Genomic DNA, 95,995 nt, shown 5'->3' with positions numbered 1-95,995 from the left:
CCATAGCCGGAGCCGTGGTCCGACTCCTGCCCATAGCCGGAGCCGTGGTCCGACTCCTGCCCATAGCCGGAGCCGTGGTCCGACTCCTGCCCATAGCCGGAGCCGTGGTCCGACTCCTGCCCATAGTTGCCACCGATGCCATCCAGCAGGTCAGCTAGCTCCGCATCAAGGCCGTCATTGCCCGGCTCATCCAGCCCCGGCTTGTGCTCCTGTGCGACGTCGCCCTTGCCCTCCGATCCGCTGCGGGGCGTCGCGACCAGTACGTCCTTGGACTGCCTAGTTTCGCCGACTTTGCCGCCCGGCTCCGCGCCTTCCTTTTCCGTCTTGAGCTGCTTTTCCTCATCACCGCTGACTACGGCCGTCGAATGGCCCTCGGAAACCGAGGCATAGGTGCTAGGCGCAGCGATCGCCGCAGCCACAGTCATCGTGGCCGTAGCAATAAGAAGGCGGGAAGCACGCATGAATGGTCTTCCTTTCATCGCGCAAGGCGAAGGTTGACAAGGCATCAGCACACGTACTTATACGTGTATATGAAGAATCATCAGCAAAAATTTGAGCCTCCACAAGTTGAAGTACTGCGTTCGGGGTGGCGATCGAGCATCGAGTTTTTTCACGGCTGCGTCGCACTGCTCCTGGAGGTCAAATTACGTCACTCGTTCGGGCAGACCTGGGGTCCTGTTGTTGTTTCGTGTGGCTGGCCTGCGACGCCTGAGTGACTGCCCGCTGATAGCGGGCCAGGTCGTCGTGCGCCTGCCTGCGACCTCTCGGTTTGGTGTCGGTGGTGGTGAGAGTCGGTGTTGCTGGCCTTGTGGTGGCGTGTCTGTGCTGGTCAGTGGGGGTTTTGGGGACGCCTAGGGCCTGTCCGCTTCCACAGAGTTCGGACACCCCGGCCGAGCGCCCGCTCGGCCGAGGTGAGGCGGAGGAGTGCCGCACGGACCGGCCTTTCGCCGCCCTCCCTCCCGGCACGGCACGGGCCGCGCCGGGGGCGTCCCGTTGGCGCAAAGCTCTCCCGGTCGCCGAACCGTGGGCATCCTCTCCCCCATCGGGGGTAAGTGGGCTGCACCACAGGGCGGTTGAAAACGGGAGGGTCGTATGGTTCGCACTGCGTTGCGCACGCGTGCCGCGAAGGCAGGTCGCCGGAAACCGGCGCCGAAGTCAGGATCGGACCCGGGGAAGCCGGCGTCGAAGTCCGGGAGGGGCAAGGCGGCGTCGAAGTCCGAGCGGGGGAAACCGGAGAGGTCGCGGTGGCCATTCGGCCGCCGCAGGACGCCACCGCCGGCATCCGCACGGGAACCCTCGGCCCTGGCACTGCCCCTCCGGCTGCTGGCCATGCTGATCGCCTTCGCGGCCATGGTGGCGTTCGCCGTCGCACTGGCCCGGCTGACACTGGAGCCCTCACCGGCGTCGACCGCGCTGATCCACGACAACCTTCACCCCGGACGTTCACTGCGGGCCTATCTCGACCAGCCGGAGCTGCGCGACGCCGTCAAGCAGATCGGCGGGAACCTCCTGCTCGGCGTGCCCTTCGGAGTGCTGCTGCCCGTGGTGTTCCCGAAGATCCGCGGAATCCTGCGCGTTCTCGCGCTCACCGCGGTGGTCATGCTCCTGGTCGAGCTGGTCCAGGGAGCCCTCATCACCGGACGTTCCTTCGACATCGACGACGTCATCCTCAACACGACCGGGGCGCTGGTGGGTTACCTCCTCCTGGGACGCCGGTTCGGCCGGGCGGTGCACCCGAGGAAGCGTCTTCGCGCCTGAGCCCTCGCCTCAAGTACTGGTCCGGACCAAAGCCTTGACACTCACTTACCTCACTTCTTAAATCAAGAGGCGAAGCATGCACCCCCCACCTCAGTCGGCGCACCCGTCTGCCGGGTAGCCGTACGGAAATGAGAGTCATGGACTCCCCACGCCTGCTCCGAAGATGCCTCTTCGCCGCACTGTCCGCCGTGCTCGTCGCCTCCGCCTCCGCCGTCGTCGCTCCCGCTCACGCGGCGCCGGCGGCGGCCGCGGCGGCCGTGACGTTCCAGGACACCTTCGACGGTCCCGCCGGTTCGGCCGTCGACTCCTCCAAGTGGCAGATCGAGACCGGCGACAACGTCAACAACCACGAACGGCAGTACTACACGTCGGGCAACAAGAACGCCGCGCTGGACGGCCAGGGCCATCTGGTGATCACGGCCCGCAAGGAGAATCCGGCCAACTACCAGTGCTGGTACGGGACATGCCAGTACACGTCGGCCCGGCTGAACACCTCCGGGAAGTTCACCACGGCGTACGGCCATGTCGAGGCCCGGATGAAGATCCCGCGCGGGCAGGGCATGTGGCCGGCGTTCTGGATGCTCGGCAGCGACATCGGGCAGGTCGGCTGGCCGAACTCCGGTGAGATCGACGTCATGGAGAACGTCGGCTTCGAGCCGTCGACCGTGCACGGCACGATCCACGGTCCGGGGTACTCGGGGTCCGCCGGTATCGGCGCCGGGTACTCGCTGCCGAACGGCCAGGCCTTCGCGGACGCCTTCCACACCTTCGCGGTCGACTGGGCACCGAACACGATCACCTGGTCGGTGGACGGCACGGTCTACCAGCGGCGGACGCCCGCCGATCTGGGTGGCAACACCTGGGTGTTCAACAAGCCGTTCTTCCTGATCCTGAACCTCGCGGTCGGCGGCTACTGGCCGGGCGACCCCGACGGCTCCACCGCCTTCCCGCAGCAACTCGTCGTCGACGAGGTGAAGGTGACGACGGGCGACAGCTCGGGCGGCACCGGTGGCCCGATCAAAGGTCTCGCGGGCAAGTGCGTGGACGTGGCCGCCGCCAACTCGGCCAACGGGACGCCCGTACAGCTCTACGACTGCAACGGGACCGCCGCCCAGCAGTGGACGGTGTCCTCGGACGGCACGATCCGCGCGCTCGGCAAGTGCCTGGACGTCACGGGCAACGGTACGGCGGACGGCACGACGGTCCAACTGTGGGACTGCACCGGCGGCCCCAACCAGAAATGGGCGGTCAGCGCGGCTCACGACATCGTGAACCCGCAGGCCAACAAGTGTCTCGACGTCACGGGCAACAACTCGGCCAATGGCACACGCCTGCAGATCTGGACGTGTTCCGGCGGAGCCAACCAGAAGTGGACGGTGGGCTGACAGACCACGAGACGCCCCGGTGTGAACGTTTCGACGGGACACCGGGGCTGCCGGCCGGAAGCATTTCGTTCGGGGGCCGGCATGCATCCGTGGAAGGACGGCCGCGAAGAGCGGAGCGCGGTCAGCCGGGGTCTCGCGGGGCCGATCGGGTGGTGGGAGACGCGTCCGGCCGCGACAGGCGGGTGCGGGCCCTTTGGACGCGATTGAATCCCACGGGCCCCGAGCGTCACAAGGAGGACGACCGCCATGACCGGCGAGGACATCCTCCTGGGCATCGCCCTGACCGTCGCCCTCGCCACGGGCTCCCAGATCCTGGCGAACAAGCTGCGCGTCCCGGCGCTGATCATCCTCTTGCCCGTCGGCTTCACGGCGGGCGCCCTGACCGACGTCATCCACCCCGGAAAGCTCATCGGCCCGGACTTCCCCGCGCTGGTCTCACTGTCCGTCGCCGTGATCCTCTACGACGCGGGTCTCGGGCTGAATCTGCGCAACCTGACCGGCCGTACCCGCGGAATCGTCGTCCGTCTGCTGTTCATCGGCATCCTGGTCACCTTCTTCGCCGTGGGGGGTATCGGGCCGGCCCTGTTCGGCATCCCGCTGCGGGGGGCCGCGATGATCGGCATGATCCTCGTCGTGTCCGGTCCCACCGTCGTCGGCCCCCTGCTCGAATACGTCCGGCCGACGGACAGGCTGCGGCGCATCCTGATCTGGGAAGGAACACTGACCGACCCGATCGGCGCCATCCTGGGGGCCGTCGTCTTCCACGCCGTCGCGACCTCTCACCGGATCGACCTCGGCCGGGGCTACCAGATCGGGCAGTTCCTCATCAGCATGGGGGTCGGCCTCGTCGGCGGTGCGGTGGGCACGGTCATCCTCTGGCTGGCCCTGCACAAGCTGCGGCTCGGCGAAACGCTCGGCACCCTCGCCCAGTTGGCGACGGTGATCCTCGTCTCCGCGGGCTGCGACATCGCCCGCGACGACACCGGCCTCATCGCCGCCATCTTCACGGGACTCGCCATCACCAACCTCCCGGGGATGTACATGCCGGCTCGCCGGCCCTTCCTCGAGACACTCGTGCAGATGATCATCGGCCTGCTGTTCATCTCCATCTCCTCCTCGGTCACCCCTGATTCCGTGGTGCCCGTGCTCGTACCCTCGCTGATCCTGATCGCCGTTCTCGTCCTCCTGGTCCGGCCGCTCATCGCGTTCGTCTCCGCCCGGGGTTCCGATCTGACCGTGGCCGAATGGGGCTTCATCGGGTGGATGGCGCCGCGCGGCATCGTCGCGGCGTCGACCGCGTCCGCCTTCTCCGCCACCCTCGTGGCGAAGGGACTGCCCGGCGCGTCCAAGATCCTGCCGATCACCTTCCTCGTGATCGTGGGAACCGTTCTGCTCTACGCTCTGACCGCCGCGCCCGTGGCCCGGAAGCTGGGCGTGGTCCGGTCGGCGCGGACACGGCCGCTCCTGGTGGGCGGGGCCCCGTGGGTGATCGGCCGGGGGAAGGCCCTGGAGGCCGCGGGTCTCGACGTGCTGATGTGGGCCGGGCTCGAAGAGGAACGCGAGCGGATCACCACAGCCGGAATCGAGCTCACGCACGGGGAGATGCTGGCGACCGCGACCAACCCCCGCGCCCGTCTGGAGGGCGTGACGGCGGTGTTCCTGCTGACCGACGACGACGATTTCAACGCCCTCGCCTCCGTGGTCATCAAGGACAATGTGCAAGGACCCGTCTACCGGGTGGGGCCGCCGCGGGACAGCCACGGCGTGGTCGCCCCGTACACCGGCGGCGACATCCTCTTCGGCCGCGCTCTCGTCCGGCACCGCCTGGCGGCCCGCTACGAGCAGGGCGCCCGCTTCCATGTGCAGCCCGGATCCCGGCCGATCCCTTCGGACCACGACATCTTGTTCGTGGTCCGCGCCGACGGGCAGTTGGCCCCGGTCACCGGGACCCGGACGATCACGCCGCAGCCGGACGACACCGCCGTACTGATGGGCTCTGCATGACCTCTTGGGCCACCCGTTTCCGGCTTCGGCAGTACGCCAAGGCGAGTCTGTGGATCGTCCCCCTGTTCGGGCTCGTGCTCGGCGTCGCCCTGGCCGAGGCGGCGTCCGCCGTGGACGGGGCGTCCTGGCTGCCGAAGACCTGGGACTACTCCGCCTCGACCGCGAGCAGCGTCCTCAGCTCCGTGGTCGGCGCGATGATCGCGCTGCTCGGCTTCGTCGTCACCATCGGGGTCCTCGTCATCCAGCAGGCCACCGGAACCCTCTCACCGCGCTACATGCGGCTCTGGTACCGCGACCGGTTGCAGAAGGCCGTACTGGCCACCTTCACCGGCACCTTCTCATTCGCGTACACACTGCTGCGGAGCATCGAGACCGACTCCGTGCCCAACCTCGGTGTGACCCTGGCCGGTATCGCCGTCTCCGTGAGCCTCCTGCTCCTGCTGATCTACCTCAACCGCTTCACCCACAACCTGCGGCCGGTGGCGATCGCCGACATCGTGGGACGCCTGGGTGAACGGGTCCTCGACCAAGTGGCGGCACAGGTACGGAGCAGCGCGGCGCCCGCCGGGGCGCCGCGCACGGCAGGCCCGGTGACCCGCATCCGGTCGGAACGCGGCGGTGTCATCCAGGCGTTCGACGCACCCGGCATGGTCTCGCTCGCGGCGCGGCACGACTGCGTCTTCGTGCTGGCCGCCTCTGTCGGCGACTTCGTACCGCCCAGCGGCACCGTCGTCGAGATCCACGGCGGTACGTCCGCGCCCGACCCGCGCCGGGTGACCGGCCTCCTCGCCCTAGGCTCGGAGCGGACGATCGAGCAGGACCCGGGCTTCGCCCTGCGCATCCTGGTCGACATCGCCATCCGCGCCCTCTCCCCCGCGGTCAACGACCCCACCACAGCCGTCCAGGTGCTGAACCACATCGACGCGTTCCTGCACGCCGTCGGACGCGTCGCAACCCGGAGCCACTACGTGCTCACCGACGACCGTGGCACTCCGCGCCTCGTGCTGCCCGGCCGGCCCTGGGAGAACTACCTGGAGCTCGCCGTCACCGAGATCCGCGACTACGGCGCGACCTCCGTCCAGGTCTGCCGACGGCTCCGGGCCCTCCTCGAAGGGCTCATCGCAACGCTGCCCGACGAGCGCGGGCCCGCTCTCCGCGCCGAACTCGGCCTTCTCGACGCCGCGGTCGACAGAGAGTTCGGCGACGCCCCACGCCGCGCCGACGCGCGGACGGCCGACCCCCAGGGCATCGGAGGACGGCACCGACCCGTCAAGCCCGGCCCGTAGGACGTCATGGGTCGGTCGGTGGGTGCGGGCCGGGAGCGGTCGGTCCGCAGGTCAGAGGATGGCGATGGGGTTGACGGGGGAACCGGTGGCCGCGGGGAGCCGCAGGGGTGCGACGACACAGAGGAACGACCAGCGGCCCGCCTCTTCGCAGAGCGGCACCAGGTCCTCGAACCGCAGGTAGTCCATGAAGTGCAGCCCCAGGGCGTGGATTCCCAGCACGTGCACGGGGAAGTCCACGCCCTCGGTGAGACTGGGGGCCGTGTCGTTGTTGCCGTCGCTGCCCAGTACGGCGACCCGGCGCTCGGCCAGGAACTCCATCGCGGCCGGGTGCAGGCCGGCCCGGCTGCGCGAGGCGTCCCACGGCCCTGCCTCCTCGCGCCTACGACGGTGACCGACGCGCACGAGGAGGATGTCCCCGGCGTGGACCCGCACGCCCTGGGCGGCCTCGGCGGCCCGGAGGTCGTCGGCGGTGACATGATCGCCCGGCTCCAGCCACGGCACGCCTCGCAGCCGCGGGATGTCGAGCAGGACGCCCCGGCCGACAATGCCGTTCCGTACGAGGTCGACGGACAGGTCGGTCGCGCCCTCAGCGGTCACGGTGCTCGCGGGGACGCCGCCGTACAGCGTGCCGTCGTAGACGACGTGGCACAGAGCGTCGAGGTGGCTGTCGGCGTCGCCGTGAACGTTCATGGAGAAGTGGTCGGTGGCGAAGTGCAGCCCTGTGGCCGGGGCCTCGGCCTCCGGGCGGCTGGTGAGCCGGTGGCCGGCCGGGTGCGGATTGTCGAGATCCACGGCGGTCTCGATCGGAGACGCCAGCGACACCGTCAGGCCCGAGCGGACCTCGGCCGCCGCGGCGAGGACCGTCGCCGGTGTGACACTGACCAGCGCCCCGCGGCCGCCGATGGAGGGCGGGGACCCGGCGACGTCCGCCCGCTGCCGCCGCAGGCGCTCATACAGGGCATCGAAGGCGGCACGGCTGTGCGGGCGGCCGTCAGGGTTCGGCGCGCCCGGACCCGGCTGCCCGTGCTCCGGCTCAGCCACGCTGCCGCTGCCGGTCGATGGCCTCGTCCAGGGTCGACGCCGCCATGATGAGCGAAAGGTGGGTGAACGCCTGCGGGAAGTTGCCGAGTTGCTCCCCGCTCGGGCCGATCTCCTCAGCGAACAGGCCGACGTGGTTGGCGTAGGTATGCATCTTCTCGAAGGTGTAGCGCGCCGGACGGACCCGCCCGGCCCTGGCCAGGGCGTCGACGTACAGGTAGGTGCAGAGGCTGAAGGTCCCCTCCGAGCCGCGGAGGCCGTCCGGGGAGGCGGCCGGGTCGTACCTGTACACGAGGCTGTCCGAGACGAGCTTGCGCTCCATGGCGTCCAGGGTGGAGAGCCAGCCGGGGCTCTTCGCGGCGAGGAACCCGACGCGCGGGATCAACAGGAGGGAGGCGTCCAGGACGTCCCCGCCGTAGTGCTGCACCAGGGCCTGCTCGGCCTGGCTCCAGCCCTTGTCCATCACCTGTTCGAGAATGCTGTCACGGGCGTTGCGCCAGCGCGGGATGTCGCCGGGCCGGCTGAGTTCCGTCGCCAGGCGCATGCCCCGGTCGAAGGCGACCCAGCACATCACCCGGCTGAACGTGAAGTCGTTGCGGCCTCCGCGCGTCTCCCAAACGCCCTCGTCCGGGCGGTCCCAGTTGTCGGCCAGCCAGTCCAGCGTCCGGGCGAGCCCCTGCCAGCCGTGGTAGCCCAGTTCCTCGCTCGCATCCATGCCCTCGGCCATCGCGTAGAGGGCCTCGCCGTAGATGTCGAGCTGCAGCTGGTCCGCGGCGGCGTTGCCGGCACGAACGGGCCTTGATCCCCGGTAGCCCTCCCAGTGGTCGAGGATCTCCTCGGTCAGGTGCGGGTCCCCGTCGACCCGGTACATGATCTGCAGGCGCTCACCGGGCAGGTCCGCCCGGTCGCGCATCCGCTCCCCCAGCCACTTGGTGAAGGCCGATGCCTCCTCGGCGAACCCGAGGTCGAGCAGGGCCCGTACCGAGAGCGACCCGTCCCTCACCCACGAGTACCGGTAGTCCCAGTTGCGCTCACCGCCGATCTGCTCCGGCAGACCCATGGTGGCGGCGGCCACCGGCGCACCGGTCGGGTGGTAGGTCAGAAGTTTGATCGTGATGGCGGAGCGGTTCACCATCTCGGCCCAGCGCCCCCGGTAGTGGGAGGTGTGCAGCCACCGCTGCCAGAAGTCCACCTCGTGCCACAACGCCTCTGTCACGCCCCCGACCGTGAGCGGAGGCGGCGCCTCGCCGTCGGCGGCGCACGTGGTGAAGACGGCGAAGGCCGACTCACCGATTCCGAGAGTGACCGCGCCCTTGACGTCCTTCCCGTCCCGCGCCAACGGAAAGGACGCCTGCAGATGGCCCGCGATACCGGGGCCCCGGAACACCGCGTCCTGGGGCCGCAGATCGAGCTCGTGGTCGGCCCGGCCGTAGTCGAACCGCGGCCTGCACTCCAGAAGGAACCGCACGGTGCCGCGCACCACGCGAATCACCCGCGTCAGGCTGTGGCGGTCGGTGGGGGTGCGGCTGGTGTTCGCGGGCATCCAGTCGACGACCTCGCCGACGCCCTCCGGCGACATGAACCTCGTGACCAGCACGCCGGTGTCCGGGTAGTAGAGCTGCTTGCACGACACGTCGGAGTGTTCCGGTGCCAGTCGGAAGTACCCGCCGCCGCCGTGGTCGAGCAGCGAGGCGAAGACGCTGGGCGAGTCGAACCTCGGCGAGCAGAACCAGTTCACCACGCCCTCGGACGAGACCAGGGCGGCGGTCTGCAGGTCGCCCACCAGGCCGTGGTTCGCGATGGGGGGATAGCGGTCCATGAGCGTCCAATCCAGGAGGTCTCGGCGCGGTCCACTGTCCGACAGGCCGTACACGGGCGCCTCTCGGAGCCACGGACGGGCGAATCGGGCCGTGGATGACGGGTGTCCGGAGTGCCTACGAGCCCGGATGCTCCGCGGGTCCTGGGTGCCGCCTGCCTCCATTTCCGTCGCTCTACGGTGAGACGGCACTCCCGGTCGGGCCGTACGGGCTAGCTGCCGTCGGCCCGCCCGGCTGGACCGCGACCGTCGCCGGAACGCCGGTGCGGAGCGCGTACGCCGAACGGATGGCCGGGGTCGTCCGGGGGTGCGGCTTGTCGGCCGCCCGGGAACCGGTCTGTTTGTCTGGGCGACTGGATCAGCCTGCGTTGGGGTGCGATGCGATGGGTGCGTGCGGATGAGTCAGCTGGACCTGGCGCGGTTGCAGTTCGCGATGACGTCCATCTACCACTTCCTGTTCGTCCCGGTGACCATCGGGCTGAGCGTGCTGACGGCCCTGCTCCAGACCGCCTGGTACCGAGGCGGGCAGGTCGCGTACCTGCGGCTGACGCGGTTCTTCGGGACCCTGCTGGTGATCAACGTCGCCGTGGGCGTGGTGACCGGCCTGGTCCAGGAGTTCCAGTTCGGGATGGACTGGTCGGGCTACTCCCGGACGGTCGGTGACGTGTTCGGGGCGCCGCTGGCGATGGAGGGCCTGGCCGCGTTCTTCCTGGAGTCGACGTTCCTCGGCCTGTGGATCTTCGGCTGGGACAAGCTGTCCAAGCGCGTCCATCTGGCGACGATCTGGGCGGTGGCGGCCGGCAGCGCGCTGTCGGCGTTGTTCATCATGGCCGCGAACTCCTGGATGCAGCACCCGGTCGGCTACGAAATCGACCCGTCCACCGGCCGCCCCCAGCTCAACGACGTCTGGGCCCTGTTCACCAACCCCGTGTTCCTCCGGGGCTACCTGCATGTACTGCTGGCCGCCCTGGTGACCGGCTCGATGGTCATGCTCTCTGTTTCGGCCTGGCAGCTGCGCAAGGTCCTCCGTGAGGACAAGGGCGGCGCCGAGGACAAGGCCGCCCAGGCCCAGGACAAGGCCCAAGAGAAGACCGCCCACGACGAGGGCAATGGCGCCCCGGACGCTGCGAAGGAGGCGGCCTCCGGGTTCCGGCTGTCGGCCCGCCTGTCGCTGTTCGTCCTCGTGCCCGCCCTGATGTTCGCCATGCTCGTCGGCAGTGAACTCGGCGTGACCGAGGGCAAGTACCAGCCGATGAAGATCGCGGCAGCCGAGGCCCAGTGGGAGACCTGCCAGCCCTGCTCCTTCTCCCTCTTCCAGATCGGCGGGGGCAACAACGACCAGACGCCCACGCAGATCCTGGAGATCCCGCACCTGCTCTCCCTGCTGGCCACCAACCACTGGAACGGCAAGGTCCTCGGCCTCAACGAGGTCAACAGCCAGTACCAGCAGGCCTACGGTCCGGGCGACTACGTACCCAACGTCTTCATCCAGTACTGGGCGATGCGTGTCATGGCCTACCTCGCCTCGCTCGCCCTCCTCCTCGGACTGTGGGGCCTGTGGCTGCTGCGGCGCGAACGGCTCACGCACGCGCGCTGGTTCCTGAACACGGCGGTGTGGGCCGTGCTGTTGCCGTTCCTCATCAACACCTCCGGCTGGCTCCTCACCGAGAACGGACGCCAGCCCTGGATCGTCCAAGGCCTCCAGCTGACGAAGAACGGCGTCTCCTCCTCCGTCAGTACCGCCGAGGTCGCCATCAGCATCGTGGCCTTCTTCCTCCTCTACGCCGCTATGGCCGTGATCGCCGCCGTCCTGATGACACGCCACACGCGCAAGGGCACCGGCCCCCTGGGCCAGGACGACCAGCCCGCATCCGAGATGACCTACTGAGGTCCCGAGCCGCCGGAAGGCCCGCGATGGCATTCACCACCCTCTGGTTCATCCTCGTCACCGTGCTGTGGACGGGCTTCTTCGTTCTGGAGGGCTTCGACCTCGGGGTCGGCATGCTCCACGGAGTGCTCTCCCGCGACGAGTCGAGCCGACGGGCCGTGCTGCACACCATCGGACCGGTATGGGACGGCAACGAGGTCTGGCTGGTCACCGCCGGCGCCGCCATGTTCGCCGCGTTCCCGGGCTGGTACGCCACCATGTTCTCCGGCTTCTACCTCGCTCTCGTGCTCCTTCTGGCCGGGCTCATCGTCCGCGGCGTCGCCATCGAGTACCGCGATCGCGTCGACAGCGCCCGATGGCGACGGAACTGGACGGCCTTGCTGACCGCGGGCAGCGTGACCGTGCCCCTGGTGCTCGGCATCGCCCTCGGTGACCTGCTGCACGGCGTACCCATCGACCACGACCAGGAGTACACGGGCTCCTTCGCCGACCTGTTCACCGGCTACGGCGTCTTCACCGGGATCACTCTCACCGTGCTCTGCCTCCTGCACGGCGCGACCTTCCTCTCCCTGAAGACCAGCGGGGACATCCGCGAGAGGGCCCGCCGACTGGCCCGGCTCACCGTCCTGCCCGCAGGCCTGGTGGTCCTCGCCTTCGTCTTCTGGACACGCTCGCTGTCGAGCGGCGGCATTCTCCTGAACCTCGCCGAACTCGCCGCCGTCGTGGCCGTCGCCGCCGCGGCCTGGCTGATCAGCAGCGGCCACGACGGCTGGGCGTTCGGTGCCACCACTCTCGCGATCGCCGGAACCGTGACATCGCTGTTCACCGAGCTCTATCCCAGGGTCATGGTCTCCAGCACGAGCAGCGCCTACGACCTGACCGTCCACAACACCGCGTCCGGCCCCTACGCGCTCAAGGTCATGACGGTGGTCGTCCTCGTCCTGCTCCCGGTCGTCCTCTGCTACCAGGGCTGGACCTACCACGTCTTCCGGCAGAGGATCTCCGCCGACCGGTTCCCCACTCCCGAAGAGCCCGCCGCGGCGGGCCCTGCCTGACCGAAGACACCCGCTTCGGCCGGCCACCCGAGCGGGCCGCTGACCGCGCGCAGGACCGACCGCACGCAGGACCCGGTCATCGGCACTTCGTCGGTCGGCGCGGCACACAGGAACATCCCGGGGCCGGCCGCCGGGCCCGGCACGGTTCCTCGGGCCGGGACGGCGTCAGCGCGGCTGCCAGGTGAGTTTGTCGCCGCCCACCCAGCGGACCACGTCGGGGTCGTCGAGATCGTGGACGGTGATGCCGTACGCCGCCGCGTACTGCAGGACGTCGGTGATCGCCTTCGCCTCACCGACCATCTCGCCGTCGATCTCCATGATCCGGAACGGCGGCGTGCCCGGCTGCACCCCGAGCACCAGGATCCGTGGGTTGGAGATGTGGGGGCTCGCGCTTTCGGTCATAGCCAGATCGTAAAGCGGTTCCCGTGGTTCTCGCGGGTCAGCGGCGGAGCGCCGGATGCCTCCCGCCCGCGCCGCCGGGCACGCGGTGGAGCAGCGGGAATCCGGGGGTTCGCCCAGCCGGGTGAGCCGCCCGCCGCGCCCGCCCGGGGAAGGGGCGCGCCGCCGCGCCGGGCATCCGCCGTGCGCTCCGGCGACGGCTGGGCAACGCTGGGGGGAGCGTGCGGCGGCCGACGCGTCCGCAGGGAGGAGTGCCGATGGATCCCGTCGAGGCCCTGGACCGGATCGCGTTCCTGCTGGAGCGGAGGTTGGCTCCGACCTATCGGGTCCGGGCCTTCCGTACCGCGCAGGCCCTGCTCGCCGGGATGCCCGCCGACGAGGTGCGCGAGCGGGCGGCGACCGGGGCTCTGGAGTCGCTCAAGGGCATCGGCCCGAAGACCGCGCAGGTGGTGCGGGAGGCGCTGGCCGGCGAGGTGCCCGGCTACCTGGAGAAGGTTGAGCGGGAGGCCGCGGGGCCGCTCACCGAGGGCGGTGAGGGACTGCGGGCACTCTTGCGCGGGGACTGTCATCTGCACTCCGACTGGTCGGACGGCGGCAGCCCGATCGAGGAGATGGGGCGTACGGCGGCGCGGCTCGGCCACGAGTGGGCGGTGCTCACCGACCACTCGCCGCGCCTGACCGTGGCGAGCGGCCTGTCACCGGAGCGGCTCCGCGAGCAATTGGCGGTCGTCGCGGACCTCAACGAACGCTGGGCGCCCTTCCGGCTGCTCACCGGCATCGAGTGCGACATCCTCGACGACGGATCGCTCGACCAGGAGCCGGAGTTGCTGGAGCGGCTGGACGTGGTGGTCGTGTCCGTGCACTCCAAGCTGCGCATGGACGCGCGGCCGATGACCCGCCGGATGATCGCCGCCGTACGCAATCCGCTCTCGGACGTGCTCGGGCACTGCACCGGGCGGCTGATCGGCGAGCGCGGCCGGCCCGAGTCCGAGTTCGACGCGGACGCGGTCTTCGCGGCCTGCGCGGAGACCGGCACGGCCGTCGAGATCAACAGCCGCCCGGAGCGCCTCGACCCGCCGCGCCGGCTGCTGCGGAAAGCGGTCGACGCGGGCGTCCTGTTCTCCCTGGACACCGACGCGCACGCCCCCGGACAGCTGGACTGGCAGATCTACGGCTGCGCGCGGGCCGAGGAGTGCGGGGTGCCCGCCGAGCGCGTCGTCACCACCTGGACGCTGGAGGAGCTGCTCGCCTGGGCCGGGACGCGGGAGACGCCGTGACGTACGTCACGGCCGACGGCGTCGTTCCGGGGAACACCCACAGGTAGTTACCCGTTGAACAAACCGTGGGTGCGGATGGGACAGTGTCCCCGGGCCTCACCTTTGCCCACAGGGACGATCGTTCGGCTGAAGCCCTGTGGAGCGTTTCGCCGAGAGGCGACCGCCATCGGCGCCCACCACAGACGGCCCCGACCGAGATTCCCCCATCCGGTCGGGGCCTCTCCCTTGCCCGGGACGCCTCCCCGGCCGGGCGTCCGTCGGGGGGAGCGGCCGTGTCCACTTGACTTGGAGTCCGCTCCAATTCGTAGCGTGCGAGACATGAGCACTGCACAGCACAAGATCGGTTCGGGTTTCGGCGCCCGGAGCACCGCCGACGACGTCCTCCACGGGATCGACCTCTCCGGCAAGCTCGCGGTCGTCACGGGCGGCTACTCGGGTCTCGGCCTGGAGACCACGCGGGCGCTGGCGAAAGCGGGCGCCCGGGTCGTGGTCCCCGCACGGCGCCCGGCGACCGCGCGCGAGGCGCTGGAGGGCATCGACGGCGTCGAGACGGACGAGCTCGACCTCGGCGACCTGGAGAGCGTGCGCGCCTTCGCGGAGCGCTTCCTCGCCTCGGGCCGGCCCATCGACATCGTCATCGACAGCGCCGGCATCATGGCCTGCCCGGAGACCCGGGTCGGACCCGGCTGGGAGGCCCAGTTCGCGACCAATCACCTCGGTCACTTCGCGCTGGTCAACCGGCTCTGGCCGGCGATCGAGCCGGGCGGGGCGCGGGTCGTGTCCGTGTCCTCCGCGGGCCACCACTACTCCGACATCCGGTGGGACGACCCGCACTGGCACGAGGGCTACGACAAATGGGAGGCGTACGGGCAGGCGAAGACGGCGAACGTGCTGTTCGCCGTGGAGCTCGACCGGCGCGGGCGGGAGTCCGGCGTACGGGCCTTCTCGCTGCACCCCGGTGGCATCCTCACCCCGCTCCAGCGGTACCTGCCCCAGCAGGAGATGGTCGACCGCGGCTGGATCGACGAGAACGGCACACCGCTGAACCCCGAGGGCTTCAAGACGCCCGAGCAGGGAGCGGCCACCCAGGTGTGGGCCGCGACCTCGCCGCAGCTGGCCGGCATGGGCGGGGTGTACTGCGAGGACTGCGACATCGCCGAGCCCGCTCCGGCGGACGGCACCCGGACGGGTGTGCGCGCCTACGCGACCGACCCCGGACAGGCCGCCCGGCTGTGGGAACTGTCGGCGGAGCTGACCGAAGTGAACGCCTTCGCGTGAGCCACCCGGAGTCCGTGGTGCCGCGGCGTCCGGGGCGCGCCATGAACTCCTGCGCATTCGCGGCACGTTGTTCGCCGAGGTACGGCTCCTGGCCGGTGGTCAGTGGGGCGCCCGCTCCTCCAGTGCCGTGCGCCAGGCCGGCGACGGGCCCGCCGGTGCGGGTTCCGCGCGTCGGCCGCCGCGCGCGAAGAAGTCGGCCAGCGGCAGGATCGCGGCGCCGACGGTGACGGCGTCGGGGCCTAGACGGCCGAGGTCGATGGTGACCCGCTGGGCGGGATAGCGCAGGGCGTACGCGGAGGCGTACCGGCGGACGGCGGGCAGAAAGCGGGAGCCGAGCTGGAGACCCGCCCAGCCGCCGATGAGGATGCGCTCGGGCTGGAAGAGGTTGATCAGGTCGGAGAGCCCGGCGCCCAGGTACTCGGCGGTCTCCTCCAGGACGGCGAGCGCGATGGGATCGACCTCGGTGCCGTCGGGCGGGTAGGCGGCCGCGAGCATCGCGGTGAGCGCGGTCTCCTCGTCGGTGCCCTCCGGGGGACGCCCGCCCTCCTCGCGCCAGCGGTCCAGGAGCGCCTCGGCGCCCGCATAGGCCTCCAGGCAGCCCAGGGCGCCGCAGCGGCAGCGGCGGCCTCTGACCCGCACGGTCAGATGCCCCCATTCGACGGACCGGCCGTTCTCCACCTCCTCGGTGACGAGGCAGGCGCCGACGCCGGAGCCGAAGAGGACGACCACCGCGTTGCGGGCGCCGCGTCCGGCGCCGAACCACATCTCGGCCTGGCCGAGGGTCCGGGCGCCGTTGTCCGCGAAGTACGGGACGGTGTCGGGGAGTTCGCAGGCGGAGCGGAGCAGGGACTCCAGCGGGACGGCGTCCCAGCCGATGGTCTGGCCGTGCACGACCGCGCCGCGCTCGGGGGTACGGGCGACGATGCCGGGCACACCGATGCCGACGCCGAGGAGCTGTTCGGGGGCGATGTCCGCCTCGGCGAGGACCTCGGCGATGCCGTCGCGGATATGGCCGACGATGACGTCGACGTCGTACTCCTGGCGTCTGAGCGGTCGGTCGGCCTCGTATCCCTGGCGCTCCAACGGCCGTTCGGCGCGGGCGAGTTCGGTGAGCGTGAGGTCGAACAGCTCGATGCGGACACGGGTTTCACCGACGTCGACGCCGATCATGTGACCGCTGCCGGGCACCACACGCAGCAGTGTGCGGGGACGGCCGCCGTCGGAGTCGACGCTGCCGGCCTCCTCGACGAGGCCGTCGGCGACGAGTTCGGCGACCACGTTGCTGATGGATCCGGAACTCAGTCCGGTGGCCGGACCGAGCTCGTAGCGGCTCATCGGCCCGTCGAAATACAACCGTTGTAGTACGGCGGTGCGATTGCCCCGCCGCAGGTCACGCACTGTCCGCCCGTTCCGCCCCGCCATAAGATTTCCCTTCCGGCCTGCCCGACCTGCAAGATACCCCTGCGCGATCCCTTGACGCGACTTTCTTCCGGGTCTTAACTCACGTCCTAAATTAAGCCATGAGGATCGTTCGGGAAGTGAACGCGGGCGGCCCTCATGCGCTCCCTCCGGGAAAGGGACGAAAGCAGCCATGCGCAGAATCCGAGCCGCGGCCGCAGGTGCGGTCACCATCTCTCTGCTGACCGCCGCGACCGCCTGTGGCGGCGGCTCGTCGAGCGGCGGGTCCAACGACTCACCGAAGACGCTCACGTACTGGGCATCCAACCAGGGTGCCAGCATCGAGATCGACAAGAAGGTCCTCGCGCCCGAACTCGCCAAGTTCGAGAAGCAGACCGGCATCAAGGTGAAGCTGGAGGTCGTCCCCTGGTCCGACCTGCTCAACCGGATCCTCACCGCCACGACGTCGGGTCAGGGCCCCGACGTCCTCAACATAGGCAACACCTGGAGCGCCTCCCTGCAGGCCACCGGCGCGCTGCTGCCGTGGGACGCGAAGAACTTCGCCAAGATCGGCGGCAAGGACCGCTTCGTCGACTCGGCGCTCGGCTCGACCGGCGCGGAGGGCAAGGACCCCGCCGCGGTGCCGCTGTACTCGATGGCGTACGCGCTCTACTACAACAAGAAGATGTTCGCCGACGCCGGCATCGCGGGCCCGCCGGCCACCTGGGACGAGCTGATCGCCGACGGCAAGAAGCTCTCCAAGGGCGGCAAGTGGGGCATCGGCGCGGAGGGCTCGAACGCCTCGGAGAACATCCACCACGCCTTCGTCTTCGCCAAGCAGCACGGGGCCGACTTCTTCACCGCGGACGGCGCGGCGGACTTCACCAACGACGGGGTCGTCTCCGCGGTCAAGCAGTACGTCGACCTGATGGCGAAGGACAAGATCATCGCCCCGGGCAACGCCGAGTACGCGCAGAACCAGTCCGTGAGCGACTTCGCCAAGGGCAAGAACGCGATGCTGCTGTGGCAGTCCGCGTCCGCCAACCTCAAGTCGCAGGGCATGAGCGAGGACGCGTACGGCATCGCCCCGGTCCCCGTGCAGTCCGGCACCCCGGGCACGGGCACGAACGTCAACTCGATGGTCGCGGGCATCAACCTCGCGGTGTTCAAGAACACCAAGAACCTCGACGGCGCCGCGAAGTTCGTGAAGTTCATGACCAGTGACGCCGAGCAGAAGATCCTCAACGGCGCGTACACCTCGATCCCGCCGGTCAAGGGCGCCCAGACGGACGCCGCGTTCAACTCCCCCTCGAACGCGGTCCTCAAGGAGACCCTGGCGAACAGCGCCGCCGCGCTGCCGCAGGTCGCCGACGAGTCCCAGTTCGAGACCGCGGTCGGTACGGCCATCAAGGGCCTGTTCGCCGACGCCGCCGGCGGACGCGCGGTGACCACCGCGTCGGTGAAGGCGGCGCTCGAGAAGGCCCAGCAGCAGATGCCGAAGAAGTGAGTGCGGACACCGCCATGACCACCACGACCGCCGCCTCCGCCGAATCCGGCGAGCGGACGGTGCGCAAGAGCTCCCCCGGTGCGGCGCGCGGCCCGCGCCGCACCGGGCGGATCAAGCGCATCGGACTGCCCTACCTCCTGCTCCTGCCCGCCCTGCTCCTCGAACTGCTGGTCCACCTGGTGCCGATGGTGATCGGCATCGTGATGAGCTTCAAGGAGCTCACCCAGTTCTACATCCGCGACTGGGGCACAGCGCCCTGGGCCGGTTTCGACAACTACTCGGTGTCGGTGGACTTCGACGCGCCCGTCGGCAAGGCGCTGCTCCACTCCTTCTTCGTCACCATCGGCTTCACGCTGCTCTCGGTCGCCCTGTGCTGGCTGATCGGCACGGCGGCCGCGATCTACATGCAGGACAACTTCGTGGGGCGCGGTCTGCTGCGGGCCCTGTTCCTGGTGCCGTACGCGCTGCCCGTGTACGCGGCCGTCATCACCTGGGTGTTCATGTTCCAGCACGACAACGGCCTGGTGAACCATGTCCTGCACGACCAGCTGCACATCACCGACAAGCCGTCCTTCTGGCTGATCGGCGACAACAGCTTCTACGCCCTGCTCACCGTGTCCGTGTGGAAGGGCTGGCCGTTCGCCTTCCTGATCGTCATGGCGGGCCTGCAGAACATCCCGGGCGAGCTCTACGAGGCGGCCGCCCTGGACGGTGCCGGCCTGTGGCAGCAGCTGCGCCGCATCACCCTGCCGTCACTGCGGCCGGTCAACCAGGTCCTGGTCCTGGTGCTGTTCCTGTGGACGTTCAACGACTTCAACACGCCGTTCGTCCTGTTCGGCAAGACCGCCCCCGAGGCAGCGGATCTCATCTCGGTCCACATCTACCAGGCGTCCTTCGTGACCTGGAACTTCGGCACCGGCTCGGCGATGTCCGTACTGCTGCTGCTCTTCCTGCTCGTCGTGACCGGCGCCTACCTGCTGCTGACCTCCCGGGGAAGGAAGACGGCCGATGTCTAGCACCTCCACCACCCCCCGCTCGCCGATGGCACCGCCGCGGTCCTTCGTGTGGTCCCGGCGGATCTTCCTGACCCTGCTCACCGGCTTCGTCCTGATACCCGTCTACGTGATGGTCTCCAGCTCGCTGAAGCCGCTCGCGGACGTCTCGGGGAAGTTCCGCTGGCTGCCCAGCGGCCTCACCCTGCGGCCGTACATCGACATCTGGTCGACGGTGCCCCTCGCGCATTACTTCCTGAACTCGCTGATCGTGGCGGGTGCGGCCACGGCGTGCTCGGTCGTGATCGCCGTCTTCTCCGCCTACGCGGTCAGCCGCTACAACTTCCGCGGCAAGCGCGTCTTCACGGTCACCGTGCTGTCCACCCAGATGTTCCCCGGCATCCTCTTCCTGCTGCCGCTGTTCCTGATCTACGTCAACATCGGCAACGCGACCGGCATCGCGCTGTTCGGCTCGCGCGGCGGTCTGATCCTCACCTATCTGACCTTCTCGCTGCCGTTCTCGATCTGGATGCTGATCGGGTACTTCGACTCGGTGCCGCGCGATCTCGACGAGGCGGCGCTGGTCGACGGCTGCGGGCCGCTCGGCGCGCTGTTCCGGGTCGTCGTGCCGGCCGCGATCCCCGGCATCGTCGCGGTCGCCGTCTACGCCTTCATGACCGCCTGGGGCGAGGTGCTGTTCGCGTCGGTGATGACCAACGACGCCACCCGCACCCTGGCCGTCGGACTCCAGGGCTACTCCACGCTCAACGACGTGTACTGGAACCAGATCATGGCCGCGTCGCTCGTCGTCAGCGTCCCCGTGGTGGCCGGATTCCTGCTGCTCCAGCGCTATCTCGTCGCCGGTCTCACGGCGGGAGCCGTCAAGTGACCAAGCCCAGTGACGACAGCGACGACATCGACGACATCGACCGCATTGGCGACATTGACGGCATTGACGATATTGACAACATCGATGACGAAGGGACTTCAGTGACCATCGACCTTGCCGCCCTCCCCGAGGACTTCCTGTGGGGCACGGCCACGTCGGCCTACCAGATCGAGGGAGCCGTCGCCGAGGACGGCCGCTCCCCCTCCATCTGGGACACCTTCTCGCACACTCCCGGCAAGATCGACAACGGCGACGACGGGGACGCCGCCTGCGATCACTACCACCGCTGGCGCGAGGACATCGGGATCATGCGCCAACTCGGCACCAACGCCTACCGGTTGTCCATCGCCTGGCCCCGGGTGATGCCGGGCGGCGACGGCCCGGTCAACGCCAAGGGGCTGGACTTCTACGACGCGCTGATCGACGGGCTGCTGGAGGCGGGCATCACGCCCTCGGTCACCCTCTACCACTGGGACCTGCCGCAGGTGCTCCAGGACCGGGGCGGCTGGACGGCCCGTGACACGGCGCACCACCTCGCCGCCTACGCGTCGGTCGTCGCGGAGCGGCTCGGCGACCGCGTCCAGCACTGGACCACCCTCAACGAGCCGCTGTGCTCGGCCTGGATCGGCCACTTGGAGGGCCGGATGGCCCCAGGCCTCACCGACCTCACGGCGGCGGTCCGCGCCTCGTACCATCTCCTGCTCGGCCACGGACTCGCCACGCAGGCGATCCGCGCCGCCGCGCCCGGTGCCCAGATCGGCATCGTCAACAACCTCTCCAGCATCGAGTCGGCCACCCCCCGTCCCGAGGACGTCGCGGCCGCGAAGCGGCTGGACGGGCACACCAACCGCTGGTGGCTCGACCCGGTGCACGGCCGCGGCTTCCCCGCCGACATGGTCGAGGTCTACGGGGTCGAACTCCCGGAGGTCGCGGGCGACTTGGAGACGATGGCCGAGCCGCTGGACTGGCTGGGGCTCAACTACTACTTCCCGTCCAGCGTCGCCGACGACCCCACGGGTCCGGCTCCCCGCGCGCGCTCGGTCCGCCGGCCCGGCGTGCCCCGCACCGGCATGGACTGGGAGGTCGAGGCCGCAGGCATCGAGCGCCTGCTGCTGCGCCTCACACACGAGTACGGCGCCCGCAAGCTGTACGTCACGGAGAACGGCTCCGCCTACCCCGACGTGGTACGCCCGGACGGCACCGTCGACGACCCGGAGCGCACCGAGTACCTCGAACAGCATCTGGCGGCCTGCGCCTCGGCGGCCCGCAAGGGTGCTCCGCTGGCCGGCTACTTCGCGTGGTCGCTGCTGGACAACTTCGAGTGGGCGTACGGCTACGACAAGCGGTTCGGGCTGGTGCACGTGGACTACAAGACGCAGGCGCGGACGATCAAGGGCAGTGGTCACCGTTACGCGGAGATCGTCCGGGAGCACCGCGGGGGCGCGAGCAAGGCGGCCTGAGCCGATCGGCGGGGCCGGCCGGCGGAGAACGCCCGGCCGGGACCGCCGGAGGCGGAGTGCGACGAGCGCCGGACGGGCGTGACGGCGGGCCTGGGACGGCCCGCCGTCAGCCCGATGGGCATACGCGTCCCGTCGACTCGTCGTAGAGGTAGGCCGCACGTTCTTCCCGAGTGAGGTCACGGCTGAAGACGTGGCAGACCTGCTTGATCGTCTGGGCGGGCTCGAGGGAGGTGACGACGTTCCACAGCCGGGCTGTCTGAATGTCCCCGTCGGCGGTGGCGAGGGTGCGGCCGTCAGGGCTGAACGCCAGCGAATAGATCCCATCGACCTTGAAGCTGTTACGGATCTTGCCGGTGATCCCGTCCCACAGCCGTACTGTCTCGCTGTACGCGCCGCTACTGGCGGTGTCGGCGGTGGCGAGGGTGTGGCCATCGGGGCTGAACGCCACCGCGCTCGCCCATCCGACATGCGCGGTCATTGAGATACGCTCGTCGCCCGTGGCTGCGTCCCACAGCCGTACGGTCTCATCATCGCTGGCGGTGGCGAGGGTACGGCCGTCAGGACTGAACGCCACCGCTCTCACCCCGGCGTTGTGTCCTGTGAGTGTTCTGCGGGTCTTTTCGGTGGCCACATCCCAGAGCCGTACGGTGGAGTCGGCGCTGACGCTGGCAAGGGTATGACCGTCGGGACTGAACGCCACCGCGTTCACCTCGCCGGTGTGTCCTGTGAGTGTTCTGCGGGGCGTTCCGGTGGCCGCATCCCAAAGACGGACGGTTTTGTCGGTGCTGGCAGTGGCGAGGCTATGGCCGTCGGGACTGAACGCGACACCGTACACCCTGCCCTTGTGTCCCTTGAGTGTGCTGCGGAACTTGCCCGTGGCCACATCCCAAAGACGGACGGTGGAGTCGTCGCTGGCGCTGGCGAGGGTACGGCCGTCAGGACTGAACGCCACCTCATTCACCTCGTCGGTGTGTCTCTTCAGTGTGCTGCGGGGCTTGCCCGTGGCCGCATCCCAAAGGCGGGCGGTCTTGTCGGCGCTGGCGGTGGCGAGGGTGCGCCCGTCGGGGCTGAACGCCACCTCGTACACCGTATTGGTGTGTCCCTTGAATGTGGTGTGCTTCTTGTCGGTGGTGATGTTCCACAGACGTGCCGTCTTGTCCCGGCCGGCGGTGGCGAGAGTATGGCCGTCGGAACTGAACGCCAGCGCGAGAACTTCGTTGGCGTGCCCGTCGAGGATGGCTCGAGGCGAGCTGGTGGCTGCGTCCCACAGCTGTACGGTGTGGCCGCTGGCAGTGGCGAAGGTCCTGCTGTCCGCGCTGAAGCCCATGACGAGCGCTGTGACTTCGAGTGTATGGCGGATCTTGCCGGTGACCGCGCTCCTCAGGTGGGCGTCGTAGCCGTCGGCGGTGGCGAGGGTGTCGCCGTCGGGGCTGAACACCACTGACGTCACCGGTTGTGTGTGCCCTTTGAGTGTGACGCGGGACTTGCCGGTGGCCGGGTCCCACAGGCGAACCGTCCGGTCGGCGCTGCCCGTGGCCAGCGTGCGCCCGTCGGGGCTGAACGCCACCGTGTTCACCTCGGCCTTGTGCCCTTCGAGTGTAGTGCGGGTCCTGCCGGTGACCGGATCCCACAGACGGACTCTCCCGTCGGCGCAGCCTGTGGCGAGGGTGCGCCCGTCGGGGCTGAACGCCACCGCGTACACCCCCTCGGCCTGGAGCCCTTCGAGTGTGGTGCGGGTGCTGCCGGTGACCGGGTCCCGCAGACGCACTGTCCCGTCGGCGCTGCCCGTGGCAAGGGTCTGACCGTCGTGGCTGAACGCCACTGACGTCACCTGGCCCGTGTGTTCTTTGAGTGTGGTGCGGGTCCTGCCGGTGACCGGATCCCACAGACGAACCGTCCCGTCGGCGCCGCCTGTGGCCAGAGTGTGGCCGTCATGACTGAACGCCACCGCGTACACCTCGTCGGTGTGGCCGGACAGGCGGCGGTGCACCGGCAGGGCCGCGGCGCTTCGCAGGCTCTCCAAGGCCTCGGACGTATGACTGGTGCGGTATGCCTGAACGGCCAGCAGCGCGGCCAGTTCCGGGTTCGTGGCGAAGAGTCCGTCGGACTGGGCTGCGAGTTGTCGTGACAGAGCTGCCTGCCGTGTGGCGATCACTGTTCGCCACTGCCAGAAAGCGCCCCCTGCAGCCAGGAGGGCGAGGACCAGGAGACCGCCCAGGACCCCGTTGAGCTGCCTGCTGCGGCGGATGGCGGTCCGCTGGCGCTGCCTGCTGGCGTCGAGATACCCCGTGATCTCGGCCGGCAGCCGACGCCGCCGCGACCATTCGAGACCCTCCGCGAGCGCTGTCCCGCCCAGCAGGTCCCCGGGGTCCTTCGCCGGGGCCCAGTGGGCCTGCCGCTCACGGGTGTGGTCGAGCCATTCCTGGAAACGGTGGTCCTGGTTGACCCACTCGCGCAGTGCGCCCCAGTCGCGGATGAGCGCCTCGTGGATCAGCTCGGCCACTGGTGCCCCGGAGGGAGCACCGGGGTCATGCGGAGCGTGAAGCGCTTGGGTGGTGATGATCCGATGGCGTGCGAGGGCGGCGATGACGTCGTCGACGGCAGTCTTCTCACCGCCGGGAGGGTCGTCGGGATCCGCCGCCAGCTCGCGCAGTTCGTCGAGAGGGACCTGCGTGCGGACGGCCGTGATGTTGTGGCCCGGGTCGGCGGGGTGCACCAGGGACGTCAGCGTCCGCCGCGCGATGGTCCGCTGTTCCGCGGACAGTTCGCTCAGGGCACTGTCGCACCACGTGGTCACGCTTCCGCTGACCCCTCCGATGCGACGGTACGCCTCGTGGGTGAGGTATCCGTCCTGCCGCCGGAGCCAGAGCTGGCTGAGCGCCATCTCCAACAGGGGCAGCACGGTGACCGGCGCCTGGCAGGTGATGGCCCCTTCGGGTGTGATGTCCAGGACGTCGCTGATGATCCGCTCGGGCAACCCCGATTGGAAGCGGAGCCCCACGTCCCGGGCGGGCAGGGTGATGATGTCGTGCAGGTCCTGTTGGCTCAGCGTGCCCGGTACGTTGAGGAGTCCCGGCATCGCGGCTTCCAGCAATTTGGGTGCCAAGGAAGCCAGTTGAGGGTAGAAGTCGTCACGCATGATCAGGATCACGGTGAGCTTGGTGTACGCGTCGGCGGCTGTGGTCACCTCATCGATGACGGACAGGAAGTCCCGCAGCCGACCGTTGGCCGTCTGGACCAGGAGCTCCTCGAACTGGTCGATGACCAGCAGGACACGCTGATGACCGGGATCGTCGACAAGCCTCCGGTTGACCGCCGCCACGATCCCGTCGCTCTTCGCACCCGGCAGCCCTGCCCGTTCGATCTCGGCGAGCATGTCCTGCCTCGGCCGAGCGAGGACAGGCAGCCAGCGGTCACTGCCCGGCAACTCCGCCGCCGCCAGCGCCCGCAGCACACCTGCCTGGATCAGCGACGACTTGCCCGACCCCGACGGTCCGAGCAGCAGCGTCAGCCGCTGTTGCCGGGCCAGGTTCGTCAGGACCTGCTGTACGGCGTCCTGGCGGCCCTGGAACCACCGCGCGTGTTCCGCGGTGAACGGCTCCAGCCCCCGGTAGGGGCAGACCTCACGCTCGGCCAGTTCCGGCAGGATCTCCCGCAGCACCTGCGTCGGAGTGACGTACGCGATGCCCTGCCCCCGTTCGTACACGTCGGGCGCGGTGATCTCGGTGAGCATGCCGATGACCAGACCGGTCGTCTCGTCGAGAACGGGTCCGCCGCTGAAGCCGGTGGTGAGGTCGTTGGCGGCGGTCAGCTGGAGATGCGTACATCTGCCGTCCGTGCCCGGCAGCAGATCGCCGGCTACGCCGAAGCCGAAGTGTCCTTCCGCCGGGGCCTGGGCGGGGAATCCGAAGGAACGGACCTGGCGGCCCCGGCATCCTTCCGCGGAGCCCAACGGCATCGTCCGCATCCCCGGCGATGTGCCGCTCAGCCGGATGAAGGCCACGTCCTCGGCCTCGGGGGAACGCCACAGCTCGCCCGGGACCCACCCCTCCACACGGTCCGCGCCCCGCACATGGGGGAAGGACAGCAGGACCTCCTCCCCGGGCCCCCTCCCGGCCGCTTCAACGACGTGCGCACACGTGACCACGATCCCGTCGGCCACCATGAATCCCGTCCCGGCCACGGCCCCGTCCGGCCCGATGATCCGGGCCACGGCCGCGACCAGGTCCGATGCGGTTCCGTCCCCCGGCCTCTCTTCCTCGCCGGCCACGGGAATCAGCCTGTGCTCTCGATCGGGGGTGGCGGCTCCACTCCGTCGCGCTTCCAGGACACGGTCACGTTGAGGTGGCAGGTGGCCTGGGTCCTGGTGATGACGGCCCCGGCCTCGGCCCCGAGCTCGACGCCGAATCTGACGGTGATCACGTCGGGCCGGGCCTTGCGCAGCTGTTCGAGAGTGGCCTGGGCGGCCACCGTGATCGGCTCCAGCGCCCCCTGCAGCGTCATCGGCAACTCGCGTACGACATCGCCGATGCGACCTGCTTTCACCGGTCCGTCCGACGCGGCGGCCGGCTGCTCGAACAGAATGCTGCCTCCGCCGTCCAGTGGAATCCGAGTCAGAGTTGTCATCGTGCCCCGTTCGCCTCTCGTACCGCCTCGCCAACGTCCTCACCAGCCTCTTTGACGCTGACATATGCCGCATGCGGAGTGAGCCACACGAGCGAGGCCGCAGATGCCCCGGTGTTCTCAGGGCTTCCGCCCCGAAATCCATTGGATCCTCCTCACCGAACTAGGTACCTTCGGCCCAAACCTAGGACCCCTAGGTTTGGCAGAAGGTACCCGGAGAACCAGGAGAACCCCATGAGATCACTCACCGAGCAGGACATCCGCGACTCGTTCGTCAACTGCTCCCGGGGGGAGGCCGAGCGGCTCGCGACGCCTCGCGATCTCGACGAACGCCCCTGGGACGACCTGGACTTCCTGGGCTGGCGGGATCCCGGTGCGCCCGACCGCGGGTATCTCGTCACCGAGCGGGAAGGAGGCCTCGTCGGCATCACCCTGCGCCTCCCCTCCTCCCGGCGCGGGCTGCTGCACCGCAGCATGTGCTCGCTGTGCCTGACCCCACACCCGGGTGACGGGGTATCCCTGATGACCGCCCGCAAGGCGGGGAAGGTGGGGCGCGAGGGCAACTCGGTCGGCGTCTACATCTGTGCCGACCTCGCCTGTTCCCTGTACGTCCGCGGGAAGAAGGCCCTCCGGTCGGGAAGCAGGTTCGAGGAGACCCTCACGACGGAGCAGCAGATCGCCCGGACGGTCGGCAATCTGTCCGCCTTCCTCTCGAAGCTGCACGACTGATCCGCCCCTGCGTGCCGGGCCCTGCCCGGGACGCGTCAGGTAGCGGCAGGGGTCCAGTGCGGGTCGCGGCCCAGGAAGGCGAGCAGTGCCTCGGCGCGGCCGGCGCCGTCCGGTACCTCGCGCGCGGCGGCGAACACGCCGAACGAGTTCCGGAGGTGATCGGCCAGCCGGTCCGCGGCGAGGCTGATGCCCTCGGCCAGATCATCGTCGAGGGGGGACGCTTGACCGGTCGCCACGGCGATGTCCCAGGCGTGCACGCCGGCGTCCATAGCAGCCGCGGCGGCCGCCACGCGGAACGGCAGCGGCCCGAGCGGCGTCGCCACCTCCTCGGCGTCGACGAACGGCCCCGCGTAGACGGCGAGGACATCGGAGAGGACCTTGTCGAGTGCCGCCGTCGCATCGCCCTCCAGTCCGTCGACGGGGTGGAAGGGGTCCGCGTCGGGCCACCCGGTGCCAGTGATCGCCGCGCCGTACGCCTGCTGGTCGAGTCGCGCGTGGTTGAGCACCTGGCGCACCGTCCACTCGTCGCACGGCGTCGGCGCTCCCCACGCACCCTCCGGCACACCGGCGACCGCGTCGCGCAGCCGGGCGTGTGCCCGCGTCAGCAGTTCGATGCCCTCGACCTTGCTCATCCTGGTTCCTCCTGAAGCCGTCCGATGCCGTCCGATCGAGCCGATGTCATCAATCTAGGACGCCTTGCGGACAGATACGGTCCGCAAGGAAGACGTTCGGTACCCCTGTGAAACGGGAAGGCCCCAAGGATGCAAGAGGCACGTGGTGAGTGGACGGCATCCGTCGCGAAGATCGTGGAGCGACGCCGGGAGCCGGTGGTCGTCCAGACACTTCGTTCGACGGCCGCCGCGACGATCGCGTACGTCGTGGCCCTGCATCTCAGTCCCGAGCCCGCGCCGCTGACCGCACCCCTGACCGCGCTGCTGGTCGTGCAGGTCACCCTGTACTCCACGATCACCACCGCCATCCGACGGGTGAACTCCGTCGTGGTGGGCGTCGTCATCGCCATCGGCTTCAGCAGTCTCGTGGGCCTGACGTGGTGGAGTCTGGGTCTGATCATCCTCGCCTCGCTGGCGGTCGGACATCTGGTCCGGGTCAGCGAGTTCGTGCCCGAGGTGGCGATCAGCGCCATGCTGGTCCTCGGCGTCACCAGAGTGGGCGACACCGCCTGGGCCCGCGTGTTGGAGACACTGATCGGAGCGGTCGTGGGGCTCGCCTGCAACCTCGTCCTCGCGCCACCCGTGTGGGTGGGCGTGGCCGGTGAGTCCATCGAGGATCTGGCACGCCGGGTCCGGCAGTTGATGCTGCGGATCGGCGAGGAGGCCGCCGGGCGCACCCCGTTCCGCGTGGCAGCCGAGCGGCTGCACGAGGCCCGCCAACTCGACCACGACATCGCCGGGGTGGACGCGGCCCTGCGGCAGGCCGAGGACAGCCTGAGACTCAATCCGCGGGTGCGCGAGGGGCTGCTGCACCGGGTCGTGCTGCGCACCGGCCTGGACACCCTGGAGATCTGCACCGTGGTCCTGCGGGTCCTCGCGCGCAGCCTCACCGACCTCGCCAAGGAGCGGGAGCCCCAGCCGCTGTTCGAACCGCAGGCCGGGGCCGTCCTGGAGGAACTGCTGTCCGAGGTCGCCGACGCGATCGTCAGCTTCGCGGTGCTGGTGACCACGGATGTCTCCCAGAGCGCCGCGTCCGCCGAGGAGCGGCTCAGCGCTGAACTCACCACGGCCGCCGCCACCCGCGACAAACTGGCCCAGCTGTTCCTCGAAGACGTCCAGCGCGACGCGAGCCAGTGGCAACTTCACGGCTCCGTCCTGACCGAGGTCAACCGCATCATCGACGAGCTCGACACCGAGCACCGGACCCGCAAGCTCCTGGAGGAACTGGACCGCTGCGCCGCCGAGGAGCGCGAGCGCCGGCCGCGCCTGACGCGTCTGCGGCGCCGGATGCGCCTGCCGCGCCCGCTGCGCCGGAACCGGAACCGTTCGGCTGCCTCCCGTCGTTCTAGGTGACGGGTTCCGCGTGAGGAAACGGCACGGCGTCGGGGAGCGGTGAGCCGCCCGTGTCGTGCGACGGCAGGACGACGAGGGGGCGGGCGGATGACCGAGGACACCGTACGGATCGACGGAAACGCGCTGCGGCTGCCGGGCGGGGTGCAGGTGCGGTTCATCCGGACCCTGCGCCTGCCCGAGACGGGCACGCACGCGTTGCCGCCGGGGCTCGGGGAGTTCCCCGTCCGGCGGGTCGAGGACTACGGGGACCGGGTGCCGGCCGAGTGGCGGGCCCGCGGCGGCGTGATGCTGCCGGTGTATCTGCGCGAGGCCATGTGGCTGAGTTTCGCCGGGACGGCGGAGCCGGCCGCGTTGCAGGTCGGCGTGGGCAAGGTGTGCGCCGTCTCCGGCAAGCCGTGGAGCTCCCGGCTCGGCCGTGACCCGCAGAACTACGTCGTACTCCCGCGGCAGCCATGGCTCGACGGCATCAACTCCGGCAAGGGGACCGTCCGCCAGTTCGTGGCCGTACCGCTGGGCCTGGGGGCGACAGTGGAGGGTCAGGTCACCGGCGAGGAGGTCTGGGGCGGCGTCCAGCTCCAGTCGTTCCCGCTGGCCGCCGAGGAACTGGCGGCGTGGCGCGAGGCGGAGCGCCGCAAGGCGGAGGAGCGCCTGCGGATGCCCCCGATGCCTCCATCCATCGGCGGGTACGGCGGTGCCGTACCGATGATGGCAGCGCCCGGTTCCGCGCCGCCCGCACCCGGTTCCGCGCCGGCCCCCGCAGGTGCCGCGCCGGCCCGTGCGCGCAGCGCCCCGGCGATGGGTCTCGGCGTCGGCGGTTCGATGCGCCAGGAGGTCTACCGGGACGACCGGCCGCTGAAGGCCTGGGCCAAGGAGCCGGCCGGGCGCGTGTTCGTCCATCTCGTGACGCCTCCGGAGTGGCGCCGCATCACCGGCGAGGCGCCGCCGCCGTCCCCGGTGGACCGTGCGGCGTACACCCGCGCGGGTCTTCCCTGGTTCGACTACTACGACCAGGACGCGACCGATCTGGCCCCCACGGACGAGCTGGGGTCGGTGCAGCCGGTCGGCGACTGGCTGGGCGACGACCACGAGCCCTGGCAGCAGCCCTCACCCCAGCAGGTGAAGCCGCTCGGCGACGCGCCGGGCAAGCCGGTCGGGGACGGTGACTGGTAGGAGACCCACGGCACCGGCCGTCCGCATCGGTCACGGCACCGCCGGTCACGCGCCGGCCCGTTGCAGCTCACGCAACGCACAGGGTCGTTCTTGCACTTCCGGGGTGTCGCACGCCAAGGTGGCTGTCCCAGCCGAGGCAACCGACACCCCGAGGTACAGGCATGAGCAGTGGTGCAGAGCCGTCGCGCGGCCCGGGCGGCGGCTGGACCAGGCGCCGCTTCGTCGGCGCGCTGGCGGGGGCCGCCGCGATCACGACGGTCCCGGCACCGGCCGCCCCGCGGGCGGACCCCAGCGCGGTGGCGCCGCCCCTGACAGCGCCGCCGGCCGGCCCCTCCCCGTCGGCGCCCCCGTCCTCCTCCCCGGCTTCCCGCTCCGGCCCCCGCCCGCTGTTCCTCGGCACGTACACCTCGGGCGACGGCGGCGGGAAGGGGATCGGCCTCGCCACGTACGACGCGGCGACCGGCGCGGTCACCGGCGGCGACGTGGTGACGGGCGTCGAGAACCCGTCCTATCTGGCGGTGCATCCGGACGGGCGCACGCTGTACGCCGTCGACGAGCAGACAGCGGGCGCGGTGACGGCCGTACGCCTCCCCCGGACCGAGGTGCTCGGCACCCGCGCCACCGGTGGCGCGGGCCCCTGCCATCTGTCCGTGCATCCGAGCGGTCGCTGGCTGCTCAGCGCCAACTACACCTCGGGGAGCGTCGCGGTGCACCCCATCGACGCGTCCGGCGCGCTCGGCGAGCGCACCGATCTGGTCACGCACTCCAGCCCGGCGCCCGGCCCCGGACAACAGGGCCCGCACGCCCACCAGTTCATCGCAGGACCGGACGGCGGGCACCTGCTCGCCGTCGACCTGGGCACCGACACGGTGTACACCTACCGCCTGGACGAGGCCACGGGCACACTCGCCGAGGTGTCCCGGGCCCGGACGAGGCCGGGCGCGGGCCCGCGCCATCTCACGTTCCACCCCGGCGGCCGGTACGCCTATCTCGCCAACGAGGTCGACAACACGGTGACGGTCTGCGCGTACGAACCGGCAACCGGCCGCCTCACCGTGGGCGAGCCGCAGTCCACGGGCACGGGAAGTGGCACCAGTTACCCGGCGCAGATCCTGGTGACGTCGAACGGCTCGTACGCCTATCTCGCCAACCGGGGCCACAACAGCCTGACGCGGTACGCGATCGAGGCGGACGGCGCACGGCTGCGACTGCTGGACACGGTGCCGGTCGGCGGCGACTTCCCGCGTCACATCGCGTTCTCCCCGGACGGGCGGCTGCTGTTCGCGGCGAACCAGCGGTCGAGCACGGTCAGCGTCTTCCAGGTCGATGCCGTCAGCGGTGAACTCCGGCGCGCGGGCGAGCCGTTCGCCTCACCCGTCGCGGTCTGTGCGCTGCCGCTGTAGGGCGCGGGGGCACGAGGCGGCACTCGCCTGCGCGAGCAGGACGTGCATGCGTTCCGTGAGCTGCGAGACGTCGTCGGCGGGTGCGTGGAACGGCAGGCGTACGTCGCCGTTGCCGCGCGCGCGTTCGATGCGCAGGGTGAGTCCGTGGCGGTCGACGGCGAGGGGCTGGACGCGCACCGCGCCGTGCAGGCTGTCCGGCTCGACGAGACGGGTGAGCCGCTCGACGGCGTCCGGGTGGGCGTCGGCGAGATGGGTGAGCAGTCGGGCCTCGGCGAGAGCGAGCGGGTCGGGCTGCGCGTCGGCCAGTTCGTCCAGGTCGACCACCACGGTCCCGCCGGGCCGCCGCAGCACCGCGCGGGTGGGACGGAACGACAGGTGCCCGTCCTCGGGGACGAACCAGCCCGCGAGCCAGAGCCGGGCGCGGATCCGGTTCCGTACCGGAACCGGCGCGACATCGGCGAACTCCAGGACGGCGGACGGCTCTCCGCGCGGCGAGCAGATGGCGGCAGCGAGCAGCGCGCTGTCCTCCGGCACGTGCAGGAGCACCCGGCCGTCCGCGGCGACGGTGTGCGCGCCGACGAACTCCTCCCGGCCGCCCTCCGCGCTCACCGCGCAGGACCAGGCCGCGGCGAGCACCGAGCGGGCGTGCTCCGCCGCGGCGGGCGCGGCCGTCCAGGTGTCACTGTCACCCATCAGCTTCCTCCTTAGGTAAGGCTTGCCTAACCTATCGAAGATCAGGGCGTACGCCAACCACGCCTCACCAAGGTGTCAGCACGTCCTGCGGAATCCGTCCGCCGAACGGGACGGGATTCAGGGTGTGATCGCGCCGAGAAGCGCCCGAGCGCACAGATCCCGCACCTGGGCACGGGTCAGATCCGCGCCCCGCAGCCACTCCAGACACACGGCCGTGGTGAAGGCCAGCCACCCGCGGACGGCGATACGGAGTTCAAGACAGTCCTCGGACTCCCGGCCGAGTTCGGGATCCGCCGCCAGCGCCTGAAGGATCTGCAGCTCCTGCGCGGCCAGCGCCTGCTGATAGACCCTGCGCACGGCCTGGTCACCGGCCGCGTCGGCGCGGTGGAAGGCACGGAACCCGTGCGCGTGCTCCTCGACGTACCCGAGGAAGGTGTCCAGGCCCGCGCCGAGCTGCTCGCGCACCGGAACGCCGGGCACCGCCGCGGTCATCCGCAGCATCCGCCCGCTCTCCCGCTCGACCACGGCGGCGAAGAAGTCCCGCTTCGTCGGAAAGTAGTGGTACAGCAGACCGCGCGAGACTCCGGCGATCTCGGCGACCTGCTCGATCCACACCTCGTCGTACGGGCTCTCCGAGAACAGACGGGCACCGACCGACAGCAGCTGCTCCCGGCGCTCCTCGGTACTGAGCCGCCGACGGGCGCGCTCCCCCTGCTTCCCTGCCATGCCCGCACTTTACTTGACGTCGGTTCAACAAGGGGCCCAGACTGAACGACGCTATTGAACTCGCGTACAACAGAGTCAACCTGCCGGAGACACAAGGGAGATGGCGTCATGGCGGAGACGACGGAGGCCGCGCGGCCCAAGGGGTTCCGCAGCGCGGAACTGGGCTGGCCGGAGCTGCACCGCATTCCGCACCCGCCGCGCCGCGTGCCCCTGGTCGGTGATGTGATCGGCGCCGACATCCGTTCGCCGTTGCAGGACTCCATGAAGTTCGGGCGGCAGCTCGGACCGATCTTCCGGCGCAGGGCCTTCCGCAACGAGATCGTCTTCGTCTGGGGCGCGGATCTCGCCGCCGAACTGGCCGACGAGTCGCGGTTCGCGAAGCATGTGGGCCTGGGGGTCGCCAATCTCCGTCCGGTGGCCGGCGACGGACTGTTCACCGCCTACAACCACGAGCCCAACTGGCAGTTGGCGCACGACGTCCTCGCCCCCGGTTTCAGCCGCGAGGCCATGGAGGGCTACCACCCGATGATGCTGGCCGTGACCGAGCGGCTGACGGACCGCTGGGACCGGGAGCGGGCGGCGGGGCGCGCGGTGGACGTGCCCGGCGACATGACGAAGCTGACGCTGGAGACGATCGCCAGGACCGGCTTCGGCCATGACTTCGCCTCCTTCGAGCGCTCCCGGCCACACCCCTTCGTGAACGCGATGGTGGGCACGCTGACCTACGCGCAACGCCTCAACGTCGTCCCGGTACCGCTGGCTCCGCTCCTCCTGCGGGGCGCCTCCCGACGCAACGCGGCGGACATGGCCTACCTCAACCGCACGGTCGACGCGGTGGTCGCCTCCCGCCGCACCGCCGGCGGCGACGGGGATCTGCTCGACCGCATGCTGGAGACGGCGCACCCGGAGACCGGGGAGCGCCTGACCCCCGAGAACATCCGCCGCCAGGTCATCACCTTCCTGATCGCCGGCCACGAGACCACCTCGGGTGCCCTCTCCTTCGCCCTGCACTACCTCGCCCGGCACCCGGACGTCGCCGGCCGCGCCCGCGCCGAGGTCGACCGCGTCTGGGGCGGCACGGACCGGCCGGGCTACGACCAGGTCGCCAAGCTCCGCTACGTCCGCCGGGTCCTCGACGAGTCGCTGCGCCTGTGGCCGACGGCGCCGGCGTTCGCGCGCGAGGCCCGGCAGGACACCCTGCTCGGCGGCGTCCACCCGATGCGGCAGGGGGCCTGGGCGCTGGTCCTCACCGCGATGCTCCACCGGGACCCGGAGGTGTGGGGGGCCGACGCGGAGGAGTTCGACCCGGACCGCTTCGACGCGAAGGCGGTGCGGGCCCGGCCCGCGCACACTTTCAAGCCGTTCGGCACCGGGGCGCGCGCCTGTATCGGCCGCCAGTTCGCGCTGCACGAGGCGACGCTGGTCCTCGGACTGCTGCTGCGCCGCTACGACCTGAGGCCCGAGCCGGACTACCGGCTGCGGGTGGCCGAGCGGCTGACCCTGATGCCGGAGGGCCTGCGCCTGCACCTCGAACCGCGTACGCCTGGGGTGCCGGAGCGGGAGGTGCCCGCGGCCCGTGCGGCCGGATGAGGTCCCGCTCCCGGCCCGGGCAGGTCTCCCGCCGGGTGCGGTCCCGCTCGTCCCGCTCCCGGTCCGGTGTGCGTCCCCGCGTCAGCCCCGAGCGGTCCAGTGGCCGGGGCGTTCGACCGATTCCGGGATTTGGGTGCCGACGCTGCCACGTGCCGCGTTCAGCTGCGGCTGGGTGAGGAAGAAGGCTCCGGTCAGATCGGCGTCGGTGAGATCGGCGTCCCTGAGATCGGCACCGATCATGTCGGCGCCCCGCAGATCGGCCCCGGTCAGATCGGCGGCGATCAGGTAGGCGCCGCGCAGACTCGCGCCCCGCAGGTCGGCGCCCTTGAGGCGGGCGCCCATCAGATCGGCGCCGCGGCGGTCCTTCTTCCTGCCCCCGCCGAACCCCGCCCGTACGAGCTCACTGGTACGCAGCAGCACTTCGTTGACCTCCTGCCGGTGCGCGCCCACATCCAACTCGCCGAGTTCCTCAGGGGTCTGCCGCGTCAGGCGCTCCGTCGCGGCGAGCAGGCGCCGGACGTCGGCGTGCACCGGGCGCGCCGCGGGGAGCGTCAGCGCCTCGTTCAGGTACCAGAGCAGTTCATGGAGCGCGCGTACGACGGGGAAGACGTCGAACATCTGCCGGGCGCGGTTCCGGGAGCCCGAACGCCAGTCGACGCCGCCGAACGTCACCTGGGAGACCTGCTGCCCGGCACCGAAGCAGTCGTAGACCGTGCAGCCCGTGAAGCCCGTCTCGCGCAGCCGGGTGTGGATACCGCACCGGAAGTCGCTCTTCAGATTCGGGCAGGGCCGGCCCGCGTCCTTGTCGATCGCGAAGTCGGCCGAGCGGGCGAAGGGCAGGGCGACGCAGCACAGTCCGAAGCACTGACCGCAGTCGGCTCGCAGTTCGAGCCGCGGGTCCGAGGCCGTGATGTCATCGATGTCGTCGATGTCGTCTTCGCGCATGTCCCCAGCCTACTGAGCCGGGAGGCGCCCCCTGAACTGCGCCGACTCGATGAGCTGGACCAACCATGCCCGAGGTGATCCTTACGGTCGTTGTCTGGATGTTTGACGGCGCACCGGGTATCGAGAGCGCCATGGATTCCACAGCGCTCCCCGGTCTCCCCGCTCCTCCCCCGCTGGGCGCGAGCGCCCTGCCGCCCGGGACGTACGACGGCTCGCTGGTGCTGGTCACCGGTGGCGGCACCGGACTCGGGAGGGCGATCGCGGCGGAGTTCGCCCGGCTGGGCGCCGATCTGCTGATCGTCAGCCGACGCGAGCGGCATCTCGCGCCCGCCCGGGAGGAGTTGGCGAAGCTGGGCACCCGGGTGACATCGGCGGTGTGCGACATCCGGGACCCGAAGCGCGTCTCCGAGGTGTTCGACGGGTGCGCGCTGCCCGACGTTCTGGTCAACAACGCGGCCGCCAACTTCCCCGTCCCCACGGAGGACATGTCCCCGAACGCCTGGCAGGCGGTCGTCGACATCACGCTCACGGGAACGTTTCTGATGACCCGTGAGTTCGGGCGGCGGCATCTGGCCGCGGGCACACCGGGGTCGGTCATCGACGTCGGCGCGTCCTACGCCTGGACGGGCGGCCCCGGTTTCGCGCACAGCGCGGCGGCCAAGGCGGGCGTGGAGAGCCTCGTGCGGACCCTGGCCGTGGAGTGGGGCCCGTACGGCATCCAGGTCAACGGTCTGGTTCCCGGGCTGATGCCGCACGCGGACATGACGGACGACATCCGCGGCAACCTGGCCCGGGCCGCGGGCGGCGCGGGCGACGCGGGCAGCGGGCGCAGCGGGCGCAGTCCGGACGACGAGGTCGGCGCGGGGCGCGGCGCGCACGACCGGCGCCAGCCCGCCCTGCGCGTCGGCGCACCTCGCGAACTCGGCTGGGCGGCCACCTTTCTGGCGTCCCCCTACGCGCGTTTCATCACCGGCCACACGCTGGTGGTGGACGGCGCGAACTGGCAGCGCAGAGAGCTCGTCAGCCCGCCGGTGACGCCGGTGCGGGACCAACTGGAGCGCGGTCCCTTCACCGGCTGACCGTCAGTCCCCCGCCCCCGCGAGGTCGAGCCGGTCGAGCCGCTCGGGGTCGGCAAGGATGTACATCGCGACGATCCTGTCGTCGGCGACGGTGACGCCCATGACCGACAGCGGGCGGCCGTCGACGAGCGCGACGACGCCCACCTCCCCGTTGACCAGGACGAGCCGCGAACTCGCCGCGAACCGCGCGAAGGTGAGTGCCTGCCGGGCCACGGCCGCAGCGCCGCGCACCAGCTTGGAGGCGGCCGCGCCACCGACCAGCGGGCCCGCGTCGGCGCGCAGCACGACATCGGGGTCGAGGACGGCGACAAGGGCCTCGAAGTCCCCGCCTCGCGAGGCCGCGAGGAAGGCGTCGAGGACCTTCCGCTGCCGGGTGACATCCCGCTCGGGCTCCGGGGCGGCTCCCTTGACGCGGCGGCGCGCCCGGCTCGCGATCTGGCGGGTGGCGGCCGGTGAGCGGCCCACGATGGGCGCGATGTCGTCGAAGGGCACCGCGAACATGTCGTGCAGCACGAAGGCGAGCCGCTCGACGGGCTCCAGCGTCTCCAGGACCACGAGGAGGGCGAGCCCGACCGAGTCGGCCAGCAGCACCTCCTGTTCGGGGTCGATCCGGTCCAGCGGGCTGAGGACGGGGTCGGGGACGAAGGTGCCGGAGGGCTCCAGGGGGTCCTCGCGGCGCGCGGTGCGCGAGCGCAGCATGTCCAGGCACACCCGGCCGACCACGGTGGTCAGCCAGCCGCCCAGGTTCCTGATCTCGTCCGGGTCGTCGGTGCGGCCGAGCCTCAGCCAGGCCTCCTGGACCGCGTCGTCCGCCTCGCTGAGCGATCCCAGCATCCGGTAGGCCACCGCCCTGAGCCGTCCCCGGTGCGCCTCGAACCGGTCCGCGAGGAGTTCACGGTCGTCCATCGGTCCCCCTGCCTCGTCGTACGGAACAGTGACCGATCAAAACATGCCGGTCACTTTCCCTCGAAGCGAGGCGCGCGGCGGGCGCCCTTGGCCGCGTAGCCCTCTCCCGCGTCGTCCGAGGTCAGCGTGAGCGCGGCCGACAGGGCGGTCCGGTCGAGGGCCGCGGCGAGTCCGGCGTCGGCGTACGCGTCGATGTCGTGCTTGACGCCCTGCACGGCGAGCGGCCCGTTCCCCGCGATCTCCGCTGCGACAGCGCGGGCTGTCTGCTCCAATGCGCCTTCTCCGGCGACGACTTGGACGAGATGCAGGCGTTCGGCCGTCGTCGCGTCCAGCCGCCTCCCGGTGAGCGCGAGGAACTTCGCCCACCCCGCGCCCGCCTCGCGCGCGATCCGCAGATCTCCGCCGGCGTCGACCGCCAGCCCCAACTGGGCCTCGGGCAGGGCGAACACGGCGTCGCCGGAGGCGATCCTGATGTCCGCCATGAGCGCCAGTTCGAACCCGAAACCGAGGCAGTAGCCCTGCACGGCCGCGACAACGGGCTGCGGGAGCCGTGCGAAGGCCTCGAAGCGCTCGTGGGCCCAGCGGATGCCCTCGTAGTAGGCGCGGGCCCGCTCGGCACCCGAGCGGCCGGTGATCGCGCCGCCCGGAGCGCTCACGTCGATCCCCGCGCAGAAGGCGCGCCCCTCGGCCCGCAGCAGGACCACCCGGATCGACGCGTCGAAGCGGATCCGGTCGGCGAACAGGCCGAGTTGGCGCGTGGACTCCCAGCTCCACGCGTTGAGTTTCGCCGGGCGGCAGAGGGTGAGGACGCCGATGCCGCCCTCGACGTCGAGGCGCAGCCGCTCCTCGCCCTGTGGGATGTCCGTACGCGTGGTGTCGATCATCCGTGCCTCCTCGGCATTCTGACAGATCGTCAGAATCCTAGGAGGCGCCGCCCACCGGATGAAGGGGCCTAGGAATGCCGTTACACGACCAGGGAGTTGTGGATCTCGACCACCGCCGTGTCGAACGGAGGCAGGCCGAGGTCCTGCGCGGCGGGCGCGATGACCTCCGCCTCGAACCGCCGGTAGGCGTCCTCCGATTCCCATACGTCGACGACCTGGAAGCCACCCGAAGCGAGGGGCGCGCTGTAGTGGGCGACGAGCCCGGTGGGCGGTTTCGCGCGGTCCGGGATCACCCGCTCGAAAATGGTGTCGTAGAGCTTCTGGTTCCACGCCGCACTCTGGTTGTGCACCAGAACAGTCATGCCGGTCCTCGATCCACAGACGACTTCATGTCGTCTGCGACGCTATGTCCGCGTCCGGTCGTCGGCGACCGGTGACGGACACGGCTGCGCCGTCCGGCGGAACCCGTCGGCGGGGCCGGACGGCGCGGGGTGCGGACCTGTCAGACCTCGTCGCGGGTGAGCGCCAGCAGGCGGTCCAGGACGCGCGGGCCGCCGGCCCGTACCCCGTCGTGCTCGAACTCGTCGGTCACCCAGGTGCGCAGGCCCCGGACGGCACGCGCGGTGCGCAGGGAGTGTTCGGCGTCGACGTACATGTCGTCGTGGTAGACCGCCGCCGCGACGGGTACCTCGTTCGCGGCGAGGCGGGCCGGGTCGTACAGCGGCGCCCAGTCGGTGCGGGCGGCCAGTTCCTCGGCGGTCTCCCGCAGCGGGCGCAGCGCCGGGTCGGTCTCGAAGGTCCAGGGGTGCACGGACTCGCCGGTGAAGAGCAGCGGTCCGTCGTCCGCGAGGGTCTTGGCCGCGTCGAACTGCGGGAACTCGGAGCGCACCCGCTCGGCGGACCATGCGGTGGGGCTGCCGCCCTGGGCGTAGCAGGCCTCGTGGACCAGCGCGTACAGGGGGTGACCCGCGTACGAGAGCAGGCCTTGGACCTCCTCCTGGAAGGAGTCGGAGAGCGCGGGGCCCTGCGGGGTGCGGACGAAGGCGTCCTCCAGCAGGTAGTGCAGGCGGTGACTGCCCTCGCTGCCGCCCAGGAGGATGCCCAGCGACTGGAATGCCTCGGCGGTCAGGCGGTAGCCGCCGCTCAGGACCGGCTCGTGCTGGAGCAGGTACTCCGCGATCCTGCGGGCGCGCTCGACGTCCTGCGGGTAGCGCGCGTAGTGCGCGGCGACCTTGCGCTCGATGCGCGGGTACGCGGCACGGTAGACGTCGTCCGCGTGCCCGTCGAGGGTGGGCAGACCGCCGGTGATGACGGCGGCGCTCAGCCCTTCGGGGGCGCTGGACAGGTAGTGCACGCTGCAGAATCCGCCGAAGCTCTGGCCGAGGACGGTCCAGGGCGCGCCGCCGGTGAGCCGGGGCCGGATGGCCTCGCAGTCGCGGACGATGGAGTCGGCGCGGAAGAGCGCGAGGTAGTCGGCCTGCTCGCGGGGGCCGCCGCGCAGCGGGAGTGTCTGCCGGTTGGCGGGCGTGGAGTGTCCGGTGCCGCGCTGGTCCAGCAGCAGGACACGGAAGTCCTTCAGGGCCCGGCCGAGCCAGGCCTGCTGCCCGACGAAACGATTCGCCCCGAAGCCGGGGCCACCCTGGAGATAGACCAGCCAGGGCAGGTCCTGGTGCGCTTTGTCGCTCGCGACGGCCTCGCGGGCGAACAGTTCGATGGTCTCGCCCGCCGGGTGGTCATGGTCGAGGGGCACGGTGAAGCGGTGGTCGGTGAGGACGACACCGGGCTGGCGGTAGCTGACGGTCAACAGGGCTCCCGAGACGTACGGATTCCAGGCTGCGTCCCAGTTGAGCACATCCTCCCCTGGCTCCGCGGCCCGGGGATCAAGAAAATGAACTGAACAGTGACTCAGCAGGCCGACGACGGGGAACTGAACCGCTGCTCAGCGCGCTGCCAGGCTGGAGTGGCGCACCACCAGCTCCGGCTGGAGCACGACCCGCCGGTGTTCGTGCGGCGTGGGCGCGGTCTCCGCCTCGATCTCCTCCAGGAGCAGCTCCGCGGCCAGGGCGCCCATGGTCACGGCGGGCTGGCGTACGGAGGTGAGCGGGACGGCCGCGGCGGCGGCGAACTCGATGTCGTCGTAGCCGACGATCGCGAGGTCGTCGGGTACGCCGACGCCGGCCGCGTACATGGCCTGCAGGACGCCGAGCGCGAGCAGGTCGTTGGCGCAGAAGACGGCGGTGGGCCGCTCGGCGAGGCCGAGGAGCCGGGCGCCGGCGTCGCGCCCGGCGGCCACGTCGAGGCGCTCGGTCGGCAGCTCGCGCAGATTGCCCGGGCCGAGGCCCGCCTCGGCCAGGGCGTTCAGTGCGCCGGTGCGGCGGTCCCTGACCTGGCTGAGGCCGGGCGGTCCGCTGACGTACGCGATCGAACGGTGTCCCGCGTCGACGAGGTGCCGGACGGCGAGCGCACCGCCCGCCACGTCGTCGACCGAGACCGAGCACTCGGTGGTGCCGTCGGCGACCCGGTCGACCAGCACGAACGGGATGCCGTTGCGGCGGAACGCCTCGATGTTGCGACCGCTGGCGTCGGAGGGGGTCAGCAGCACCCCGCGCACCCGCTGCTCGGCGAAGAGCGACAGATAGTCGGCCTCCTCGCTCGGGCTCTGCGCGCTGTTGCAGACCATCACCCCGAGTCCGGCGTCCCGTGCGGCGCGCTCGGCGCCGCGCGCGACGTCCACGAAGAACGGGTTGCCCATGTCGAGGACGAGAAGCCCCATGATCCGGCTGCTCCCGGCCCGCAGTTGGCGTGCCGACTCGCTGCGTACATAGCCGAGCCGGTCGATTGCGGACAGGACGCGCGCCCGCGTCTCGGAGGCCACCGAGTCGGGGCGGTTGATCACGTTCGAGACCGTGCCGACGGAGACTCCGGCGGCACGGGCGACGTCCTTGATACCCACCGACTGGGCCATCAGGCGGGAACCTCCAGGAGAACGAGAAGCGGCAGGCAGGCCCTCACATTACCCGCGAGCGGGCCGGAACCAGTGGTCATGCGGGCAGCCGGAAATCGATGACGTGCAGGGCCGAGGGCGTGGTCCCGCTGGACCTCTCCTGGTACATCACGGACAGGATTCCGTCCTGGGGGACGCGCGTCTCGTCGATCACGACCTCGCCGAAGGCGTTCAGGCCGCTGCCGTCGAACAGGAGCTTCCAGTCGGTGTGTCCGGAGGACTTCGAGGCGCCGGCGATCCGCCCGAACGGCATGATCGCGTAGGCGTTGTCGTATCGGTCCAGGACCAGTCTGGTGCGCTGGCTGGAGTTGAGGGCGACCGGGATCTCGGTCTTGGTCCAGCCGCCCGAGGCGTTCTTGCGCAGGTGGAAGGCGCGGCCGTTGGCCGTGCGGTCCGTGACGTAGTTGGTGGTGCACTGTCCGAAGCGCCCGGGCACATAGCTGATGATCGCGTGCGGCAGGCCCGCCGAGTCGGTGGCCTGGCTCTCCTGGTTCATCAGGGAGTGGTCGGGGTTGAGGGAGTCGACGACGAGCCCGGCGTCGGTGACGGCGACGGTGTCGGAGCTTCCGGTGGTGCCGACGACGGTGCCCGCGTCGTTGCGCCAGCTGCGGCCCCGGTCGGTGGAGTAGACGTATCCGGTGTCGTGGTTGGTGATGCCGCCGGCGTTGCACATCACGGCCGCGTTCTGCTCGCGCCAGGTGAAGAAGGAGTGCAGCCGGCCGTTGAGGTCGTAGTCGATCCCGTGCAGATACATGTTGCGGGCCGTGCTCGACCCGTGGGAGCTGGTGTACGTCCCCGTCGAGGCGGACCATTCGCCGAGCGCGGTCCAGGCCGAACCGTTGTACTCGGCAAGGGCGTTGCGTCCGTTCCCGGAGACGCCGACGCGGTAGCTGAGTTGGAGTCCGCCGGCCGGGGTCGCGACGAACTGCGGATAGGTGAACTGGGTGGTGAGCGCGAGCCCGTCCAGGGAGGTCTGGACGGCCCCGAGGACGGCGGCGGTCCAGGTCGTCGACGCGGGGTTGTCGAGCAGCCCGGCCACCGACTTGACGTAGAAGAAGCCGTCGCTGTGCGAGTCCATGGCCAGGTGCAGCCGGCCGTCGGTCCTGGAGACGCCCATGGAGATGACGTTGTGGGAGTCGTCGCTCTTGAGCTTGTGGCCGATCGTGATCTTGGACCAGGTGGTGGCACCGAGCGCGCGGCGGGCGAGGACCGCGCTGCGGTCGGCGGTGTACCAGACCGCGTACTGGTAGCCGCGGTAGGTCAACAGGCCGTTCTTCTGGAACGAGTTGTTGTTGACCAGACCGTCGTAGGAGACGAAGTAGATGGCCTGGGAGTCGAGTTGGGTGGTGCCGGTCTGGGTGACGGAGGGGCCGGGGTCGGCCGCTCGCGCCGTCCCCGTGGTGAGGGCGGGGCCCGCCACGGCGCCCAGCAGGGCTGTCGTCAGCACGGTGCGTCGTCTCATCTGCGGGCTCCTCGGTCGGGCTGCGGGCGGGCGGGTCAGACAGGGGTTCAGGCGGGCTGTTCAGGCGAGATGGAACACTTCGGTGAGGGGCTTCATAACCTCGTCGGGTCTGGCGCCGTCCAGCGATGTGAAGAACGGCGCCATCTCCGTCTGCCAACGGGCATTGACGTCGGTGGCCTCCATGGCGGCCCGCGCGGCCGCGAAGTCCTCGGTCTCCAGGTAGCCGACCAGCAGGCCGTCCTCGCGCAGGAAGAGCGAGTAGTTGTGCCAGCCGGTGGCCGAGAGCGCGTCGAGCATCTCGGGCCACACGGCGGCGTGCCGCTCGCGGTACTCGTCGAGGCGGTCCGCACGGACCTTCAGCAGAAAGCACACGCGTTGCATCAATGACCCTCCGGGCCCGGGAGTCGGTCCGGCGAGACCGTCAGGACGCCAGAATGTGAGGACGTCAGCAGGTCGGACCGTCGGACCGTCAGAAGTTGAACTGGTCGATGTTCTTGGCGTCGAAGACGGTCGGCTTGCCGAGGCTGATCACGCCGTCCTTGCCGATGGTGAAGGAACCCATGTCGCCGGCCTTGAAGGTCTCGCCCTCCTTGCCGGTGATCTGGCCCGAGGACAGCGCCACGGCCGTACGGGCGGCCAGCTCGCCGAGCTTCGCCGGGTCCCACAGCTCGAAGCCCTCGACGGTGCCGTTCTTGACGTACTTGCGCATGTCGTTGGGGGTGCCGAGGCCGGTCAGCTTGACCTTGCCCTTGTACTTGGAGCCGGACAGGTACTGTGCGGCGGCCTTGATGCCGACGGTGGTCGGGGAGATGATCCCGGCGAGCTTGGGGTGCTCCTGGAGCAGGCCCTGGGTCTGCTGGAAGGACAGCTGGGCCTCGTCGTTGCCGTAGGCGACCTTGACCAGCTTGACGTCCTTGTACTTGGGGTCCTTCAGCTCCTCCTTCATGAAGTCGATCCAGGTGTTCTGGTTCGTCGCGGTCTGCCCGGCGGACAGGATCGCGATCTCGCCCTTGTAGTCGATCTGCTTCGCGAGCAGCTGCACCTCGGTGCGGCCCAGGTCCTCGGCGCTCGCCTGAGAGACGAAGGCGTTGCGGCAGTCGGCCTTGGTGTCGGAGTCGTAGGTGACGACCTTGATCTTGTTCGTCATGGCCTGCTTGAGCGCGGTGCACAGGGCACCCGGGTCCTGCGCGGAGACCGCCATCGCGTCGACCTGCTGCTGGGTGAGCGTGTTGACGTAACTCACCTGGCCGCTGGTGTCGGTGGCGCTGTTGGTGCCGACCTCCTTGTACTTCGAGCCCAGTTCGGTCAGCGCCTTCTCGCCGCCCTTGTCGGCGGAGGTGAAGTACGGGTTGTTGACCGCCTTGGGCAGGAAACCGACGGTCAGCCCCTTCTTGGTGGCCGCGTTGGGGTCGGCCTTGGCACCGGCGGCGGTGTTGGAGCCGCCCGAGTCCTTGACGTCGTTCTTGGTGGTGCCGCCGCAGGCGCTGACGGCCAGGGCGAGGGAGGTGACGGCGGCGAGCGCCGCGCAGGTGCGGCGGATCGATGACTTGCGCATGGCTGAGGGTTCCTTTACGAGGGTGAGCGGAGCGGGGTTACGAGATCGGAGTCGAGGCGGCTCTGCGGCCCGCCCTCGCTACGGAGATCTGCCGTGCGACCCGGGGGCCGAGCACGGAGACGACGAGCAGAACGCCGGTCACGACGATCTGCGACTGCGCGGAGACATTGAGAAGGCTCATCACGTTCTGCAGCGCGCCGAGCAGGAAGACTCCCGCGATCGCGCCGCCGAGCGTGCCCTTGCCGCCGTCGAAGTCGATACCGCCGAGCAGGACGGCGGCCACGACGGAGAGTTCGAGCCCGGTGGCGTTGTCGTAGCGGGCGCTGGCGTAGTGCAGGGCCCAGAACACGCCGGTCAGGGAGGCCATGAGGCCGGTCGCGACGAACAGGAGCAGTTTCTGCCGCTTGACCCTGATGCCGGCGAACCGGGCGGCTTCCTCGTTGGCGCCGATCGCGAACGCCGAGCGCCCGAAGGGGGTGGCGTGCAGCACGACGACGGCGACGGCGAGCAGCACCAGGAAGAGCGGGAGTGCCTGCGGGACGAAGGTGTCCCCGATGCGTCCGGCCGCGAAGTCCTGGTACTGGGTGGGGAAGTCGGTGACCGCGTCGGAGCCGAGCACGATCTGCGCGATGCCCCGGTAGGCGGCGAGCGTGCCGATGGTGACGGCGAGGGACGGCAGTCCGAGCCGGGTCACGAGCAGGCCGTTGACCAGCCCGCACACGACACCGAGCAGGAGACAGAGCGGGATGATCGTCTCGATCGACATGCCCTGGTTCCACAGGGCACCCATCACCGAGCCGGAGAGCCCGGCCGTGGAGGCGACGGACAGGTCGATCTCGCCGGCCGCCACGAGCAGGGTCATCGGCAGGGCGATCAGCGCGATCGGCAGGGTGTTGCCGATCAGGAACGACAGGTTGAGGGCGTTGCCGAAGCCGTCCACGAGGAAGAAGGAGAAGAGGAGCAGGACGATGAGGAGGGCGCCGACGACCGTGTCCCAGCGGACGGCGCGCGCGAGAGCGGAGTCAGCCATGGCGGGCGTTCCTCTTCTTCAGGGCGGAGGCCACGCGCAGCGCGACGATCCGGTCGACCGCGATGGCGAGGATGAGCAGGATGCCGTTGATGGCGAGGACCCAGACGGAGCTGACGCCGAGGGCGGGCAGGACGCTGTTGATGGAGGTGAGCAGCAGGGCGCCGAGCGCGGCTCCGTAGACGCTGCCGGAGCCGCCGGTGAAGACGACACCGCCGACCACGACGGCGCTGACGACGGTCAGTTCGTATCCGGTTCCGGTGCCGGAGTCGACGTTGCCGAACCGGGCGAGGTAGAGGGCGCCGGCCAGTCCGGCGAGGCCGCCGCAGACGACGTACGCGGTCAGCAGGCGGTTGCGGACCGGGATTCCGGCCAGGCGCGCGGCCTCCGGGTTGGAGCCGAGCGCGTACAGTTCGCGGCCGCTGCCGAAGTGTTTGAGGTAGTAGGCGGTGACCACCAGGACGGCCACGGCGATCAGCGCGAGATACGGGACCGCCGTGATGCCGCCGGAGCCGAAGTCGACGAAGCCGCCGGGCAGGTCGGCCGCGGTGATCTGGCGGGAGCCGACCCAGATGGAGTCGATGCCGCGGATGATGTAGAGCGTGCCGAGGGTGACGACGAGCGCGGGTACCTGACCGAGGCTGACGAGCAGTCCGTTGACCAGTCCGCAGCCGATGCCGAGGAGCACCGCGAGGAACACCGCGACGACGGGGTTGCCGCCGCCCTGCAGATAGGTGCCGGCCGCGAAGGCGCTGATGCCGAGGGTCGAGCCGACCGACAGGTCGACGTTGCGGGTGATGACGACGAGGGACTGGCCGGTGGCGACCAGCACGAGGATGGTCGCGTTCAGCAGCAGGTCCTTGATCCCCTGCTCGGAGAGGAACTCGCTGTTGCCCATCTGGGTGATGACGATCATCACCAGGAAGACGGCCAGGATGGCGAGTTCGCGCATCTTGAAGACACGGTCCACCAGCCGGGTGCCGCTCGACCTGGGCACCTCGGTGGCGGGGGCGGGGGTGGGCGCGGTCACCGTCATGCGGCGGCCCTCCGGGGGATGATCGGGGTCATTCGGGCAGCCCTCTCGATGGCTGTCATGCGGCGGCCCTCCCGGTGGCAGCGGCCATCACGGATTCCTCGGTGGCTTCGGAACGTGGGATCTCGGCGGTGAGCCGCCCCTCGTGCATCACGAGTACGCGGTCGGCCATGCCGAGGATCTCGGGCAGATCGGAGGAGATCATCAGCACGGCCACCCCGTCGGCGGCCAACTCGCTGAGCAGCCGGTGCACTTCGGCCTTGGTGCCGACGTCGATGCCCCGCGTCGGCTCGTCGACGATCAGCACCTTCGGGCCGGTGGCAAGCCACTTGGCGAGGACGACCTTCTGCTGGTTGCCGCCGGAGAGCGTGGAGACGGTGTCGGCGATCCGGGCGTACTTCACCTGGAGCTTGACCGCCCAGTCGAGGGAGCGGCTGCGCTCGGCCCCGCGGTCCATCAAGCCCGCCCTGACCGTCGAACGCAGCCCGGTCAGGCCGATGTTGCGCTCGATGGACATGCCCATCACCAGGCCCTGGGCGCGCCGGTCCTCGGGGACGAGGGCCAGTCCGGCGGCCATGGCGGTGGAGGGGGCGCCGTTCGTCAGCGCCCTGCCGTCGACCTCCACCACTCCGGCGTCCCAGCGGTCCACGCCGAACACGGACCGCGCGACCTCGGTGCGGCCGGCGCCGACGAGCCCGGCGAGTCCGACGATCTCGCCGCGCCGGACGTCGAAGGAGACGTCGGTGAAGACACCCTCCCGGGTCAGCCGGCGCACGCTCAGGGCGACTTCGCCCGCCTGGACGTCCTGCTTGGGGTAGAGCTCGTCGAGGTCGCGGCCGACCATCCGGCGTACGAGGTCGTCCTCCGTCAGGCCCTCCAGCGGCTCGCTGGATATCAGGGCCCCGTCGCGCAGGGTGGTGACGCGCCCGCAGATCTGGAAGATCTCTTCGAGCCGGTGCGAGATGAACAGCACCGCCGAGCCCTGTTCGCGCAGGGTGCGGACCACGCCGAACAGCCGGGCCACCTCGCTGCCGGTGAGGGCGGCGGTCGGCTCGTCCATGATCAGGACGCGGGCGTCGAAGGAGAGTGCCTTGGCGATCTCGACGATCTGCTGGTCGGCGATGGACAGACCGCGCGCCGGGCGCTCAGGGTCGAGTTCGACGCCGAGGCGCTTCATCAGGGCTGCGGTCGCCGCGTGGGTCGCCTTGTGGTCGATGCGGCCGAGCGCCCGCCGGGGCTGGCGGCCCATGAAGATGTTCTCGGCGATGGAGAGGTCGGGGAAGAGCGTGGGCTCCTGGTAGATCACCGCGATGCCCGCGTCGCGGGCGTCGGCGGGGCCGTGGAAGACGGTGGGTTCGCCGTCCAGCAACACCTGGCCGGCGTCCGGTCGGTGCACGCCGGCGAGCGTCTTGATGAGGGTCGACTTGCCCGCGCCGTTCTCTCCGGCGAGCGCGTGCACCTCGCCGGGGAACAGTTCCAGGGACACGTCCCGCAGGGCGCGTACGGCGCCGAAGGACTTCGAAAGGTCCTTCAGCGCCAGTACCGGGGCCGGTCCCGTGTCGGACGGGTGGGTCATGAGGGGCTCCTCGACGACGGCGGCGGGACGGCCCCCACAGCGTCGTGAAAGGTTTCAATTGGGTTGCCGGGACGTTAGGCATGTCACCCAGGTCGCGTCAATGGGTTCGTGTCGAAATTCTTCGACGACCATGTGTCACAACAGAGTCACGGCGAACGGTCCGCACCGGAGGGGTTGACAGCCCTTCGGAGGGCTCATAACTTCACCTCCTGAATCGTTTCAGACGTTGTGTTCAGGAGGCCCGGTGAGCAGCACCGCGGGAAGCCCTTCGGGAGGCCCCTTGGAGAGGCCTTCGGAGAGCCCTCGGGAAGCGCCCCGGAGAGCCGTCTCGCAGCGGTTCAGGAAGCCGTTGAACAAGCCGTTGCCATTCGAAGTCGTAGGAGTCCCGAAGTGACCGAGTTCGCCGCGGTGAAGGCCGCGCTCAAGACCCAGGCCGTCGAGACGCCGTCGTGGGCGTACGGGAACTCGGGAACCCGATTCAAGGTGTTCGCGCAACCGGGCGTGCCCCGGACCCCTCAGGAGAAGCTGGACGACGCGGCCAAGGTGCACGAGTTCACCGGCGCGGCCCCGACCGTCGCGCTGCACATCCCGTGGGACAAGGTCGACGACTATGCGGCGCTGGCGAAGCACGCCGAGGAGCGCGGCCTGAAGCTCGGCGCCATCAACTCCAACACGTTCCAGGACGACGACTACCGGCTCGGCTCGGTCTGCCACCCGGACGTGGCGGTGCGCCGCAAGGCCGTCGGTCACCTGCTCGAATGCGTCGACATCATGGACGCGACGGGTTCCCAGGACCTGAAGCTGTGGTTCGCCGACGGCACGAACTATCCGGGCCAGGACGATCTCCGTGAGCGCCAGGACCGGCTGGCCGAGGCACTGGCGCAGGTCTACGCGCGGCTCGGCGACCACCAGCGGATGCTGCTGGAGTACAAGTTCTTCGAGCCCGCCTTCTACGCGACGGACGTCCCCGACTGGGGCACGGCGTACGCGCACTGCCTCAAGCTCGGCCCCAAGGCGCAGGTCGTGGTCGACACCGGGCACCACGCGCCCGGCACCAACATCGAGTTCATCGTCGCCACGCTGCTGCGCGAGGACAAGCTCGGCGCGTTCGACTTCAACTCCCGCTTCTACGCCGACGACGACCTGATGGTGGGCGCGGCCGACCCCTTCCAGCTGTTCCGGATCATGTACGAGGTGATCCGCGGCGGCGGATTCTCCCCGGACGTCGCCTTCATGCTCGACCAGTGCCACAACATCGAGGCGAAGATCCCGGCGATCATCCGGTCGGTGATGAACGTCCAGGAGGCCACGGCCAAGGCTCTCCTCGTCGACCGCGCCGCGCTCGCCGAGGCACAGCGGGCCGGCGACGTACTGGCCGCGAACGCCGTGGTGATGGACGCGTACAACACGGACGTACGCCCGCTGCTGGCCGAGGTCCGCACCGAGCTGGGGCTCGACCCCGACCCGGTCGCCGCGTACCACCGCTCCGGGTGGGCGGAGCGGATCGCCGCCGAGCGGGTGGGTGGGCAGCAGGCGGGGTGGGGGGCCTGAGCGGCGCGTCCCGCGTGAGCGTCGCCGTCGCCCGGCCGTCGGCCTCGCCCGACCATGCGGCTGCCCGAGCTGTGCGGTTGGCCGACCGCTGGTCTAGCCCGGCCTCGGGGTCCAGCCCGGCCTCCGGGTTTAGCCCGGCCTCGGGGTCCCGCCAGGGCTCGGGTCTAGCTCGGCCTCCAGGTCCCGCCCGGCCTCCGGGTTCCGCCCGGGCTCCGGGTCCCGTCGGCCCGCTGCGGGTGGGTCGCGGGGCGTGGGCCCGGCCGGTCTCCGCGGCTCATGTGCCCGCTGCCGGTGGGTCGCGGACCGCGGGCCGTAGTGAGCCGGTCGCGCAGTTCCCCGCGCCCCTGACGGGGCGCTCCTCCTCGGGTTCGTCCCCCAGTGCACGTACACACTCTCCCTAAGGACCAGGACATGGCACCCCATCCCGAAGCCGCCGCTCTGCTCGCCCGGTCGCGCCGGCTCGGCGCCGATCCCCGCAACACCAACTACGCGGGCGGCAACACCTCCGCGAAGGGCACCGACACCGACCCCGTGACCGGCGGCGACGTGGAGCTGATGTGGGTGAAGGGGTCCGGCGGCGACCTCGGCACTCTCACCGAGGCCGGGCTCGCGGTGCTGCGCCTCGACCGGCTCCGGGCGATGACCGAGGTGTACCCGGGCGTCGAGCGCGAGGACGAGATGGTCGCCGCGTTCGACTACTGCCTGCACGGCAAGGGCGGCGCCGCGCCTTCCATCGACACGGCGATGCACGGGCTCGTCGACGCCCCGCACGTCGATCATCTGCACCCCGACTCGGGGATCGCGCTCGCCTGCGCGGCGGACGGGGAGAAGCTGACCGCCGAGTGCTTCGGCGACAGCGTGGTGTGGGTGCCGTGGCGCCGGCCCGGTTTCCAGCTCGGTCTGGACATCGCGGCGGTCAAGGAGGCCAACCCGGGGGCCGTCGGCTGTGTCCTCGGCGGCCACGGCATCACCGCGTGGGGCGCCACCGCCGAGGAGTGCGAGCGCAACTCGCTGCACATCATCCGCACCGCCGAGGCCTTCCTCGCCGACCGCGGGAAGGCGGAACCGTTCGGACCCGTCGTCGAGGGGTACGAGGCACTCGCCCCGGCGGACCGCCGCGAGCGGGCCGCCGCCCTCGCGCCGCACATCCGGGCCATCGCCTCCCAGGACCGTGCGCAGGTCGGCCACTTCACCGACTCGGACGAGGTGCTGGACTTCCTCGCCCGCGCCGAGCACCAGAGGCTCGCGGCGCTCGGCACCTCGTGCCCGGACCACTTCCTGCGCACCAAGGTCAGGCCGCTCGTCCTGGACCTGCCGCCGACCGCCTCCCTGGACGACGCGCTCACCCGGCTGGGGGAGCTGCACGCCGAGTACCGCGTGGAGTACGCGGCCTACTACGAGCGGCACGCGCTGCCCGACTCCCCCGCGATGCGCGGCGCGGACCCGGCGATCGTCCTGGTCCCCGGGGTCGGCATGTTCTCCTTCGGCAAGGACAAGCAGACGGCGCGCGTGGCGGGCGAGTTCTACGTCAACGCGATCAACGTGATGCGGGGCGCCGAGGCCGTCTCGACGTACGCGCCGATCGAGGAGTCGGAGAAGTTCCGCATCGAGTACTGGGCGCTGGAGGAGGCCAAGCTCCAGCGCATGCCGAAGCCCAAGCCGCTGACCACCCGGGTGGCGCTGGTGACGGGCGCGGGCAGCGGGATCGGCAGGGCCATCGCCGAGCGGCTGGTGGCGGAGGGCGCGTGTGTCGTGATCGCGGACCTCAACGCCGAGGGTGCCGAGCGGGTCGCCGCCGAACTCGGCGGTGCCGACAAGGCCGTCGCCGTCGGCGTGGACGTCACCTCCGAGGAACAGATCGCCGAGGCCTTCAAGACGGCGGTGCTGGCCTTCGGCGGTGTCGACCTGGTGGTCAACAACGCGGGCATCTCCATCTCCAAGCCGCTGCTGGAGACCACCGCGAAGGACTGGGACCTCCAGCACGACATCATGGCCCGCGGCTCCTTCCTCGTCTCGCGCGAGGCGGCCGGGGTGATGATCGCCCAGGAACTGGGCGGCGACATCGTCTACATCGCGTCCAAGAACGCGGTCTTCGCCGGCCCCAACAACATCGCCTACTCCGCGGCCAAGGCCGACCAGGCCCATCAAGTACGGCTCCTGGCAGCCGAGTTGGGCGCGCACGGCATCCGGGTCAACGGCGTCAATCCCGACGGGGTGGTGCGCGGCTCGGGCATCTTCGCGGGCGGCTGGGGCGCGCAGCGGGCGGCGACGTACGGCATCGAGGAGGCGAAGCTCGGCGAGTTCTACGCCCAGCGGACCATCCTCAAGCGGGAGGTGCTCCCGGAGCATGTCGCGAACGCCGTGTTCGCGCTGACGGGCGGGGATCTGACGCACACCACGGGACTGCACGTCCCGGTCGACGCCGGCGTCGCCGCCGCGTTCCTGCGATGACGTCGATGAGCACCCCGCACACCTCCTCCGCGCACACCTACTCCGCGCACTCCTTCGCCGCGGTCGACCTCGGCGCGTCCAGCGGGCGCGTCATGGTCGGCCGCGTCGGCCCGGACACCCTCGACCTGACCGAGGCGTACCGCTTCCCGAACCGGCCGGTCCGGGTCCCCGACGGGCTGCGCTGGGACATCCTGGCGCTGTACGCGGGTGTTCTCGACGGGCTGCGCGAGGCCGGGCAGGTCGACTCCGTCGGCATCGACAGCTGGGCGGTGGACTACGGCCTGCTGGACGCGGACGGAGCGCTGCTCGGCAATCCGGTGCATTACCGCGACGCCCGCACGGAGGGCGTCGCGGAGAAGGTGTGGGCGAGTGTGCCCGCCGCCGAGCTGTACGCGGCGACCGGGCTGCAGTACGCGCCCTTCAACACCCTGTACCAACTGACGGCCGCCCGCTCCTCCGCCCAACTCGCCTCCGCGAAGCGCCTGTTGCTCGTCCCGGATCTGCTGTCCTACTGGCTCACGGGCGAGGCGGGCACCGAGCTCACCAACGCCTCCACCACCCAGCTGATCGATCCGCGGACCCGCGACTGGTCGTACGGTCTCGCGGAGCGGCTCGGCATCGACCTCGGGCTGTTCGCGCCGCTGCGCCGGCCCGGAGATCCGGCCGGGACGCTGCTGCCGCACGTGCTGGAGGAGACCGGGAGGACCGGCCCGGTGCCGGTGACGACGGTCGGTTCGCACGACACCGCCTCGGCCGTGGCAGCCGTTCCCGCCACCGGGGAGCGGTTCGCGTACATCTGCACCGGCACCTGGTCCCTGGCCGGCCTGGAGCTGGACGCTCCCGTGCTCACCGAGGCGAGCCAGGACGCCAACTTCACCAACGAGCTGGGCCTGGACGGCACGGTCCGCTATCTGCGCAACATCATGGGGCTGTGGCTGCTCCAGGAGTGCGTACGCGAATGGGGCCACCCCGACCTGGGTGAACTCCTCACGGCCGCCGCCGGGGTGGCGCCGCTGCGCTCCGTCGTGGACGCGGGCGACCCGGCGTTCCTCGCGCCGGGCCGGATGCCGGCGCGGATCGCGGACGCCTGCCGCGAGTCGGGGCAGCCGGTGCCCGAGTCCCGCGCCGAGATCACCCGCTGCATCCTCGACTCCCTCGCGCTCGCGCACCGCCGGGCGATCGCGCGGGCACAGGCCCTGGCCGACCATCCGGTCGACGTCGTGCACATCGTGGGCGGCGGCACCCGCAACGAGCTGCTGTGCCGGCTCACCGCCGACGCCTGCGGGCTGCCGGTCGTGGCGGGCCCGGCGGAGGCCGCCGCGCTCGGCAACGTCCTCGTCCAGGCGCGGGCGCACCGACTGGTCGGCGACCGTGCGCAGATGCGCGCATTGGTGGCCCGCACCCAGCCCCTGCGCCGCTACGAGCCGCGGGGCGACACGGCGGCGTGGCGCGCGGCCGAGGCGAGGCTCGGCGCGCCGTGAAACGCCCCGTGAAGCGCGCGGCCGATCTGGCGGGCGGGGGCTGTCTTCCCTGTCGCACGGCCGGTCCGGCGGGCGCGCGCTGCCTCCCCCGTCGCGCACCCGCCGCGTACCCTGCACCCATCCGATGATCGAGACCAAGGAGCTGCGATGCGTGTCGCACTGTTCCTGACCTGTGTCAACGACACGCTGTATCCGGATACCGGCCGCGCCGTGGTGAAACTGCTGACCAGACTGGGTGTCGACGTCGATTTCCCGATGGGGCAGACCTGTTGCGGGCAGGCGCACTACAACACCGGTTACCGCCATGAGGCAGAGCCGCTCGCCCGGCATTTCTCCGATGTGTTCGGGGAGTACGAGGCGATCGTGACGCCGTCCGGATCGTGCGGGGCGATGGTGCGGGAGCTGTATCCGCGGATGGGTGAGCGGGCCCGCGCGGAGGGGCGCGGCGACACCCTGGCCAGGACTCTGGCGCCGGTCGTGCCGAAGACGTACGAGCTCACCGAATTCCTCGTCGACGTCCTCGGGGTGACGGACGTCGGCGCGTACTACCCGCACACCGTGACCTATCACCCCACCTGTCACGGCCTGCGCAGCCTGGGCCTCGGCGACCGGCCGCGCCGACTGCTCCAGGCCGTCAGGGGACTTGAGCTGCGGGAGCTGCCCGGCGCCGAGGAGTGTTGCGGCTTCGGCGGCACCTTCGCCGTGAAGAACCCCGACGTCTCCTCGGCGATGGGCGCCGACAAGGTGCGCAACGCCGAGTCGACGGGCGCCGAGGTGCTGTGTGCCGCGGACAACTCGTGTCTGATGCACATCGGCGGCACGATGGGCCGCCTCAGGACGGACATGCGGCCGGTGCACATCGCGGAGATCCTGGCGAGCACGGTAGCGAGTCCGGCAGCGAGTAAGGAAGCGGGTACGGAAGAGGAGCCGCGCGCATGAGCGGAACGTTCGTCGGTATGCCGGCCTTCCCGAAGGCCGCGCACAAGGCCGTGCACAACGCCACCCTGCGCGCCAATCTGCGCCACGCCACCCACACCATCCGCGCCAAGCGCGCCAAGGCCGTGGCCGAGGTCTCCGACTGGGCGGAGCTGCGCGAGGCGGGCAAGCGGATCAAGGACCACACGCTCCGTCATCTCGACCGCTATCTGGTGCGGTTGGAGGAGTCGGTGACGGCGGCCGGTGGCGTCGTGCACTGGGCCGCCGATGCCGAGGAGGCCAACCGGATCGTCACGGCCCTGGTCAAGATGACCGGCGAGAGCGAGGTCGTCAAGGTCAAGTCGATGGCCACCCAGGAGATCGGGCTCAACGAGGCCCTGGAGGCCGCGGGCATCCACGCGTACGAGACCGATCTCGCCGAACTCATCGTGCAGTTGGGCAAGGACCGGCCGTCGCACATCCTCGTCCCGGCGATCCACCGCAACCGCGGCGAGATCCGTGACATCTTCGTCCGCGAGATGGGCGAGTGGGGCCGCCCGGCGCCCGAGGGGCTCACCGACTCGCCCGCCGAGCTGGCCGAGGCGGCGCGTCTGCATCTGCGCGAGAAGTTCCTGCGCGCCAAGGTCGGCATCTCCGGCGCCAACTTCATGGTCGCCGAGACGGGCACCCTCGTGGTCGTCGAGTCCGAGGGCAACGGCCGGATGTGCCTGACGCTCCCCGAGACCCTGATCTCGGTCGTCGGCATCGAGAAGATCGTGCCGAGCTGGCGGGACCTGGAGGTGTTCCTGCAGACCCTGCCCCGCTCCTCGACGGCCGAGCGCATGAACCCGTACACCTCGATGTGGACGGGCACCACCGACGGGGACGGCCCCCAGACCTTCCATCTGGTCCTTCTGGACAACGGCCGCACCGACACGCTCGCCGACGAGGTCGGCCGCCAGGCGCTGCGCTGCATCCGCTGCTCGGCGTGTCTCAACGTGTGCCCGGTGTACGAGCGGGCGGGCGGCCACGCCTACGGCTCGGTCTACCCGGGCCCGATCGGCGCCATCCTCAGTCCGCAGCTCCGGGGCACCGCGAGCGAGATCGACGCCTCCCTGCCGTACGCCTCCTCGCTGTGCGGCGCCTGCTACGAGGTCTGCCCGGTCGCGATCGACATCCCGGAGGTCCTCGTCCATCTGCGGGAACGGATCGCCGAAGGAGGCCGGGCGACGCGCGACGGCAACACGGTCGTACTCAAGCCGGCCAAGGGGCACGCCGCCGAGCGGGCGGCGATGCGCGCGGCACGATGGGCGTTCAGCCACCCCGGCGCGCTGCGCACCGGGCAGCGGCTCGCGTCCCGGACCCGCCGCTTCCACCCGCGGACCCTGCCGGGCCCCGGCCGGGCGTGGAGCGAGACCCGCGATCTGCCCGCGGTCCCGGCGGAGTCGTTCCGCGACTGGTGGCAGCGCACGCGGGGCGGAAAGGACACGACGAAGTGAGCAGCAGGGATCTGATCCTCGGCCGGGTGCGGCGGGCCCTCGCGGACGTCCCCCGGGACGACACTCCCCCCGTGCCTGAACGACCTGGGAGGGACCCCCAGTACGAGCAGGCCGTCGACCGGAGTTATCTGCGCGAACACGGTGCGCGCAGTGCCGCGGAGACCGTGGACCTGCTCGCGGAGAACCTGGCGGACTACCGGGCGATCGTGCACCGCACCACCGGCGAGGAGCTCCCGTACCTCATCATGCGGCTGCTGGCCGAACGCGGGCCGCAGTACGTGCTCGTGCCGCCGGGGCTCCCGCCGGAGTGGATGTCGGCGGCGGATCCCACCCGGGTCCACGACCGTGCCGTGAGCACGCCCGGCGAGCTCGACAAGGTGGCGAGCGTGGTGACCGGCTGCGCCCTCGCCATCGCCGAGACCGGGACGATCGTCCTCGACGGCGGCCCGGACCAGGGCCGCCGCCGGATCACCCTCATCCCGGACCACCACATCTGCGTCGTCCGGGTTCCCGGCCAGGTGGTGGCCTCCGTACCGCAGGCCATGGAACGCCTCGATCCGACACGCCCGCTGACCTGGATCTCCGGCCCGTCCGCCACCAGTGACATCGAGCTGGACCGGGTGGAGGGGGTGCACGGTCCGCGCACCCTGGAGGTGGTGCTGGTGAGCGGCGAATGACGGGCGCGGTCGGCGTGCGGGCATGATCCGGCTTCCTCGGCGTCCTCACCCCGGCCAAGCTGCACGAGGCCCTGCGGCGATCGGTGGACGCGGATGCCCGGGGTGTGCGCGCGGCCAGTTCGACTTCGACTCGGTCGCGGACGCCTGGGCTTCCCCCGGCGGCGGACACCCGATCCCCCGGTACGCGCGGCGCCCGGTGCACGCGGGGACGCCGGAGCTCCGGGCCGATCAGGAGTACACGATCGGACAGCCACGGCGCAGCACATGCTGGGCGGCACGCAGGAACAACGCCACGTAGAACGCCACGTCGAGGTCTTCGGCCCACGGTCCCGGGCGGGCGGCGGCCGTGTCCTTCGCCGGCCCGTCCAGGAACCACGTGGTCAGATCCAGGTTGTCGGACGTCGCCGGTATCTCGGGCGGCAGGTCGAGGATCCGCGCCAGCCGCTCCGCGATCGCGAGCACCTGCGGAGCGCCGGCCACCATCGTCGAGTCCGTGTAGCCGGATTCGACGGGCAGCCAGATCTCGTCGTCCAGCGATATCGGCACGAGCGCCGACCAGCCACACAGCGTCTCGGTCTCCTCCCGTGACAGATGGACCCGGCACAGCTCGGTGAAGCCGTCCATCGGAGGGACCAGCTTCTCCTCGAACGCCATCCCGGAGCCCCGGACGAAGGGCGTCTCCTCGGGCAGGGACGCGTACGGCGGCAGGCCGCGCCGCAGCAACTCGCCGTTCAGCGCGGACGCGAGCTCGCCGTATCCGATCTCGTCCTCGTCCTCGCCCAACTCCTCGTCGTCCTCGCCGAACCATTCCCGCGCACCGATACTGACCAGATAGACACCCATGCCCGCAACCTACGGCGTGGCACTGACAATCCCGGCCCGCCGGACCAGCCCTCACTTCAGCCCGGCCGTTCCGCAGGGCCTTCTTCGCCTGGGTGGTGCCGAGGCCCTTGGGATCGACGGCGGGGGACGTCGATCCCGTACATCTTCGGGTAGACGCCGCAGATCAACTCGTTGCGCGCGAGGCAGACCGGGTGTTCCGGTCAGCGCACTCGTCCGCGCGGCTTCAGCCGCAGCAGCGGGGGCAGTTCCGGTACCGGACCTCTTCATTACCCCCTTCACCGTCGGGCATCGCCCGCATCTGCCTCTCATAGTGTTTGGGGGAGGCTCTCCATTCGGGCCGAGTTCGAAGGCCGGGTGAAATGGCGGGCGGCGGCTGGGACAAGAACCACCAGAGTGGCCGGTAGCGCGTAGGCGAGACGGAAGTGGCCGGTGGAGCCGAGCAGTCCGCTCAGGGCACCGCCGGTGACGACGCCGACGTAGTTGAAGAGGTTCAGGCGTGCCAGGACCGCCTCCGAGGCCGTGGGACTCAGCCGAGCGGCGGAAGCCAGACACAGCGGGGCCAGGACGGACGCCCCCAGGCCCACCGCCCCGGCCGCGAGAACGGCGAACGGCCAGCTCGGCGCAGCGGCCAGAGCCGCCAGGGCGCCCGCGGCCAGCAGGGCCGCGGTGCGGACGACGGCGACCGCTCCGAGCTTCTGTACGAGCCGATCGGCAGCGGCTCGGCCGATGACCGTGCCGGCCTGGTAGGCCGCGTACGCCAGCGGCGCGACCGCGAGGGAGGCGGTGAGAGTCTGCCGGAGATAGACAGCCGACCAGGCCGAAACGGTGGATTCAACCACGTAGACGACCAGGAGAACCAGGCCGAACGGAATGAGCAGGACCCACAGACGGCGCCCGAGCGACGGCTGCGCGACGGCGTCCGAGGGCGGCGCAGGGGCGGGGAGGGCGTGTGTGTGCATACAGGAGACGAGTAGCAGGACGATGCCTGCTTGCAGCGTCAGGTCGCCGGCCACGGGCCACTCCAACCGGGCCGCCCCGGCGGTGAGCAGTGCCGCGAGCACACCGCCCACGCTCCATGCCGTGTAGAAGGAGCCGAAAACACTGCGGCCGTAGGCGCGTTCGATCTCAGCCGCCCGGGTGTTGACGCCGATGTCGAGGGCACCGACAGCGAGTCCGAAGAGGGCATACGCGCAGATGACGGCGGCCTGGCCAGGAGCCCAGCCGATCAGGACCAGCGCGGCAGCCGCCGCGAGCATGGCCCCGCGCGTCGTGGCGATGGGACCGGCTCGGCGGATCGCGGCCAGCCCCAGGAAGCTGCCGCCCCCTGCCATCAGGGCCACCGCGACCATCAACGCGGTCGTCAGGAGCGGAGCCAGTCCCAGGCGCTCGGTGACGGCAGGAACGGTCGTGTACACGGCTGCGACGGAGGCGCCCTGAGCGGCGAACGCGATGGTGGCGACCCTTCGGGCGCCGACCTTTGAGACCGGGCGCCCGTACCCAGCCCGGGATGATGCATTAAAGGACATGATGCTGTCGCGCCTTCATTTCCTGTGTGCGTGGGGACGGCCGGCCAGTCGATGCGGGCAGATTGCGGAAACCGTAGCCAGGGGCGGAACGCGAGCGCAGGACGCCAGGGGCCGTACAGGGGACTTCGGAGGCCAGCGACGCGACCGGTGCTGTCCGGCCGCATACAGTGGTCGCCCAGGAGAAGGTGAGTGCGATGTCCCTTGCCCCCGACCCCGCGAACTCTCCGGGGACCAGCCGCAGCACATCGGCGACGATCCAACCGAACATCCTCAGCTATCTCGTCACGGTCACCGACGAGCGCGGCAACGATCTGCGACCCCTGCTTGAGCAGGTCGGGCTGGACGAGACGGTCATGCGCTCCGCCGCACTGAGGGTGTCGTACCGGCAGGGCAGCGCGGTAATACGTCGTGCGCTGGAGCTCACCGGGGACGAGCACCTGGGGCTGAAGGTCGGAGCGGCACAGCACCTGACCGCCTGGGGCCTGCTCGGCTTCGCCCTGATGGCCGACGACACTCTGCGGCACGCTATCGAGACGGGAGTGAAATACCAGAACCTGTCCGGGGCGATGGTGGTGTGGTCGGCCGGCATCGGTGAGGAGGACGGAGCCTTCGTGCTGCGCGCCGACCTCCCCGATCCGGCCACGGACCCGGCGGTCGCCGTCTTCCTGATCGAGGAAGGACTCGCCTCCGTGGTCACCCTGTCCCGGCTGGCCGTCGGCTCGGCGTTCGCGCCCAGAGTGGTGGAGTTCGCCTTTCCTCCACCACGCCGAAGCCAGCCGTACGGTGCCGTGTTCGGCTGCCCGGTCCGCTTCGGCGCCCCGGCCAACCGCATGGTCATCGACCCGGCCTGGGCCCGTGCCCGGATGCCCGGCCGGGATCCGGTGACCTACGCGTCGACTCTGGAGCTGCTCGACGCGCAGCTGGCCTCACGCCGCGTCCAGCAGGATCTGCTGGAGGTTCTGGAGATCTCCGTCGCCCAGAGCCTCCCGGCGATCCCCTCGTTCGCCGAGCAGGCACGGCGACACGCGACGAGCGAGCGGACGCTCCGCCGCCGGCTGGCCGACTGCGACACGACGTACGAGGCTCTCGTCGAGGGAGTACGCCGCGAACGCGTCGAACAGCTGCTGCTCCGCCCGGAACTGACGCTGCGCGACATCGCCCGCCGGGCGGGATTCTCCGACGAACGCGCGCTGCGCCGCGCGGTACGCCGCTGGCACGGCACCTCCCCCGTCCACCTGCGCGAGCGGATGCGTGCAGACCGCTTCTGAGGCCGAGGTCAGCGGGTGCGAATCCAGACCGTCTTCTCCCGGGTCCACTGTTCGAAGGCGTTGGTGGACTTCTCCACGCCACCGAATCCGGACTGCTTCCAGCCGCCGAAGGGGGTGGTGATGTCGCCCTCGCTGTAGGCGTTCACGGAGATCACACCGGCCTCGATGCCGCGTGCCAGCCGGCATGCGCTGTCGAGGTCGCGGGTCCATACGGACGCGGCGAGCCCGTACTCGGTGGCGTTGGCCATACGTACCGCCTGGTCCTCCGTGGTGAAGGTCTGGACGGTGACGACCGGGCCGAACAACTCCTTGGTGAGGACGTCGCTGCCGGCGGGGACGCGGGTGATCACCGTGGGCGGGTAGTAGGCGCCGCGCGGAGGCAGACCGTGGGGCAGTCCCCCGGTGTGGATCTGGGCGCCGCCGGCCCGGGCGGCCTCCACGGCTGCCACGACCCGGTCGAAGGCAGCGCGGTTGACAAGCGGCCCCAGCTGCGTGCGCGGGTCGGCCGGATCGCCGATCACGAGTCGCCGCGCCGCCGCCATGAACCGGTCCAGGACCTCATCGGCGATGCTCTGGTGGACCAGCACGCGAGAGCCGGCGGTGCAGTTCTGCCCCATCGTCAGGAACGCGGCCTCGATCATGTCGCCGATGAGCTCGTCCCCGTAGGCGAGCGCGTCGGCCATCAGCACCTGGGGACTCTTGCCGCCCATCTCCAGTGAGACGCGCTTGAAGTTGCTGTCGGCCGCGTCCTTGAGGATGCGGCGGCCGGTCGCGGTGGACCCGGTGAAGGAGAGCGCCCCCACGAGGGGGTCACGGGCGAGGGCCGCCCCGGCTTCGAAACCGTACCCGGGCAGCACGGTGAGTACCCCGTCCGGCAGACCGGCCTCGGCAGCGAGCCTGGCCAGGTGCAGGGCCGAGCGCGGAGTCGCCTCGGCGGGCTTGACCAACAGACAGTTGCCGGCGGCCAAGGCGGGCCCGACCTTCCACGCGGTCATGGCCAGCGGGTAGTTCCACGGCAGGACCGCTGCCACCACCCCGACCGGCTCGCGGCTCATGAGCCCCAGGCCGTCGGGCCCGCTCGGCGCGACCCGTCCGAAGACCTTGTCGGCCGCCTCGGCGAACCAGCGGATCGACTCGATCGCGCCCGGTACGTCGCCCGTACGGCACTCGGTGATCGGCTTGCCCGCGTCCTCGCTGTCCAGCCGGGCCAGGATCTCGGCGTCGCGTTCCATCAGGTCGGCCATCCGCAGCAATACCCCGGCGCGTTCCCGGACTCGCAGCCGCGACCACACCCCGGCGTCGAAGACCTGCCGGGCCCGCTCGGCGGCCTTGACGACGTCGTCGGCGCTCGCGGCGGGCAGAGTGGTGATCGGCTCCCCGGTGGCGGGGTTGACGACCTGCAGCGTCTCGTATGTGGTCATGCTTTCTCCACCAACTCCCAGCGTCCGTCGGTCCGGCGGGCCAGTCCGCGTTGCCTGAGTTCGTCGAGATAGCGGGCCATGCCGCGGTCTCCGCGCCTGCGGAACAGCGGGAGGATCCTGGGAAGCAGGTTCGGTACGAGCATCGCGAGCCGCACGAGGCGGGACTCGCCGGGCCGCGGGTACGCCTCCAGGCGGGGCTTGTCGAGCAGGCTCACCACGGCCGCGACGACGTCGGCGGGCTGCTGGGGCCGGTCCTGGAACTGCATGGAATTGCCGCCGTCCACGGCCTCCTGGCGCAGCATCCGGGTGTCGGTTGCAGACGGAAGCACCGACCCGGCCAGAATCCCCTTACTCCGCAGGTCGAGGCCGATCGCGAGCATCGCGCCGCGCAGCCCGAACTTCGAGGCCGTATAGATCGGGGTCTCGCCCAGCGGGAAGATCCCGCCGAGGGAGACGGTGGTGACCACCCGGGCATCCCGGGAGGCCTTCAGCAAGGGGATCGCGATCCTGGTCGCGACCAGCGGGGAGGTCAGGTTGAGGGTGATCTCCCGCTCGATGCTCTCGACGCTGCGCAGGTCGAAACGTTCCGCGCTGGTCATGCCCACGTTGTTGACGAGCACGTCGAGGCGGCCGTAGGAGTCGGCGACCAGCTCGAACAGCCGCTCCACCTGGACGCGGTCCATCAGGTCGCAGCCAACGCCCCTGTGCCCGGCGCCCGGAAGCTCAGCGGCGACCTTACCGGCACGAATCTCGTCGATGTCGACGACCACGCAGCGGGCACCGCCTTCGGCGAAGCGGCGGCACAGGGCACTGCCGATGCCGCCCGCACCGCCGGTCACCAGCATGACCTTGTCGGAGAAGTCGAACCCGCTCACGCCGCCGCCTCCGCGCGCCGCAGGGACCGTACCGGCGGCGGCTGGCCCTCGGTGCGCCAGCCCATCCCGCCCGCGACCTTGCCCAGGTACTTCACGAAAGCCCCGCTGTCGACATAGCCGGTGTGGCGGGGCGAGTCGACGAACTTGATGCCGCCGGACAGGTCCGGACGGTCATCGCGGATCATGCGGGCGAACCGCTCCGCGTTCGGCAGCCGGTGCCGGGCATCGCGGAGGTACCCGGCGATCAGCTGTGCCTGGGTGTCGAAGAGCTGGTACGCGCCGGAGTTGGTCTCGACGAAGCCGATGCCGAACAGGCCCTGGTGCTCGCGGGAGAACGACGACAGGTACAGGTCCGGGTGCTGCTCGTCGCCGAAGTACTTCTGTGCGACCGGCACTTTGTGGACGTAGCCCGTGGCCAGCAGGATGAGATCGAAGTCGTCGCTCGTGCCGTCGGTGAAGTGCACGGTCCTGCCCGCCGTGCGGGCGATCCCGGGCCTGGCGGTGATATCGCCGTGCTGGAGGTGGTGGATCAGCATCGAGTTGATGGCCGGGTGGGTCTCGAACAGCTTGTGGTCCGGCTTCTGCAGGCCGAGGCGCGTCGGGTCACCGTTGATGATCCGCAGGAGGGCACCGAAGACCCGCTGCTCCAGCCACATCGGCAGCTTCGGGCCGCCGGCGGCGATCGTGTCCACGGGTCGGCCGAACAGGTGCTTGGGGATGAACCAGTAACCGCGCCGCATGCTGATCACCGCGTGGTCCGCGGCCCGGGCCGCATCGCACGCGATGTCGCACCCGGAGTTCCCCGCCCCCACGACCAGGACCCGCTTGCCCCGCAGCTCCTCCGCGCTGCGATAGCCGGCGGTGTGCCGGACCTCTCCGCTGAACTCCCCAGGCAGTTCGGGGATGTTGGGGTGCCACTGCGAGCCCGTACACACCACGACCTGCCCGTGCACGCTTTCCCGGCCGTCGGACCGGGTGACCGTCCAGGTGCCGTCCGCGTTCTTCTCGACACTTTCTGCCTCGACGCCGAACTCGATGCGCTCCGTCAGCCCGTACGCGTCGGCGAAGGACGTCAGATACGACAGGATCTGCCGGTGCGGCGGGTAGTCCGCGAAGTGGTCGGGCATCGGGAAACCGCCGAACCCCGACAGGGTCCTGCTGGAGATGAAGTGGGCCGATTCGTACATCGGGCTGCCGGGATTGTCGATGTCCCAGATACCGCCGGGGCCGGTGTTCCGCTCAAGGTGCGTGTACGGCAGATTCCGCTCCGCCAGAGCCCTCGCGACCGCCAGCCCGGCAGGCCCCGCCCCGATCACACACGTCTCCAACTGGCTTTCCTTCACGGGCCTGCCTCCTCGTTCATCCCGCTTCACGGAGCGGGTCTTGGAGGAAAACGTATTCACCCGCCGTTCATCGTGAACTGACCCGCACGGCCAAGGACCGGACCTCAGCGGCCACGCCGCCACGACATCCGTATCGACGTCCGACTTGTTCGAGCGACTTATTCTGTTCTAAAGCGGAGCCTGGCTTGCCGACAAACCGCTTCCGAGACCCCTCGCTGCAGCCATAGCCTCCCCATGGCGGTCCGCCCAAGGGGTGAGTACGGCAGCAGCGGCGCGCCGGGGCATTGGGGGATTCCCACAAAAGCCCCCTCGTCACGGACTTCTCCTTCCCTTCGTCGCCCAGGTACTCGGGGGCGCCTTGCCCCAGCACAATTCACCGAAGTCAGCATCGGCCTGGCCTACACGCGAGCGGCAGCTCCGGGGCGGACGCTCCAACAGCTGCGACACAAGCGCAATGGCACTGACACTCCGTCAGGAAAGTCAGCCTTGGGTCAGCATTGGGCTGACTAAACCCGCCTACATATGGCCAGACATGAGAACGCAGCGTTGTCCGTCGATGGACTTCGCAGGAGCGATCGACCCCTCGGGAAAACGAGGCGTCGAGCGAGGACAGACGCGTCCGGCGAGAGGCCTGTACTAGAGCTGGAACCCCAGGTCAGCGCACCCTGCCGCGCGGTTTCAGCGGGCCAGGCGGGAGGTCGGGAGCGGTCAACGGTGCGCCGTCGTAACCCACCACCTCACCGAATCGGGAGCCCTTCATCCAGTCCGAACGGGCCTGGGCGATGTCCTCGTTGGACCGCCCGATGAAGTTCCACCACATGATCAGCTCCTCCTCGAACGGCTCACCGCCCAGGAGCATGAGGCCGGCGTCCGACGCGGCGCGCAGCGGGAGTTCGGTACGGCCGCAGCCGAGGTAGAGCATGGAACCGGGGATCATCGGCACGCCGTCGACATGGGCCTCGCCGGACATGGCGAGGACGGCGTACTCGAAGTCGGGCTCCAGCGGCAGACGTACGTCCGCGCCGCTCGCGAGGGCCAGGTCGGCGCCGACGATCGGCGTGTACGTCGTGCCGGGCGAGGCCGTGCCGTCGAGCGTGCCCAGCAGGAGCGTGGCCCGCAGGCCGGGGGCGGTGACGACGGGCAGTTCGGCGTGGTGCTCGAAGTGCGGGTCGCTGTGCCGGTGGCTGTCGGGCAGGGCGACCCAGAGCTGCGCGCCGTGCAGCAGGCGGGAGTGCGAGCGGGGGCTCTCCTCGGAGTGGCTGATGGCGCGGCCCGAGGTCATGAGGCCGAGTTCGCGCGGGCGGATCGTCTGGAGGCTGCCCGTGGAGTCGCGGTGCAGCACCTCGCCCTCGTGCAGCCAGCTGACGGTCTGCAGGCCCATGTGGGGGTGCGGCGGGACCTGCATGCCGGGCTCGTCGGCGATGTCGTCGGGCCCGTAGTGATCGACGAAGCACCACGCGCCGACCATGCGCCGGCCCAGGTTCGGCAGCAGACGGCGGACTTCGGTGGACTCGCCGAGCTTGACCCGGCGGGGGCTGAGGAGTTCACGCACCGGCTCGGCCACCACGAACCCGCGGCCACCGCAGGGGGCGGGAACCGCCTCCCGATCAAGATTGCTCATGGCGCACAACCTAGCCCCGTCGGGGAGCTCTCGTCAGGCCATCGATCCGCCCATTGAGGGGCACTTGGCTCAGAACCGGCGCGGCGACCGGAGCCCGGGGCCCAGGTCCGTACGTCATGGACGGACCATTCGAGGGAAATAGTAGCCATGGACATAATAGCCATGTACTGTTTTTTGCATGAGTTCAGTGAAGTCGGTATCCGAGAACGCGACGCCCGGTTTCCTCGTCTGGCGCCTGTCGATGAAATGGCGCGTCGCGGTCGACCGGGCGGTGGGCCCCCTGGGCCTGACGCACGCCCAGTACTCGCTGATGGCGTCGCTGTACAGCATGAACCGGGACGGGCATCGCCCCAGTCAGCGCGGGCTCGCCGACCACACCGGACTCGAACCGCTCTACGTCTCGAAGCTGGCCCGCTCCCTGGAGGCGGCCGGCCTTCTCGACCGCACCCGGGATCCGGCGGACCCCCGCGCGGTGCGGTTGTCCCTCACCGAGGAGGGGCGCGAGATCACCCGCCGAGCGATCACCGTGGTGCAGGGCCTGCTGGAGCGGCTTCTCGAACCGCTGGGAGGTCTCGGCGGCGAAGGCACCCGAGCGTTCAGCCGCGAGCTGGCCGCCCTGCTCGACGTACCGCTCGATCCGCCCACCGGAGCCGGACCGCATTCCGACGAGCTGTCACTCCGTTCCGACGAGGTTTCACCCGAGGAGCAGTCATGACCACCTCTCTTCCCACCGCCAACGGCCAGGTCATCGGCCTGGCGCACTACGCGAGCCGCGCCGCCCTGGAGCGGGTGCTGGCCCGCAGCGGCACCACCTTCAACCAGTCCGTGGCCCTGCGGGCCGTCTCCGACAACGGCGGGACCGTCGAGCGCGGCTGGCTCGTGGGCCGGCTGACCGGCACCCTGAAGATCGAGGAGCCGGTGGCCCGTCGGACCGTCGAGGAGATGACGGCCCTGAAGCTTCTGGAGGAGCCGACGGCCGAACGGGTGTCCCTCACGGACGGCGGCCGGGAACTGTTCGAGTCGATCCGCACCGCCGGCAGCGAGATCGCCGCCCGGCTGTACGCCGGGATTCCGGCCGAGGACCTGGCGGCCGCCGGACGCGTGCTGACCCTCGTCACGGAGCGGGCCAACGCGGAACTGGCCAAGGCGTAGCCGCACCCCTGGCACCCCTGGCACCCCTGGCACCCCTGGCACCCCTGGCACCCCTGGCACCCCTGGCACCCCTGGCAGATCGTGGAATATTCAACCAATCGGCGCGGTTGTGGCCCTCGAAGGAGGTCAGCGGTGGAAATGACGTACTACGACCACGGGACGGCCGCGGAACGCTGGGAGCGAGGTCAGCTGTTCTTCGAGGCCAAGGACTACGCCGCGGCGGCACGGGTGCTGGGCGGACTGGTCGAGGAGATGCCGGAGCAGACCGGACCCCGGCTGCTGCTGGCACGCTCCTACTACCACTCGGCCCAACTGCGCCGCGCCGAAGCCGAGTTGCGCGCGCTCGTGGAGCTCGACCCGGTCGAGTCCTACGCCCGGCTGATGCTGGGACGCACGCTGCAGCGCCAGGGGCGGCACGACGAGGCGGCGTCGCACCTGCGGATCGCGTCCGCGCTCGCGGGCGACTTCGAACAGGCCTGATCCGATCCGGGGCTCGGGTGATCCCGGGCCCCGGATCCCGGCCTTGGAGAGACCCGGGTCCCGGGCCCCTGCGGAGAAGGCCGGTCACCTCGGTGACCGGCCTTCTCGTATGTCCGGCCGCCGCCCGGCGACCACGACGGAGGGCGGGTCTAGAACGGCGTCGCCGCGTGCAGGATCAGGAACATGGTGACCGCCGAGTTGGCCGAGGACATCGCGGAGACGAGAGTCCCGACGGCGGCGCCCCAGGCCGCCAGCCCCACCGCCGTGAACACGGACGGCAGGCTGCGGGCCGCCGGCGCGGGCGCCAGCAGGGCGGCGACGCGGCGCGGCACCGGGCCGACGGCCGCGAACCCGGCGAGCGCCGGCTCCGGGCCGCGTCCGCCGGACAGCAGCGCGGCCTTCCCGATCGCCCGCGCCACCACTCTGCGGCTGCCGACCACCCGGGCCGCCTCCTCATCGGCCCAGCGCTCGGCCGTGTAGACGACAGCCGTCCGCAGTGGTCCGAGGAAGGGATTGGCGGACGCCGCGAGCCGCACGACCAGCAGGTGGCGGTGGTGCCGGGACGCGAGATGGGCGCGCTCATGGGCGAACAGGGCGCGGCGCTCGTGAGAGTCGAGCCCGGCGAGCAGGGACGCGGTGACGACCACCCGGTCCCGGCGGCCTCCGGGCAGCGCGTAGGCGTAGCGCGCGGCGTCGGGGAGTACGACCACGGAGGTGACGGGGAGTCCGGCGAGCGCCCGGCGGGCTCGGCGGGCGACCCGGCGGTGGTGCCACAGGGTGCGCAGGCAGAGCGCGGTCACCAGGATCAGGGCCGGGATCGCCGCCTTGCCCGCGATCTCGTCCTGCGGCACGGCCGCGCGCACCTCGGGGTCCGACCATGCGTCCGGCAGCGGGTTGCCGGGCAGTTGGGCGGTTCCGACCACCATCAGAAGGGTGAGGCTGAGCGTGCTGCACAGGGCCATCACGGTGGCGACGGCCGTGAGCAGCCGTGTGGCCGTCCGCGGGTGCAGACGCAGTTCGGCGAGGCGGGCGACGGGCCAGGCGCTGAGCGGCAGGAAGAGCGGCAGGAAGACGAAGACCCCCAGGAGGCGTCAGTCTTCCGTACGACCGGCCGACCCGGCCGGCGCTCCCGGCACTCCCGGCGCTCCCGGCTCATCACCCGCCCAGGTCGTGCCGCCGGTGCCCGCGCCGCCCGTGCGCGTGCCGCCCGTGCCCGCGTCGTCGTGTGCAGCCGTCGGCTCAGCCGGGTGTGCCGCCTCCAGCAGTGCGCGCAGCACCTGTTCGTCGTCCGGCGACAGCGCGGTGACGAAGCTGGCGAGCACGGCCTCACGGTCCCCTTCGCCGTCGAGGAGCCGACGCATCTTGAGCGCGGCGAGGCCCGCGACATCGGCGGTGGGCGTCCAGGCGAAGGACCGTCCCCGCCGTTCGCGGGCCACCGCGTCCTTCGCGAGCAGCCGGGTCAAGATGGTGACCACGGTGGTGTAGGCGAGGTCGCCGCCGAGGCGTTCCTGCACCCAGGCGGCGGTCACCGGGACGGCGCTTTCACGCAGGGCGGCGAGCACCTGGACCTCCAACTCGCCCTGTCCGCGGCGTCGGGAGCGCTGCGGCCGATCCTCGCGGTCGCGGTGCGCCATGTCCTTCTCCCTCCGGCTGTCGCGTGTCGGATCACGCTACCCGGCCGCCGCGGACGCGCCCGCCCTCCGGTGAGCAATCTCGCCGAGGAGCACATCGACGGCGACGAACACGGCGAGCGGGATGCCGAGCAGCGGTACGAAGTAGCCGAGGACGGCGACGGTCGCGAGCGCCGGGACCAGGATCTGCGGCGGGACGTGCTGCCAGGCGCCGCGCGGGATCGGCCGGCCGAACGCGGAGGCGCGGCCGCGCAGCCACCACATGCGGTAGCCCCACACGATGAGCAGGATCAGCGAGAGCGCGAGCGCCATCAGGGCGATCTGGTTGACCAGGCCGAAGAGCGTTCCGGTGTGGGCGTCGATGCCCCAGCGGGTCAGTTTGGCGAGCAACGGGTAGTCGGCGAAGCGGAGTTCGTCGACAACCTCGCCGCTCGCCGGGTCCACGGCCACCGCGTCCTGCTTCTCGGGCCAGCTGCGCTGGATCTGCTTCACCACGTACGCCGAGGAGGCGTCGGCGGGCGGGACGACCTCGACGGGGTCGCCCAGGCCCTTGGCACGGGCAACCGCGAGGATCGTGTCGAGGTCCCGCGGGGCGGCGGCGTCCTCGCCGGTGCCGGTTCCCGAACCGTTGTGGCTTCCGTGGTCGCCACCGGTCGCCGCCGAGAGCGAGGGGGTGGCCTGGTGGAGCGAGGTCCGCAGGGTGTCGATGTTGGCCCCGGCGTACGTCGACCAGGTCAGGCCCGTCGCGGAGAGGAAGACGAATCCGACGGCCGCCCAGACGCCGACCGTGCCGTGCAGTCCGAGGGTGCGGCGGCGCCCGCTGGTCCCGCGCACCTTGCGCTGTGCCCTGCGGCGGCCGAACCACAGTGCGAGGCCGCCGCCCGCGATCACCCACAGCCAGCTCGCGGCGAGTTCGCTGTAGAGCCGGCCGCTCTCGCCGAGGTGGAGATTGCCGTGCAGCCCGTCGAGCCAGGTGCGCAGCGGCAGCGCCCCGGTGGAGCCGTACTGCTCCAGCGAGCCGCGTACCTTCGCGGTGTACGGGTCGACGAACACCGCGAGGGTGTGGTCGGGGTCGACACCCGGGACGCCGGAGAGCAGGACGCGCGTCGTGGCGTCCGCTTCCGGGGAGGGCCGGACGGCCGAGACCGTTCCCTCGGGGTGGGCCGTGCGGGCGGCCGCGACCTGCTCCGACAGCGGCAGCTTGTGGTCACCGGCGGGAACGGTCAGCTCGTGCGCGTACAGGATCTCCTCGGCCTGGAACGAGGCGGCGTACAGCAGGCCGGTCGTGGCAGCCACCAGCAGGAACGGGGCGACGAGCACGCCCGCGTAGAAGTGCAGACGCAGAATCAGCGGGCGCAGGACGGACCGGACACTCCGGGTCGGTGCGGGGGCGACGGATTGCGGGGACGCGTCCGTCGTCGGGGAGGGAGCGGTGGGCATCGGCGGTGTTCTCCGGTCGGGCAGGGGACGGAAAGGAGCCGTGGGCCGGGGAGTTGGGCTCCCTTCGCCGGTGGCGGTCCAGTAGTCGGGGCGCGGGGGCGGCGAGTTCCCGGGCGCCGATGTGGCCTGCGTCACATCGGGAATTCGCGGGACTCGCCCGGCGCCGCCTCGATCGGCTCGGTCCGGCTTGGCATCCTGGCGCGATGGCATCCGAACGTGACCCCAGCGCCTCCCGCGGCACCCTGAGCGACCTGGTCGAGGAACTCCTCGGCCACGAGGGTCCGTTGCCGATCGTCGCGGCCGGCGACCCCGTACTGCGCCGGGGGGCCGAGCCGTTCGACGGACAGCTGGACGCCGGGCTGCTGTCCCGGTTCGTGGCCGCCCTGCGCGCCACGATGCACGCGGCGCCGGGCGTCGGGCTCGCCGCGCCGCAGGTCGGCGTGCCGCTGCGGCTCGCCGTCATCGAGGACCCGGCGCCGGTCTCGGAGGAGGTACGCCGGGTACGAGGTCGCGTGCCGCAGCCGTTCCGGGTGCTGGTCAATCCGTCCTACGAGGGGATCGGTCCGGGGCGGGCGGCGTTCTTCGAGGGCTGCCTGAGCGTTCCGGGCTGGCAGGCCGTGGTGGCCCGGCACACCGAAGTACGGCTGACCGGGCTGGACGAGCACGGACGACCGGTCGACGAGGTGTTCAGCGGCTGGCCCGCACGCATCGTCCAGCACGAGACGGACCACTTGGACGGCACGCTCTACCTCGACCGCGCGGAACTGCGCTCACTGTCCTCGAACCGGGCGACAGCGGAACTCTGGACCCAGCCCACGCCGGAGCGGGCGGCCGAGGCCTTGGGCTTCACCCTGCCGGACTGAAGCGCCGGGCGGACACCACGGCCCACCTGGCGGGCGCGACAGGACCGTCCGGCGGAGGCCACCGGGGCGCCCGGCCGGTAGACCTGAGGCCCTCCGGTGCCGGGCTCGCCGGCTTCAGGTCGCTGCTCGACGTGAGCCGGCTCGTTATGTGCCGGTTTGATGTTCCGTCACGGCCCTGCCTGTGCGCCGCGAGATCCGGCAGGTTCCGCCCGATGGGCCTCCATCGAGGAGGCCGACGGCGGCCGTGTCCCTCTCAAGGCTTACTCGCATGCAGTTGCTCCGGCCCCTGTCATCGTGTTGTCGGCAACAGGCCTCGCGTGAAACAAGTCACGGTTGCGTGCTGTGCCAAACAGCCTGCTCCACCATGTAAGTTCCTGCGTCCAAGGGGTGCGGACTCCCCCTGATCACACATTCGTGACAGCACATCTGCGTCCCCTGAGGGAGACATTGCCATGCCCGCAGAAGAATCGGCCCACCACCCGCCCCAGCGCATCGGAGTGGTGGCCGAGTCCACTCCCGGGGAGACCCGTGTCGCGGCGACGCCTGCCACGGTGCGCCAGTTGGTGGGGCTGGGCTACGACGTCGTCGTGGAGTCGGACGCCGGCACGGCGTCAGGCTTCGCGGACGACACCTACGGTGAGGCGGGGGCACGGATAGGCGACGCCTGGCAGGCGGACGTCGTTCTCAAGGTCAACTCTCCTTCGCCGGGCGAGATCGCGCGCGTGCCCGACGGCGCGACGCTGATCGGGCTGATCAGCCCGGCCCAGCGGTCAGACCTCCTTGCGGAGCTCGCGAGCCGACCCATCACCGTGCTGGCCCTGGACGCGGTACCGCGGATCTCGCGGGCGCAGTCGATGGACGTGCTCAGTTCGATGGCCAACATCGCCGGCTACCGAGCCGTGATCGAGGCGGCGCACGTGTTCGGGCGCTTCTTCACGGGCCAGGTGACGGCCGCGGGCAAGGTCCCGCCGGCGAAGGTGCTGGTGGCCGGCGTCGGTGTGGCCGGGCTGGCTGCCATCGGCGCCGCCTCCAGTCTCGGCGCGATCGTCCGGGCGACCGATCCGCGACCGGAAGTGGCGGACCAGGTGCGGTCGTTGGGCGGCGAATACCTCGCGGTGGACGTCGCGCAGGAGGAGAGCACCGACGGCTACGCCAAGGCGACCTCGGCCGACTACGACCGTGCCGCCGCAGAGCTGTACCACGCGCAGGCGAAGGACGTGGACATCGTCATCACGACCGCGCTGATCCCGGGCCGCCCCGCCCCGCGCCTGCTCACGGCGGAGGATGTGGCGGCGATGAAGCCCGGCAGCGTCATCGTCGACATGGCGGCGGCCCAGGGCGGCAATGTCGCGGGAACCGTTGCGGGCCGCATCGTGGTCACCGACAACGACGTCACCATCATCGGTTACACCGATCTCGCGTCCCGGCTGCCCACCCAGGCCTCACAGCTGTTCGGCACCAACCTGGTGAACCTGCTCAAGCTGCTGACGCCCGGCAAGGACGGTCGGCTGGTCATCGACTTCGACGACGTGGTCCAGCGGGCGGTGACCGTGGTGCGCGAGGGCGAGATCACCTGGCCTCCGCCGCCCGTCGCCGTCTCGGCCTCGGCCGCCGCGCCGTCCGCCCCCGTGGCAGCGGCCGCACAGCCGAAGGAGTCGCGACTCACCCCGGCGGCCCGGTTCGGGCTGATCGGAGCCGGCATGCTGGCGATGTTCGCCCTGGTCGCCTTCGCGCCGGCGCAGCTCGCGGCGAACTTCACGGTCTTCACGCTGGCGGTGGTGATCGGCTACTACGTGATCGGCAAGGTGCACCACGCGCTGCACACGCCGCTGATGTCCGTCACCAACGCGATCTCCGGAATCGTGGTCGTCGGAGCGCTGCTGCAGATCGGTCATCAGAGCGCGGTCGTCACCACGCTCTCGTTCGTGGCGATCCTGCTGACGAGCGTGAACATCTTCGGCGGCTTCGCCGTCACCCGCCGCATGCTGTCCATGTTCTCGAAGGGCTGAGCCGCAATGACTTCAACCACAGCCTCCCATGCCGCGGACCTGGTCGCCGCCCTGCTGTTCATCCTCAGCCTGGCGGGGCTGTCCCAGCACCGCACCTCCCGTGCCGGTGTCGTGTACGGCATCGCCGGCATGGCCCTCGCCCTCGTCGCCACCGTCGTGCTCGCGGCACAGAGCATCAACGCGGGCGCGGTCACGCTGATCGTCGTCGCGATGGTGCTCGGCGCGGCGATCGGCATCTGGCGGGCGCGACAGGTCGAGATGACCGAGATGCCCGAACTCATCGCCGTGCTGCACAGCTTCGTCGGCCTCGCCGCGGTGCTGGTCGGGTGGAACAGCTACCTGGAGGTCGAGGCGCACGGCGCCGCGCAGAGGCACGTCACGGCAGATCTGCTGGAGATCCACCACGCCGAGGTGTTCATCGGCATCTTCATCGGCGCGGTCACCTTCACCGGCTCGATCGTCGCCTTCCTCAAGCTGTCGGGGCGCGCCAAGTCCCGTCCGCTGGTCCTGCCGGGCAAGAACGCGCTCAACGTCGCGGCGCTGGTGGCGTTCGTGGCGCTGACGGCCTGGTTCACGATCAGCCCCAGCCTCGGTCTGATGATCGCCGTGACCGTGCTCGCGCTCGTCCTCGGCTGGCATCTCGTAGCCTCGATCGGCGGCGGCGACATGCCCGTCGTCGTCTCCATGCTGAACAGCTACTCCGGCTGGGCCGCGGCGGCGGCGGGATTCCTGCTCGACAACAACCTGCTGATCGTCACGGGCGCGCTGGTCGGATCCTCGGGCGCCTACCTGTCGTACATCATGTGCAAGGCGATGAACCGGTCCTTCATCTCGGTCATCGCGGGCGGCTTCGGCATCGAGGCTCCCACGGGCGGGGACGAGGAACAGGGCGAGCACCGCGAGATCCAGGCCCGGGAGGTGGCCGAGCTTCTGACGCAGGCCCGGTCCGTCGTCATCACCCCCGGCTACGGCATGGCCGTGGCCCAGGCGCAGCACCCGGTCGCCGAGCTCACACGTCAGCTGCGCGAGCGCGGCGTGGAGGTCCGCTTCGGCGTCCACCCCGTGGCCGGCCGTCTGCCCGGACACATGAACGTGCTGCTGGCCGAGGCCAAGGTGCCGTACGACATCGTCCTGGAGATGGACGAGATCAACGACGACCTCGCCGACACTTCCGTCGTCCTGGTCATCGGCGCCAACGACACCGTCAACCCGGCCGCGGAGGAGGACCCCACCAGCCCGATCGCGGGCATGCCGGTCCTGCGGGTGTGGGAGGCGGAGCAGGTCGTCGTCTTCAAGCGCTCCATGGCCTCGGGCTACGCGGGCGTACAGAACCCGCTGTTCTTCCGGGAGAACAGCGGCATGCTCTTCGGCGACGCCAAGCAGAGCGTCGAGGAGATCCTTCGCGCCCTCACCTCCGACCCCCGCGCCCAGGCGCCGAGCGAAGCCGCCCTCGCCCGCTAGGGCCCGCGCCCCGCGCGGCCCGCCTCCCCTTCACGGACGGCGCCGAATCCCCATCCCCGGTCACCCGGCGTGTGTGCCCCGGAGCGGTGCTCCGGGGCACACACGGTGAACCGCCCGGTGTGCCGTACCGGGTCACGCGTCCCGGTACGCCTCGAGGAGCCGCAGCCAGACCTCGCTGACCGTCGGATACGACGGGACGGCGTGCCACAGGCGGTCGATCGGTACCTGTCCGACGACGGCGACGGTCGCGGAGTGGATCAGTTCGCCGACTCCGGGGCCGACCAGGGTGAGACCGAGGACGATCTCGCGGTCGAGGTCGACGACCATGCGGGCCTTGCCGCGATAGCCGTCCGCGTACAGACCGGCGCCGGCCACCGAGGCCATGTCGACGTCCACGCCCCGGACCCGGTGTCCGGCCTGTTCCGCCTCCGCGAGGGAAAGACCCACGGCCGCCGCCTCCGGGTCGGTGAAGACACACTGAGGGACGGCCGCGTGGTCGGCGGTCGCGGCGTGCGCGCCCCAGGGGTCCGTCTCCAGCAGGGGCACCCCGGCGGCGCGGGCGGCGATGGCGGCACCCGCGATCCGGGCCTGGTACTTGCCCTGATGGGTGAGCAGGGCGCGGTGGTTGACGTCGCCGACCGCGTACAGCCAGTCGCTGCCGATGACCCGGAGGCTGTCGTCGACGTCGATCCACTTGCCGGGCTCCAGGCCGACCGTTTCGAGACCGAGGTCGTCGGTGCGGGGCGCGCGGCCGGTGGCGAACAGGATCTCGTCGGCCTCGATGCGGTCACCGGTGTCCGTGAGGGCGACCACGGTCGAACCCTCGCGCGAGACCGCGGTCACCGAGATGCCGGTGCGCACGTCCGCGCCCGCCTCGGTCAGGGCCTCGGCGACCAGTTCCCCGGCGAAGGGCTCCATACGGGGCAGCAGGCCCTTGCCGCGGACCAGGAGGGTGACCTGGGAGCCGAGCGCCTGCCAGGCCGTGGCCATCTCGGCGGCGACCACACCGCCGCCCACCACGATCAGCCGCCCGGGCACGGCGTGCGCGCTGGTGGCGTCGCGGCTCGTCCACGGCTTTACCTGGGCGAGCCCCGGCAGATCGGGCAGCAGGGCTCGGGTGCCGGTGCAGACGGCGACCGCGCGCCGGGCGGTCAGCACCTGGCGCTCACCGTCGGGCCCGTCGACGGTCACGGTGCGTGATCCGGCGAGTCGGCCGTGGCCGCGGTAGAAGTCGGCTCCGATGCCGTCCAGCCACCTGAGCTGGCCGTCGTCCTTCCAGTCCGAGGTGAAGTAGTCGCGGTGGGCGAGCACCGCTGGGGCGTCGAGGGGGCCTTCCACGGCGTGGGCGAGGCCGGGTACGCGGCGGGCGTCGGCGCGGGCGATGGCCGGGCGCAGGAGTGCCTTGCTGGGCATGCACGCCCAGTACGAGCACTCGCCGCCGACGAGTTCGCTCTCCACGACCGCGGTGGAGAGGCCGGCGGCGCGGGCGCGGTCGGCGACGTTCTCCCCCACGGGCCCGGCACCGAGCACCACGACGTCGTAGGCGATGGATTCCGTTTCCGTCATGGGACCAGTCTGGTTGCTGGTGTGCGCCGTGGCCACACGGGTACGGGCGCGGAATACGCCCCCGCCGGGTGGCGTTGTCGAAACCGGCATGACCCGGACGTGAGGAAGAGGGAAAAGGAATGAGCAGCACCGTTGAGCTCACCAAGGAGAACTTCGACCAGACGGTCACGGACAACGAGTTCGTCCTGATCGACTTCTGGGCGTCCTGGTGCGGGCCGTGCCGTCAGTTCGCGCCGGTCTACGAGAAGGCCGCCGCGGCCAACCCGGACCTGGTCTTCGCCAAGGTCGACACGGAGGCGCAGCCCGAGCTGGCGGCCGCCTTCGAGATCCAGTCGATTCCGACCCTGATGATCGTCCGCGATCAGGTCGCGATCTTCGCCCAGCCGGGGGCACTGCCCGCGGCCGCCCTGGACGACGTCATCGGACAGGCCCGGAAGCTGGACATGGACGAGGTCCGCAAGTCGGTCGCGGCGCAGCAGGCCAAGGCCGCCGAGTAGACCCTTCGAAGAGGTGACCCAGAGGCTCTGGAGCGGGTACGCCAGAGCCCTGGCAGGACCGCGCGCGACCTTCTGGAAGGGGTACGGCGCGACTCTCTAGAAGGGGTACGTCGCCACGACCCCGCGCACCGTCGTCCACCGCAGGTCGGTGAAGGCCTCCAGGTTGGCCTCGCCGCCGAAGCGGGCGCCGGTGCCGGAGGCGGCGGTACCGCCGAAAGGAGCGACGGCCTCGTCGTTGACGGTCTGGTCGTTGATGTGGGCGATACCGGTCGGGATGCGCTCGGCGAGGTCGAGGCCGAGCGCGGTGTCCCGGGTGACGATGCCCACGGAGAGTCCGTACGGTCCCGCGGACGCCAGGGCCGCCGCCTCGTCGAGGGTGCTGAAGGAACGGACCGGGGCGACCGGGCCGAACACCTCCTCCGCGTACGCCGGGGTCGCGTCGTCGACTCCGGCGAGCACCGTGGGCCGGTAGAAGAGCCGGTCGTGCGTGCCGCCCGCCGCCAGCTTCGCGCCACTCGCGGTGCTGGACTCCACCAGCCCCCGGATCTTGGCGAGTTGGGCCTCGTCGATGATGGGTCCGAGGTGCACCTGTTCGCGGTGCGGGTCGCCGACGGCCAGTGAGTCGGCCTTGGCAGCGAGCCGCTCGACGTACTCCTCGTACAGCGAGGCGTGGACCAGGTGGCGGCCCGTCGTCATGCAGATCTGGCCCTGGTGGAAGAACGAGCCCCAGGCCGCCGTGGAGATGACCGCGTCGAGATCGGCGTCCTCCAGGACGACCAGGGCGGAGTTCCCGCCCAACTCCAGGTGGGCGCGCTTGAGATGGCGGCCGGCCGCCTCACCGACCGCACGTCCGGCGGCGGTCGAGCCGGTGAAGGAGATGACGGGGACCAGCGGGTCGGCGACCAGGGCGCGGCCGACGTCGGGGCCGCCGGGCAGGACCTGCAGCAGCCCGTCCGGAAGTCCCGCCTCGGCGAAGACGGCGGCGAGCGCCAGGCCCCCGCACACGGCCGTGCGCGGATCCGGCTTCAGGACGACGCCGTTGCCGAGCGCGAGCGCCGGGGCGACCGAGCGGATCGAGAGGATCAGCGGCGCGTTGAAGGGCGCGATCACGCCCACCACTCCGACCGGGACGCGGCGCGTGTACGACAGGCGCGGCGCCTCCGAGGGCAGGATCTGGCCCGTCGGGCGCGAGGCGAGAGCGGCGGCCTCGTAGCACTCCTGGGCGGCGACGTGCAGCTCGAAGTCCGCCTTGCCCGGGATGGAGCCGGACTCCCGCACGATCCAGTCGCGCAGCTCGTCGGCGTGCGCGGTGAAGAGGTCCCCCGCCCTGCGCAGTACGGCGGCGCGCGCGAAGTGCGGGGTCCTGGCCCACTCCGTCTGTGCGGCGCGGGCGGTCCGCGCGGCCGTCGCGATGTCCTCGGCGGCGGCGAGCGTGACGGTACCGAGGCGCTCGCCGGTGGCGGGCTCGGTGACGGCGTACTCATCGCCCGAGAGCGGGCGGGACTGCCAGGTCGTGGGGTCGAGCAGCGGCATGTCGGCTCTCCGATCGTTCACTGATCACCAGCGGGACTCAGCGGGTTCTTGCGGCTCGGGCTTCCGCGTCCTCGGGTTCGCCGCGTCCTGCGGGTCCGGCGAACTCGGGGGCGAGCGGAAGTCCCGTGTAGTTCGCGGCCAGTTCGGCGGCGGCGGGACGGGAGGCCGTGATCCGGCGCAGTCGCGCGAGCTGCATCCGGTGTTCGAAGGCATCCCCATCTGGTTGAGCGTGCAACATCCTAGTCATGTCGTACGAGAAACGCGTCGCCTGCCACACGCGCTCAAGGGCAAACTCCGAGTAACGGTCAAGGAGTTCACCCGAGCCGGTGCTGTACAGCTCGGCGAAGCCGCGCGCCAGGACCCGGACGTCGGACACCGCGAGGTTGAGCCCCTTGGCGCCGGTCGGCGGCACGATGTGGGCGGCGTCCCCGGCAAGGAACAGCCGCCCGTGGCGCATCGGTTCATGGACCCAACTGCGCATCGGGGTGACCGACTTGGCGGTGACGGGACCACGTTCCAACTGCCAGTCCCCGTCGACCGCGAAGCGCGCGGCCAGTTCGTCCCAGACGCGCTCGTCGGGCCAGTCGGCGGCGTCGGTGCCGTTCGGGACCTGGAGGTACAGCCGGGACACCGACGGGGAACGCATGCTGTGCAGGGCGAAGCCGGTGGCACCCCGGGCGTAGACCAACTCCTCGCAGGAGGGCGGCACATCGGCGAGGATGCCGAGCCAGGAGTACGGGTAGTCGTGGGCGTACGAGCGGCCCGTCCCGGCCGGGAACGCGGCGCGCGCGATGCCGTGGGAGCCGTCGCAGCCCACCACCCAGTCGCAGCTCAGCGTCCGCTCACGGCCCTCGTGCACGAACCGCACGACGGGCGATCCGCTCTCCGGCTTCTCCACGGCGAGCGCCTCGGCCTCGAACAACAGCGGTGGCCCGCCGTCGAGTTGCAGGGCGACGAGATCCTTCACGATCTCCGTCTGGGCATAGATCGTGACGGTGCGGCCGCCCGTGAGCACGGGGAAGTCGATGTGGTGGCGCTCGCGGTCGAAGCGCAGCTCGATGCCGTGGTGGACCAGCCCCTCGGCGTCCAGCCGCGCGCCCGCCCCGCACGCGCGCAGCGCGTCGACCGTGCCCTGCTCCAGCATCCCGGCCCGCTGGCGCCGCTCCACATACGCGCGCGTCCTGCTCTCCAGGACGACGCAGTCGACCCCGCTCCGGTGCAGCAGCCGGGCCAGCAGCAGCCCTGCCGGGCCGCCGCCGATGATGCCGACCGTGGTCCGCATGACGCTCCTCCGGTGTCCGGTGCCGCCGGGGCCGAGCTCCGGCGAGGGGACCAGCCCCGGCCGCGCACGGGCCGGGCGAACAGGCCCAGCCTCTCTCAGCTCGACGCGCGGTGCACGACTCGTGCTCCCAGTACCTCGTGCGTCTCGGGCTCGGCGCCCGGCTCGCGGACCGCGCGGTCGACCAGTTCGGCGAGGTCGCGGCCCGAGGGCAGCTCGATGTGGACGGTGCTCAGCCGGGGCCGGAGCAGCCGGCCGAGCATGAGGTCGTCGGCGCCGACCACGGCGGTCTCGTCCGGGACGGCGACACCCTCGTCCTGCAGGGCGCGCATGAGGAGCATCGCGTACTCGTCGTTGTACGCGAAAACGGCGTCGAGCCCGAGCGGACGCCAGCGCTCCGCGAGCCGGCCGGCGGCCTCCTCCTCGTACGCCAGGGGCAGCTCGGTCACCGTCGCGTCCGTGCCGTGCAGGGCGCGCCGTACGCCGTCGAGGCGGGGCTGGGAGAAGATCTCCAGGCCCGCCTCCTCCGGCATCACCACGCCGATGCGGCGGCGGCCGCGGGAGAGCAGATGGACGCCCGCGCAGTGGCCGACCCGGTCGTGGTCCATGAGCAGGGCGTGGGCCCCCTCGACCCGTTCGGGGCCGAGCGTGACCACGGCGCGTGCGCCGGCCCTCTTGAGGACCGCGACGCCCTGCGAGCCGAGGCCGCTGCCGGGCACCAGGACGGCGACGGGTCGCAGCTCGGCCCAGGCGCGGGCGGCCTCGTCGCCGCGCAGGCCGACGCTGCCGTACTGCACGACGGTGTAGTCGAGCCGGCCGAGTGCCCCCTGGAGCTCGGAGAAGAACTGGCTGTAGAGGGGGCCCACGGGCACGGTCGGGGCGGGCATCAGGACCATGCGGCTGTGGCCGGCGCGCAGACTGCGGGCGGCCGCGTGGGGGACGTACCCGAGTTCTTCGGCTGCCTCGCGGACCCGGAGCCGGGTGGGTTCGCTGATGCGCACGGCGCTGGTGTTGTTCAGGACGTACGAGACGGTCGCGCGCGAGACACCCGCGAGGCGTGCCACGTCGGCACTCGTCGGCACGGGCCGTTGTGCGGGCGACGGCTGAGCGGATTGCTTGGGTATCTGCACCATGACGAACCGCATCCTTGCAGAAGGCCACCACGCCGCTCCGGGCCGGGGCGCCCGGGCGGGCACCCCGCCCGGCGGAAGTTCCGCTTCCGCGGGGGAAGTTGCGCTTCCCGTACCGGTTGGCCCGCACACAGGTTACCGTTCAGTAGACAACTGCTGCGGAGGTGACCGGATGGCTCCCGACCGTGCCGCGGGCCTGACCGAGAGCGCGCGTGCGCTGGCCGACGGCGAGGTGAGCTCGCGCGAGCTGGTCGAGCGGGCGCTCGCCCGGATCGAGGCGGCCCGGCCCACCGTGAACGCCTTCCGGCGGGTGCGTGCCGAGGCGGCCCTCGCCGAGGCCGACGCGGCGGACAAGGAGCTGGCGGCGGGCGGGCGGCGACCGCTGCTCGGGGTGCCGCTGGCGGTCAAGGACGACATGGACGTGGCGGGCGAGCCGACCGCGTTCGGCTGCCCGGGCGATTTCCCGCCGGTGGCCGAGGACGGCGAGGCGGTACGCCGGCTGCGCGCGGCCGGTGCCGTCGTGATCGGAAAGACCAACACCTGCGAGCTGGGCCAGTGGCCCTTCACCGAGGGCCCGGCCTTCGGCGCGACCCGCAACCCCTGGCACCACGGGCACACCCCGGGCGGCTCGTCAGGGGGCTCCGCCGCCGCCGTGGCCGCGGGCCTGGTCCCCGCCGCGCTGGGCTCGGACGGCGCGGGCTCCGTGCGTATCCCGGCCGCCTGGACCCACTTGGTCGGCATCAAGCCGCAGCGCGGCCGGATCTCGACGTGGCCGCGCCCGGAGTCCTTCCAGGGCATCACGGTCAACGGCACGCTCGCCCGCACGGTCGCGGACGCGGCCCTGCTGCTGGACGCGGCGAGCGGCAACCACGACGGTGATCTGCACCGGCCCGCCGCGCTGCGCGTCCGCGACGCCGTGGACCGCGATCCGGGCCGGCTGCGCATCGCGCTGTCACTGAAGCCGCCGTTCACCGCGCTGCCCGCCCGGCTCGACCCCGCCGTACGGGCGAAGGTCGTCGCGCTCGCGGAGCGGCTCGCAGCGCTCGGGCACACGGTGGAGGAGGCCGATCCGCGCTACGGGCAGATCGGGCTCACGTTCATCCCGCGCGCCACGGCCGGCATCGCGGAACACGTGCGGGACACGCCCTTCCCCGACCTCCTCGACCGGCGCACCCGCGACGCCGCGCGCCTCGGCCGGCTGCTCGGCGGAGCGCCGCTGCGGTTGGCCCGCCGGGCCGAGGCCACGCTGCACCGGCGCGTCGGCGCGCTCTTCGACACCTACGACGTGGTGCTCGCGCCCACGACCGCCGCTCCCCCGCCGCGGATCGGCGCGATGGCCGATCTGAGCGGCTTCGGCACCGACCGGGCCATGATCGCCGCCTGCCCGTACGCCTGGCCGTGGAACGTCCTCGGCTGGCCCGGCGTGAACGTCCCCGCGGGCTTCGTCGGCGAAGGGCTCCCGGTCGGGGCGCAGTTGCTCGGCCCGGCGGACAGCGAGCCGCTGCTCGTGTCGCTGGCCGCGCAGCTGGAGGCGGACCGGCGCTGGCACGAACTGTGGCCGCCGTACGAGGCCGTCGCGGACTCCCCGGCCGCGTAAGCGAGTTCCAGCCTTACGCTGTGACCATGGACGATGCGGCGATGGTCGGTTTGATGGGGCGGGTCACCGGCACGGTCGGACCCGGGCTCGTCGGCGAGGTGATCGTCCGGGTGCGCGGGGGCGCCGAGCACTTCCTCGCGTATCCGGCCGTCGCACAGGACCGCATCGAGCGGGGCACGGTGGTGATGGTCGTGGAGTACCTGGCGCCGCGCACGGTGTACGTCTCGGCCGCGTACGACGCCTGACGACGCCGCGCCCGCGCAGCCGCGGAACGGCGGCGAACTCTCGCCGTCCATACGACAGTTGAGCTGCCCTCGTCCCAGGTGAGAGCCGTATGCGTCAAGAACGCAACAAGGATTCGCCAGCCTCTGTACCCCGGTGTCGGCAAGGAGCACACTCCCGTTCGTTCGGTGCCGACAGGGCACCATGCAAAGGGGGCGTATGCCGATGGTCATCGGCGTCGTGGCGGGGGCGGTTGTCCTCGCACTGATCTTCATCGTTGTGGTCTTCAAGCTCATGTGGCGCGTCGCGGAGCCCAACGAAGCACTGATCATCTCGGGTTCGAAGCATCGGACCGAGGGCCTTGAAGAGGGCATGGGTTTCCGCATCGTGACGGGGCGCGGCACGCTGGTGATGCCGGGTGTGCAGGCGGTGCGGAAGATCTCGCTCGACCTCAACGAGACCGAGCTGCACGTGGACTGCGTGACCACTCAGGGCATTCCGCTGAAGGTGCGGGGCGTGGTCATCTTCAAGGTGGGCGACGACTTCGTGTCGATCGCCAACGCGGGCCGCCGCTTCCTCGACCAGCAGAAGATGATGGCGGAGCGGGTGCACAACGTGTTCGCCGGTCATCTGCGGTCGATCGTCGGCGGGTTGACGGTCGAGGACATGATCCGCGACCGGGAGAAGCTGACCGGCCAGACCCGGGCCGCGTGCGGTACGGAGATGGAGAAGCTCGGTCTGATCGTCGACTCGCTGCAGATCCATGAGATCGAGGACCCGACCGGGTACATCAAGAACCTCGCGATGCCGCACGCCGCCGCCGTCCAGCGGGACGCGCGCATCGCGCAGGCGGAGGCGAATCGTCTCGCCACCGAGGCCGAGCAGAAGGCCGCGGCCCGGATGTCGGAGGCGACCCGGGACAGCGAGATCCTCCAGGCCGGCTACCAGGCCGAGCGCGACAAGGCGGCGGCGAAGGCCCGGCAGGCCGGACCGCTCGCGGACGCCGCGGCCCGGCAGGACGTCGTCGTGCAGGAGACCCGGATCGCCGAACTCGACGCCCTCCGCCGCGAGCAGCAGCTCCAGGCGGACGTCCGCAAGCCGGCGGACGCCCAGGCGTACGAGACGCGGGCCCGTGCCGAGGCCGAGCGTGACGCGCGCATCTCGGCGGCGCAGGCCAAGGCCAAGGAGACCGAGCTGGCCGCCGCGGCCGAGGCGAGCCGGGTCAAGACGGCCGCCAACGCGGAGGCCGAGGCCACGAAGGCCCGGGGTGCGGCCGCAGCGATGGCGACCAGGGCCACCGGTGAGGCCGAGGCGGCAGCGGCCCAGGCCAAGGGTCTCGCCGCCGCCGAGGCGACCCGCGCACAGGGCCTCGCGGAGGCGGAGACCATCAAGGCCCGGGCCGCCGCGCTCGCCGAGAACCAGGAGGCGGTGGTCGCCCAGCAACTCGCCGAGAACTGGCCGGAGATCGTCCAGGCGGGCGCGAGCGCGTTCGGCAACGTGGATCACATGGTGCTGCTCAACGGGGCCGACGGCATGTCGGACCTGTTCGCCAAGGCGCTCACCATGGGCGGCACCGGCCTGGGCCTGGCACGCCAGTTGCTCTCGACGATGAACCCGGAGGGGACCTCGGCCAAGAACCCGGCCAACGGGGTCAACGGGTTCGTACCGCCGCTCACCGAGAAGGTGCCCGTGGAGAAGGACGGGGGGTGACGATGACGCGCTGAGGCGCACCGGCACCGGAAGATCGATGCAGTGAGGCTCGGGCGTACGGGAGTTGGGCCACAGCTCCGGTACGCCCGACGCCGTGCGGCAGGCGCCCGCAGGGGAGTTGGGTCGCGGCTCGCAGCCCTGATGTCGTACGGACGCGGACCCGCCCGGCACGGCGTCGCACCGGGGCTCTACCGTGGCCCGCGTGACTGCCTTTACCGAAGAAGACGTCCCCGGCCGCTACGGCCCCACCGCGACCTCCGAGGCCGAGCCCCGCAAGGTCGGCCCGGTGAAGACCGAGTACTCCCCCGCCCACGACGGCGACCCCGATCCCGGCGAGATCGTCTGGACGTGGGTGCCCTTCGAGGAGAACGACGGCCGGGGCAAGGACCGCCCGGTGCTGGTCGTGGCCCGGGAGCCCGCGGGCACGCTGCTCGCCGTTCAGCTCTCCAGCAAGCGGCACGACGGCGACCGCGAGTGGGTCGCGATCGGCAGCGGCCCGTGGGACCGGACCGGGCGGGACTCCTGGGTGGACGTGGACCGCGTGCTCCGCCTCCACGAGGAGGGGATGCGCCGGGAGGCGTGCGCGCTGGACCGGATGCGGTTCAACTCCGTGGTGCACCGACTGCGGGAGCGGTACGGGTGGCGCTGACCACCACGCGGTGAGCGCCGGTGTGCACTCCGGGAACGGCCCGGTGGGTGGTGCCCGGGGGAGGGCGCCGGAGGGCGGATGCGTCACGCTCCCCGCGGCCAGCCCCGTGGGCGTGGCTCCGGGAGGCGGCCGCTGGGAGCCGGGCATTGGGAGCCGGGCGCGTCACGCTCCCCCGAGCTCGATTGCGAACACCTGCTCGAATGCTCGGTGTGTGGTCCGGCCCGGGGTACGGTCCAGGATCCCGAACACCACGTGGTCGAAGGACCCCTCGAAGCGACCGTCGAGCAACAGCCCGCGGAAGGCCCGCGCCACCTGCGCCGGGTCGTTCTGGAACACCCCGCAGCCCCACGCCCCGAGGACCAGGCGACGGTAGCCGTGGAGCGCGGCCGTCTCCAGGACACGCTCGGCGCGGAGCGCGAGCGCGCCCGGCAGCTCGGCCGCGCGCTCCGGAGCGGTACGCAGGACGACTCCCGCGTTGGGAGCCGCCGAGGTCAGGAATCCCGCCGGAAACGGCTCGTCGAGGAGCCTGCCGCGGTCGTCGCGGAAGACGGGCACGCTGGGTGAGTGGATGACACGGTCCGTGTAGAACGCGTCACGGTGGGCTCGGTGATGGTCGTAGAACCCCCGGGCCTCCAGCAGGCAGGTGTACAGCGCGGAGGCCCGGCACAGGGCCTCCTCCTGGGCCTGGGCGCCGTTCAGATAGCCGCCGCCGGGATTGCGCGCCGAGGAGAAGTTCAGCACGGCGACCGGGTCCCCGCCCAGGGTGGTGAGCCGGTGGGCCGCCTCCAGGCTGCTCTCGCCGGTGACCTCGAACGCCGTGCGGACCGGGGTCACGGACGGTGTGTCCACCGGTTCCGGTCCGTGCAGCCTCGTCCCGGCGCGGGCGGTCTCGACCGCCGCGGCGATGGACACGGCGCCCCCGGAAGGGCCGCGATACCCGCCCGCCGCCACGATCTCCTCGGTCTCCCGGGCGATCGCACGCAGGCGCGCGCTCATGGCGCGACCCCCGTACGCGCCACGGGCGCGGCCTGCGTGCGTTCCCCCGTCGTGCCCATGAACGCATCGTGAGCGATGCTGGTCATGCGGCGCAACAGAGTTTCGCGGCCCCGCGAACAGTGTTTCCCGGTCCCGAAAGCGACGATCTGCACCCTTGTGCGAACCGCCGAAAGGGTCTTGGGTGGGACGAGTGATTGCCGGTCCGACCCACCAGACCCCGGGCCGGCGGCATGGTGGAATCTCAGGAGGATCCCGACATGTCCGATTCGGTGAGTGACTGTACGGAGCGCCGACGCTCCGCCGTCACCGAGGCCGAGGTGGAGGCGCTGGTCCGCGGCATCTGCTTCAAGACCGGTCCGCCCCGCTTCCTCGGTGTCGAAGTTGAATGGCTCGTCCACGAGCTGCGCAGGCCGCGGCTCCCCGTACCACCAGAACGACTCGAAGCGGCTTATGCCGCACTGCGGACCCTGCCCCTGCGTTCGGCGCTCACGGTCGAACCCGGTGGACAGCTGGAGCTCAGCTCCGCTCCCGCCACCTCCCTGATGGAGTGCGTGGGGTCCGTCTCGGCCGACCTCGACGCCGTACGCGCCAGCTTGCGCGAAGCGGGTCTCGGCCTCAGTGGTTACGGCCAGGACCCCTGGAACCCCCCGAGCCGCTATCTCCATGAGCCCAGGTACGACGCCATGGAGCGCTGCCTCGACCGCGCGGGACCCGAGGGCCGCGCCATGATGTGCACCTCCGCCTCGGTCCAGGTGTGCCTGGACGCCGGGTACGAGGAGCCGGGCCCGCTCGGGCACGGACGCCGCTGGTGGCTGGCCCACCAGCTCGGCGCGGTCCTCGTGGCCGCGTTCGCCCACTCCCCGATGGCACGGGGACGGCGCACCGGCTGGCGTTCCACACGGCAGTCGCTGTGGGCGTCGATGGACCCCGGGCGCACCGACGCACCGGCTCTGGGCGGCGATCCCAGAACCACCTGGGCCCGGCACGTGCTGGACGCCCCGGTGATGTGCGTACGAGGGCCACAGGCCCCCTGGAGCGTCCCGGAAGGCCTCAGTTTCCGGGACTGGACCCGGTCCGACGAGCCGCCGGACCGGGAGGACCTCGACTACCACCTGACGACGCTGTTCCCGCCGGTGCGGCCGCGCGGTCATCTGGAACTCCGCATGATCGACGCGCAGCCGGGTGAGAACGGCTGGATCGTGCCGCTCGCGGTGACGGCGGCGCTCTTCGACGACCCGGACGCGGCCGAGATCGCCTACCGGACCGTCAAGCCTCTCGCCGAGCGGGCGGGCCCCGCTCGGGCGCCGCGCAACCCGCTGTGGCAGGACGCCGCACGGTTCGGCCTCACCGATCCGGAGCTGCGCGAGGCCGCCGCGATCTGCTTCGCGGCGGCGTACGAGGCACTCCCCCGGCTCGGTGCGAGTTCCGGGGTTCTCGACGCGGTGGCCGAGTTCACCGACCGCTACGTGGCCCGGGGCCGCTGCCCCGCCGACGACCTGGTCGGCGTGGTCCGTTCGCAGCACGACGGTCGATCCGGGCGCCGCTCCGACGGCCGCCCGCAGGGTCGGTTCGATGGGAAGGACATGAGCACATGACCGGCACGACCGCCCCCGATCCGCTCACGGATCCGGAGTCGCTCAGGCAGCGCGCGCTGGACGCGCTCACCACCGCCCGCGACCGCACCGCCCTCCTCACCTCGTGTGTGGAGGACCCCGATCTGACCGCGCAGCACTCGCCGTTGATGTCCCCGCTGGTGTGGGACCTCGCGCACATCGGCAACCAGGAGGAGCTGTGGCTGCTCCGCATGGTCGCGGGGCGTGAGGCGATGCGGCCCGAGATCGACCGACTGTACGACGCGTTCGAGCACCCGCGCTCCGAGCGGCCGTCCCTGCCGCTGCTGCCGCCGGCCGAGGCCCGTACGTACGCGGCCGAGGTGCGTGGCCGGGCGCTGGACGTCCTGGAGAGCACCGCGTTCCAGGGCACCCGGCTGACCGAGGCGGGGTTCGCCTTCGGCATGATCGCGCAGCACGAACAGCAGCACGACGAGACCATGCTGATCACCCATCAGCTCCGCCGGGGGCCGGCCGCCCTCACGGCGCCGGACCCCGCGCCCGCGCCGGCGTTCACCGGACCCGCCGAAGTCCTCGTGCCCGGCGGCCCGTTCGTGATGGGTACCTCCACCGAGCCGTGGGCGCTCGACAACGAGCGCCCCGCGCACCGGCGTACGGTCCCGTCGTTCTTCATCGACACCACTCCCGTCACGAACGCCGCCTACCAGGCCTTCATCGAGGAAGGCGGCTACGGCGAGGCACGCTGGTGGACCCCCGAGGGCTGGGACCACATCCGGACGCACGGCATCGAGGCGCCGCTGTTCTGGCGGCGCGAGGGCGGGCAGTGGCTGCGGCGCCGCTTCGGGGTCACCGAGGTCGTACCGCCGGACGAGCCGGTCCTGCACGTGTGCTGGTACGAGGCCGACGCGTACGCCCGCTGGGCGGGGCGGCGGCTGCCCACCGAGGCCGAGTGGGAGAAGGCGGCCCGCCACGACCCGGCGTCCGGCCGTTCCACGCGCTATCCGTGGGGCGACGAGGATCCCTCCCCCGTCCACGCCAACCTGGGCCAGCGCCATCTGCGCCCGGCGCCGGCGGGAAGCTATCCGGCGGGCGCGTCGCCGCTCGGCGTACGGCAGTTGATCGGCGACGTGTGGGAGTGGACGTCGAGCGATCTGGAGCCCTACCCCGGCTTCGTCGCCTTCCCCTACCGGGAGTACTCGGAGGTCTTCTTCGGTCCGGAGTACAAGGTGCTGCGCGGCGGTTCGTTCGCGGTGGACCAGGTGGCCTGCCGGGGCACGTTCCGCAACTGGGACTACCCGATCCGGCGGCAGATCTTCTCCGGGTTCCGCACGGCCCGCGACGGGGACTCCTGATGTGCCGTCAGCTGGCGTTCCTGGGAGACGAGGAGAGGCTCGGCGCGCTCCTGGTGACGCCGGAGCACAGCCTGTTCCGGCAGTCGTGGGCGCCCCGGCGGCAGCGGCACGGGACGGTCAACGCCGACGGCTTCGGGGTGGGTTGGTACGCCGAGGGAGACCCGGTTCCGGCCCGGTACCGCCGCACCGGGCCCATCTGGGGCGACCAGTCGTTCGCGGACCTGGCCCGGGTGGTCGGGACGAGGGCGCTGCTCGCCGCGGTGCGGGACGCGACCGTGGCGGGCGCGGACGGCGAGGCCGCGGCGGCGCCGTTCGCCGCGGGCCCCTGGCTGTTCAGCCACAACGGCGCGGTCGCCGGATGGCCGGACGCACTCGCACCTCTCGTATCGGGCCTGCCCGCGGCCGAGTTGCTGTCGCTGGAGGCCCGGTGCGACTCGGCGTTCGTATGGGCGCTGGTCCTGCACCGGCTGCGCGCCGGTGACGAGGAGGGCCAGGCTCTGGCCGACACGGTCCTGGAGGTCGCCGAGGCGGCTCCCGGGTCCCGGCTCAACCTGTTGCTCACCAACGGCGAGACGATCACCGCGACCGCCTGGGGCGACACCCTCTGGTACCTCCTCGAACCGGGCCGTCGCACCGTCGTGGCCTCCGAGCCGTACGACGACGACCCGCGCTGGCGGGAGGTCCCCGACCGCACCCTCCTCAGCGCGAACCGCACCGAGGTCCTGCTCACCCCGCTCAAGGACATGAGCGACGACATGGCATCCGCACATCGCAAGGAGCCCCGTACGTGAGTCCGTTCCTGCTGACCCGCACCCTTCCCGAGGACGCCACGGACGCGGCCCTGCGCGCCGACGTCCTGCACGGCCTCGGACACCTGCCCAAGACGCTGCCGCCGAAGTGGTTCTACGACGCCCACGGCAGCGAGCTCTTCGAGAAGATCACCGAACTCCCGGAGTACTACCCGACGCGCGCCGAACGCGAGATCCTGCTCGCGCGGGCCGGTGAGATCGCCGCGGCGAGCGGTGCGCGCACCCTCGTCGAACTCGGTTCCGGCTCGTCGGAGAAGACCCGCCATCTGCTGGACGCGCTGCCGGACCTGCACACCTATGTGCCGGTGGACGTCAGCGAGAGCGCGCTCACCCAGGCCGGGCACGCGCTGATCGCCGAGCGGCCGGGCCTGAACGTGCACGCGCTGATCGCCGACTTCACCGGCGGTCTCGCGCTCCCGGGCACCCCCGGGCCACGGCTCGTGGCGTTCCTCGGCGGCACCATCGGCAATCTGCTGCCCGCCGAGCGCGCGACCTTCCTGGCGTCCGTACGGTCGCTGCTGTCGCCCGGCGACACCCTGTTGCTCGGCACCGACCTGGTCAAGGACGAGTCGGTCCTCGTCACGGCCTACGACGACGCGGCCGGGGTGACGGCGGCGTTCAACAAGAACGTGCTCAGCGTCGTCGACCGCGAACTCGGCGCCGACTTCGACCTCGACACGTTCGAGCATGTCGCGCTCTGGGACGCCGAGCACGAGTGGATCGAAATGCGGCTGCGATCGCTTACCGCGCAGACGGTGAAGATCCCGGCCCTCGACCTGGCCGTCCACTTCGCGGAGGGCGAGGAGCTGCGGACCGAGATCTCGGCGAAGTTCCGCGAGGACGGCGTCCGGGGTGAACTGGCCACGGCCGGCTTCGGCCTGACGCACTGGTGGACGGACACGGAGGGCCGCTTCGCCCTGTCGCTGAGCGTGGCGGTCTAGTCCCCGCCGGAACTCCGGGGTACTGCCTGAAGGGTCTCCGAGGTGGAGCGACTCACCTCGGAGACCACTTCGATGAGACTCGCGGTCGGCCACCGGGTCCCGAGCGTCCCTCACGCGCCGTCAGCCGCCGTCTGCCGCCAGGATGCTCGTGACGCGGTCGGAGGCGGGACGCCAGAGGCCGAGCTCGGCCCGGTGCAGGACGGCGGCGCGGGCTGCGAGGCCGACGCGGAACGCCCCCGGCGAGGCAACTGCCGTCGCTCGACCTCGGATGTGTCGCGTGGTGATCGGCGGCATCGTCGTCATCCGCGTCGTGATCTGCCTTCCGCCGCAACGACTGGCTGTGAGCGGCGTCAGAGACGCGTCATGAACCGGACCACTGATGTCAGGCGTGCGCCAAAAGAGCAGTCCGCCGACCTCGTCTGACACTTCGATGGGACACGAATGTCCGTGAGTGTGTACGCCAAGGGGTGAGCGACGATGGGTGATGGCGGGCGACGGCGCGCGGTGGTCGGAGTGAGCGGTTCGCTGGGGAGCCTGGCGGCCTTGCACCGGGCGGCGAACGAGGCCCGTCGAACCGATGCCGAGTTGCTGGCCGTGCTGGCCTGGGAACCGCCAGGTGGTGAACTCGCCCACCGGAGTTCGATGTTCCCGTCACCGGTGGCCGACCTCCGGCGGGATGCGGGCGAACGATTGCTCACCGCTCTCGACACAGCCTTCGGCGACGCAGGACCCGGGGTTCCGTTCCAGGGCCTGGTCGTACGGGGTACGGCGGGGCGTGCACTGGTCGAGACCGCCGACCGGGCCGACGACCTCCTGGTGATCGGCGCAGGATCTCGGGGCGGAATGCGCGTTCTGTTTCCGTCGGTCACCCGGTAGTGCGTCGCCCACGCCGCCTGCCCTGTGCTGGCGGTACCACCCTCGCCCCTGCAGGGCGAACTCGTCTCCATGCACCGCCGCATCAGCCTACGGCTGTCGCTCGATGCCCGGGAGCTGACGGACGGCAGATCCTGACGGACCGGGACACGTCGGTTTAGCGGTGGTCGAAACCTTGCCACCGTGGCCAGGGCCGTAGCGCGGTGTTGGATCAGCGTTGCAGCCACTCGTCGAGAAGCGCGGCCTCAGCTTTGCTGAGAGTGGGCAGTTCGGGCATGAGAGTGCGGAAGGCCGCGACGACGGCCGTCGGATCCTGGGTGGGGACAGCGGGCTCATCTGTGAGGATGGCGCGAGCGACCGCGTCGAAGGCGGCGTCGGCCAGGTGCGGGTCGCTCTGCTCTGGTGGCAGGGTCAACAGGGTGTGGACGGCTCCGATCCCCGCCGAGCGGATGAGGTTGACCGCGCGTTCCTCGCTCACCCGAAGCCGCCCGGCGGCGGCGATTCTGTGCACACGCTCGGAGAGGATCAGCACGCCCTTGACCTGTGCCGGGGTGTCGCGTGCGCGGGCCGGGTCGAGCAACAGGCCGTAGACGTACGGGTTGGCCAGGCCGAAGCTGATCTGCGTGTTCCATCCGGCGCGGAGGTCTTCTACGGGGTCGTCCGAGGGCGCGGTGGTCTGCTTGCTCGCCACATGTTCGGCGAAGACACGCTCCGCGGCGGCATCCAGCAGCTCGTCCTTGTCCTGGAACAAGCGGTAGAGAGCAGGAGGCTGCAGCCCGGCCTCGTGGGCCACGCGGCGCGTGGTCACGGCGGCCGGCCCTTGGTCGCGCAGCAGGCCGGCCGCAATCTTCACGATGCGGTCCCGGGTGATGTCTCGCCGCTGCGCGTTCGGTGCCATGGGGACGATGGTATCGCCCATGTGTGAAAGGCGATGTTATCGATGATATCGCCAATCCTTCGCTGGCGAACTGTCCAAGGAAGCTGGCAGATGCGACTGCTCTTCGGATGACCTCTGATGGTTGTATCCAACGGAAGTATCAGTGGTAACGTTATTTTCGTTCCATTGGAAACGTCATCAGACTGGAGCCACCGATGCTGATCGTCACGGGAGCCACCGGCCACCTCGGTTCGTTGATCGTCAACCGCCTGCTGGAGCGGGTACCGGCCGACAGGATCGGCGTCAGTGTGCGCGACGTGAGCAAGGCCGCCCAGTTCGCCGAGCGCGGCGTCCGAGTCCGAGCGGGAGACTTCACCGAACCCGCCAGTCTGAAGCACGCCTTCGAAGGTGCCGAGCGCGTCCTGGTCGTCTCCGCGGCCATTCGAGGCAGCGGCGCGTTGACCGCCAACAGGGCCGCCATCGACGCGGCACGGGAGGCGGGCGCCCAACGCGTCCTGTACACCAGCCACCAGGCCGCCTCTCCCACGTCGCTCTTCCCGCCGCAGAAGGTCCACGCGGCCACCGAGGAGCACCTCAAGCAGCAAGGAGTCCCCTACACCGCCCTTCGGAACGGGTTCTATGCCTCCACCTTGGGCTACTACATCGGCGCGGCGCTCAAGACCGGCACGCTCGCGGTGCCGCAGGACGGCCCGGTGTCCTGGACGGCCCACGAGGACCTGGCAGAAGCCGCGGCCTCCGCCCTGACCGAAGACGGTGCACTCGAAGGGATCACGCCGCCGCTGACAGCCCCGCACACGCTGGACTTCGCCGACGTTGCCGAAATCCTCAGCCGCATCACCGGCCGGACCATCACCCGAGTCGTCATGGACGACAACGAGTGGACATCCGCAGCAGTCGCCGGCGGGATGCCACGGCCGGCCGCGGAGTTCTCCTTGACGATGTTCGCCGCATCGTGCAACGGCGAGTTCAACGCCACCAACCCCACGCTGGAAGCCATCACCGGTCACCCCGCGAAGACCGTCCGCGAGGTCTTGGAGGCCGCCTTGCGCTCCCGGTGAGCAGCATCCGGACCGGCCCCTCACCCGGCGCCGGGCCCGGCCGGGATACGTGCCCGTCGGCACGGGCGGGCGGCGACCGCGCAGCGCAACCGTCAGTCGTGCGGGACCAACACGACCGGCCGGGCCACGTGATGGAGCAACGCGTGGGCCACCGGGCCGGTGTGGGAGCCGACCGCGGTACGCCGCCGCCGACGGCCCAGCACCAGCAGCCCGGCCCCGCCTGCCGCGCGTACGAGGACGTGGGCGGCGCGGCCCTCGTGGAGATTCTCGCGGACGAACACGCCGGGGTACTTCGCGCGCCAGGGTGCGAGCAGCCCCTGGAGTGAGCGCTCCGCCTCCTCCCGGATCCGCGTACGCTCCGCGACGCCCGGGACGCCCCTGGTGAGCGGCACGTGCCATGCGTACGTGACGCGCAGCGGCGCCCTGCGGAGTTCGGCCGCGCGGAACGCGAGATCGAGGACGTCGTCACAGGGCGCGCCGATGTCGACGGCAACCATTACGTCACGGTAGGGGGTATCGGCCGACGCCTTTCCCGAACCGTCGGGGAGGTGTTCGTCCGTCGCCGTCTCACCCGCCCTGACGAGGACGACGGGCCGGTCGACGTGAGCCACGGTGGCCATGGCGACCGAACCCGACATGAACCCGCCGACACTGCCCGTCCCCTGGCTTCCGATGACCAGCAGCTCCGCGTTCTCCGCCTCGGCGAGGAGCGCGGGGCCTGGCTGCCTGCGCACCTGCTCGGCCGCGATGTACAGCCCCGGGTAGCGCTCGTTCAGTACGTCGAGGGCCCCGCGCAGCACCCGCCGCGCGAGGTACTGCGGAGCCCGGATCTCGGGCAGGTCCGCGTCGGTGCCGTCGTCGGGCAGGCCCTCCCACGCGTGCACCAGACGGAGCGGCAGTCCACGGCGAAGGGCTTCCCTGGCCGCCCAGTCGGCCGCGGCGAGGCTCTCCTTCGAACCGTCCAGACCGACCACGACAGGCCTCGTCATGACCGTCACCTCCTTCTTCCGTCCGCGCTGTCGCGGGTCCTTCTGCACGGGCCCGCTGCACGAACCGGAGCTCTTCTAGAAGTGGGGCACGACGGCGACGGGGCAGCCGACGTGGTGGATCGCGGCATGGGTGACGGGTCCGGTGCGCGGGCCGAGCGGGCGTTCGGCGAGGCGGTGGCCGACGACGAGGAGACTCGCTCCGGTCGCGGCCCTCACGAGCGCGGTCGAAGGCTTGTCGTCCACCACCGTCTCCAGGACCTCCACGTCGGGGTACTTGTCGCGCCACACCTGAAGCACGGCCTTGAGGAAGCCCAGCCATTCCTCGCCCTGCCACGGCTCCTCGACCATTCCGATGTCGCCGGGTCCCAGGCCGATCGGGCTGGAGGCGTGCCAGGCGTGCACGGCCCGCAGACGTGCGTGCCGTAGCCGGGCCGCCTCGAAGGCGAACTCGATGACGTCGTCACAGGCCTCATCGAGGTCCACGGCGAGCACGACGTCCCGGTAGCCGGCGTCCGTCGAGGCCCCTCCGCCGGGTGCCGGCACGTGCTCGTCGGCCGCCTCCTCGGCCGCCCGGACCAGGACGACGGGACGCGTCGCCTTCGCGACCACGCCGAGTGCCACGGAACCCACCAGGAATCCGGTGAAGCCGCTCAGTCCGCGTGAGCCCAGGACGATCAGGTCGGCCTGGTCCGCCGCCTTCAACAGGGCGGCCGTGGCGGGGCCTTCCGTCTGCTCGTCGGTGAGGCGGACGTCGGGGAACTCGGCGCGGACGCGTTCCTCCGCCTGGCGCAGCGAACGCCGGGCCAGATGTCGCTGGGCCGCGCCCGCGATCTCGCGCTCCTGCCGGCGGGGGTGCCAGTCCAAGGCGTGTACCAGGTGCAGGGATCGGTTCCGTCGCTCGGCCTCGCGGGCCGCCCATGCGGCGGCGGCCAGGCTCTCGGCGGATCCGTCAACTCCTACGACAACGGGCGAAAGCATGTCGGCACCTCCAAAGCTCGGTCTGTCGTCCGGTACCAGCCTCACGCTGCGGCCCGTTCCCGGGCAGAGGCTGCCGGTACCCGCTTCGAGGGCCGTCCGGACCTGTGAGGTGACCAACGGCCCACAGACACAGGACCTGGCGACAGGAAACCGTGGGAGGCGCGGTTCCCGATCGACCGGCGTGGACGAGGAGTTGTGTGATGGCGAAGGCATATCTGGTGGGCAGCGGGATCGCGGCACTGGCCGCGGCGACGTTCCTGATCCGAGACGGCGGCTTCAAGGGTTCCGACATCCACCTCTTCGAGGAACACCGGGCCCTCGGCGGCAGCCTGGACGCGGGCGGCACACCGGACGCCGGGTACACCATGCGGGGCGGGCGCATGTTCGAGGCCGAGTTCCGCTGCACCTACGACCTGCTCTCCGGCATCCCCACCCTCGACGACCCCGCAGTCTCCGTGACCGAGGAAATCCTGGCCGGACATGAGGACTTCGCCTGGGACGACATCGTCCGGCTCGTCGACGGGGACGGCAACATCGTCGACACGACATCGATGGGATTCTCCGAACGTGACCGGCTCGAACTGGTCCGCTGTCTGGCCACTCCCGAAGGGCACTTGGACGGCAAGCGGATCACCGACTGCTTCGGCGAACACTTCTTCACCACCACCTTCTGGTTCATGTGGTGCACCACATTCGCCTTCCAGCCCTGGCACAGCGCGATCGAGTTCCGCCGCTACCTGAGACGCTTCATCCACCTGTTCTCCGACTTCGCCTCCATGTCGGGAATCCACCGGACCCGCTACAACCAGTACGACTCCATCGTCCAGCCCCTGACCGCCTGGCTCCATGAGCGCGGCGTCACCGTGCACACCGGCTGCCACGTCACCGACCTCGGCTTCACGCCGGGCATCGGAAGCGGCACGGTAGAGGCCATCCACCTGAGCCGAGGCGGCTACGACGAGAAGATCACCGTCGCGCCCG

Annotated in this window: 80 protein-coding genes and 3 pseudogenes (1 of these 83 running past the window's edge); 44 read left to right on the top strand and 39 right to left on the bottom strand. The window is 70.9% G+C overall.

All coding sequences use genetic code 11. The annotated features are described in order from the left end of the window. A pseudogene (locus ABZX90_RS04740) lies at positions 1-461 on the bottom strand (hypothetical protein); the annotation flags it as partial. 631 nt (positions 462-1,092) lie between these two features. Between ABZX90_RS04740 and ABZX90_RS04735 the strand changes: the two are divergent. The 4 genes from ABZX90_RS04735 (at position 1,093) to ABZX90_RS04720 (ending at position 6,433) form a co-directional block, all read left to right on the top strand. Then, positions 1,093-1,758 carry a VanZ family protein gene (locus ABZX90_RS04735; protein WP_355201489.1) on the top strand — a complete coding sequence of 222 codons (666 nt, stop codon included), beginning with the start codon at positions 1,093-1,095 and terminating at the stop codon, positions 1,756-1,758. Between the two features lie 137 nt (positions 1,759-1,895). Next, a complete protein-coding gene (locus tag ABZX90_RS04730; protein ID WP_355201487.1) occupies positions 1,896-3,143 on the top strand; it encodes a family 16 glycosylhydrolase in 1,248 nt (415 codons plus the stop codon). A gap of 246 nt (positions 3,144-3,389) precedes the next feature. Then, the gene (locus ABZX90_RS04725; protein WP_355201485.1) at positions 3,390-5,147 is read left to right on the top strand and encodes a cation:proton antiporter; all 1,758 of its coding nucleotides are present in this window, start codon (positions 3,390-3,392) and stop codon (positions 5,145-5,147) included. Continuing rightward, positions 5,144-6,433 carry a DUF2254 domain-containing protein gene (locus ABZX90_RS04720; RefSeq protein ID WP_355201483.1) on the top strand — a complete coding sequence of 430 codons (1,290 nt, stop codon included), beginning with the start codon at positions 5,144-5,146 and terminating at the stop codon, positions 6,431-6,433. Before ABZX90_RS04725 ends, ABZX90_RS04720 begins: the two co-directional genes overlap by 4 nt. Positions 6,434-6,484: 51 nt before the next feature. Here the strand turns inward: ABZX90_RS04720 and ABZX90_RS04715 are convergent, their stop codons facing one another. Beyond that, positions 6,485-7,378: a cyclase family protein gene (locus tag ABZX90_RS04715; RefSeq protein WP_355201771.1), complete on the bottom strand. Its 894-nt coding sequence runs from the start codon at positions 7,376-7,378 to the stop codon at positions 6,485-6,487. 88 nt (positions 7,379-7,466) lie between these two features. Continuing rightward, on the bottom strand, positions 7,467-9,290 hold the full coding sequence (locus tag ABZX90_RS04710; RefSeq protein WP_355201481.1) for a glycoside hydrolase family 15 protein: 1,824 nt from the start codon (positions 9,288-9,290) through the stop codon (positions 7,467-7,469). Between the two features lie 394 nt (positions 9,291-9,684). Here ABZX90_RS04710 and ABZX90_RS04705 point away from each other — a divergent pair, with 394 nt between their 5' ends. Both ABZX90_RS04705 and cydB read left to right on the top strand, forming a co-directional pair. Then, positions 9,685-11,175, top strand: a complete 1,491-nt coding sequence (locus ABZX90_RS04705; protein ID WP_355201479.1) for a cytochrome ubiquinol oxidase subunit I — start codon at positions 9,685-9,687, stop codon at positions 11,173-11,175. Between the two features lie 26 nt (positions 11,176-11,201). Next, a complete protein-coding gene (gene cydB / locus ABZX90_RS04700) occupies positions 11,202-12,230 on the top strand; it encodes a cytochrome d ubiquinol oxidase subunit II (protein WP_355201477.1) in 1,029 nt (342 codons plus the stop codon). 165 nt (positions 12,231-12,395) lie between these two features. Here the strand turns inward: cydB and ABZX90_RS04695 are convergent, their stop codons facing one another. Then, on the bottom strand, positions 12,396-12,632 hold the full coding sequence (locus tag ABZX90_RS04695) for a hypothetical protein (protein ID WP_351120296.1): 237 nt from the start codon (positions 12,630-12,632) through the stop codon (positions 12,396-12,398). A gap of 254 nt (positions 12,633-12,886) precedes the next feature. Here ABZX90_RS04695 and ABZX90_RS04690 point away from each other — a divergent pair, with 254 nt between their 5' ends. Together ABZX90_RS04690 and ABZX90_RS04685 are read left to right on the top strand one after the other, a co-directional pair. Then, positions 12,887-13,906, top strand: a complete 1,020-nt coding sequence (locus ABZX90_RS04690; RefSeq protein ID WP_355201475.1) for a PHP domain-containing protein — start codon at positions 12,887-12,889, stop codon at positions 13,904-13,906. A 318-nt stretch (positions 13,907-14,224) separates the two neighbouring features. After that, positions 14,225-15,184 carry an SDR family NAD(P)-dependent oxidoreductase gene (locus tag ABZX90_RS04685; RefSeq protein WP_355201473.1) on the top strand — a complete coding sequence of 320 codons (960 nt, stop codon included), beginning with the start codon at positions 14,225-14,227 and terminating at the stop codon, positions 15,182-15,184. A 99-nt stretch (positions 15,185-15,283) separates the two neighbouring features. On the opposite strand, the gene ABZX90_RS04680 is transcribed toward ABZX90_RS04685, so the two are convergent. Further along, a complete protein-coding gene (locus ABZX90_RS04680; protein ID WP_355201471.1) occupies positions 15,284-16,606 on the bottom strand; it encodes an ROK family transcriptional regulator in 1,323 nt (440 codons plus the stop codon). 169 nt (positions 16,607-16,775) lie between these two features. On the opposite strand from ABZX90_RS04680, the gene ABZX90_RS04675 reads away from it, so the two are divergent. The 4 genes from ABZX90_RS04675 to ABZX90_RS04660 all read left to right on the top strand — a co-directional run bounded on the left by ABZX90_RS04675 (position 16,776) and on the right by ABZX90_RS04660 (position 21,430). Beyond that, positions 16,776-18,089, top strand: coding sequence for a sugar ABC transporter substrate-binding protein (locus ABZX90_RS04675; RefSeq protein WP_351120288.1), 1,314 nt, complete (start codon positions 16,776-16,778; stop codon positions 18,087-18,089). Between the two features lie 14 nt (positions 18,090-18,103). After that, complete coding sequence (locus ABZX90_RS04670; protein ID WP_351120286.1) at positions 18,104-19,105, top strand: sugar ABC transporter permease; 1,002 nt, start codon at positions 18,104-18,106, stop codon at positions 19,103-19,105. After that, positions 19,098-19,970, top strand: a complete 873-nt coding sequence (locus ABZX90_RS04665) for a carbohydrate ABC transporter permease (protein WP_355201468.1) — start codon at positions 19,098-19,100, stop codon at positions 19,968-19,970. Before ABZX90_RS04670 ends, ABZX90_RS04665 begins: the two co-directional genes overlap by 8 nt. Positions 19,971-20,071: 101 nt before the next feature. Further along, entirely contained in the window at positions 20,072-21,430 is a 1,359-nt protein-coding gene (locus ABZX90_RS04660) for a GH1 family beta-glucosidase (protein ID WP_351120315.1), read from the top strand. Positions 21,431-21,536: 106 nt separating this feature from the next. Here ABZX90_RS04660 and ABZX90_RS04655 read toward each other — a convergent pair whose 3' ends face one another. Next, a complete protein-coding gene (locus tag ABZX90_RS04655; protein WP_355201466.1) occupies positions 21,537-25,700 on the bottom strand; it encodes a trypsin-like peptidase domain-containing protein in 4,164 nt (1,387 codons plus the stop codon). A gap of 5 nt (positions 25,701-25,705) precedes the next feature. Continuing rightward, positions 25,706-26,056, bottom strand: a complete 351-nt coding sequence (locus ABZX90_RS04650) for a CU044_2847 family protein (RefSeq protein WP_351120282.1) — start codon at positions 26,054-26,056, stop codon at positions 25,706-25,708. Positions 26,057-26,287: 231 nt separating this feature from the next. Between ABZX90_RS04650 and ABZX90_RS04645 the strand changes: the two genes are divergently transcribed. Continuing rightward, positions 26,288-26,782 carry an FBP domain-containing protein gene (locus ABZX90_RS04645; protein WP_355201464.1) on the top strand — a complete coding sequence of 165 codons (495 nt, stop codon included), beginning with the start codon at positions 26,288-26,290 and terminating at the stop codon, positions 26,780-26,782. A gap of 35 nt (positions 26,783-26,817) precedes the next feature. On the opposite strand, the gene ABZX90_RS04640 is transcribed toward ABZX90_RS04645, so the two are convergent. Further along, positions 26,818-27,414: a TIGR03086 family metal-binding protein gene (locus ABZX90_RS04640; protein WP_355201463.1), complete on the bottom strand. Its 597-nt coding sequence runs from the start codon at positions 27,412-27,414 to the stop codon at positions 26,818-26,820. A 129-nt stretch (positions 27,415-27,543) separates the two neighbouring features. Here ABZX90_RS04640 and ABZX90_RS04635 point away from each other — a divergent pair, with 129 nt between their 5' ends. The 3 genes from ABZX90_RS04635 to ABZX90_RS04625 all read left to right on the top strand — a co-directional run bounded on the left by ABZX90_RS04635 (position 27,544) and on the right by ABZX90_RS04625 (position 31,379). Continuing rightward, positions 27,544-28,806 (top strand): aromatic acid exporter family protein, encoded by a 1,263-nt coding sequence (locus tag ABZX90_RS04635; protein WP_355201461.1) that lies wholly within the window; start codon positions 27,544-27,546, stop codon positions 28,804-28,806. A gap of 87 nt (positions 28,807-28,893) precedes the next feature. Then, on the top strand, positions 28,894-29,976 hold the full coding sequence (locus ABZX90_RS04630; RefSeq protein WP_355201459.1) for a hypothetical protein: 1,083 nt from the start codon (positions 28,894-28,896) through the stop codon (positions 29,974-29,976). Positions 29,977-30,137: 161 nt separating this feature from the next. Further along, positions 30,138-31,379: a lactonase family protein gene (locus ABZX90_RS04625; protein ID WP_355201458.1), complete on the top strand. Its 1,242-nt coding sequence runs from the start codon at positions 30,138-30,140 to the stop codon at positions 31,377-31,379. Here ABZX90_RS04625 and ABZX90_RS04620 read toward each other — a convergent pair. Next, complete coding sequence (locus tag ABZX90_RS04620) at positions 31,347-32,072, bottom strand: DUF2470 domain-containing protein (protein WP_355201457.1); 726 nt, start codon at positions 32,070-32,072, stop codon at positions 31,347-31,349. The two genes, ABZX90_RS04625 and ABZX90_RS04620, sit on opposite strands and share 33 nt — an antisense overlap. Before the next feature lie 117 nt (positions 32,073-32,189). Continuing rightward, the gene (locus tag ABZX90_RS04615) at positions 32,190-32,798 is read right to left on the bottom strand and encodes a TetR/AcrR family transcriptional regulator (protein WP_355201455.1); all 609 of its coding nucleotides are present in this window, start codon (positions 32,796-32,798) and stop codon (positions 32,190-32,192) included. A gap of 108 nt (positions 32,799-32,906) precedes the next feature. On the opposite strand from ABZX90_RS04615, the gene ABZX90_RS04610 reads away from it, so the two are divergent. Next, positions 32,907-34,388, top strand: a complete 1,482-nt coding sequence (locus tag ABZX90_RS04610; protein ID WP_355201453.1) for a cytochrome P450 — start codon at positions 32,907-32,909, stop codon at positions 34,386-34,388. An 81-nt stretch (positions 34,389-34,469) separates the two neighbouring features. Here ABZX90_RS04610 and ABZX90_RS04605 read toward each other — a convergent pair whose 3' ends face one another. Further along, positions 34,470-35,333: a pentapeptide repeat-containing protein gene (locus tag ABZX90_RS04605; protein WP_355201452.1), complete on the bottom strand. Its 864-nt coding sequence runs from the start codon at positions 35,331-35,333 to the stop codon at positions 34,470-34,472. Between the two features lie 131 nt (positions 35,334-35,464). Between ABZX90_RS04605 and ABZX90_RS04600 the strand changes: the two genes are divergently transcribed. Then, a complete protein-coding gene (locus ABZX90_RS04600; protein WP_355201450.1) occupies positions 35,465-36,412 on the top strand; it encodes an SDR family oxidoreductase in 948 nt (315 codons plus the stop codon). Between the two features lie 3 nt (positions 36,413-36,415). On the opposite strand, the gene sigJ is transcribed toward ABZX90_RS04600, so the two are convergent. From sigJ to ABZX90_RS04545, 11 genes are all read right to left on the bottom strand, one after another. Then, entirely contained in the window at positions 36,416-37,318 is a 903-nt protein-coding gene (gene sigJ / locus ABZX90_RS04595) for an RNA polymerase sigma factor SigJ (protein ID WP_351120261.1), read from the bottom strand. A 50-nt stretch (positions 37,319-37,368) separates the two neighbouring features. Continuing rightward, a complete protein-coding gene (locus ABZX90_RS04590) occupies positions 37,369-38,202 on the bottom strand; it encodes an enoyl-CoA hydratase/isomerase family protein (RefSeq protein ID WP_355201448.1) in 834 nt (277 codons plus the stop codon). Positions 38,203-38,282: 80 nt separating this feature from the next. Beyond that, complete coding sequence (locus ABZX90_RS04585; RefSeq protein ID WP_351120258.1) at positions 38,283-38,564, bottom strand: hypothetical protein; 282 nt, start codon at positions 38,562-38,564, stop codon at positions 38,283-38,285. 140 nt (positions 38,565-38,704) lie between these two features. Beyond that, complete coding sequence (locus tag ABZX90_RS04580) at positions 38,705-40,006, bottom strand: alpha/beta fold hydrolase (RefSeq protein ID WP_355201768.1); 1,302 nt, start codon at positions 40,004-40,006, stop codon at positions 38,705-38,707. Positions 40,007-40,141: 135 nt separating this feature from the next. Then, positions 40,142-41,167 carry a LacI family DNA-binding transcriptional regulator gene (locus ABZX90_RS04575; protein ID WP_351120256.1) on the bottom strand — a complete coding sequence of 342 codons (1,026 nt, stop codon included), beginning with the start codon at positions 41,165-41,167 and terminating at the stop codon, positions 40,142-40,144. Between the two features lie 76 nt (positions 41,168-41,243). Then, a complete protein-coding gene (locus ABZX90_RS04570; RefSeq protein ID WP_355201445.1) occupies positions 41,244-42,668 on the bottom strand; it encodes a BNR repeat-containing protein in 1,425 nt (474 codons plus the stop codon). A 60-nt stretch (positions 42,669-42,728) separates the two neighbouring features. Next, on the bottom strand, positions 42,729-43,049 hold the full coding sequence (locus ABZX90_RS04565) for an L-rhamnose mutarotase (protein ID WP_351120253.1): 321 nt from the start codon (positions 43,047-43,049) through the stop codon (positions 42,729-42,731). An 88-nt stretch (positions 43,050-43,137) separates the two neighbouring features. Beyond that, entirely contained in the window at positions 43,138-44,223 is a 1,086-nt protein-coding gene (gene rhaS, locus ABZX90_RS04560; protein WP_355201443.1) for a rhamnose ABC transporter substrate-binding protein, read from the bottom strand. Between the two features lie 37 nt (positions 44,224-44,260). Next, a complete protein-coding gene (locus ABZX90_RS04555; protein WP_355201441.1) occupies positions 44,261-45,253 on the bottom strand; it encodes an ABC transporter permease in 993 nt (330 codons plus the stop codon). Then, positions 45,246-46,286 carry an ABC transporter permease gene (locus tag ABZX90_RS04550; protein WP_355201439.1) on the bottom strand — a complete coding sequence of 347 codons (1,041 nt, stop codon included), beginning with the start codon at positions 46,284-46,286 and terminating at the stop codon, positions 45,246-45,248. Before ABZX90_RS04550 ends, ABZX90_RS04555 begins: the two co-directional genes overlap by 8 nt. A 55-nt stretch (positions 46,287-46,341) precedes the next feature. Then, complete coding sequence (locus ABZX90_RS04545) at positions 46,342-47,859, bottom strand: sugar ABC transporter ATP-binding protein (protein WP_355201437.1); 1,518 nt, start codon at positions 47,857-47,859, stop codon at positions 46,342-46,344. Positions 47,860-48,249: 390 nt separating this feature from the next. Here ABZX90_RS04545 and rhaI point away from each other — a divergent pair, with 390 nt between their 5' ends. The 7 genes and pseudogenes from rhaI to ABZX90_RS04510 all read left to right on the top strand — a co-directional run. Then, entirely contained in the window at positions 48,250-49,410 is a 1,161-nt protein-coding gene (gene rhaI / locus ABZX90_RS04540; protein WP_351120243.1) for an L-rhamnose isomerase, read from the top strand. A 411-nt stretch (positions 49,411-49,821) separates the two neighbouring features. After that, complete coding sequence (locus tag ABZX90_RS04535) at positions 49,822-51,861, top strand: bifunctional aldolase/short-chain dehydrogenase (protein ID WP_355201435.1); 2,040 nt, start codon at positions 49,822-49,824, stop codon at positions 51,859-51,861. A 5-nt stretch (positions 51,862-51,866) separates the two neighbouring features. Next, positions 51,867-53,342, top strand: a complete 1,476-nt coding sequence (locus ABZX90_RS04530; RefSeq protein ID WP_355201433.1) for a rhamnulokinase family protein — start codon at positions 51,867-51,869, stop codon at positions 53,340-53,342. A gap of 147 nt (positions 53,343-53,489) precedes the next feature. Continuing rightward, on the top strand, positions 53,490-54,281 hold the full coding sequence (locus ABZX90_RS04525) for a (Fe-S)-binding protein (RefSeq protein WP_355201431.1): 792 nt from the start codon (positions 53,490-53,492) through the stop codon (positions 54,279-54,281). Continuing rightward, positions 54,278-55,756 carry a LutB/LldF family L-lactate oxidation iron-sulfur protein gene (locus tag ABZX90_RS04520; RefSeq protein WP_355201429.1) on the top strand — a complete coding sequence of 493 codons (1,479 nt, stop codon included), beginning with the start codon at positions 54,278-54,280 and terminating at the stop codon, positions 55,754-55,756. Before ABZX90_RS04525 ends, ABZX90_RS04520 begins: the two co-directional genes overlap by 4 nt. Continuing rightward, on the top strand, positions 55,753-56,433 hold the full coding sequence (locus ABZX90_RS04515; RefSeq protein ID WP_355201427.1) for a lactate utilization protein C: 681 nt from the start codon (positions 55,753-55,755) through the stop codon (positions 56,431-56,433). The genes ABZX90_RS04520 and ABZX90_RS04515 overlap by 4 nt, the downstream gene beginning before the upstream one ends. Before the next feature lie 26 nt (positions 56,434-56,459). Next, positions 56,460-56,578 (top strand): annotated as a pseudogene (locus ABZX90_RS04510) (ABC transporter ATP-binding protein); the annotation flags it as partial. Positions 56,579-56,661: 83 nt separating this feature from the next. Here the strand turns inward: ABZX90_RS04510 and ABZX90_RS04505 are convergent. After that, positions 56,662-57,276: a hypothetical protein gene (locus ABZX90_RS04505; protein WP_355201425.1), complete on the bottom strand. Its 615-nt coding sequence runs from the start codon at positions 57,274-57,276 to the stop codon at positions 56,662-56,664. Positions 57,277-57,581: 305 nt separating this feature from the next. Next, positions 57,582-58,691: an MFS transporter gene (locus ABZX90_RS04500; RefSeq protein WP_355201423.1), complete on the bottom strand. Its 1,110-nt coding sequence runs from the start codon at positions 58,689-58,691 to the stop codon at positions 57,582-57,584. Positions 58,692-58,996: 305 nt separating this feature from the next. Here ABZX90_RS04500 and ABZX90_RS04495 point away from each other — a divergent pair, with 305 nt between their 5' ends. Then, the gene (locus tag ABZX90_RS04495; RefSeq protein ID WP_355201421.1) at positions 58,997-60,070 is read left to right on the top strand and encodes an AraC family transcriptional regulator; all 1,074 of its coding nucleotides are present in this window, start codon (positions 58,997-58,999) and stop codon (positions 60,068-60,070) included. An 8-nt stretch (positions 60,071-60,078) separates the two neighbouring features. Here ABZX90_RS04495 and ABZX90_RS04490 read toward each other — a convergent pair whose 3' ends face one another. From ABZX90_RS04490 to ABZX90_RS04475, 4 genes are all read right to left on the bottom strand, one after another. Continuing rightward, on the bottom strand, positions 60,079-61,491 hold the full coding sequence (locus ABZX90_RS04490) for an aldehyde dehydrogenase family protein (protein WP_351120225.1): 1,413 nt from the start codon (positions 61,489-61,491) through the stop codon (positions 60,079-60,081). Beyond that, a complete protein-coding gene (locus ABZX90_RS04485) occupies positions 61,488-62,366 on the bottom strand; it encodes an SDR family oxidoreductase (protein WP_355201419.1) in 879 nt (292 codons plus the stop codon). Before ABZX90_RS04485 ends, ABZX90_RS04490 begins: the two co-directional genes overlap by 4 nt. Beyond that, complete coding sequence (locus tag ABZX90_RS04480) at positions 62,363-63,709, bottom strand: NAD(P)/FAD-dependent oxidoreductase (RefSeq protein WP_355201417.1); 1,347 nt, start codon at positions 63,707-63,709, stop codon at positions 62,363-62,365. Before ABZX90_RS04480 ends, ABZX90_RS04485 begins: the two co-directional genes overlap by 4 nt. A 655-nt stretch (positions 63,710-64,364) precedes the next feature. Continuing rightward, positions 64,365-65,330, bottom strand: coding sequence for a pirin family protein (locus ABZX90_RS04475; RefSeq protein WP_351120219.1), 966 nt, complete (start codon positions 65,328-65,330; stop codon positions 64,365-64,367). A 178-nt stretch (positions 65,331-65,508) separates the two neighbouring features. On the opposite strand from ABZX90_RS04475, the gene ABZX90_RS04470 reads away from it, so the two are divergent. From ABZX90_RS04470 to ABZX90_RS04460, 3 genes are all read left to right on the top strand, one after another. Next, positions 65,509-66,045 (top strand): MarR family transcriptional regulator, encoded by a 537-nt coding sequence (locus tag ABZX90_RS04470; protein ID WP_355201415.1) that lies wholly within the window; start codon positions 65,509-65,511, stop codon positions 66,043-66,045. Beyond that, on the top strand, positions 66,042-66,482 hold the full coding sequence (locus ABZX90_RS04465; protein ID WP_355201413.1) for a MarR family transcriptional regulator: 441 nt from the start codon (positions 66,042-66,044) through the stop codon (positions 66,480-66,482). The genes ABZX90_RS04470 and ABZX90_RS04465 overlap by 4 nt, the downstream gene beginning before the upstream one ends. A gap of 138 nt (positions 66,483-66,620) precedes the next feature. Further along, entirely contained in the window at positions 66,621-66,962 is a 342-nt protein-coding gene (locus ABZX90_RS04460; protein ID WP_355201411.1) for a tetratricopeptide repeat protein, read from the top strand. A gap of 149 nt (positions 66,963-67,111) precedes the next feature. Here the strand turns inward: ABZX90_RS04460 and ABZX90_RS04455 are convergent, their stop codons facing one another. Genes ABZX90_RS04455 through ABZX90_RS04445 form a run of 3 tightly spaced genes read right to left on the bottom strand, consistent with a single transcriptional unit; the run spans position 67,112 to position 70,033 of the window. Then, complete coding sequence (locus ABZX90_RS04455; protein WP_355201767.1) at positions 67,112-68,047, bottom strand: M56 family metallopeptidase; 936 nt, start codon at positions 68,045-68,047, stop codon at positions 67,112-67,114. 6 nt (positions 68,048-68,053) lie between these two features. Then, a complete protein-coding gene (locus tag ABZX90_RS04450; RefSeq protein ID WP_355201409.1) occupies positions 68,054-68,596 on the bottom strand; it encodes a BlaI/MecI/CopY family transcriptional regulator in 543 nt (180 codons plus the stop codon). Positions 68,597-68,632: 36 nt separating this feature from the next. After that, positions 68,633-70,033 carry a PepSY domain-containing protein gene (locus tag ABZX90_RS04445; RefSeq protein WP_355201407.1) on the bottom strand — a complete coding sequence of 467 codons (1,401 nt, stop codon included), beginning with the start codon at positions 70,031-70,033 and terminating at the stop codon, positions 68,633-68,635. Between the two features lie 203 nt (positions 70,034-70,236). Here ABZX90_RS04445 and ABZX90_RS04440 point away from each other — a divergent pair, with 203 nt between their 5' ends. From ABZX90_RS04440 to pntB, 3 genes are all read left to right on the top strand, one after another. Then, positions 70,237-70,896, top strand: coding sequence for a peptide deformylase (locus ABZX90_RS04440; protein WP_351120205.1), 660 nt, complete (start codon positions 70,237-70,239; stop codon positions 70,894-70,896). 452 nt (positions 70,897-71,348) lie between these two features. After that, positions 71,349-72,905: a Re/Si-specific NAD(P)(+) transhydrogenase subunit alpha gene (locus ABZX90_RS04435; RefSeq protein ID WP_355201405.1), complete on the top strand. Its 1,557-nt coding sequence runs from the start codon at positions 71,349-71,351 to the stop codon at positions 72,903-72,905. 6 nt (positions 72,906-72,911) lie between these two features. Next, positions 72,912-74,366, top strand: a complete 1,455-nt coding sequence (gene pntB / locus ABZX90_RS04430; RefSeq protein WP_355201403.1) for a Re/Si-specific NAD(P)(+) transhydrogenase subunit beta — start codon at positions 72,912-72,914, stop codon at positions 74,364-74,366. Between the two features lie 132 nt (positions 74,367-74,498). On the opposite strand, the gene ABZX90_RS04425 is transcribed toward pntB, so the two are convergent. Beyond that, on the bottom strand, positions 74,499-75,932 hold the full coding sequence (locus ABZX90_RS04425) for an NAD(P)/FAD-dependent oxidoreductase (RefSeq protein WP_355201402.1): 1,434 nt from the start codon (positions 75,930-75,932) through the stop codon (positions 74,499-74,501). A gap of 119 nt (positions 75,933-76,051) precedes the next feature. Between ABZX90_RS04425 and trxA the strand changes: the two genes are divergently transcribed. Continuing rightward, a complete protein-coding gene (trxA, locus tag ABZX90_RS04420; RefSeq protein ID WP_355201400.1) occupies positions 76,052-76,429 on the top strand; it encodes a thioredoxin in 378 nt (125 codons plus the stop codon). Between the two features lie 96 nt (positions 76,430-76,525). Here the strand turns inward: trxA and ABZX90_RS04415 are convergent, their stop codons facing one another. From ABZX90_RS04415 to ABZX90_RS04405, 3 genes are all read right to left on the bottom strand, one after another. Beyond that, a complete protein-coding gene (locus tag ABZX90_RS04415; RefSeq protein WP_355201765.1) occupies positions 76,526-77,962 on the bottom strand; it encodes a benzaldehyde dehydrogenase in 1,437 nt (478 codons plus the stop codon). Positions 77,963-77,999: 37 nt separating this feature from the next. Then, complete coding sequence (locus ABZX90_RS04410) at positions 78,000-79,244, bottom strand: 4-hydroxybenzoate 3-monooxygenase (RefSeq protein ID WP_355201398.1); 1,245 nt, start codon at positions 79,242-79,244, stop codon at positions 78,000-78,002. A 95-nt stretch (positions 79,245-79,339) separates the two neighbouring features. Beyond that, positions 79,340-80,374: a LacI family DNA-binding transcriptional regulator gene (locus ABZX90_RS04405; protein WP_355201396.1), complete on the bottom strand. Its 1,035-nt coding sequence runs from the start codon at positions 80,372-80,374 to the stop codon at positions 79,340-79,342. 169 nt (positions 80,375-80,543) lie between these two features. On the opposite strand from ABZX90_RS04405, the gene ABZX90_RS04400 reads away from it, so the two are divergent. The 4 genes from ABZX90_RS04400 (at position 80,544) to ABZX90_RS04385 (ending at position 84,549) form a co-directional block, all read left to right on the top strand. After that, a complete protein-coding gene (locus ABZX90_RS04400) occupies positions 80,544-81,968 on the top strand; it encodes an amidase (protein ID WP_355201394.1) in 1,425 nt (474 codons plus the stop codon). Between the two features lie 20 nt (positions 81,969-81,988). Then, positions 81,989-82,213 (top strand): hypothetical protein, encoded by a 225-nt coding sequence (locus ABZX90_RS04395; RefSeq protein WP_351120189.1) that lies wholly within the window; start codon positions 81,989-81,991, stop codon positions 82,211-82,213. Positions 82,214-82,409: 196 nt separating this feature from the next. Beyond that, positions 82,410-83,900, top strand: coding sequence for an SPFH domain-containing protein (locus ABZX90_RS04390; RefSeq protein WP_355201392.1), 1,491 nt, complete (start codon positions 82,410-82,412; stop codon positions 83,898-83,900). Between the two features lie 202 nt (positions 83,901-84,102). Beyond that, the gene (locus tag ABZX90_RS04385; RefSeq protein ID WP_355201390.1) at positions 84,103-84,549 is read left to right on the top strand and encodes a type II toxin-antitoxin system PemK/MazF family toxin; all 447 of its coding nucleotides are present in this window, start codon (positions 84,103-84,105) and stop codon (positions 84,547-84,549) included. A gap of 162 nt (positions 84,550-84,711) precedes the next feature. Here the strand turns inward: ABZX90_RS04385 and ABZX90_RS04380 are convergent, their stop codons facing one another. Continuing rightward, positions 84,712-85,545: a TIGR02452 family protein gene (locus ABZX90_RS04380; RefSeq protein ID WP_355201388.1), complete on the bottom strand. Its 834-nt coding sequence runs from the start codon at positions 85,543-85,545 to the stop codon at positions 84,712-84,714. A gap of 257 nt (positions 85,546-85,802) precedes the next feature. On the opposite strand from ABZX90_RS04380, the gene egtA reads away from it, so the two are divergent. From egtA to ABZX90_RS04355, 5 genes and pseudogenes are all read left to right on the top strand, one after another. Beyond that, positions 85,803-87,140 carry an ergothioneine biosynthesis glutamate--cysteine ligase EgtA gene (egtA, locus tag ABZX90_RS04375; protein ID WP_351120181.1) on the top strand — a complete coding sequence of 446 codons (1,338 nt, stop codon included), beginning with the start codon at positions 85,803-85,805 and terminating at the stop codon, positions 87,138-87,140. Beyond that, positions 87,137-88,468: an ergothioneine biosynthesis protein EgtB gene (egtB, locus tag ABZX90_RS04370; protein WP_351120179.1), complete on the top strand. Its 1,332-nt coding sequence runs from the start codon at positions 87,137-87,139 to the stop codon at positions 88,466-88,468. Before egtA ends, egtB begins: the two co-directional genes overlap by 4 nt. Further along, positions 88,468-89,259 (top strand): ergothioneine biosynthesis protein EgtC, encoded by a 792-nt coding sequence (gene egtC / locus ABZX90_RS04365; RefSeq protein WP_355201385.1) that lies wholly within the window; start codon positions 88,468-88,470, stop codon positions 89,257-89,259. The genes egtB and egtC overlap by 1 nt, the downstream gene beginning before the upstream one ends. Next, entirely contained in the window at positions 89,256-90,218 is a 963-nt protein-coding gene (egtD, locus tag ABZX90_RS04360) for an L-histidine N(alpha)-methyltransferase (RefSeq protein WP_351120175.1), read from the top strand. The genes egtC and egtD overlap by 4 nt, the downstream gene beginning before the upstream one ends. Before the next feature lie 477 nt (positions 90,219-90,695). After that, a pseudogene (locus ABZX90_RS04355) lies at positions 90,696-91,229 on the top strand (universal stress protein). Between the two features lie 73 nt (positions 91,230-91,302). Here the strand turns inward: ABZX90_RS04355 and ABZX90_RS04350 are convergent. Next, positions 91,303-91,989, bottom strand: coding sequence for a TetR/AcrR family transcriptional regulator (locus tag ABZX90_RS04350; RefSeq protein ID WP_351120171.1), 687 nt, complete (start codon positions 91,987-91,989; stop codon positions 91,303-91,305). Between the two features lie 194 nt (positions 91,990-92,183). Here ABZX90_RS04350 and ABZX90_RS04345 point away from each other — a divergent pair, with 194 nt between their 5' ends. Beyond that, on the top strand, positions 92,184-93,047 hold the full coding sequence (locus tag ABZX90_RS04345; RefSeq protein WP_351120169.1) for an SDR family oxidoreductase: 864 nt from the start codon (positions 92,184-92,186) through the stop codon (positions 93,045-93,047). A gap of 92 nt (positions 93,048-93,139) precedes the next feature. Here the strand turns inward: ABZX90_RS04345 and ABZX90_RS04340 are convergent, their stop codons facing one another. Together ABZX90_RS04340 and ABZX90_RS04335 are read right to left on the bottom strand one after the other, a co-directional pair. Further along, on the bottom strand, positions 93,140-94,036 hold the full coding sequence (locus ABZX90_RS04340; protein WP_355201382.1) for a universal stress protein: 897 nt from the start codon (positions 94,034-94,036) through the stop codon (positions 93,140-93,142). A gap of 75 nt (positions 94,037-94,111) precedes the next feature. After that, complete coding sequence (locus ABZX90_RS04335) at positions 94,112-95,014, bottom strand: universal stress protein (protein ID WP_355201380.1); 903 nt, start codon at positions 95,012-95,014, stop codon at positions 94,112-94,114. A gap of 200 nt (positions 95,015-95,214) precedes the next feature. Between ABZX90_RS04335 and ABZX90_RS04330 the strand changes: the two genes are divergently transcribed. Next, positions 95,215-95,995, top strand: the start of a protein-coding gene (locus ABZX90_RS04330; protein WP_355201378.1) for an oleate hydratase. Its footprint extends 791 nt past the window's final position; the window shows 781 of its 1,572 coding nt (coding positions 1-781); its start codon is at positions 95,215-95,217; its stop codon lies off the right edge, out of view.

Source organism: Streptomyces sp. NPDC002935, assembly GCF_040611295.1.
Taxonomy (GTDB): Bacteria; Actinomycetota; Actinomycetes; order Streptomycetales; family Streptomycetaceae; genus Streptomyces.
This window is presented reverse-complemented; position numbering and strand designations above follow the sequence as displayed.

Excerpts from the sequence above, each read along its gene's own strand:
- cydB (WP_355201477.1), top strand. The coding sequence starts at position 11,202 with ATGGCATTCACCACCCTCTGGTTCATCCTCGTCACCGTGCTGTGGACG.
- ABZX90_RS04610 (WP_355201453.1), top strand. The coding sequence starts at position 32,907 with ATGGCGGAGACGACGGAGGCCGCGCGGCCCAAGGGGTTCCGCAGCGCG.
- ABZX90_RS04425 (WP_355201402.1), bottom strand. The coding sequence starts at position 75,932 with ATGACGGAAACGGAATCCATCGCCTACGACGTCGTGGTGCTCGGTGCC.
- ABZX90_RS04705 (WP_355201479.1), top strand. The coding sequence starts at position 9,685 with ATGAGTCAGCTGGACCTGGCGCGGTTGCAGTTCGCGATGACGTCCATC.
- ABZX90_RS04445 (WP_355201407.1), bottom strand. The coding sequence starts at position 70,033 with ATGCCCACCGCTCCCTCCCCGACGACGGACGCGTCCCCGCAATCCGTC.
- ABZX90_RS04685 (WP_355201473.1), top strand. The coding sequence starts at position 14,225 with ATGAGCACTGCACAGCACAAGATCGGTTCGGGTTTCGGCGCCCGGAGC.
- ABZX90_RS04475 (WP_351120219.1), bottom strand. The coding sequence starts at position 65,330 with ATGAGCAATCTTGATCGGGAGGCGGTTCCCGCCCCCTGCGGTGGCCGC.
- ABZX90_RS04585 (WP_351120258.1), bottom strand. The coding sequence starts at position 38,564 with ATGACTGTTCTGGTGCACAACCAGAGTGCGGCGTGGAACCAGAAGCTC.
- ABZX90_RS04650 (WP_351120282.1), bottom strand. The coding sequence starts at position 26,056 with ATGACAACTCTGACTCGGATTCCACTGGACGGCGGAGGCAGCATTCTG.
- egtB (WP_351120179.1), top strand. The coding sequence starts at position 87,137 with ATGACCGGCACGACCGCCCCCGATCCGCTCACGGATCCGGAGTCGCTC.
- ABZX90_RS04440 (WP_351120205.1), top strand. The coding sequence starts at position 70,237 with ATGGCATCCGAACGTGACCCCAGCGCCTCCCGCGGCACCCTGAGCGAC.
- ABZX90_RS04720 (WP_355201483.1), top strand. The coding sequence starts at position 5,144 with ATGACCTCTTGGGCCACCCGTTTCCGGCTTCGGCAGTACGCCAAGGCG.
- ABZX90_RS04405 (WP_355201396.1), bottom strand. The coding sequence starts at position 80,374 with ATGGTGCAGATACCCAAGCAATCCGCTCAGCCGTCGCCCGCACAACGG.
- ABZX90_RS04695 (WP_351120296.1), bottom strand. The coding sequence starts at position 12,632 with ATGACCGAAAGCGCGAGCCCCCACATCTCCAACCCACGGATCCTGGTG.
- ABZX90_RS04465 (WP_355201413.1), top strand. The coding sequence starts at position 66,042 with ATGACCACCTCTCTTCCCACCGCCAACGGCCAGGTCATCGGCCTGGCG.
- ABZX90_RS04520 (WP_355201429.1), top strand. The coding sequence starts at position 54,278 with ATGAGCGGAACGTTCGTCGGTATGCCGGCCTTCCCGAAGGCCGCGCAC.
- ABZX90_RS04400 (WP_355201394.1), top strand. The coding sequence starts at position 80,544 with ATGGCTCCCGACCGTGCCGCGGGCCTGACCGAGAGCGCGCGTGCGCTG.
- ABZX90_RS04570 (WP_355201445.1), bottom strand. The coding sequence starts at position 42,668 with ATGAGACGACGCACCGTGCTGACGACAGCCCTGCTGGGCGCCGTGGCG.
- ABZX90_RS04550 (WP_355201439.1), bottom strand. The coding sequence starts at position 46,286 with ATGACGGTGACCGCGCCCACCCCCGCCCCCGCCACCGAGGTGCCCAGG.
- ABZX90_RS04545 (WP_355201437.1), bottom strand. The coding sequence starts at position 47,859 with ATGACCCACCCGTCCGACACGGGACCGGCCCCGGTACTGGCGCTGAAG.
- ABZX90_RS04380 (WP_355201388.1), bottom strand. The coding sequence starts at position 85,545 with ATGAGCGCGCGCCTGCGTGCGATCGCCCGGGAGACCGAGGAGATCGTG.
- ABZX90_RS04600 (WP_355201450.1), top strand. The coding sequence starts at position 35,465 with ATGGATTCCACAGCGCTCCCCGGTCTCCCCGCTCCTCCCCCGCTGGGC.
- ABZX90_RS04670 (WP_351120286.1), top strand. The coding sequence starts at position 18,104 with ATGACCACCACGACCGCCGCCTCCGCCGAATCCGGCGAGCGGACGGTG.
- ABZX90_RS04390 (WP_355201392.1), top strand. The coding sequence starts at position 82,410 with ATGCCGATGGTCATCGGCGTCGTGGCGGGGGCGGTTGTCCTCGCACTG.
- egtA (WP_351120181.1), top strand. The coding sequence starts at position 85,803 with ATGTCCGATTCGGTGAGTGACTGTACGGAGCGCCGACGCTCCGCCGTC.
- sigJ (WP_351120261.1), bottom strand. The coding sequence starts at position 37,318 with ATGGACGACCGTGAACTCCTCGCGGACCGGTTCGAGGCGCACCGGGGA.
- ABZX90_RS04495 (WP_355201421.1), top strand. The coding sequence starts at position 58,997 with ATGTCCCTTGCCCCCGACCCCGCGAACTCTCCGGGGACCAGCCGCAGC.
- ABZX90_RS04450 (WP_355201409.1), bottom strand. The coding sequence starts at position 68,596 with ATGGCGCACCGCGACCGCGAGGATCGGCCGCAGCGCTCCCGACGCCGC.
- ABZX90_RS04555 (WP_355201441.1), bottom strand. The coding sequence starts at position 45,253 with ATGGCTGACTCCGCTCTCGCGCGCGCCGTCCGCTGGGACACGGTCGTC.
- ABZX90_RS04615 (WP_355201455.1), bottom strand. The coding sequence starts at position 32,798 with ATGGCAGGGAAGCAGGGGGAGCGCGCCCGTCGGCGGCTCAGTACCGAG.
- ABZX90_RS04640 (WP_355201463.1), bottom strand. The coding sequence starts at position 27,414 with ATGAGCAAGGTCGAGGGCATCGAACTGCTGACGCGGGCACACGCCCGG.
- ABZX90_RS04350 (WP_351120171.1), bottom strand. The coding sequence starts at position 91,989 with ATGGCACCGAACGCGCAGCGGCGAGACATCACCCGGGACCGCATCGTG.
- ABZX90_RS04340 (WP_355201382.1), bottom strand. The coding sequence starts at position 94,036 with ATGACGAGGCCTGTCGTGGTCGGTCTGGACGGTTCGAAGGAGAGCCTC.
- ABZX90_RS04645 (WP_355201464.1), top strand. The coding sequence starts at position 26,288 with ATGAGATCACTCACCGAGCAGGACATCCGCGACTCGTTCGTCAACTGC.
- ABZX90_RS04630 (WP_355201459.1), top strand. The coding sequence starts at position 28,894 with ATGACCGAGGACACCGTACGGATCGACGGAAACGCGCTGCGGCTGCCG.
- ABZX90_RS04335 (WP_355201380.1), bottom strand. The coding sequence starts at position 95,014 with ATGCTTTCGCCCGTTGTCGTAGGAGTTGACGGATCCGCCGAGAGCCTG.
- ABZX90_RS04575 (WP_351120256.1), bottom strand. The coding sequence starts at position 41,167 with ATGGCCCAGTCGGTGGGTATCAAGGACGTCGCCCGTGCCGCCGGAGTC.
- ABZX90_RS04490 (WP_351120225.1), bottom strand. The coding sequence starts at position 61,491 with ATGACCACATACGAGACGCTGCAGGTCGTCAACCCCGCCACCGGGGAG.
- ABZX90_RS04735 (WP_355201489.1), top strand. The coding sequence starts at position 1,093 with ATGGTTCGCACTGCGTTGCGCACGCGTGCCGCGAAGGCAGGTCGCCGG.
- trxA (WP_355201400.1), top strand. The coding sequence starts at position 76,052 with ATGAGCAGCACCGTTGAGCTCACCAAGGAGAACTTCGACCAGACGGTC.
- ABZX90_RS04415 (WP_355201765.1), bottom strand. The coding sequence starts at position 77,962 with ATGCCGCTGCTCGACCCCACGACCTGGCAGTCCCGCCCGCTCTCGGGC.
- egtC (WP_355201385.1), top strand. The coding sequence starts at position 88,468 with ATGTGCCGTCAGCTGGCGTTCCTGGGAGACGAGGAGAGGCTCGGCGCG.
- ABZX90_RS04625 (WP_355201458.1), top strand. The coding sequence starts at position 30,138 with ATGAGCAGTGGTGCAGAGCCGTCGCGCGGCCCGGGCGGCGGCTGGACC.
- ABZX90_RS04725 (WP_355201485.1), top strand. The coding sequence starts at position 3,390 with ATGACCGGCGAGGACATCCTCCTGGGCATCGCCCTGACCGTCGCCCTC.
- ABZX90_RS04590 (WP_355201448.1), bottom strand. The coding sequence starts at position 38,202 with ATGATCGACACCACGCGTACGGACATCCCACAGGGCGAGGAGCGGCTG.
- ABZX90_RS04535 (WP_355201435.1), top strand. The coding sequence starts at position 49,822 with ATGGCACCCCATCCCGAAGCCGCCGCTCTGCTCGCCCGGTCGCGCCGG.
- ABZX90_RS04470 (WP_355201415.1), top strand. The coding sequence starts at position 65,509 with ATGAGTTCAGTGAAGTCGGTATCCGAGAACGCGACGCCCGGTTTCCTC.
- ABZX90_RS04410 (WP_355201398.1), bottom strand. The coding sequence starts at position 79,244 with ATGCGGACCACGGTCGGCATCATCGGCGGCGGCCCGGCAGGGCTGCTG.
- ABZX90_RS04710 (WP_355201481.1), bottom strand. The coding sequence starts at position 9,290 with ATGGACCGCTATCCCCCCATCGCGAACCACGGCCTGGTGGGCGACCTG.
- ABZX90_RS04345 (WP_351120169.1), top strand. The coding sequence starts at position 92,184 with ATGCTGATCGTCACGGGAGCCACCGGCCACCTCGGTTCGTTGATCGTC.
- ABZX90_RS04435 (WP_355201405.1), top strand. The coding sequence starts at position 71,349 with ATGCCCGCAGAAGAATCGGCCCACCACCCGCCCCAGCGCATCGGAGTG.
- ABZX90_RS04680 (WP_355201471.1), bottom strand. The coding sequence starts at position 16,606 with ATGGCGGGGCGGAACGGGCGGACAGTGCGTGACCTGCGGCGGGGCAAT.
- ABZX90_RS04675 (WP_351120288.1), top strand. The coding sequence starts at position 16,776 with ATGCGCAGAATCCGAGCCGCGGCCGCAGGTGCGGTCACCATCTCTCTG.
- ABZX90_RS04605 (WP_355201452.1), bottom strand. The coding sequence starts at position 35,333 with ATGCGCGAAGACGACATCGACGACATCGATGACATCACGGCCTCGGAC.
- ABZX90_RS04620 (WP_355201457.1), bottom strand. The coding sequence starts at position 32,072 with ATGGGTGACAGTGACACCTGGACGGCCGCGCCCGCCGCGGCGGAGCAC.
- ABZX90_RS04730 (WP_355201487.1), top strand. The coding sequence starts at position 1,896 with ATGGACTCCCCACGCCTGCTCCGAAGATGCCTCTTCGCCGCACTGTCC.
- ABZX90_RS04460 (WP_355201411.1), top strand. The coding sequence starts at position 66,621 with ATGACGTACTACGACCACGGGACGGCCGCGGAACGCTGGGAGCGAGGT.
- ABZX90_RS04635 (WP_355201461.1), top strand. The coding sequence starts at position 27,544 with ATGCAAGAGGCACGTGGTGAGTGGACGGCATCCGTCGCGAAGATCGTG.
- ABZX90_RS04530 (WP_355201433.1), top strand. The coding sequence starts at position 51,867 with ATGAGCACCCCGCACACCTCCTCCGCGCACACCTACTCCGCGCACTCC.
- pntB (WP_355201403.1), top strand. The coding sequence starts at position 72,912 with ATGACTTCAACCACAGCCTCCCATGCCGCGGACCTGGTCGCCGCCCTG.
- ABZX90_RS04525 (WP_355201431.1), top strand. The coding sequence starts at position 53,490 with ATGCGTGTCGCACTGTTCCTGACCTGTGTCAACGACACGCTGTATCCG.
- ABZX90_RS04505 (WP_355201425.1), bottom strand. The coding sequence starts at position 57,276 with ATGGGTGTCTATCTGGTCAGTATCGGTGCGCGGGAATGGTTCGGCGAG.
- ABZX90_RS04665 (WP_355201468.1), top strand. The coding sequence starts at position 19,098 with ATGTCTAGCACCTCCACCACCCCCCGCTCGCCGATGGCACCGCCGCGG.
- rhaS (WP_355201443.1), bottom strand. The coding sequence starts at position 44,223 with ATGCGCAAGTCATCGATCCGCCGCACCTGCGCGGCGCTCGCCGCCGTC.
- ABZX90_RS04690 (WP_355201475.1), top strand. The coding sequence starts at position 12,887 with ATGGATCCCGTCGAGGCCCTGGACCGGATCGCGTTCCTGCTGGAGCGG.
- ABZX90_RS04565 (WP_351120253.1), bottom strand. The coding sequence starts at position 43,049 with ATGCAACGCGTGTGCTTTCTGCTGAAGGTCCGTGCGGACCGCCTCGAC.